We start from the raw sequence: 110,116 nt of genomic DNA on the forward strand, positions 1-110,116 counted from the left end.
ACGGCGGCGCGCTCGGCGTCGTCCCAGCTGTCGGGGATGCCGACCGCGTGCGCCGGGGTGGCTCCTACCTGTGCCACGACTCCTACTGCAACCGCTACCGGGTGGCAGCGCGCGACCACAGCGCTCCCGGTGACACGACCGGCAACATCGGGTTCCGCGTCGCCGCCGACACGTGAGCGCCCAGCCGGGCGGGGCGCCCGGTGCCGAAAAGGTCTCGCGGCCGGTCTCATAGGGGGCCTGAGACCGACCGCGTCGGGGGGTGGGCGTGCGGGGGTCGCACGGCGGTGGTCGGATCCCGGCGGCCGATTCGACCGTCTGGGGTCCGGTCGAAGCAACCTCGGCACAACCGACGCGCCCGAGTCTCACCGTCGTCCCCCCTACAACCCCGCGACGCATCACCGCCCCGGTGACGATCCCGGGGGACCCGGGGCCGTCTAGAGAAAGATTACACTTTCTCAACTCCGCTGTCCGAACTTCGGCGAATGCTCGCCGAACGGCTGGCACAGTGAGAGCCGTGACCGCCTCCCCGCCTCCTGCCGTGGTCCGCGCCGCCGCGTCCGGCACCGCTGAGCTCGTGGAGACGACCGACGAGCCCGGGTCGGCCGAGGGTGTCGCTGCGGGTGAGGCGCACGACGGGGTCGCCGACCAGGAAGCCCTCGCTCCGGCCGCCCAGCAGGCGATGGCGGTGCGGGTGCTGAGTGCCATCAACGATCCCGCCACCGCCGCCCTGCCGCGCCACCGTCACGACCTCTCACGCACCGAGGTGCGTCGTCGCCAGCAGGCCCGCATCCTCGCCGCCCTGGTGCACGAGGTGCTCGACCACGGCTACGACCGGGTCACCGTCGCCGGGCTCGGACGCCGCGCCGGGGTGTCGAGCAAGACGTTCTACGAGATGTACGCCGACAAGGAGGCGGCCTTCCTCGACCTCTACATCCTCCTCGACGCCGGCATCACGCTGCTCGCCGAGGTGCTCGCCTCCTGCACGTCGGTGACCGAGGCGCTCGAGGTGGGCTTCGAGCTGCAGTTCGGCATCTTCGCCGACCAGGGCGCGATCACCCGGGTCATCACCCTCGACGCCCTGGGCGCCACCGAGCGGATCGTCGCCCGCCGCGTCGAGTCCTTCGACTACTTCGTCGACGTCATCGCCCGCACCGCCGCGCGGCTCGGCCAGCACCCCTCGCGCGAGCTCGTCGTGGCCGCCGTCGGAGCCATCAACGAGCTGGTGTTCCGCGCCTTCCTGGGCGGCGAGGGGCACCGCATGCGCGAGCTCAAGCCGGTCGCGCGCGACATCTTCCTGCGGCTGCTCGCGCCGGGTGCCACCGGCTGATCCGGCTACTCGTCCGTACCCCGGGACGACGCTCGCCGAGCCCGCCGCCGCATGGCGTCTGGACCCTAGGGTGGACGTTGTGAACGATCCAATCCGTCTCGACGCGGCCACCGAGCAGGCACTGCACCACGACGTCGGCCGCGTGACCGCGCTGCTCGGCGAGACCCTGCGCCGCCATCACGGCGACGAGCTGCTCGAGCTCGTCGAGGAGGTGCGCACCCGCGCGAAGGGCGAGGCGCTGCCGCAGGAGACGGACCTGGAGACCACGACGCGTCTGGCACGAGCCTTCGCCATGTACTTCCACCTCGCCAACACCACCGAGCAGGTGCACCGCGGCCGTCTGCTCGAGGAGCGTGGCGGTCCGGGTGAGGGCTGGCTCGCTCGCGCGCTGGAGCGACTGGCGGCGGCCGGCGTCACGGGGGAGGCCCTCGCGGCGGCCGTGGCCGACCTCGCCGTGCAGCCGGTCTTCACCGCCCACCCCACCGAGGTGGCGCGCCGCTCGACCATCGAGAAGCTGGGTCGTCTCGCGAGCCTGCTCGAGGAGCCCGACGGGCCGCGCCGCGAGCACCGCATCGCCCAGGTGGTGGAGCTGCTCTGGGCCACCGACGAGCTGCGGGTCGAGCCGCCCACGCCGGCCGACGAGGCGCGCAACGGCGTCTACTACCTGCAGAGCCTCGCGGCCGAGGCGCTGCCGGCCGTGCTCGACGAGCTGCGTGAGGGTCTGGCGGCCGCAGGAGTCGAGCTGCCGGCGTCCTCGGCGCCGCTGAGCTTCGGCACGTGGATCGGCGGTGACCGCGACGGCAACCCGAACGTCACTCCGGCCGTCACCCGCGACGTGCTGCGCCTGCAGGCCGCCCACGCGCTGCAGGGGCTGGGCGACCTCGTCGACGCGATGCGGCGCGAGCTGTCGGTGAGCGAGCGGTTGTCGGGCGTCTCGCCCGCGCTGCGCGAGCGCCTCGAGGTCTACCTGGCCGAGCTGGACGTCGAGCCCCGCTACCGCCGCCTTAACGCCGAGGAGCCCTACCGGCTCTTCCTCACCTGCGTGCGCCAGCGTCTGCGACTCACCGCGGAGCGCATCCGCCGTGACGCGCAGCACCGGCCAGGGCGCGACTACCGCGACGACGCCGAATTGCTCGCCGACCTGGTGCTCGTGCACGACTCCGTGCGCGAGCACCAGGGTGCGCTCATCGCGGCCGGCATCCCGGCGCGCGCGGTGGGCATCGTCGCGGCCACCGGCTTCACGCTCGCCCGCCTCGACCTGCGCGAGCACGCCGAACGGCACCGGGCCGCGGTCGGCGAGCTGATCGACGCCGTCGGCGAGCTCGACGTGCCCTTCGCCGAGCTCGATGCCGACGAGCGGCGCGAGGTGCTCGGGCGCGAGCTGGCGGGGCGTCGTCCGCTGGCGCGCGACCGCGCCGGCCTCAGCGAGGCCTCCGCACGCACCGCGGAGGTCTTCGCCACCGCCCGGTGGGCGCTGCGTCGGCTCGGCGCCCGCTCGATCGGCACCTACATCGTGTCGATGACCCAGGGGGCCGACGACGTGCTGGCCGCGGTGGTGCTGGCGCGCGAGGCCGGCCTCGTGGACGCCGTCGCCGGCACCAGCGAGCTCGACTTCGCGCCGCTGCTCGAGACCGTCGAGGAGCTCGAGCGGGCCGCGGAGATCCTCGAGCACCTGCTTGCCGACCCCGCCTACCGCCGTCTGCTCCGCTCGCGCGGCGACGTGCAGGAGGTGATGCTCGGCTACTCCGACTCGAACAAGTCGGGCGGCATCACCACCTCGCAGTGGCTCATCCAGCGCGCGCAGCGGGCCGCGCGCGACGTCGCCGCCCGCCACGGCGTGCGGCTGCGCTTCTTCCACGGCCGGGGCGGATCGGTCGGCCGCGGCGGTGGTCCGACCTACGACGCCGTGATGTCGCTGCCCTACGGCACCCTCACCGGCGAGGTGAAGATCACCGAGCAGGGCGAGGTCGTCAGCGACAAGTACGCGCTGCCCGTGCTGGCACGGCAGAACCTCGAGCTGCTGCTCGCGGCCTCGCTCGAGGCCGCGACGCTGCACCGCGCGGATCGTCGTCCTCAGGGCACGGCGCAGCGCTGGGACGAGGTGATGGACACCGTGTCGCAGGCGGCCCTGGCCTCCTACCGCGGCCTCGTGGACGACGAGCGCCTGCCCGCCTACTTCCTCGCCTCGACCCCGGTGGAGCTGCTGGGCTCGCTGCACATCGGCTCGCGACCCGCGCGGCGCCCGGACTCCTCGAGCGGGATCGAGGGCCTGCGGGCGATCCCGTGGGTCTTCGGGTGGACGCAGTCGCGCCAGATCCTCCCCGGCTGGTTCGGCGTCGGCACGGGCCTCGCGGCGGCCGTCGACGCCGGGCACGGCGAGGACCTGCGCCGCATGTACGGGTCGTGGCCCTTCTTCCGCACCTATCTCGACAACGTGGCGATGACGCTCGCCAAGACCGACCTCGACATCGCGGCGCTCTACGTCGAGGAGCTCGTGGACGACGACCTGCGCCCGCTGCTCGGCGTCGTGCGCGCCGAGCAGGAGCGGACCCTCGATGGCGTGCTGGCCGTGACGGGGGAGGCCGCGCTGCTGGAGGGCAACCCGATCCTGCGCCGCACGCTCGCGGTGCGCGATCGCTACCTCGAGCCGCTGCACCACCTGCAGGTGCAGCTGCTCGCCCGGCGCCGCCGCGGGGAGGACGATCCCGCCCTGGAGCGGGCCCTGCTGCTCACGGTCAACGGCATCGCGGCCGGGATGCGCAACACCGGCTGAGATCGGAGGATCTCAGCCGGTGCCGGGTGGTGCGGTGGTCGGTGGAGTGGGGATGCCGGTCAGTCCCGGCGGGGGGCGCCCGGGGGCGTGACCGGCGCGCTGGTGGCGTCCGGCTGCTCCTCGAAGCGCTCGTGGTCGTGGGCGACCGCCTGGTTGCGGCGCCGGTCGACGAGGTGGGCTGCGACCATGCCGCCGGCGATGAACAGGATGATCACCACGGCGAGGCCGATGAAGATTCCGATGGCAGACATGATCATTCGATACCCGGCAGTCGGCACCCCAGTCGGTCGGTACGACTGTTCACCGAGTCTTTCTTGACTCGTTCAAGATAAGTGGCAGACTGGCGCTCATGCCGGACGTCGACTTCACGCAGCAGCTGCGCGAGGCCGGGCTGCGGGTCACCCGCCCGCGGTTGGCGGTGCTCGCCGCGGTGCACGCGCACCCGCACGCCGACACGGAGTCGCTCATCAGCGCCGCCCGCGCCCTGCTCGCCGACGTCTCGCACCAGGCCGTGTACGACTCGCTGCACGCCCTCACCGGCGCCGGTCTCGTGCGCTCCTTCAAGCCCGCGGGCTCGGTGGCGCGCTATGAGGCCCGCACGGGCGACAACCACCACCACGCGGTCTGCCGCTCGTGCGGCGCGATCGTGGACGTCGACTGCGCGGTCGGCCACGTGCCGTGCCTGACCGCCTCCGACTCCCGCGGCTTCGTCGTCGACGAGGCCGAGGTCATCTACTGGGGCACCTGCCCCGACTGCGCCATCACGGCCGCCGCGACCTGAGCCGAGCGCACCGCACCCGTTCGTCCCGACCTGATCCACTGACCTCACCGAAGTACCGACTCACCGAAGAATCGTCATCGAAAGGTTGAGCATGACTGAGAACCAGGCAGGCTGCCCCGTCGTCCACGGGGAGGGCTCCGAGAGCGAGAACCCGGCGCTGTCGCCGCCGACCCCCGCCACCGGCACCCGTCCGCGCACCAACCAGGACTGGTGGCCGAACGCGCTGGACCTCACCGTGCTGCACGCGCACGCTCCGGCCGGCGTGAACCCGCTCGGCCCCTCCTTCTCCTACAAGGAGGAGTTCGCCAAGCTCGACGTCGAGGCGCTCAAGGCCGACCTCATCGACGTCCTCACCACCTCGCAGGACTGGTGGCCCGCCGACTTCGGTCACTACGGCGGCCTGATGATCCGCCTCTCGTGGCACGCCGCGGGCACCTACCGCATCCACGACGGCCGCGGCGGTGCCGGTGACGGCGCCCAGCGCTTCGCCCCGCTCAACTCCTGGCCCGACAACGGCAACCTCGACAAGGCCCGCCGCCTGCTCTGGCCGCTCAAGCAGAAGTACGGCCAGAAGATCTCGTGGGCCGACCTGCTCGTGCTCGCCGGCAACGTGGCCATGGAGTCGATGGGCTTCAAGACCTTCGGTTTCGCCTTCGGTCGCGAGGACATCTGGCAGCCCGAGGAGATCAACTGGGGCACCGAGGACACCTGGCTCGGCGACGAGCGCTACAGCGGCGACCGCGAGCTCTCCGACCCGCTCGGCGCCGTGCAGATGGGCCTGATCTACGTCAACCCCGAGGGCCCCAACGGCAACCCCGACCCGCTGCTGTCGGCGCGCGACATCCGCGACACCTTCGCCCGCATGGCGATGAACGACTACGAGACCGTCGCGCTCATCGCCGGCGGCCACACCTTCGGCAAGACCCACGGCGCCGGCGACCCGAGCCTCGTGGGCCCCGAGCCCGAGGGCGCCCCGCTCGAGCAGCAGGGCCTGGGCTGGATCTCCTCCCACGGCTCCGGCAAGGGCGGCGACACCATCACCTCGGGCCTCGAGGTCACCTGGACCGACCGGCCCACCGAGTGGAGCAACCGCTACTTCGAGATCCTCTTCGGCTACGAGTGGGAGCTCGTCGAGAGCCCCGCCGGTGCCAAGCAGTGGCAGGCCAAGGACGCCGAGGCGATCATCCCCGACGCCCACGGCGGCCCGAACAAGCTGCCCACCATGCTCACCAGCGACCTCGCCCTGCGCTTCGACCCCGAGTACGAGAAGATCTCGCGCCGCTTCCTCGAGAACCCCGAGGAGTTCGCGGACGCCTTCGGCAAGGCCTGGTACAAGCTGCTCCACCGCGACATGGGCCCGATCGAGCGTCTGCTCGGCCCCTGGGTGCCCGAGGCGCAGCTCTGGCAGGACCCGGTGCCCGCCGTCGACCACCCCCTCGTGGACGACGCGGACGTCGCCGAGCTGAAGGCCGCCGTCCTCGCGACGGGGCTGGGCACCAGCGAGCTCGTGCGCACCGCCTGGGCTTCGGCCTCGTCGTTCCGCTCCACCGACAAGCGCGGCGGCGCCAACGGCGCCCGCATCGCCCTGGCTCCCCAGAAGGACTGGGAGGTCAACGAGCCGGCGCAGCTCGCCGCGGTGCTGGAGAAGCTCGAGGGCGTGCGGGCCGAGTTCAACGCCAAGGGCGAGAAGAAGATCTCGCTGGCCGACCTCATCGTCCTCGCCGGCGGCGCCGCCATCGAGGAGGCCGCGAAGGCCGGCGGCACCGAGATCACCGTGCCGTTCCACCCCGGGCGCACCGACGCCACGCAGGAGCAGACCGACGCCGACTCGTTCGCGGTGCTCGAGCCCCGCGCCGACGGTTTCCGCAACTACCTGCGCGACGGCGAGAAGCTGCCGGCCGAGAAGCTGCTGCTCGAGAAGTCCTACCTGCTGGGTCTCACCGCTCCGGAGCTCACGGTGCTGGTGGGTGGCCTGCGCAGCCTCGACGCCAACGTGGGCGGCGCCAAGCACGGCGTCCTCACCGAGCGTCCCGGTGTGCTCTCCACCGACTTCTTCACCAACCTCCTGGCCCCCGGCCTGGTCGTGAAGGCGTCGCAGGACACCGAGAACGTCTACGAGATCCGTGACGCCGCCACCGGTGACGTGCGCTGGACGGCCACCGCCAACGACCTCATCTTCGGCTCGAACTCGCAGCTGCGGGCGCTCGCCGAGGTCTACGCCAGCGCCGACGCCCAGACCAAGTTCGTCGACGACTTCGTCGCCGCCTGGGTCAAGGTCATGGACGCGGACCGGTTCGACCTGGACTGATCGTCCGTCACGTCTGACGAGAGGCCGCTCCCCTCATGGGGGGCGGCCTCTCGTGCTTCCTGGCGCAGGGCGGCAGGATGGGCGGGTGAGCGAGTCGTCTATCTCCTACGTCCACGTGCCCGAGCTGCACCGCTACGAGATCCGCGACGACGCCGCGGGCAGTGAGCCGGTGCTGGTGGGCTTCACCGAGTACCGCCTGCCCGACGACGTCCACGTCGACTTCGTGCACACCGAGGTCGACGACTCCTACGGCGGCCGCGGCCTCGCCGGCCAGGTGGTCGCCTTCGCCCTCGCCGACGTGCGCGAGCGCGGCCTGCGCATCCAGGCGCACTGCCCCTACGTCGTCGACTGGCTCTCTCGACACACCGAGTTCGCCGATCTCGTCGACCCCGTCGACCCGGTCTGAGCCCGCATGTAACTCGGTGTTCGGTCGTCCACCACGGTGGTGTGACCGGTCACAACACCGTGGTAGCTGCTCCATCACCGTGGTGGATGACCGAACACTGAGTGACAAGACCGCGCGGCCGGCGGCGTCGGCGAGGAGGAGCGCCGGGTCAGCCCGCGAACTGGTGGACGACGCCCACCACGGCGCCGCCGCCGATCAGCCAGGCGCTGTTGAGCCGGGTGCGCCACAGCGCCACCAGGCCGGCGGCCAGCAGCGTCACGGTGAGGACGTCGGTCAGCGCCCCGCGCGCGAGCTGCAGGGCCACGCCCACCATCAGGGCGAGCGACACCGCGTTGACGGCGTCGAGCAGCGACGACGTCCACGCCCGGGAGCGCAGCCAGCCGGTGAGGCGGGTCAGCAGGCCGACGAAGACGAACGACGGCAGGAAGATCGCGACGGTCGCGAGCACCGCACCCCAGAAGCCCGCCACGAGGTAGCCCACGAAGGTGGCGGTCGTGAACACCGGGCCCGGTGTCACCTGGCCGATCGAGACCGCGTCCAGCAGCTGCTGCTGCGTGAGCCAGCCGAGTCGATCGACGAAGTCGCCCTCGAGGAAGGCCAGCAGCACGTAGCCGCTGCCGTAGAGGACGGAGCCGATCTTGAGGATCGTCCAGAACAGCGTGGTGAGGTCCTCGCTGCCCGGCCGACCCGCGATCACGGGTGCGACGAGCGGGAACGCCAGCGCCCCCGGGCCCTGCGTGCGCCAGCGCGTCGCGGCGTCCACCGCCCCGTGGCGCAGAGCTCCGGCCACCGCGCCGGCCGCCAGCACCAGCAGCTCGGGCACGCCGGCGAGGTAGGCGCCGAGAGCGGCCAGCGCGAGGAGCCAGCCCCACCACCCCTTCACCGCGGTGCGGGTCAGCGGCACGACGGCCCACACGATGATGGCGAGCACCACCGGCACGATGCCGTAGAGCAGCCCCTCGACCGCGGGAGTGCGGCCGTAGCGCACGTACGCCCAGGCCAGCGCGCCGACCATGAGGGCCGCCGGCACGATGAAGCACACGCCGGCCGCCACCAGGCCGCGCCAGCGGGCGCGGTCGTGGCCGAGATGGATCGCGAGCTCGGTGCTGTTGGGGCCGGGGATCAGGTTGGTGGCGCCCATCAGGTCGACGAAGCGCTCGTCGCTCACCCACTGCTTGCGCCGCACCAGCTCCTCGCGCATCAGGGCGATGTGCGCGGCGGGGCCGCCGAAGGCGATGACGCCCAGGCGCAGGAAGGTCAGCACGACCTCGCGCGTGCTGCCGGCGCTGCGCGCCGGTTCGGGCACGGCGGGTGAGGTCTCCACGGAGCCATCCTCGCGGCGAACCGTGCGATGTCGCCACGCGGGTACCGTCGGTTCACCGACGTGCCACCGATCAGCCCCGCCGGGTTCATGCCGCACCGCTTCGCTTCGGCCCATGACCTCCGTGCGACCCGAGAACCGCCCGCTGCTGTCCCTCACGCCGATCGGCGCCGACGCCGCCGACGACGACGCCGGAGCCCGTCGCACCCGCCACGGCTCCCGCTCCTTCATGACCTGCACCTTCCGCTGCGGCAACGCCTGCGACCAGGACGAGCCCAACGCCACCGCGCACGGCCACGTGCAGGACGAGATCGCCCGCGCCGTCGGCCGCCGCGGCCTCCTGCGCGGCGGCGTGCTCGCCGGCAGCGCACTCGTGGTCGGCTCCGTGCTCGGTGCCGAGGGAGTCGCCGCGGCGGCGCTGTCGCCGGCCGCCGGTGCCCGCGCGTCGCGCGGCGTGCTCGGGACGGCGACCTTCACGCCCGTGCGCCCGAACAAGCTCGACGAGTTCCTGACCCCCCGCGGCTTCTCGCACAACGTCCTCATCCGCTGGGGCGACCCGGTGCTGCCGGGTGCCCCGGCCTTCGACCCCGCGGAGCAGTCGGTCGCCGCCGCCGCTCGCCAGTTCGGCTACAACAACGACTACGTCGGCGTGCTTCCGCTCACCAAGGACGACGCCCTGCTCGTCGCCAACCACGAGTACACCAACGAGAACCTCATGTTCCCGACCGGGCAGTACTCCGCGGACGACGTGAAGCGCATCGCCATCGCCAACCACGGCATGTCGATCGTGCGCATCCGTCGCGGTCGCGTGCCCGGCCAGTGGACCCGGGTCGACCCCCGACGCTCGCCGCAGAACCGCCGCATCAACCACGCCACCACCTTCCTGCTCGACGGCCCGGCCGCCGGGGACGCGCGCCTGCGCACCTCGAAGGACACCACCGGCACGCGGGTGCTCGGCACCTTCAACAACTGCGCGGGCGGCATCACCCCGTGGGGCACGGTGCTCTCGGGCGAGGAGAACTTCAACCAGTACTTCGACAAGGGCGCGGGCCTCGACAGCCGCTACACCGCGCAGTACGCGCGCTACGGCATCAGCGGCTCCGGCCGCGGCTGGAGCAGTGTCGACGACCGCTTCGACCTGTCGAAGGAGCCCCACGAGCCGCACCGCTTCGGCTGGATCGTCGAGGTCGACCCGTTCGACCCGAAGTCGACGCCGCGCAAGCACACCATGCTCGGTCGCTTCAAGCACGAGGGCGCCAACATCTCCATCGCCAAGAACGGCCGTGCGGTCGCCTACATGGGGGACGACGAGCGCGGCGACTACCTGTACAAGTTCGTCTCCTCCGGCAGGTTCGATCCCCGCAAGACCGCAGCCGCTCGTCGCAACAACCTCGCCCTGCTCACGCGCGGCACGCTCTACGTGGCGCGCCTCGTCGGAGACGGCTCGGCCGACAGCGAGTACGACGGCACCGGTACCTGGATCCCGCTGACCTCCGACACGGAGTCGTTCGTCCCCGGCATGTCGGTGGCCGACGTCCTCATCTTCACGCGCCTCGCCGCCGACCTCGTCGCACCCACCAAGATGGACCGTCCCGAGGACGTCGAGCCTAACCCGGTCAACGGCAAGGTCTACGCGGCGCTGACCAACAACTCCCAGCGCGGGAGCGCCGCGCTGCCGGTCGACGAGGCCAACCCGGTCGGCACCTCCCAGGTGCGGGCGAGTCTCGGTGCGCCGCTGACCAACGCCAGCGGCAACCGCAACGGCTACGTGCTCGAGATGACCCCCGACGGCAACGACCACGCGGCGACGACCTTCACCTGGGACCTGTTCCTCGTGTGCGGCGACCCGAACGCGCCCGAGACCTACTTCGGCGGCTTCGACCGAACCAAGGTCAGCCCGATCAGCTGCCCCGACAACGTGGCCTTCGACTCCGTCGGCAACCTGTGGATCTCGACCGACGGCAACGTCCTCGGCAGCAACGACGGCGTCTTCCGCGTCCCCGTCGCCGGCCCGAACCGCGGCCAGGTGCAGCAGTTCGCGAGCGTCCCTCGGGCCGCCGAGGCCTGCGGCCCGTTCATCACCGACGGCGACCGCTCCCTGTTCGTCGCTGTGCAGCACCCCGGCGAGGCCGACGGAGCCGTCTTCGAGGAGCCGGTGAGCACCTGGCCCCACGGGCGGGACTACCCGCGCCCCGGCATCGTTGTGGCCTTCCGCAGCGTCTGAGCGCATCGGACCAGCAGGCGCTCCTGCGGCTGACCGACAAACGGCGGGCTCGGGGTCTCGTGCCCCGGGCCCGCCGTCGGTGTCGGTGTCGTGTCGACTCAGGTGATGGTCATGCCGCCGTCGACGGCGATCGTCTGACCGGTGATGTAGCCGCCCGCGTCGGAGGCGAGGAAGACCAGCGTGGCGGCCAGCTCGCGCGGATCGCCCTTGCGCCCGGCGGGGATGCGGGCCTGCTGCGACTCGAGGTAGCCCGGCGGGTACTGCTCGGTCATCTCGGAGGTGAAGAAGCCCGGCGCGATCGCGTTGACGCGGATGCCCTTGCGCCCCGTCCACTGCTGCGCGAGGTCGCGGGTCAGGCCGATGACCGCCGCCTTCGACGCCGCGTACGCGGCCTGGGGGAGGCCCGCGGTCGTGAGGCCCAGCACGGAGGAGATGTTGATGATCGAGGAACCCGGGCCCATCACGCGCCCGCACGCCTGCGCCATCCAGTAGCTGCCGTTGAGGTTGATGTCGATCACCTCGCGGAACTGCTCCGGCGTCTCCCGGGTGGCCGGCACGGCTGTACCGATGCCGGCGTTGTTGACGAGCACGTCGACGCGCCCGAGCTGCTCGACTGCTGCGTCTACGAGGGCCTGGCAGGACGCCGGGTCGGCGACGTCGGTGGCCACGGTGACCACCCGTCGTCCGGCGGCCTCCACCAGGCGGGCGGTGTCGGCGAGCCGCTCCGCGCGCCGGGCCCCCAGGGCCACGTCGGCGCCCGCCTCGGCCAGCGCCTGCGCGAAGTGGACGCCGAGCCCCGAGCTCGCACCGGTGACGATGGCGACCTTGCCGTCGAGGCGGAACATCTCGTTGAGTGACATGGCTCGCAACCTAGCCGACGGGGTCGCGCGGTCGCTGCGGTGATGCGTTTTGGCGCCAAACCGCAACATCCACCCCGGATTCGTTGCGGTTTCCCACCAATCGGCGCCCTCGCATCACCGCCCCCTCGAGGCCGAGTAAGGTTCACCTCACTTGGCGATCGGCGGCACCTCGCGACGACCCGCCCCAGCCCGAACAGGAGCCCGTGTGGACGCCGCACCCGCCCGCCCGCTGAGCGCGCTGTGGCAGCGCTACCGCCGCTACCGGGCGCGGTTCGCCCTGGCGATGACGGCCTCGGTGGTCAACAAGGTGGCCGACGTCGTGCCGGAGCTGCTGATCGGCGCTGCGGTCGACGTGGTGGTGCGCGGCGACGCGTCCTTCGTGGCCGACGTGCTCGGCGTGGAGTCGCGCTACGCCCAGCTCGGCTGGCTGGCGGCGATCAACCTCGCGGTGTGGGTGGTCGAGTCGCTGAGCGAGTACGTCGCGGGCGTGCTGTGGCGCGGCCTGGCGCAGGGCATCGAGCACGACCTGCGGGTCGAGGCCTACGACCACGCGCAGCACCTCGACCTCTCGTGGCACGAGTCGCGGCCGCAGGGAGCCACGCTCGCCACCCTCAACGACGACGTCAACCAGCTCGAGCGGCTGCTCGACGTCGGCATCCCGGCCATCGTGCAGACCGTGCTGAACGTCGTCCTCGTGGGGGCGGTGTTCGCCGTCGCCTCGCTCGAGCTCACCCTCTACGCCTTCGCGCCGATCCCGGTGATCGTCGTCGGCTCGCTGGTCTTCCAGCGGCGTCTCGAGCCGCTCTACGACACGGTGCGCGAGCGGGTGGCCGACCTCGCGGCGGTGCTCAGCGCCAACCTCGGCGGCATCGCCACCATCAAGGCCTTCACCGCCGAGACGCGCGAGCGCGAGCGGGTGGAGGCGGCGTCCACGGCCTATCGCGAGGCCAACCTGCGCGCCATCCGCTCCTCGGCCGCGTTCGTGCCGCTGGTGCGCATGGCGATCCTGGCCGGCTTCACCTGCACCCTGCTCCTCGGCGGCTGGGCCACGCTCGACGGCCGCCTCGAGGTCGGCCTCTACTCGGTGCTGGTGTTCATGACCCAGCGCCTGCTGTGGCCGCTCACCGAGGTCGCCGAGGTGCTCGACCTCTACCAGCGCGGGCGCGCCTCCACCGCCCGCATCCTCGCCCTGCTCGCCACGCCCGTCACCGTGCCCGCCGGCGCCACGCGCCTGCCGGCACCGGTGCGCGGGCGGGTCGAGCTGCGCGGGGTGACCGCCGGCTACGCCGACGGGCCGGCCGTGCTGCACGACATCGACCTGGTCGTGCCGGCCGGCGAGACCCACGCCGTCGTGGGGCCCACCGGTGCCGGCAAGTCGAGCCTGCTGCGCCTCGTGCTGCGCTTCGACGACCCCCGCACCGGCCACGTGCTCCTGGACGACGTCGACGTGCGCGAGCTCGACTGGGACTCCCTGCGCGGCTCGCTGGGCTACGTCGCGCAGGACGTCTACCTCTTCGCCGGCACGATCGCCGACAACATCGCCTACGGCCTGCCGGGCGCCACCCGCGAGCAGGTCGTCGCCGCCGCCCGCGCCGCGGCGGCCGCCGACTTCATCGAGCGCCTCGAGCACGGCTACGACACGGTGGTGGGGGAGCGCGGCATCACGCTCTCGGGCGGCCAGCGCCAGCGCCTCGCCCTGGCCCGCGCGCTCCTGCGCGAGCCGGCGGTGCTGGTGCTCGACGAGGCCACCAGCGCGGTCGACAACGAGACCGAGGCGGCCATCCAGCGCTCGCTGCGCGAGGTCGGGCAGCGGTGCACCACGATCGTGGTGGCCCACCGCCTGTCCACCGTCCGTCACGCCCACCGCATCTGGGTCCTGGACGACGGACGCGTCGCCGAGGCTGGCACGCACGACGAGCTGGTGGCCGCCGACGGCGCCTACGCCGCGCTGTGGCGGGTCCAGACCGGCGAGGCCGCCCCCGCCTGACCGGCCGCGCGACGGGCGGAGAGGCGCACCCCTTCGTGCGAGTAGGATGCGGAGCGTGCGGATGAGCCTGCTCCTTATCCAGCCGCGTCGGTGACCGGAGCCCCGACGCGGCAGCCCCTCCCTGCGAGGGGCTTTGTCATGTCCGGGGCCCGGTCGCAGCGCCCGCGGCGAGCAGACCAGGCGGCAGCAGGGATCGCCGCACACCAGGACACGAGGAAGAGACGAGCATGAGCAGCGACAACGAGGTCCACTACGACGTCCACGCCGTGGAGGAGAAGTGGCTCCCGGTGTGGGACCGCATCGACCCGTTCCGGGCCGACGACGAGGCGGTGACCTCGGGGGAGCGCTCGAAGAAGTACGCGCTCACGATGTTCCCCTACCCCAGCGGCGACCTGCACATGGGCCACGCCGAGGTGTTCGCGATCCACGACGTCATCTCGCGCTACTGGCGCCTGCGCGGCCACGAGGTGCTCAACCCGATGGGCTGGGACTCCTTCGGTCTGCCGGCCGAGAACGCCGCGATCAAGAACGACTCGCACCCCGCGGCCTACACCTACGACAACATCGCCACGCAGTTCGACTCCATGCGCCGCTACGGCGTCAGCTTCGACTGGTCGCGCCGCCTGCACACCTCCGACCCGGAGTACTACCGCTGGACCCAGTGGCTGTTCCTGAAGTTCCGCGAGCAGGGGCTGGCCTACCGAAAGAACAGTCCGGTCAACTGGTGCCCGCAGGACCAGACCGTGCTGGCCAACGAGCAGGTGCTGGCCGACGGCACGTGCGAGCGCTGCGGCGCCGAGGTCACCAAGCGCGAGCTGACCCAGTGGTACTTCCGCACCACCGCCTACGCCCAGGAGCTCTACGACTGCCTGGACGACCTGCAGCCGACGTGGATCGACAAGGTCGTCAACGCCCAGCGCAACTGGATCGGCCGCTCCGAGGGTGCGCACGTGACCTTCGAGATCGAGGGGCACGACCCCGTCACCGTGTTCACCACCCGCCCCGACACGCTGTGGGGTGCCACGTTCATGGTCGTGGCCGCTGACGCGAAGCTGGCCGACGCGCTCGTGAGCGACGAGCAGCGCCCCGCGCTGGAGGCCTACCTCGACAGCGTGCGCAAGGCCTCCGACATCGACCGCCTGGCCACCGACCGGCCGAAGACCGGTGTCTTCCTCGGCGTCCACGCCACCAACCCGGTCACCGGCGAGCGCATCCCGGTGTGGGCCTCCGACTACGTGCTGGCCGACTACGGCACCGGCGCGATCATGGCCGTACCCGCCCACGACCAGCGCGACATCGACTTCGCGAAGGCGATGGACCTGCCGGTCCGCCGCGTCGTCGACACCGGCGAGGACGACCCGGCAGTGTCGGGCGTGGCCACCACCGGCGCCGGCACCTACGTCGACTCCGGCCCGCTCACCGGCCTCAGCGACAAGGCCGAGGGCATCCGCGCCGCGGTCGAGCTGCTGGAGCGCGACGGTCGCGGCACCGGCACCGTGAACGTCCGCCTGCGCGACTGGCTGCTCTCGCGCCAGCGCTACTGGGGCGCGCCCATCCCGATCATCCACTGCCCGGTGGACGGCGAGGTGCCGGTGCCCGAGGACCAGCTCCCCGTCGAGCTGCCCGAGCTGCGCGGCGCCGACCTCAAGCCCAAGGGCACCTCGCCGCTGGGCGCCGCCCGCGAGTGGGTCGAGGTCGCCTGCCCGACCTGCGGTGGTCCGGCCGAGCGCGACACCGACACGATGGACACCTTCGTCGACTCGTCCTGGTACTTCTTCCGCTACCTCTCGCCCCACGACGCCACGCAGGCCTTCGACCCCGCGCTGGCCGAGGCGTGGGGGCCGATCGACCTCTACATCGGCGGCGACGAGCACGCGGTGCTGCACCTGCTCTACGCGCGCTTCTTCACCAAGGTGCTGCGCGACCTCGGCCTGATCACCTGGGACGAGCCGTTCTCCGCCTACCTCTCGCAGGGCAAGGTGATCAACAACGGCCGCAAGATGAGCAAGTCGCTGGGCAACGGCGTGCCGCTGGGCGCCCAGCTCGAGGAGTTCGGCGTGGACGCCGTGCGCCTCACGCTCGTCTTCGCCTCCCCGCCGGAGGACAACGTCGACTGGGCCGACGTCTCGCCTGCCGGTTCGCTGCGGTTCCTGCAGCGCGCCTGGCGCCTGGCCGGCGACGTCACCTCGGCCGCCGGCACCGACCCCGCCGGCGGCGACGTCGCGCTGCGCAAGGTCACCCACAAGACGCTCGACGAGGCCGCCCAGCTGCTGGAGTCCTACCGCTTCAACGTGGTCGTGGCCCGCACGATGGAGCTGGTCAACGCCACCCGCAAGGCCATCGACTCCGGCTGCGGGCCGGCCGACCCCGCGGTGCGCGAGGCGGCCGAGGCGGTGGCGATCCTGCTGTCGCTGGTGGCGCCCTACACGGCCGAGGAGATGTGGGAGCGCCTCGGCCACGAGCCGTCGGTGGCGCAGGCCGGGTGGCCCGAGGTCGACCCCGCGCTGCTCGTCGACGACACCGTCACCGCGATCGTGCAGATCCAGGGCAAGGTGAAGGCCCGCCTCGAGGTGGCCCCCGACATCGCCGAGGCCGACCTCGAGGCGTTGGCCCTGGCCGACGCCGGCGTCGTCAAGGCGATCGACGGCCGAGCGGTGCGCAAGGTGATCGTGCGCGCGCCCAAGCTCGTCAACATCGTGGTCTGATCGGAGGTCGGTGATGCGCGGCAGGGGTGGGCGCACCGGAGGGCGTGCGGACGCGCGTCCCGCCGGCCCCCGGGTCGCGCTCGTCACCGATTCCACCGCGCTGCTGCGCCCGGAGGTCGCCGCCCTTCCGGACGTCGTGGTGGTGCCGCTCCAGGTCGTCGTGGACGACGTCGTCCACGACGAGGGCGACCCTGAGGTCACCCCGGCTCGCGTGGCCGCCGCGCTCAAGGCCAAGCGCTCGGTGAGCACCTCGCGCCCGGCGCCCGCGGTCTTCGCCGAGCTCTACCGGCGCCTGGCCGCCGAGGGCGTGGACGAGATCCTCGCCGTGCACCTGTCGGGGGAGATGAGCGGCACCTTCGAGTCGGCGCTGGTCGCCTCGCGCCAGGTCGACGTGCCGGTCACCTGCCTCGACACCCGCCAGGTGGGCGTGGCCACCGGCTACGCCGTCGAGTCGGCGCTGATGGCCCTGCGCGACGGCGCCGACGTCGCCGCCGCCCGCGAGGTCGCCCGCGAGCGCGCCGCCGCCTCCACCTCGCTGTTCTACGTCGACACCCTGGAGTACCTCCGCCGCGGCGGCCGCGTGGGCGCCGCGGCGGCGGTGTTCGGCGGGGCCCTCGCGGTCAAGCCGCTGCTCACCATCGACAACGGCCGCGTCGCGCCCCGCGAGAAGGTGCGCACCACCGCCAAGGCCCTCGCCCGCCTCGAGTCGCTGGCTGGCGAGGCCGCCGGTCACGGTCCGCTCGAGGTGTGCGTGGCCCACCTCGCCGCCCCCGATCGAGCCCTGCGACTCGCCGAGCAGCTCGCCGTGCGCTTCGCCGGCCGCATCGTCCCGCCGCGCATCGGGCTGGACGACGTGCCGCCCCCTCCCGCCGCGGAGGACGATGAGCAGCAGGAGGCGCTGCCGAGCGACGTCGGCGGCGTGCGCCTGCTCGAGCTCGGCGGCGTGCTCGGCGCCCACGTCGGCCCCGGCATGCTCGCGATCTGCCTCGCCCCCGTCGACGACTTCTGACCGGCGGCTGCCACTGCTCGCCGGGCCTGTGGGCGGTGCCGGCGCGCTTCCGCGATCGGAGGCCGAGGCGCCGGTCGGCGTCCACAGGCGGCCGTTCGGCGGTGCGTCGTCCACAGGCGCGAGGACGACGCCCGCGCGACGTCGCGCGATCGGCCTAGCGTGCTCGCATGCCTCTGCGACGGACCTCCGCGGATGCCGCCGACCACGGCGGGTCCGGCTCGCGCGCCGAGCTGGCTCGTCGGCGCCTGGCGCTCATCGCCGCCGATCTCGACACCCTGCGAGCCGCTCCGCCGCCGGTCGACGAGCCGGCGGCGCCGGATCACGGCGACGCCGACACGGTGCACGAGCCCTGGTGGGTCGACCACACCTGCGTCGTGCAGCGGGTCGAGGCCGACCTGCCGCCACCGCTTCCCCTGCCGACCCAGGCCCCGGGCCTGCCCGGTCCGCCGCGCACGGCGCCGGCGTCGGCGACGAGTCCGGACCGCGTCGCCGAGCTGCCGCGTCCCGGCCGCCACGCTGCTCGCCGCGCGGCCGAGGAGCCGCGGCGCCGGGTGGCGGCCGCGCTGGAGCCGCTGACGTCGCGGCGCCTGCCCGGCATCGGCGGCCCCCATCTCGCCGTGGTCGCGATCGCGGTGGTGCTGGCCGCGGCGGTCACCGGCTGGTGGGTGCTGCGCGATCGCCCCTCCGTCGAGCTCGCTCGCCCCATGGCCGGGGAGGCCAGCAGCGCGCCCGCCCTCGTGAGCGGCCTCGACAGCACTGCGGCCCCGGCTCCCGCGTCATCCGCGGGTGGTGCCGCCCGGCCCGCGACGTCGCCGTCGGCGGCAGGCGGCGGGTCGGTCACGGTCGACGTGGCCGGCAAGGTGCGGCGCCCGGGCATCGTCGTCCTCGACGCGGGAGCGCGGGTGACCGACGCACTGAAGGCCGCAGGCGGCGCCCGCAGCGGCGTCGACCTGACGCCGCTCAACCTCGCGCGCGTCCTCGTCGACGGCGAGCAGATCGTCGTCGGCGTCGCACCACCCCGGGCGGCCGCGGGCTCCGGTGGAGTGGGTGCAACGCCCGGCGCGCCCGGCGCGACCGGTCCGCTCGTCAACCTCAACTCCGCCACCCAGGCCGAGCTCGAGGGTCTGCCGGGGGTCGGGCCGGTCACCGCCACGGCGATCCTGGCGTGGCGCGACCAGCACGGTGGGTTCAGCCGCCTCGAGGAGCTGCTCGAGGTCGACGGCATCGGCGACAAGACCCTCGCCCGCCTCGCGCCGCACCTGACGGTCTGAGGCCGTGGCCCCCGCCTCCCGGGAAGCAGCGGAGGCAGCGCGGTCCGAGCAGTCCGCCGATCGCCCCGGTGTCGAGCCGGCTGCCCCGGCGCGCCCGCACGACGCGCGCCTGCCGCTGCTCGCCCTCGCGGCCTGGCTGGGTGCGGTGGCCGGCGGTCTCAGCGGCCGAGGTGCCACGGTGCTCACCGCCTCCCTCGCGATTGGTCTCCTCGTCGCTGCTGCCGCCACGACGGGCCGGCGTCGGCGGGCCGGCGCACGGCTCGTCCTCGCGGCGGCGGTGCTCGCGACCGCGGCCCTCGGCCTCGCCGAGGTGCGCGGGCACAGCGTGCGCGCGGGCCCGCTGGCCGAGGTGGCCGCCGAGCGGGCGGTGGTCGACGTCATCGCCACCGTCGTGTCCGACCCCCGCGTGAGCCGTGGGCCGTTCGGCGACCAGGTCGTGGTGCGGGTGCGGGTGCACGAGGTGCTCGCGCGCGGGGTCCACCGGCGCCTCGGTGCGGCCGTCGTGGTCCTCGGTTCGCGGGAGTGGTCGCACACGCAGCTGGGGGAGCAGGTGAGGGCCCAGGGCCGGCTCGCCCCGTCGGACGACGACACCACCGCCGCCCTGCTCACCAACGCCCGGGCGCCGCAGCGCATCGCCCGCCCCGATCTGTGGTGGCGCGGGGCCGGGGCGGTGCGCGCAGCGATCCGCGAGTCGGTGGCGCACCGACCGCCCGACCAGGCCGGCCTCGTGCCGGCCCTCGTCGACGGCGACGACGCCGGACTCGACGACGAGCTGCAGGCCGACTTCGCCACGACGGGGCTGACCCACCTCACGGCCGTGAGCGGCACGAACCTCACGCTCGTGGTCGGCGCGCTGCTGCTCCTCGCGCGGCGCGTCGGCGTCCGGCGGCACTGGCTCACCGTCGTCGGGCTGCTCGGCATCGTCGCGTTCGTGCTGCTGGCGCGCACCGAGCCGAGCGTGCTGCGCGCGGCGGCCATGGGCGTGGTCGGCCTGTTCGCGTTCGGGCCCGACGGTCGGCGGCGGGGTCTGCGGGCGCTGGGGGCGGCGGTCGTCGTCCTCGTGCTGCTCGATCCGCCGCTGGCCCTGTCGGCCGGCTTCGCGCTGTCGGTGCTCGCCACCGCCGGCATCGTGCTCCTCGGCCCTCCGCTCACCGAGCGGCTGGCGCGCTGGCTGCCGCACGGCGCCGCCGAGGCGATCGCCGTGCCCACCGCGGCTCAACTCGCCTGCACGCCCATTGTCGCGGGACTCTCGGGGCAGGTCAGCCTGGTGGCGATCGCCGCCAACCTGCTGGCCGGCCCGTTCGTCGGCCCGGCCACGGTGCTGGGGCTGCTCGGCGGCCTCACCACCCTGGTCTGTGCGCCGGCCGGTCGCCTGCTCGGCACGCTCGCCGGCTGGTGCGTCGGCTGGATCATCGCCGTCGCCCGCCGCGGTGCCGACCTGCCGCAGGCCGCGCTGCCGTGGGGCACCGGCGTGCTCGCGGTCGCGGTGCTCACCGTGATCTGCCTCGGTATCGCCGCGGTGCTGCCGCGACTGCTCGGTCGACGCTCGCTGGGCATCGCGCTGGGCGTCGTCCTCGGGGCGGTGATCCTGGGCCTCCCCGGACGCGGTCTGCCCGGCAGCGGCGGCGGATGGCCGCCGGCCGGGTGGGTGGCGGCGATGTGCGACGTCGGCCAGGGGGACGCGCTGGTGCTCGCCACCGCGCCCGGCGAGGCGGTGGTCGTGGACGCTGGCCCCGACCCCGATGCCGTCGACTCCTGCCTGAAGCGGCTCGGCGTCACCCGGGTGCCCCTGCTGGTGCTCACCCACTTCCACGCCGACCACGTCAACGGCATCGCCGGCGTGCTGCGCGGTCGGCGGGTCGGCGCGGTCGAGTCGACCGCCGTGCTCGACCCGCCCGGGGGAGTCGAGCGCGTGCGCGAGGAGCTCGGCCGGACCGGCGTGCGGCTCACGATCGCGCCGTTCGGTCGCACGCGCCGCCTCGGCGACCTCACCCTGCAGGTGCTCCATCCCGACCTCGCCGTTCCCGTTCCGGGGGCCGGCGACGGCAGCTCCGCCAACGACGCGAGCGTCGTCCTCCTCGCCGAGAACCGCGGTGTGCGGGTGCTGCTCACCGGCGACGTCGAGCCGCCGGGCCAGGCCGACCTCGCCCGGTTGCTGCCGGGACTCGACGTCGACGTCCTCAAGCTCCCGCACCACGGCAGCAGCCACCAGGACGTCGGCTGGCTCACCTCGCTGCGCGCCGAGCTCGTGCTCGTCTCGGTGGGCGCCGACAACGACTACGGCCACCCGTCGGGGCGCATCCTCGATATCCTGCGCCGCAACGGCTCGCAGGTGCTGCGCACCGACACCGACGGGCCGATCGCGATCGTGCCGAGCGACGACGGCCCGCCCCACGCTGCCACCGGTGGGTGAGCCGTCTCGGCGATCGGTCCGTCGGAGGTGTGTGCGAGGCTGGCGCCATGCGGGCGCAGGACGTGATGGGGCGGGTCACGCTGGTCACGGGCAAGGAGGAGTACCTCGGCGCCCGGGTGGTCGCCGACGTGCGGGCAGCCGTGCGCGCCCACGACGCCGAGGCCGAGATGGCCGATGCCTCTGCCGCCGACCTCACCCTCGCCACCCTCGGTGAGATGGCGGCGCCGTCGCTGTTCTCCTCCGTGCGCTGCGTGGTCGTGCGCAACCTCGAGAACCTCCCCGACGAGTCGGTCGAGGGCCTGCTCGGCTACGCCGCCGCCCCCGTGGACGACGTGGCGCTGGTGCTCGTGCACGGCGGCGGGCCCAAGGGCAGCGGCGTCCTCGGCAAGCTGCGCAAGCTGGGCACGGTCACCGAGCACAAGTCCGAGGAGCTGAAGCCCTCGGAGTTCCCGAGCTTCGTCGCCGCGGAGGTCAAGCGGCTCGGCGCCACGATCGAGCGGGAGGCCGCCGACGTCCTCGTGGAGGCGATCGGGCGCGACCTGCGCTCGCTGGCCGGCGCCGCCCACCAGCTCACCAGCGACTTCCCCGGCGAGCGCATCAGCGAGTCGCAGGTGCGCCGCTACTTCGGCGGCCGCGCCGAGGCGAAGTCCTTCGCGGTGGCCGACGCCGCCTTCGCCGGTCGCGACCGGGTGGCGCTGGAGGAGCTGCGCTGGGCGCTCGACGCCGGCACCGCGGCCGTGCTGGTCACCTCGGCCTTCGCCGGCAGCGCCCGCGGTCTCGCCCGGCTGGTCGGTGCCCCCCGCGGCCTGCGCGACGCCGACCTGGCCCGTGAGGTCGGCGTGCCGCCGTGGAAGCTGCGCACCCTGCGCGATCAGGCCCGCGGCTGGGACGAGGCGGGTCTGGCGCGAGCGATCCGCGCGGTGGCCCAGGCCGACGCCGACATCAAGGGCGCGGCGGGCGATGCCTCGTACGCCCTCGAGCGCCTGGTGCTCACGGTCACCGCGCTGCGCCGCGGCTGACGACCGCGTCCCGCCCCCGAGGCGGGGGAAAACGCAGGAGGGAGCCCCCGGATCCCGGGGACTCCCTCGATGCTGCGTGGCTCCGGACCGGAGCCAGAGCGGCGCCGGCTCAGAGAGCGGCAGCGCGCTTGGCGATCGACGACTTGCGGTTCGCCGCCTGGTTCTTGTGGATGACGCCCTTGGAGGCGGCCTTGTCGAGCTTGCGGCCGGCCTCGCGGGCCAGGGCGATCGCGGTCTCCTTGTCGCCGGCCTCGGCGGCCTCGCGGAACTTGCGGATGCTGCTCTTGAGGCCGGTCTTGACGGCCTTGTTGCGCTCGTGGCGCTTCTCGTTCTGCTTGTTGCGCTTGATCTGGCTCTTGATGTTCGCCACGGGTGTGAACGCCTTACGTGTGATGGGGTGTCTGGTCTGGTCCGGAGCGCATCGCCTGGTGTTCCGCGCCGACGCACGCGCACAGGGTGCGGGCAGGGCGGAACGCAGAAGACGCGACGAGCAAGGCTAACAGCGGCCGACGAGCGCCCAAAATCGGGCCGCGGGCCTCACGACCACCCGCGGCGCTCGGCGATCCAGCCCGCCAGCACGTCGCGCTGCCACGCCTGGTCGCGGCGCAGGTGCGGCGAGGACGACGGCACCGGCTGGTCCGCGGCCACGCACAGGTAGCCGAGCAGGAGGGCGAGCGCGGTGTCGACGTCGTCGGGGTCGACGGCGGAGAGCAGGGGGTGGGCGGCCAGGTGCGCCTCGACGTCGATCCCGTCGCCGCGCGGGCCCGTGAGCAGCCACAGCGAGTCGAGCCAGGCGGGGCCGACGAGCGGGCCCTTCCAGTCGCACAGCCACGCGCGGCCGTCGGCGGCGAGCAGCAGGTTGTCGTCGCGCACGTCGGTGTGCACGAGGGTCTCGCCGACCAGCACCTGCGGAGCCCGCGCCGCGAGCGCACCGAGCTCGTCGGCCCGCGGCCGGTCGATGCGGTCCCACAGCCCGGGCCAGCCGGCGAGCTCGCCCATCAGGGCGGGCACGCCGAGCGAGGGGGCCGGGGTCAGGCGAGCGGCGAGTGCGACCAGCAGGTCGCTGCTGCGGCGCAGGTCGGCCCGACCCCACGGGCGCGCCGGCAGTGCGGCGTCCACGTGCTCGAGGCCCATCGCGAACCAGCCGTCGATCTCCTCAGCCCAGCGCAGCTGCGGCACCGGCAGGTCGCCGGGCAGGGCCGCGAGCACCCGCGCCTCCTCGCGGTAGGCGGTGGCGAAGGCCCGTTGGGCTCGCACGCCAGCCGCCTTGACGAAATGGCGCGAGCCGTCGGCGAAGGTGAGCACGGAGGCGAAGCCGGGCGTGAACCCGCCGCCGGCCGATTCCGCCGCCACCACGGGCGAGCCGGCGTGCTGCTCGACGCGGCGGCGCACCGTCGGGGGGAGGTGGACCCACTCGACCCGCCGGGCCGTGCGTCCGTGCGGGATCGTCGTCAGCAGCACACCGCCCATCATCGCCCGCTCAGCGGCGTGCGGCCTCCAAGCGGCGCACGTACAGCGTGTCGCCGTCCACGCCGCGCAGCGTCACGGTCAATGCCAGGCTGCGTCCGTCGATCTCGACCTCGCCGAAGAACTGGCTGCCCTCCGCCGGCGAGGTGTTCGCGCGCGGGGGAGCGGCGACGAAGTCGGCGCGCGGGCCGAAGGTGCCGTCGAGGGCGTTCGGCCCGAAGGCCCCGGCGTTGAGCGGGCCCGACACGAACTCCCAGAAGGGCTCGAAGTCGGTGAAGGCCGCCCGCTCGGGCGCGTAGTGGTGCGCGGCGGTGTAGTGGACGTCGGCGGTCAGCCACACGTGGTTGCGGATGCCCGCGCGGGCGATCTCGCGCAGCACCACCGCGATGTCGGCCTCGCGCCCCAGCGGCAGTCCGGGGTCACCCTGCGCGAGCCCCTCCTGGGCCGAGCCGTCGGGCACCACGAGGCCGATCGGCAGGTCGGCCGCGATCACCTTCCAGGTCGCGCGCGAGCGCTTCAGCGCCTCGACGAGCCAGGCCGTCTGGCGTCGTCCGAGCACCCCTCCGTCGGCGGACGACGCCGGCTCGGTGTTCGCGGTGTTCGGGTCCTTGTGCGAGCGCATGTCGAGCACGAACAGGTCGAGGTGCGGGCCGTGGTGGATGACGCGGTAGATCCGCCCCTCGGGGTCGGGGGAGGTGGCCGAGGCGGGCACGTACTCGTGGAAGGCCCGCCGGGCACGGGCTGCCAGCACGTCGACGCGCTTCTCGCTGTAGCGCGCGTCGTCCAGGATCTCGCCGGGGTACCAGTTGTTGGTGACCTCGTGGTCGTCCCACTGGTTGACCTGCGAGGTCTCGGCGAGGAAGGCGCGCCAGTTGTCGGCGAGCAGGTTGTAGCGGTACTGCCCGCGGAACTCCGCCAGGGTCTCGGCGACCTTGGACTTCTCGGGTGTGACGAGGTTGCGCCAGGTGCGCCCGTCGGGCAGAGCGACGGTCTCGCTCACCGGCCCGTCGGCGTACACGGTGTCGCCGCTGCAGAGGAAGAAGTCGGGACACCGCGCGCGCATGGCGTCGGCGATGCGGAACCCACCCAGCTCGGGATTGACCCCCCACCCCTGGCCGGCGATGTCGCCGGACCACAGGAAGCGCACGTCCTGCCCGCGAGCCGGGGCGGTGCGCAGGCGGCCGGCGGCGGGAGCGCTGACGGCGCGGTGGTGGTGCAGGTCGACGGCGCGCACGCGGTAGTGCAGGTCGATCCCGTCGGGCAGACCCCGCAGGTCGATGCGGCCGGTGAAGTCGGAGTCGGGACCCACCACCGGCCCGGGAACGGTGCGGCTGCGTCGGAAGCGCGGGTCGCGGCTGATCTCGGCGATCAGGCGGGCGGGACGGTCGCTGCGAGCCCACAGGGTGGCTGCGCCCGTGCGGACGTCCCCGGACTGCACCCCGGACGGCAGGAGCGGTCGGTCGCGGTGCACGAGGAGCGGGGAACCGGTGGCGGCGCCGGCACCGGCGATCCCGACGGCGGCTGCGCCGGCGCCGAGCCCCGCTGCGCCCTGCAGCAGGCGACGCCGGTCGAGCGCGGGGGAGGCGGCGGACGGGTCGGGGGGAGGGGTCACCGAGGAGGGGATGGCCGAGTCCATGGCCGCGACGCTGCCTTCCGCGAGCGAACGTCACGGCATCGGCCGGGAGAGGCGCCGGCGAAGCGCGGACGACGGTTCGGTGAACCTGGGCCGCTCTGGGAGAATGGGCGCACCATGGCGACCGCACCCACGAGCATCCCGCAGCCGGGACGCACCGACCCCGCGATCATCCGCAACTTCTGCATCATCGCGCACATCGACCACGGCAAGTCCACGCTGGCCGACCGCATGCTGCAGCTCACGGGCGTCGTCGACGAACGGGCCGCCCGCGCGCAGTACCTCGACCGGATGGACATCGAGCGGGAGCGCGGCATCACCATCAAGTCGCAGGCCGTGCGCATGCCGTGGACCGTCGCGGACGGCAACGAGGAGGGCGCCGAGCCGGGCACCTACATCCTCAACATGATCGACACCCCGGGCCACGTCGACTTCACCTACGAGGTCTCGCGCTCGCTCCAGGCCTGCGAGGCCGCCATCCTGCTCGTGGACGCGGCCCAGGGCATCGAGGCGCAGACCCTGGCCAACCTCTACCTCGCGATGGGCGCCGACCTCCACATCATCCCGGTGCTCAACAAGATCGACCTGCCGAGCGCGAACGTCGAGAAGTACGCGCTCGAGCTCGCCAACCTCGTGGGCTGCGAGCCCGAGGACGTGCTGCTCACCTCGGCCAAGACCGGTGTGGGCGTCGAGAAGCTGCTCAACGAGATCGTCAAGCAGACCCCCGCCCCCGTGGGCGACCCCGACGCCCCGGCGCGCGCGCTGATCTTCGACTCCGTCTACGACACCTACCGCGGCGTGGTCACCTACGTCCGCGTCGTCGACGGCAAGCTCACCCACCGCGACCGCATCAAGATGATGTCGAGCGGTGCCGTGCACGAGATGCTCGAGGTCGGCGTGATCAGCCCCGAGCCGCTCAAGGCCGGCGAGCTCGGCGTGGGGGAGACCGGCTACCTCATCACCGGCGTGAAGGACGTGCGCCAGTCGCGCGTCGGCGACACGGTCACCAGTCAGCACAACGGCGCCACCGAGGCGCTCGGCGGCTACGAGCACCCCAACCCGATGGTCTACGCGGGCCTCTACCCGATCGACGGCGACCAGTACCCCGAGCTGCGCGACGCGCTGGAGAAGCTCCAGCTCAACGACGCCTCGCTCACCTACGAGCCCGAGACCTCGGGCGCGCTGGGCTTCGGGTTCCGCTGCGGCTTCCTCGGCCTGCTCCACATGGAGATCACCCGCGAGCGCCTCGAGCGCGAGTTCAACCTCGACCTCATCTCCACCGCTCCCAACGTGGTCTACGAGGTCGTGATGGAGGACAAGAGCCGCCTCACGGTCACGAACCCGAGCGAGTACCCCGACGGCAAGATCGCCGAGGTGCGCGAGCCGGTCGTCAACGCAACGATCCTGAGCCCCTCGGACTACATCGGCACGATCATGGAGCTGTGCCAGAACAAGCGCGGCAACCTGCAGGGCATGGACTACCTCTCCGAGGACCGCGTCGAGATGCGCTACACCCTGCCGATGGGTGAGATCGCCTTCGACTTCTTCGACCAGCTCAAGTCCAAGACCAAGGGCTACGCCTCGCTGAACTACGAGTTCGCCGGCGACCAGGCCTCCGACCTCGTCAAGGTCGACATCCTGCTGCAGGGCGAGGCGGTCGACGCCTTCAGTGCGATCGTGCACAAGGAGGCCGCCTACAACTACGGCGTGATGATGGCCTCCAAGCTCAAGGAGCTCATCCCGCGCCAGCAGTTCGAGGTGCCCATCCAGGCCGCCATCGGCGCCCGTGTCATCGCTCGCGAGAACATCCGCGCGATCCGCAAGGACGTCCTCGCCAAGTGCTACGGCGGCGACATCAGCCGCAAGCGCAAGCTGCTCGAGAAGCAGAAGGAGGGCAAGAAGCGCATGAAGATGGTCGGTCGCGTGGAGGTGCCCCAGGAGGCCTTCGTGGCGGCGCTGGCCACCACCGGCCCGGCGGGCGACAAGCCGAAGAAGTAGATCGGCGGCCGGATACCTCCACGTCTCGGGTTTCGCTGCGCGCTGGTCGGAGATGCTCGCGGACAGCAGTCGTGAGGGGAAGTCCATGGGAGAACAGGTCAGCGTGTCCTACGCGGGCATGAAAGCGGTGCGAGCACTGCTGCGCGATCAGTCGGCAGCCGTCAGCGCGGTTGACGATTACCTGCGCGCGGCAGGCGCCTACGAGAGTTCCTGCTTCGACAAGGGGATCCTGTCGGCCTTCTCGGGTTCCTACGACGCCGCCACCGACGACATCTTCGCGTCCGTCTCGGCGGCGCGGTCGAGTTCGGTGCGCATCGTCGAGCGCATCAAGGACGCCGAGGACGATCTGCGTGCCATCGACGTGCGGGTCACCCAGAAGATGATCAAGCTCACCGAGGCGCAGGAGGACCTCATCCCTCCGTCGGTCGGAACCGCCGGGTCGTACCTCAAGATCGGCAGCGCCGAGCCCGAGCCCGATCCAGCGCCCAAGCACCGGCGCGATGTCGGGCCGAAGTCCGCGGCCGGCCTGATCGACGCCGCCGACGCCGCGGCCGGCATCCGCAACCACACCGGACGCATCCTCGACGGTCTCGGCACCCAGGGGGAGATCGACGAGTACCTGGAGGATCACGATGAGTGACGCCCTCCTGCTCGACCTGCTCGACCCCCAGAGCCGCCTCGTCGCGGTCGACAAGGGAAGCGGGAGCCTCGTCGAGGATCTCCGCGACGACTGTGGGGGGATCATCCAGGGGCTCGACTGGATCGTGCGGAAGTTCACCTCCTACGACCTGATCGCGATGATCTTCGACCCGATCTCCGGCGACTTCGCGGGCGTCGAGGCGCTCCAGGACGTGTGGCGAGCCGCCAGCGCGGCGATGGGCGACGTGGCTGGCAACTACGGTGCGCTCAGCCAAGCGCTTCCGAGCGTGTGGGAGGGCGACGCGGCCGCCTCTGCCGCCCACCGGATCCTGCGGATGGGCCAGGGCTTCGACGTCCAGCGCGAGGTCATGGAGCTCGGCGCCGCCTGCCTCGAGTGCATCCTCAACGCTGTCGAGGCCTGCTGCCAGGCGCTGGCCTCGTTGCTGAGCCTGATCGACGACCTCGCGCTCAAGCTGGTCGCCGGTGGGGTCGGTTGGCTGAAGGAGGTCGCGAGCGGAGGCGACACGATCCGCAAGATCATCCGCTACATCGAGGACGCCATCGGCCTGATCAGGGGGCTCGACCAGCTGATCCCCGAGGTCATCGGCAAACTGGCCGAGATCAGCGGCGCCCTGAAGATCATCGAGGCGGTCTTCGCCGGCCTCGCCGCAGCGACGAACGCCGGTCCCGGGCGTGACATCGACGACGTCACGGGCACGCTGTGAGCGACCCGGGCGACCTCACCCAGCTTCTCGCCCAGCTGCGCACGAGCACCGCCAGGGCACGTCAGGCGTCTGCCGCCTACGTGCAGCAGGCGCGTGAGATCCGGGAGTCGGCGGCGCGCGAGAGGTTGCGCACCAGATCCGAGCGCGACGAGGCGCTGAGAACCCTCCAGACCCGCGCCCGGTCGGGCGAGCTCGGCGAGCAGATGCGGCGCATCGCCGTCCGGGTCGATGAGGGCGACGCCAGCTGGGCCGACGTCTTCCGTGCGCGCGACACCTCGCCCGAGGCGCTCGCACTGCGCGAGACCGTGGGACGTGCCGGGGAGGAGTGGCGGCGCTCCCACGCCGCGCCCGACGCGCCCGAGGGTGACGCGGCCGGGCCACCGGACCCATCGGTGCGTGGCCGGTGAGCAGGCCACCCCTGCCGCCGATCACCGACCTCGGTGCCCTCGGACGGGCGTGGCGGGCGGAGTTCCGACGCATCCCCGCCTCCGGCATCAACGTGGCCGGCGGCCTCGCCGCGATCCTCGTGCTGTGGGCGGTGTACCTCTACCTCAGTGTCGCGGCCAGCTTCCACGGCGGCTGGCTGGCCGTCGTCGTGCTCCCTCCTGCCTGGCTGCTCGTGGCCCGAGGGTGGGCCTTCAGCCGCGCACCGCTGATGGGGGGCGGTCTCGTCGCCGCCGTCCTCTCGGTGTGCCTGCCGTGGTGGGCCGGCTGGTACTGAACGGCGTCGGCCTAGATTGGGCTCCATGTCGCCCGTGGCCCTTCCCGTGGGCTTCGCCGGGTTCGCCGACCGCGGGCCGCAGTGGGCGGAGTTCGTCGAGCAGGCGCCGCGCACCCTCGCCGGCCTGATCGCCGAATGGCGCCTGCGGGTGGACGGCGCGCCGACGCACGGGCGTTTCGCGGTCGTCGTCCCGGTGCTCACCGATGACGGCACCGCGGCCGCGTTGAAGCTCGGCTACCTCGACGAGGGCTCCGAGCACGAGGCGCTCGCGCTGCAGCACTGGCAGGGTCGGGGCTCGGTGGCGCTTCTGCGGGCCGCCCCGCGGCGCGGCGCGCTGCTGCTCGAGCGGCTGGAGGAGCGCGATCTCACCGACGAGTGGGACGTCGCCGCCTGCGAGGCCGTCGGCGCGCTCTACGCCGACCTCCACATCGCGCCCCCGCCCCGGCTGCGACGCCTCTCCCACCTATGCGGCCGGTGGGCCGCGCGCCTGCGCGAGCTGCCGCGGTCGACGCCCCTCCCGCCGCGGCTGGTCGAGCAGGCCGCCCACGTCGCGGAGGCGTTCGCCACCGATCCCGCCACCGACGCCCACCTGCTCCACGGCGACCTGCACTACGGCAACGTGCTGGCCCAGGGGGATCCTCACGACGAGGGTCAGTGGCTCGCGATCGACCCCCGACCGCTGGCGGGCGATCCGCACTTCGAGCCGGCACCCTTGCTCTGGCACCGCTTCGACGAACTGGCGGGTGACGTCCGCGACGGGCTGCGGCGGCGCTTCCACGCCGTCGTCGACGCCGCCGGGCTCGACGAGGACAGGGCCCGCGACTGGGCCGTCCTCCGCGCCGTGATCGCCGGGCTCGGTGGCCTGGAGGGCGGCTCGATCCCGCTCACCGCCCGTCAGGATCTGTGGCTCACCACCTGCGTCGCCATCGCCAAGGCCGTGCAGGACTGACGCGCTCGCCCGCGACGCCCACCGGCGGCTGCGAGGATGGGCCCATGAGCGCCACCGGCCCCCGGATCGTCAGCGTCAACACCGGTCGCATCGCCGAGGTCGAGTGGGACGCCGCCGGCCGCACCGCGATCGACAAGCGCCCCGCCCCGGGGCGGGTGCGCGTGGGCGAGCTGGGGCTCGAGGGCGACGAGATCGCCGACACCCGCCACCACGGCGGCGTCCACCAGGCCGTGTACGCCTACGCGCAGGAGGACCTCGCGTTCTGGGAGGCCGAGCTCGGGGAGCCGATCGAGCCCGGCACCTTCGGCGAGAACCTCACCACGGCCGGGCTCGACCTCAACGCGCTCGAGGTCGGCGCGCACCTGCGCGTCGTCCCCGCCGAGGGCGATCCCGAGGACGGCGCGCTGCTCGAGGTCGCCAGCGTGCGCACGCCCTGCAACGACTTCAGGGCTTGGATGGGCGTGAGCGGCTACCGCACCCGCGGCTTCGTGAGGAGGTTCACCGAGGTGGCCCGCCCCGGCCCCTACTTCCGGGTGCTCGAGACCGGCACGGTGGGTGTGGGCGACGGCCTCGAGGTGGTGCACACGCCGGGCCACGGGGTCACCGTGCACCAGATGTTCGTGGCCCTGCACACCGACCGTTCGCAGCTGCTCAGCCTGCGGGAGGTGGCGGGACTCCCGCCCAAGATCCAGCAGAAAGTCGATCGTTTCGTCTTGGAGACGGGGACGTTGCTACCGCCGTCACCAGGCGTGATCTAAGTTACGGGCACCAGTCGGTCTCGGACGAGCAGGCAGGAGTGCCATGCCCATCAATCACGACACCAGTTTCCTCACCAACCTTCCCCAGAACTTCGCCATCGCATTCTGGGAGCGGGTCGAGGCGAGCGGTCCACGCGAAGCCTTCCGCTACCCACGCGGTGAAGCATGGGAATCGGTGACGTGGCGGCAGGCGGGCGATCGCGTCCGCGAGCTCGCCGCGGGCCTCCTCGCGCTCGGTCTGCAGCAGGAGCAGCGCGTCGGCATCGCCTCGGGCACGCGCTACGAGTGGATCATCGCCGACCTCGCGGTCGTGTGCGCCGGAGGCGCCACCACCACGGTCTACCCGACCACCGGGGGAGCCGACACCGCCTACATCCTGGGCGACTCCGAGAGCCGCATCGTCTTCGCCGAGGACGCCGAGCAGCTCGCCAAGCTGCAGGAGTTCCGCGACCAGCTGCCCGAGCTGAGCAAGGTCGTCACCTTCGACGCCTCGCTGGCCGACGGCGACTGGGTGATCTCTCTCGACGACCTCGCCGCCCTGGGCGAGACCTACCTCGGCGAGCACCCCGGTGCCATCGAGGACGTCGCCAAGCAGATCCAGCAGGACCAGCTCTGCACCCTCATCTACACCTCGGGCACCACCGGCAAGCCGAAGGGCGTGCGCACGCTGCACCGCGGGTGGGTCTTCGAGGGCGCCGCCATCAAGGCCCAGGGCATCCTCAACGAGGACGACCTGCAGTTCCTCTGGCTGCCGATGGCACACTCGTTCGGCAAGGTGCTGCTCTCCACGCAGCTCGCCTGCGGTTTCGCCACGGCGATCGACGGCCGCGTCGACAAGATCATCGACAACGTCGCGATCGTGAAGCCCACCTTCATGGGTGCCGCGCCGCGCATCTTCGAGAAGGCCTACGCCCGCATCGTCACGATGACGGCCTCCGAGGGCGGCCTGAAGGAGAAGATCTTCAACCAGGCCTTCGCCGTGGGCACCAAGGTCGACGAGCTCACCCTCGCCGGCAAGTCGGTGCCGCTGCCTCTCAAGCTGCAGCACGGCCTGTTCGACAAGCTGGTCTTCAGCAAGGTGCGCGACCGCTTCGGCGGCCGGATCAAGTTCTTCATCTCCGGCTCCGCGGCCCTCAACGCCGACATCGCCCGCTGGTTCCACGCCGCCGGCCTGCTCATCATCGAGGGCTACGGCATGACGGAGAACTCCGCCGGTGCCACGGTCAACCACCCCGACGCCTACAAGCTCGGCACCGTGGGCCTGCCGATGCCGGGCACCGAGGTGCGCATCGGCGACGGTGGGGAGGTGCAGCTCAAGGGTCCGCACGTCATGGCCGGTTACCACAACCGACCCGACGCCACCGCCGAGGCCTTCACCGAGGACGGCTGGCTGCGCACCGGCGACAAGGGCGAGCTCGACGCCGACGGCTTCCTCACCATCACCGGCCGCATCAAGGAGCTCTTCAAGACCTCGGGCGGCAAGTACATCGCCCCGCCGGCGATCGAGGCCAAGTTCAAGGTCCTGTGCCCCTACGTCAGCCAGTTCATGGTGTTCGGCGCCGAGCGCAACTTCGTCTCGGCGCTCATCACCCTCGACCCCGACGCCATCGCGGGATGGGCGGCCGAGAATGGCAAGGCCGGCGCGTCCTACACCGACCTGGTGCGCGACCCTGCCGTCCTCGAGATGGTCGGCGGTTACGTCGACGAGCTCAACGGGCAGCTCAACCGGTGGGAGACCATCAAGAAGTGGCAGCTGCTCGACCACGACCTCAGCATCGAGTCGGGTGAGCTCACGCCGTCGATGAAGGTCAAGCGCAACGTCGTGGAATCCAACAACAAGGAGCTCATCGACAGCTTCTACAGCTGAGCCAGCTGCGATCTGGCACGAGCAGCACGGCCCGCCCCGTCGGCGCGGACCCTGCGGCTGCGAGGATGGTGAGGTGCCGTCCGCGCTGCCCGAGGGGGATCCCGCACCCGCCGACGGGGCGTTGCCGTCCTCGGCCCTGGCCGAGCTGGGCGCGCGCCCGTTCGGCGTCTACCTGCACGTGCCGTTCTGCAGGGTGCGCTGCGGCTACTGCGACTTCAACACCTACACCGCCGACGAGCTCGGTCTCGGCGTCTCCCGCGCCTCCTACGCCGACCAGGTGATGGCCGAGATCGACCTCGCGCGGCGTGTGCTCGGCTCCGAGGCGCCCACGGTCGCCACCGTCTTCGTCGGCGGCGGCACGCCGACCCTGCTGCCGCCCGACCACCTCGCCCGCATGCTCGGCGGCGTGCGCGAGGCCTTCGGCCTGAGCGCGGACGCCGAGGTCACCACCGAGGCCAACCCCGACTCCGTGGACGACGCCTCGCTGGCCCGCCTGCGCGAGGCCGGCTTCACCCGCATCTCCTTCGGCATGCAGTCGGCCGTGCCGCACGTGCTCGCCACCCTCGACCGCACCCACGACCCCGAGCGGGTGCCGCGCGTGGTCGAGGCGGCCCGCGCGGCCGGCTTCGAGCAGGTGAGCCTCGACCTGATCTACGGCACGCCGGGGGAGAGCGGCGCCGATTGGGCGGCCACGATCGCGGCCGCGCTGGCCTGCGGCCCCGACCACGTGTCGGCCTACGCCCTCATCGTCGAGGACGGCACCGCCCTGGCCCGCCAGGTGCGTCGCGGCGAGGTGCCCGCCCCCGACGACGACGACCTCGCCGACAAGTACCTCCAGGTCGACGAGGCGCTCACCGCAGCCGGCCTCGACTGGTACGAGGTCAGCAACTGGGCCGTGGACGACGCCGCCCGCTGCCGCCACAACATCGGCTACTGGACGGGTGGTGACTGGTGGGGGCTCGGCCCGGGCGCGCACGGCCACGTCGGCGGCGTGCGCTGGTGGAACGTCAAGCACCCGGTCGCCTACGCCGACCGGCTGGCCGGAGGCACCAGCCCGGCGCTGGCGCGCGAGGTGCTCGACGACGAGACCCGCCTCGTCGAGCGCGTGCTCCTCGAGTCGCGCCTGCGCACGGGGCTCCCGGCGGAGTTGCTCGACCGCCTCCCGGGTGCCGAGGCGCAGGTCCCCCGACTGGTCGACGACGGCCTCGTGGAGCCGACGACACCCGGTGGGCCGCTCGTGCTCACGCTGCGCGGTCGACTGCTGGCCGACGCCGTCGTCCGCGCGCTGGTGCCGTGACGCGTCCCTCGGTGCGGGACGTCCTTTCGGCATTCACCTGGAGTTTCTTCTAAGGTAGGCCCGCTACTGGGGTTTCGGTTCGAGCACGGAGGAGGCAGGCGTGGGCCAGGTCATCGGCTACGTCCCGGGTGTCTACGACCTCTTCCACGTGGGGCACCTCAACGCGCTGCGCCAGGCCCGCCCGCACTGCGACATCCTCGTCGCCGGCGTGGTCGCCGACGAGGTCTGCCTGCAGACCAAGGGCGTGCAGCCCACGGTGCCGCTGGTCGAGCGGCTCGAGATCGTCGAGGCGATCGGCATCGTCGACCGGGTCTACGCCGAGCGCACCACCTCGAAGACCGACTCGTGGCGCGAGATCGGCTTCCACCGGGTGTTCAAAGGCGACGACTGGAAGGGCACCGCGAAGGGCGATCGGCTGGAGGCCGAGATGGCCGCCGTGGGTGTGGAGGTCGTCTACTTCCCCTACACGATCCAGACCTCGTCGACGGCGCTGCGCGAGGCGCTCGGCACCCGCGGGGTCTCGTGAGCGACGTCGTCTCCGACGACGGGCTGCTGGTGCCGGCGGGCGATCGCCCGCTGCTCGTCGAGATCGGCGGGTACTACGTCTGGTCCACCACGCCCGACCGTGACGGCCGCCCGGCCTCCGGCGGCGTCCTGGTGCCCTGGCCCGAGGTGCTCCGGCCCCACCTGGTGGGCACCGGGCGCGTGCGCGTGGCCACGGTCGAGGGGGATCTCGTCGTCCACGACGACGAGGTGGTGCTCGGCGGCGGTGACGGCCCGCTCGAGATCGTCGACCGGCGCGGGCGACGCCTGAGCGTCGACAAGGTCGGTCACCTGACCCGGTCATTCGCCGACACCGACGAGGCCATCCGCGAGGAGATCCTGGCGGGTACGCGTCGGGCCATCGACGACCTCCACGAGCACGCCGGGGTGGCCGCCTACCTCAACTACGGCGCACTGCTCGGCGCCATCCGTGAGGGCCGCATGCTGGCCCACGACTCCGACACCGACCTGTGCTACCTCTCGCCGCACGACCAGCCGGCCGACATCATCGCCGAGTCGTACCGCATCACGCGTGCCATGCGTGCGCGCGGCTGGAACGTGCTCCGGATGTCGGGCGGCGACGTCAAGCTGCTCCTCCCGCTGAGCGACGGCGGGGTGTGCCACATCGACGTCTTCGTCGCCTTCCACCTCGGCGGCACCTTCTACCAGCTGGGCAACCGCAGCGGTCACCTGCCGCGCGAGGCGATCGTGCCGTTCTCGACCATCGAACTGCACGGCCACGAGTTCCCGGCCCCGCGCGACCCCGAGGCGATGCTCGCCTTCCTCTACGGGCCGAACTGGCGCACTCCCGACCCGTCGTTCCGCTACGCCGATCCGGTCGACGGCGTGCGCCGCCTCGACGGCTGGCTGCGCGGCTGGCGCACCGACATGGGCAGCTGGACGGAGTTCTTCGCCCCGCCGGGCGTGCTCCGCGTCGAGCAGACCCCGTCGCCGTTCGCGCAGTGGGTCGAGCCGCAGCTCGGCGACCTCCCGGTCGTCGACATCGGCTCCGGCACCGGGCGCGACGCCATCGGCTTCGCCCGGAGCGGGCGGCGCGTGCTGGCGCTCGACCACTCGCGCGGCTCGGTCGCCCTCGTCCGGCGTCGCGCCCGCCGGGCCAAGGTGCAGCTCGCCGCCGAGCAGATCATCCTGGGCGAGCTGCGCTCGACCCTCACGTGGGGAACCCAGCTCGCCCGCGACCCGCACCACCTCTACGCCCGCGACCTCCTCGGCTGCCTCGAGGAGGAGGCCACCGAGCAGTTCTGGCGCCTGGCCCGCCTCGCCCTGCGCCCCGGCGGCGGCCGCCTGTTCCTGGAGTTCGCGGCCCGGACCCCCACCGCCCGCGCCGTGGACGACGAGCTGGCGCCGCTGGTGCGACGCCTCGACCCCGACGACGTCCGCGCCGCGATCGAGCGCACGGGCGGTGTCGTCGAGCACCTCGAGGTGCGGCCCGGTCACGACATGCTCGGGCACCCCGATCCGGCCGTGTGCCGCATTCGTGCCGCCTGGCCGCCGGCTCCCGGCGCGAGGCTCGTCGCGCCTCCCGCCGCCGAACATCCCGTCCCCGCGGCACCACCCCCCACCGATCCCAGCCCCAGCGAGGAGCGAGCATGACGAGCAGCGAGCACGAGGGCCGCCTGCGGCGCTTCGCCAAGGAGCACCTGCCGGAGTCGGTGGTCCACCGCATCCAGGGGGGCGAGAACCCTGCGGTCGGCGAGGCCCGCACCCTGCGCGCACGCGTGCGCGCGCTGGAGGCCGAGGTGCAGGAGAACCGTCAGCTCAACCGCCGCATCGCCGAGCTCACCGACCTCGTCGTCGAGCTGCTCGTGCCCCTCGAGGCCCGCGACACCGCGCGCGTCGAGGAGGTCCTGGAGAAGTACCGCCAGGGTCTGTGAGCCCCGCCGCTCGCCGCTCGCGCCCGGCCGTCCGGGCGAGGGGGCCGATCAGACGAACCGGTCGGCTCAGCCGACCGTGACGAAGTCGATCAGCTCCTCGACCCGGCCGAGCAGCTCGGGCTCGAGGTCGGCGTAGGAGTCGACGCGTCCGAGGATGTGGCGCCAGGCGCGGGCGATGTCGGCCTGGTCGCGGTGCGGCCAGCCGAGGTGCTGGCACACGCCCTTCTTCCACTCGATGCTGCGCGGGATCGTCGGCCAGCGCTCGAGCCCCAGCCTGGCGGGCTTCACCGCTTGCCAGACGTCGATGAAGGGGTGGCCCACGATCCGCACGTGCCCGCCGTGCGGCCCGCGCAGGATGCCGGCGGCGATGCGCGACTCCTTCGAGCCGGCCACCAGGTGGTCGACCAGCACGCCGACGCGACGCTCGGGGCCGGGCTTGAAGTCGCGCAGGTGGTCGGCGAGGTCGTCGACGCCGCCGAGGTACTCCACCACCACGCCCTCCAGGCGCAGGTCCTCGCCCCACACCTTCTCGACCAGCTCGGCGTCGTGGCGGCCCTCCACGAAGATCCGGCTGGCGCGGGCCACCCGCGCCGCGGCCCCGTGGACGGCGAGGGAGCCGCTCGCCGTGCGGGTGGGCGCCTTCGGTGCGCTCGCTCGCACCGGGGCGGTGAGGATGACCGGCTTGCCCTCGAGCAGGAAACCGGCGCCGAGCGGGAAGGTGCGACGCTTGCCGCGGCGGTCCTCGAGGGTGAGCGTGTCGAGGTCCCGCTCCACGGCGACGATCTCGCCGCACCAGTCCGTGGTGACCTCCTCGACCACGAGGCCGAGATCGGCGGGGGTCTCCACCGCGCGCCCGCGGCGCGGTGCCGACCAGTCACCGGACAGGACGTCAGAGCCGTAGCGATCCACGTCGCAGGAGCCTAGGCGTCGCCCGCCATCGGGAGGCGGCGACGCGCCTGCGGCGAGGTCAGCAGCGCTGCGCGGACGGCGGCGGCCACCACGTCGTCCGGGAAGGGCCAGGTGCCGCGCCGCACGACGTCGTCCACGCTCGCGCCGGCGTGCAGCAGCTCGCGGATACCCTCGCCGACGGCGCGGATGTCGTCGCACTGCTGCTCGACGAATCCACGATCGACCAGCGCCCCGTGCCCCGGGACGACGACGGTGCCTCCTGTGACGAGGGTGAGCACGAGGTCCAGCGTCGACGCCCACTCCAGCGGGTAGGAGTCGTCGCCGTAGGCGGGGGGCGCCGACTCCTCGAGCAGGTCGCCGGCGAGGACGACGTCGGCGTCCGGCACGCGTACGACGAGGTCGCCCCCGGTGTGGCCGCGGCCGAGATGCACCAGCTCGACCTGGCGGTCGTCGAGGTCGATCACCGCGGCGCTGGAGAAGGTGACGTCCGCCGCGACGATGTCGGTGGCGACGACCTCGCCCGCGCGGGCGTCGCCCGACGCGGCGGCGTCCGCGTGCTCACGCTTCGCCCGCTCGCCGGCCGGGCGGGTGCGCGCGGCGGCGGTGTCGGTGGCGTGGACCGGCACGCCGGGGTGACGGGCGAGCACCGCGCCGTTGCCGAAGGTGTGGTCGAAGTGCTCGTGGGTGTTGACCGCCGCGACGAGCCGCCGATCGGGGGAGGCGAGGCGGCCGAGTGCGTCGAGCACCTCCTCGCCGGCGACCCGGGACCCGTGGGGGTCGACCAGCACCAGGCCACGATCGCCCGCGATCGCGGTGACGTTGAGGTCGAGCCACGGGTGGCGCAGCACCCAGACGCGATCGGCGATCTCGGTGAAGTCGGTCACGTGCCGACGGTAGCCGCCCGAGCCCGCCGCGGAATCCTCAGCCCGCGTCGACCAGGAGGGCGTCGCGGAGCAGCACGCCCAGGTCGGCGGGGTCGGCGGCCTCCCGCCCGAACGGGATCCAGCACTCGTCGGCACCGTCGCGGGTGACCCACCGCACGACCAGGCCGGTGGCCCGCAGGTCGGCGAGCCGGGCCCCGACGATCTCCTCGATGCCTCGTCCGAGCCGGGCGGCCACCGCGCGACGCAGCTCGGCGTGGTGGTGGTCGCCGGCGTGCTCGGCGGTGCGCTGCAGGTAGCCGCGGTTGAGGCGCAGCCCGGGATCGGAGAACTCGGACAGCGGCACGATCGCCGCGCTGCCCGGCTCGGACCGGCGCGCCAGCATGGCGCGCTGCGGCGTGAGGGCGATCTGCACCCACTGCTCCTCGCAGCACTCGCAGGTGCGCGTGCACGCGGGCTCGAGGAAGCCGCACAGGTGCAGCAGGGCGTCGCGCTCGACACCGTCGTCGCCGCCGAGGCCGCTGTGCAGCGTGAGGACGGCGCCCCGGCGCTCCCGCGCGGCCGTCGCCAGCGCGGAGTCGGCGGGCACGGTGAGCACGGGGCGGCCGTCGGCGTCCTGGAGTCGCAGCTCGTCGTCGGCGAAGCCGTCGGTGAGGTCGTCGACGCCGTCGACCACGAGGTGCGCCTCGCGCGGGCACGACACGATGCTGCGGGCCGCGACCGCGAGGGAGCGGGCGGGGGAGTCCGGGCGGGACGGCGCGGAAGAGGACATCGGTGTGGCTCCTGTGGGGGTCGGGGGCGGGGACGGTGGCCCTCGCATTCACCAAGGCAAGGCTTGCCTAACTGTATGTCGCGATGCGACGGAAGGGAAGTGTCGAGGGGCCCGACGTCACCGTTGCCGCGCACCCCGGCGGTAGGCTTGGCACTCGCGGGAATCGAGTGCCAGGGCCCCGCGAGCACGGATGCGGCGAGGAGGTGGAGATGCAGGAGGAACGACGCCTGGCCGTCCTGCGCGCGATCGTCGAGGACTACGTGGCCACCGAGGAGCCGGTGGGCTCCAAGTCGCTCGTCGAGCGCCACCAGCTCAACGTCTCGCCCGCCACCATCCGCAACGACATGGCCGCGCTGGAGGAGGAGGGCTACCTCCACCAGCCCCACACCAGCGCGGGGCGGGTCCCCACCGACAAGGGCTACCGGCTGTTCGTCGACCGGCTCTCCACGGTGCGCCCGATGTCCTCGGCCGAGCGCCGGGCGATCTCGAGCTTCCTCGACGGCGCGGTCGACCTCGACGACGTCGTCCACCGCTCGGTGCGGCTGCTCTCGCAGCTCACCCGCCAGGTCGCTGTGGTGCAGTACCCCACGCTGTCGCGCTCGACGGTGCGCCACATCGAGCTCGTCGCCCTCACCCCCTCGCGCCTGCTGCTCGTGCTGATCCTCAGCACCGGCCGCGTCGAGCAGCGGCTGGTCGAGCTCGACACCGAGCTGGCCGACGACGACCTCGCCGCGCTGCGCTCGCGGATCAACCTGGCCGCCACCGGCGAGCTGATCGCGGACGCCGTGGCGGCGTTGCAGGCGCTGGCGCCGCGGGCCGCCGAGCCGGCGTCCGAGCAGGAGGCGGGGGCGGTGCTCGACCCCGCGGCCGCCGTGGTCGAGACGCTGGTGGAGGCGATGAGCGACCACCGCTCCGACGAGCGCATCGTCGTCGGCGGAACGGCCAACCTCGCGCGCTACGGCGACAGCTTCGATACGGCGGTGCGCCCGCTGCTCGAGGCGCTTGAGGAGCAGGTGGTGCTCCTCAAGCTGCTCGGCGAGGCCACCAGCGGCGGCGCCGTGACGGTGCGCATCGGCACGGAGGGCCCCTACGAGGAGCTCTCCTCCACGAGCGTGGTCGCCACCGGCTACGGGCCCGGCGACGCGCTGGCCTCCCTGGGCATCGTGGGCCCGACCCGAATGGACTACCCCGGAACGATGGCGGCGGTGCGCGCGGTCGCGCGCTACGTCTCCCGCATCCTCGACGAGAGCTGAGAAGAGAACCGTGAGTCAGGACCTCTACGAACTGCTCGGCGTCAGCCGTGACGCCGATGCCGACGCCCTCAAGAAGGCGTACCGCAAGCTGGCGCGCCAGCTGCACCCCGACGTCAACCCGGACCCGGAGAGCCAGGAGCGGTTCAAGCAGGTCTCGGCCGCCTACGAGGTGCTCTCCGACCCCCAGAAGCGGGCGGCCTACGACCGCGGTGGCGACCCGTTCGCGGGCGGTTTCGGCGGGGGCCAGGGCGCGGGCTTCTCCTTCAGCGACATCATGGACGCCTTCTTCGGCGGGCAGGGCGGCCCGGGCGCGGGCGGCCGGGGTCCGCGCTCACGGCAGCGCCGCGGCCAGGACGCCCTCATCCGGCTCGAGGTCGACCTCGCCGAGGCCGCCTTCGGCGTCGCCCGCGAGCTGAAGGTCGACACCGCCGTGCGCTGCACCACCTGCGACGGCGACGGCACGGCGCCGGGCAGCGAGCCCATCACCTGCGAGACCTGCCAGGGCGCGGGCGAGGTGGCACACGTGCAGCGATCCTTCCTCGGCGAGATCCGCACCCTGCGCCCCTGCGCGGCCTGCCGCGGTTACGGCTCGATCATCCCGGACCCCTGCCGCGACTGCGCCGGTGACGGTCGGGTGCGCTCGCGGCGCACCCTCACGGTCAAGATCCCCGCCGGCGTCGACACCGGCACCCGCGTCCAGCTCTCCGAGCAGGGTGAGGTCGGGCCCGGAGGCGGCCCCGCGGGCGACCTCTACGTCGAGATCAACGTGCTGCCCCACCCGGTCTTCGAGCGCCACGGCAACGACCTGCACTGCACGGTGTCGGTGCCGATGACGGCGGGTGCCCTCGGCACCACCATCACCCTCCCGACCCTGGAGGCCGACCTCGAGCTCGAGGAGTCCGCGGAGCCGGTCGAGAGCAGCTTCCAGCTGCCCGTTCCGGCCGGCACCCAGTCGGGTCACCAGGTGGTGCTGCGCGACCGGGGTGTCCCCGGTCTGCGCGGCGGGCGCGGCTCGCTGATCGTCACGATCGCCGTCGAGACGCCCACCAAGCTCGACGCCCGCCAGCAGGAGCTGCTGCGCGAGCTCGCCACCCTGCGCGGCGAGGAGCAGCCCACCGGCGACGTGCGACCGGCCCACAAGTCGGTGTTCGGTCGCCTCCGCGACGCCTTCACCCACTGAGCGGGCGCTCGCGGTGACGCTGCCCCAGCACCTCGTCCCCGACCTCGCGGGCGTCGCTCCCGGCGCGACGGTGACGGTGGAGGGCGACGAGGCGCACCACGCCGTCGTCGTCCGCCGACTGCGGCAGGGCGAGCGCCTGCAGCTGAGCGACGGGCGGGGTCGCGTCGTCCTCGGCACGATCGCGGCCACCGCGAAGCGCACCCTCGACGTCACCGTCGAGGAGGTCGTCGACCACCCGGAGCCGGTGCCGCGCATCACCGTGGTGCAGGCCCTGCCCAAGGGGGATCGCGGCGAGCTCGCCGTCGAGGTGCTCACCGAGATCGGTGTCGCGCGCATCGTGCCGTGGGCCGCTGAGCGGAGCGTGGCCGTCTGGAAGGGCGAGCGGGCGGCCAAGTCGCTCGCGCGCTGGCGCTCGACGGCTCGGGAGGCGGCCAAGCAGTCGCGCCGCGCGTGGCACCCCGAGGTCACCCCCATGGCCGGCACCGACGAGGTGGTCGCACTCCTCGAGGCGGCCGAGGCGGGCGTCGTCCTGCACGAGGACGCCGCGACCCCGCTCTCCGAGATCGCCCTGCCGCCGACTCCGGGCACGGGCGCGGGCATCGCGATCGTCGTCGGTCCCGAGGGCGGCCTCAGCGACACCGAGGTCGCCCGGCTCGCTCAGGCCGGCGGCGTCCCGGTGCGCCTCGGCACGGAGGTGCTGCGCACCTCGACCGCGGGTCTCGCCGCCGCATCGGCCCTCCTCGCCCGCACCCCCCGCTGGGGCGGCTGAGCCCTACGGGCCGATCGGCTCAGCGCACGACGATGGTGCGGGTGTCGACGTCCGGTCCGCCGCCCTCGCCGGACGACGGGTCGTCGGTGGCCACCACGAGCCGGTAGCGCCCCGGCCTCAGGCTGCTGACGTCGATCCGCGTCGTCCAGGGATAGAGCCGATCGACCCAGCCGGCGGCGTTCGAGTACCCCGTCAGCAGCACCGCGCCGGCGTCGTCCTCGATCCTCCACGGCACCGTGGCCTCGAAGGAGCTCGCACGCCCGGAGGCGGTGAACACGTCGTCGACCTGCGCCCCCTCGGCCGGCGCGGTGATGCTGGCGAGGGCGAGGACGTCGAGCTCCGGCTCGCTGCCGAGCCCGGGGCCCACGGTGACGCCGAGCAGCGTCGTGACGGGCCGGCCGTCGACCTCCGCCCGCACCGGGAGGCCGCGACCGGCCGGCCCGGCCGCCGAGCGCAGCGTGTACACCAGCTGCTGCACCGCCAGCGAGGCCTGCCCGGGGGTGAGGCCCGCGGCCTGCGTCCAGGTGTCGTCGGCCAGGCCGACCACGAAGGCGCCGTCGCGCAGCTCCACCGAGGCGAAGCGACCGGTGGGCCACAGGCTGCGGTAGTCGGGATCGCCGGGGGAGCGTCGGCTCGCGGGCGCCGCGAGCAGGTCGGCGGCGCCGACGAGTCGGTCGTCACCCGGAATCCGGTGCAGCTCGGGGTAGAGCCGCTCGCCCCGCGGCGTGTCGCCGACCAGGTACACCGCGGTGACGGTGCCCGGCCCGTCCGTCGCCGTGGACGACGCCGCACTGCCGCCGGCTCCGCCGCCCGTCCTGCCGCCCGTCCCGTCGTCGCCGTCCGCCGAGGTGCTCGCGGACGACGACGGGCTCGCCGCCGGGGTCGGATCGCCGGAGGCCTCGCACCCGCTCAGGACCAGCAGCAGGCCCAGCAGCGCAGCGGCCCACGCGGCGGGGAGCAGCGCCCGACCGGGTCGGGGGAGTCGTCGCGCGGGGGGTGCGGACCTCGGTGCCGGAGACGCCATGGGCCCATCATCGCGCCGGATCGGCCTCCGGCGCGGGAGCGCGGGGCCCTAGCCTGGGGTGGTGAGCACCCCGTCAACCGATCCCGAGTGCCTGTTCTGTCGCATCGTCGCCGGCGAGATCCCCGCCGAGATCGTGCACGAGGGCGAGCGCACCGTCGCCTTCCGCGACATCGCCCCGCAGGCGCCGACGCACGTGCTGGTCGTGCCCCGCGCCCACACGCCCAACGCGCCCGCGACCGCCGAGGACGACGCCGCCGCCTTCGCCGAGATCGCCCTCACCGCCCGCACCGTGGCGCGGGCCGAGGGCCACGAGGACTTCCGCATCGTCTTCAACTGCGGGGCCGGCGTCGGCCAGACCGTCTTCCACACCCACGCCCACGTGCTCGCGGGCCGGCCGATGGGCTGGCCCCCGGGCTGAGCCGCGGTGATCCGGGCGGGCGGCGAACCCGATGGGCGGGCGTGGGCGGCTCCCGTAGCATGGTGGGGTCCCCGTGACCGATCAGGAAGGCCGCCCGCTCCGGGCACCGATGTCAGAGAGCAACCCCCAGACACCCGCCCATGGCGCCGGTCGCCGCACCGTCACGGTGCCCACCAGCATCGACATGGTCACCCTCTTCGGTCCTGCCGACGAGCACCTCGCGATCATCGAGCGTCACGCCGGTGTCGAGGTGCACGTGCGCGGCAACCGCATCACGCTCGCGGGTGAGCCGTCCGACATCCGCCTCGCCGAGCGGGTGATCGACGAGCTCGTCGCGATCCTGCGCACCGGCCAGGGCATCACGCCCGAGGTGGTCGAGCGGGTGGAGTCGATGCTGCGCGCCGAGACGGCGACCTCCGAGCGCCCCGCCGACGTGCTGTCGCTGAACATCCTCAGCAACCGCGGTCGTTCGATCCGCCCGAAGACGCTCAACCAGAAGCGCTACGTCGAGACCATCGACGCGCACACGATCACCTTCGGCATCGGCCCGGCGGGCACGGGCAAGACCTACTTGGCCATGGCCAAGGCGGTGCAGGCCCTGCAGGCCAAGCAGGTCACGCGCATCATCCTCACGCGCCCGGCTGTCGAGGCGGGCGAGCGGCTGGGCTACCTGCCCGGAACCCTGAGCGAGAAGATCGACCCCTACCTGCGTCCGCTCTACGACGCGCTGCACGACATGCTCGACCCCGAGTCGATCCCGAAGCTGCTGGCGGCGGGCACCATCGAGGTCGCGCCGCTGGCCTACATGCGAGGTCGCTCGCTCAACGACTCCTTCATCATCCTCGACGAGGCGCAGAACACCACGCCCGAGCAGATGAAGATGTTCCTCACCCGCCTCGGGTTCGGCTCCAAGATCGTCGTCACCGGCGACGTCACCCAGGTCGACCTCCCGTCGGGCACCACCTCGGGCCTGCGCATCGTCGAGCAGATCCTCGACGGCGTGGAGGACCTCGCGTTCGTGCGCCTCACCGCCGGCGACGTCGTGCGCCACAAGCTGGTGGCCAGCATCGTGGCCGCCTACGACGACTTCGACGCGCGCCGCGAGGCCGCCCGCGAGGCCCGCGCCCAGCAGTCGGGTCAGCAGTCGGGTCAGGGAGACCAAGCATGAGCATCGAGATCCTCGACGAGTCGGGCTCCGGTCTCGACGTCGAGCACTTCTCCCGGCTGGCCCGCTTCGTGATGGACCGCATGCGCGTCCACCCCCAGGCCGAGTTGTGCATCAAGGCTGTCGACGAGCCCACGATCGCCGAGCTCAACGAGAAGTGGATGGAGAAGGAGGGCCCCACCGACGTCCTGGCCTTCCCCATGGACGAGCTGCGCCCCGGCCTGGTGAACGAGGAGCCCGAGGAGGGTGTCCTCGGTGACCTCGTGCTGTGTCCCACGGTCGCCGAGCGCCAGGGCGAGGCGGCCGGTCACGGCACGCTCGCCGAGCTCGAGCTGCTCACCACCCACGGCATCCTGCACCTCCTCGGCTACGACCACGCCGAGCCGGAGGAGCACGCGGTGATGTTCGGCCTGCAGGACCAGCTGCTCGCCCAGTGGCGCGCGGTCGACGAGGCGCCGGAGCCCTCCGGCCCCGCCGACTGAGCCGGGGCCACCGGTGATCTCCGGCAGCGTGGCGCCCCTCGGCGTCGCGGCCGTGCTCGTCGTCCTCGCGGGACTGTTCGCGGCCGCCGACGCTGCCATCGCGGGCTTCTCGCGTGCGCGGGCCCAGGAGATGGTGCAGGAGGGCCGCTCCGGTGCGGTCCGGCTCATCGCGGTGCTGGACGACGCCCGGCGCCACCTCAACACCGCTCTGCTGCTGCAACTGCTGTGCGAGATCGCGGCCATCGTGGTCGTCACCCTCTACATCGACGAGCGCGTCGACGGCTCGTGGTGGGCGCGCGGCGGCTTGGCCCTGGGCATCATGCTCGTGGTGTCGTTCGTGGCGATCGGCGTGGCTCCGCGCACCGTGGGGCGCCAGCACGCCGAGCGGGTCGCGGTGCTGGCCGCCTGGCCGCTCACGGCGCTCACCACCGTGCTCGGGCCCCTGCCCAAGCTGCTGATCCTGGTGGGCAACGCGATCACGCCGGGTCGCGGTTTCCGCGAGGGACCGTTCCAGACCGAGACCGAGCTGCGTGAGCTCGTCGACATCGCCGAGGCCTCCGAGCTGATCGAGGCCGACGAGCGGCGCATGATCCACTCGGTCTTCGAGTTCGGCGACACCACCGTGCGCGAGGTGATGGTGCCGCGCGGCGAGGTGGTGTTCATCGAGGCGCACAAGAACCTGCGCCAGACCCTCTCGCTGTTCCTGCGCTCGGGCTTCTCACGGGTGCCGGTGATCGGGGAGAACCTCGACGACGTGCGCGGCATCGCCTACCTGAAGGACGTCGTGCGCCGCGACTTCGAGGCGCCCGACGTCGAGCTGACCCAGCGCGTCGAGGAGATCATGCGCCCGGTGCACTGGGTGCCGGAGTCGAAGCCGGTCGACGACCTGCTGCGCGAGATGCAGGCGCGTCGCCAGCACGTGGCGGTGGTCGTCGACGAGTACGGCGGCACGGCCGGCCTCATCACCATCGAGGACCTCCTCGAGGAGATCGTCGGGGAGATCACCGACGAGTACGACGTCGCCGAGGTGGAGGTCGAGCGGCTCGGCCCGGACGACGACAGCCCGGTGCGGGTGCCCGCGCGCTACCCCGTCGACGACCTCGACGAGATCTTCGGCCCCGAGGTGCGCATCGAGGAGGAGGACGTCGACTCCGTCGGCGGCCTGCTCGCCAAGCACCTCGGACGGGTGCCGATCGCCGGCTCGTGGGTCGAGGCCCACGGCCTGCGCTTCGAGGCCGAGCAGGCGGCGGGACGCCGCAACCGCATCGGCACCGTCCTCATCTCCCGCGTCGTGCCGGCCGACGACGGCGAGGTCGACGCGCCCCGCTGACGCCTCTCGTGCGGCCTCCGGTGCGGCCTCCGGTGCGGCTCAGACGCCGGGGACGATGCGCAGGTCGCGCACCGCGCCGCCATCGAGCGCGGCCAGCGCCTCCTGGTAGGCGGGGGAGTCGTGGGCGGCGATCGCGGCCTCGCCGCTGTCGAACTCGATGAGCACGGTGCGCTGCTCCAAGCCGTGCTCGTAGGTCTTCTCCGGCAGCCCGCGGGCGATGAAGCGCCCGCCGGCGGCGGTGATGGCCGGCCCGGCCAGCTCGGCGTAGGCGGCCAGCTTGTCGGCGTCCAGGACCTCGCGGTAGTTGCTCACCCAGTAGGCAGTCATGCCGCCATCCTGCCGCACGGCCGGGTCCGCGATACTCGGGGTCATGAATGCCTCCGGCCCCGCCGACCTGTCCACCGAGGACGCCAAGCTGGTGACCCTCGCCCGGGCCACGCGCGCCCGCATCGGTGCCGCGGAGGGCGCGGCCGCGCGCGACACCGATGGCCGCACGTACGCCGCTGCTACGGTCGACCTGCCCTCGCTGCGCCTCAGCGCCGTGCACGCGGTGGTGGCCATGGCGGTCGCCTCGGGGTCCGCCGGGCTCGACGCCTGTGTGCTGCTGGGGGAGGCCTCCGCCCTCGCGGACGACGACGCCGCGGCCCTGGGCGACGTGGCCGGCCCGGAGGGGGTCGTCGTCCACCTCGGCGACGCCCGGGGTCGGGTGGCCGCGACCACGCGGGTGACGCGCGCCGGGGAGTAGCCCGCCTCCCGCGGGCGCGGGCGTCACGGTCGTCGAGGGCCCCCGTCTGGGCCTCCCGACGCGGGGTAGCCGCTCTGGTGAGCCCTCACCGGGCCGCAATGCGCACGTGATCCGCGAGGAGTAGGTTCCCCCCATGAGTCGACCGCCCATCGCTCTACCGCCCCGTGAGGCGCACGAGATCGCCGTTCGGCGCCTCGCCGAGTCCTACACCGAGATCCCCCCGGGGAGTCCCGTCCGCCTGGCCAAGCGCACGACCAACCTGTTCCGCACCCGCGCAGTCAGCCGGGCTCCCGGTCTCGACGTCAGCGGTCTCGACGGCGTCATCGAGGTGATGCCCGACGCGCCCGACGGTCCCGTCGTCGACGTCCAGGGCATGTGCACCTACGAGCGCCTCGTCGAGGCGACCCTGCCGCACGGCCTCATCCCCTACGTCGTGCCGCAGCTGCGCACTATCACCCTCGGCGGTGCCGTCACCGGCCTCGGCATCGAGTCCACGAGCTTCCGGCGCGGGCTGCCCCACGAGTCGGTGGTGGAGATGGACGTCTTCACCGGCGCCGGCAAGGTGGTCACCACGCGGCCCGGCGACGCGCTGTTCGACGCCTTCCCCAACTCCTACGGCTCGCTCGGCTACGCCACCCGCCTGCGCATCCGGCTGCTGCCGGTGCCCGGCTTCGTGTCGCTGCGCCACGTGCGCTTCGACGACGGCGCCGCCGTGGTCGCCGCGATCGAGCGGATCTGCGCCGAGAACGCCTGGGAGGGCGAGGAGGTCGACGGCCTCGACGGCGTGTCCTTCGGCCCCGGGGAGCACGTGCTCACGCTCGCGCGTTTCACCGACGAGCCCGGCCCCACCTCTGACTACACCGGCACGCAGGTGTTCTTCCGGTCGCTGCAGACCCGCAGCACCGACCGGCTCACGATGCACGACTACCTGTGGCGCTGGGACACCGACTGGTTCTGGTGCTCCGGCGCCTTCGGTGCCCAGCACCCGCTCGTCCGCCGCGTCTGGCCGCGGCGGCTGCGGCGCTCCGACGTCTACATGAGGCTGCTCCACCTCGACCAGCGCTTCGGCATCGCCGACCGCCTCGACGACCGCGCCGGCCGCCCGCGCCGCGAGCGCGTCGTCCAGGACGTCGAGGTGCCGGTCGAGCAGCTCCCGACCTTCCTCGACTGGTTCGACCGCGAGGTCGGGATGCGGCCGGTGTGGCTGTGCCCACTGGTCTCCACCGGCGCCCACGACGGCGGGCAGTGGCCCGTCTACCCCCTGGAGCCCGGTCGCGTCTACGTGAACATCGGCTTCTGGGGCACCGTCCACGTCGGCCCGGAGGCCCCCGAGGCGCCGAGGAATCGCGCGATCGAGGAGAAGGTCAGCGAGCTCGGCGGCCACAAGTCGCTCTACTCCGAGGCCTACTACGACCGCGCCACCTTCGAGGCGCTCTACAACACCGCGGCGCTCGACGCCGTCAAGCGCGAGCACGATCCCGACGACCGACTGACCACCCTCTACGACAAGGCGGTGAAGAGCCGATGAGCAACCAGCGCGCCCCCCGCGGCATCGCTCCGACGATCGCATCCCTGTTCCCCGACGGCCTCCCGCTCTCGCTGCGCGCCTACGACGGCTCGAGCGCCGGACCCTCCGACTCGCCCTACGGCCTGGAGCTGGTGCGCGAGCGCGGCCTCTCCTACATCATGACCGCGCCCGGGGACCTCGGCCTCGCCCGCGCCTACGTGGCGGGCGACCTGGTCCTGCACGGCGCGCACCCCGGCGACCCCTACGAGGCGTTCTCGCTGCTGAAGGACTCCACCGACTTCGGCGTCCCGGGCCCGCTCGAGCTCATCAATGTGGTGCGCAGTTTGGGGCTCAGCCACCTGCTGCCGCCCGCGCCGCCCCCGCAGGAGCACCTGCCCACCTGGCGCCACCGACTCGAGGGCCTGCGCGGCCTCGGCGTCGGGCTGGGCCTCGGACGCCACTCCCACGAGCGCGACGCCGAGGCCATCCACCACCACTACGACGTCTCGAACACCTTCTACGAGTACGTGCTCGGCCCTTCGATGACCTACACCTGCGCCGTCTTCCCCGACGAGGGCGCGAGCCTCGAGGAGGCCCAGGAGCACAAGTACGAGCTCATCAGCCGCAAGCTCGACCTGAAGCCGGGGCAGCGGCTGCTCGACCTCGGCTGCGGCTGGGGCGGCATGGTGCGGCACGCCGCGAAGCACCACGGCGTGAAGGCGCTCGGCGTCACGCTCTCGCGCGAGCAGGCCACCTGGGCCCAGGAGGAGATCAAGCGCCAGGGTCTCGACCACCTCGCCGAGGTGCGCCACCTCGACTACCGGCGCATCGAGGAGGGCGACTTCGACGCCATCAGCTCGATCGGGCTCACCGAGCACATCGGCGTCGACAACTACCGGCCCTACTTCGCCTTCGCCCACGACAAGCTGAAGCCGGGCGGGCGCATGCTCAACCACTGCATCACCCGCCACGACAACATCAGCCGCTCCACCGGTGCCTTCATCGACCGCTACGTCTTCCCCGACGGCGAGCTCGCCGGGTCCGGCACGATCGTCAGCGCCGCCGAGAACGCCGGCCTCGAGGTCCAGCACCACGAGAACTTCCGGCTGCACTACGCCCGCACGCTCGCCGGCTGGTCGCGCAACCTCGCCGAGAACTGGGACGCCTGCGTCGCCGAGACCGACGAGGGCACCGCCCGCGTGTGGGGCCTCTACATGGCCGGCTCGCGCATCGCCTTCGAGCGCAACGAGATCCAGCTGCACCACGTGCTCGCCACCAAGACCGTGGACGGAGACAGCGCCTACCCGCTGCGCCACGACTTCGGCGTCTGAGCACGTCGCGGACGACGGTCGCACCCCCGCCCCGGCTCCCGTGCGGATGCCGGGGCGCGGGGCGCGACTGGCTAACCTTGGCCAGTGAGCACCCGGGCCCAGCAGTACGCCGCGGTCGTCACCGACCGCACCGCGCTCTCACCGCACCTGGTGCGCCTCACGCTCACCGTGCCCGGGTTCGCGAGCACCACCATCCCCGACGAGTGGGTCGGCCTGGTGGTCCCCGGCCAGTTCCAGAGCCGCTACTACACCGTCGGCTCGATCGAGGCCGAGCGCCTGGTCCTCGATGTGGTCGTGCACGACGTCGGCCTCGTCACCGAGTGGGCGGCCGGCGACCCGGTGGGCGACGAGGTCGTCGTCACCGAGGCCAAGGGTTCCTTCCTCCCTCCCGCGGACGCCGGGTGGCTGCTGCTCGTCGGCGACATCACCGCGCTGCCCGCCATGGCCCGGATCGCGCGCGAGCGCGGCGGCGACCTCCCCACCCGCGTCGTGGCCGAGGTGCCCGACGACACCCGTCTCGACGGCTACTTCCCCGACGGCGTCGAGGTCACCTGGCTGCCCGTCCCCGGCGACGCCGCGAGCCGCCTCGCCGAGGTCGTCGCGCGTCTCGACTTCCCCGAGGGCCCGGGCTACTTCTGGATGGCCGGCGAGTCGGCGCAGATGCGCGCCATCCGCAAGCACCTGATGCGCGAGCGTGCGCTGCCGAGCACCCACTACGACGTGATGGGCTACTGGCGGGCGGTGGCCCAGCGTCGTCCACGAGCCGTCGACCCGGGGCCCATCTGGCGCGCCGGCAAGGCCGCGGGCAAGAGCGACGAGGAGATCTGGGCCGACTACGACGCGGCGCGGGAAGCAGAGGGATGAGCCGATGAACCGAGCCGACGACAGCGACGCCGACGTCGTGCGCGACCAGGCCGACGACGAGCGCGAGGAGCCGACGCCGACGGACCTCGCGGACGACGAGATCGACGGCGAGATCGATGACGAGATCGACGACGAGGAGGAGTGGGACGACGAGTTCGGCGCGCTCCCGCCCCCGGCGCCCGCCGCGGGCCTCGGCCTCCTCGGCGGCGCGGAGGTGGCCGAGGGCCACCGCAGCGGCTTCGCCTGCTTCGTGGGCCGGCCCAACGTCGGCAAGTCGACGCTGACCAATGCGATCGTGGGCCAGAAGATCGTCATCACCTCCGACAAGCCGCAGACCACCCGCACGGTCGTGCGCGGCATCGTGCACCGCCCCGACGGGCAGCTCGTGCTGGTCGACACCCCCGGTCTGCACCGTCCGCGCACCCTGCTGGGCGAGCGGCTCAACGACCTGGTGCGCACCACCTGGGCGGAGGTCGACGTCGTGGCCGTGTGCTTCCCGGCCGACGAGAAGATCGGCCCCGGCGACACCTTCCTCGTCACCGAGCTGGCCAAGGTGCGCCGCACCACGAAGATCGCGGTCGCGACCAAGACCGACCTCGCCGCCCCCGACCGCATCGCCGAGCACCTGCTCGACATCGCCGAGCTCGGCCGCACCACCGGCACCGAGTGGGCCGAGATCGTGCCCGTCTCCTCGGTGGGCGGCGATCAGATCGACCTGCTCGCCGAGATCCTCGTCGGCCTCATGCCCGAGGGACCGCCGCTGTACCCCGACGGCGACCTCACCGACGCCCCCGAGGAGATCCTCGCCGCCGAGCTGATCCGCGAGGCCGCTCTCGACGGTGTGCGCGACGAGCTGCCGCACTCGATCGCGGTGGTCGTGGAGGAGATGGGGCTGCGCGAGGGCCGCCCCGACGACAAGCCGCTGCTCGACATCCACGCCAACCTCTTCGTCGAGCGCGACTCGCAGAAGGGCATCGTGATCGGCCGCAAGGGCGCGCGCCTGCGCCAGGTCGGCACGGTGGCGCGTCAGCAGATCGAGGCCCTGCTCGGCACGCCGGTCTACCTCGACCTGCACGTCAAGGTCGCCAAGGACTGGCAGCGCGACCCGCGCCAGCTGCGCCGGCTCGGCTTCTGATCGCTGTGCCTGCGGGCCGGCGGCCTCAGTCGCGCGTCCAGCAGCGACCGAAGGTCTGGCCGGCCTTCCACTGCTCGGCGGTCGGCCACTCGTAGCCCCACTCGAAGGCCAGCGGATCGTCCGCCCGGTCGGCCGCGGCGTTCTCGCACCGGCTGCGGCCGGCGGCGCGGACGACATCCACGCCGGGGTACGCGCCCGCCTTCAGGGGGACCGACTCGATGGCGCGCCAGGTGTGGCGCGCCGAGCATGGCACGCGCTGGAAGTTGCGTGCGCCGGGGGCCGCCGTGCCGCACATCGCGTAGCGGTCGGGCAGCCGGTCGCCGGCGAAGATGCCGCGCAGGCTCCCGGTGATCGGCGCGAGCTGAGAGGCGCGCGCGAGGACGACGGCGTCGCAGCGGTACCACTCCGCCCCGGCGTCGGACTGCTCGACGGTCGGGGTGAACCACACGGGTCGGATCATGCTGAGCTGCAGGGAGGTCGCGCTGCCGCCGAGGTAGCGGCGCAGTGCGGCCGGGCAGCTCGCGCCGACGCGGGCTTGGACGCGGGTCGAGTCGACGGCAAGCAGGTGGCCCTCGACCACGGCGTCGACCCGTCCGACGGCGACGGTCTGCGTGGTGTGCGCGCCGGTGCAGGGCACCGGCTCGGCGGTGGACGTCGGAGCGATGGCCTCGGCGTAGGTGAGTCGGTAGCAGCCGTTGCGGGGCGGAGCCGCGGGTGGCGCGGCAGCCGGGGTCGGCTTCGCGGAGGTGGGCGCCGCGGTGGGCGTCGGGCTCGGTGCGCCGTCGCCGCTGCACCCCGCGAGGGCGATCAGGGCCGTCACGAGGCCGATGAGGAGGACGCCCGGCCGCCGCCCGCTGGCGCGGGTGCCGGCGAGGTCGGGGGAGCGGTGCTCGCGTGCGGGGGATGTCATGACGTCGTCCTCGCCCAGCACACCGAGCGGCGGATCCCGGCCTGCCACTCGGCGCGGTGGAAGAAGGTGTAGCCGTACTCGAACTCGGCCGGATAGTTCAGCCAGGCCTTCACCGAGGCCGAGCAGAAGGAGCGGCTGCGGCTCTCCATCACGCGGTCGCCGGGGTACTCGTCGCTCGGCTGCCCGATCTTCACGGTGGTGACCGCACGCCAGTCGTGCTTCTCCGAGCAGGGCACCTTCACGCCGTCGGCGACAGTGGCGCCGCGGGCGCAGCTGAGCCAGGCCTCGTCGGGCCGGCCAGCGAGGATGCCGCGCGAGGAGGCCGGCAGGGGGCGGTAGGCGCTGCTGGCGCTGTTGCCCCCGATGATGTCGCAGCGGAACCAGCGCGCGCCCTTGCGCCACGCCTTCTCTGAGGGGCGGAACCACGCCCAGCTCAACGTCGTGCGCAGCACGAGGCTCTCGTCGGCGCCGACGAAGTCGGCGAACCCGCGCGAGCACTCCCGGTAGGCGTGGCGCGCGATGCCGGCGTCGCCGTAGTCGGCGTCGTCGTACTGCTTCGGCAGCTCTGCCACCGCGAAGGTCTCCGCGGTGTGAGGTCGCGAGCAGGGGACCGTCGCGGTGGCGTTGGCCGGCAGGCGCACGTCGTCGGGCGTGAGGTTGCGGCACAGCCCCGCCTGGGGCCGTGCGGTGCTGTCGACGAGGTCGGGGTCGGTGTTCGCGCCCTGCTCGGTCGTGCTGCAGGCGGCCGCGGTGAGGGCCAGCGACACCACCGCCCCGGCCAGGGCACTGCGGCGCCGGACGGACCGAGCCGGGCGGGCGGCGCCGGCCGCTGTCCTCATCTGGTCCTCCCTCGATACGGGCGCGGGCACCCGAGCCCGTGTGGTCCGCTGCTCTGGGCGGTGGACGTGGCGTGTGCTCACGCGGTCGCCGCGTCGGCGAGCAGTGCGGCGATGGTAGCGCCCAGCTCGTACGCGGCCGTGATCGCGCCGTCGTCCACGGGGCCGAGGAGGCACAGCGGTTGGTGGCCCGCCCGCCAGCCCAGGGCCCCCACGATCGACTCCACGGACCGCCGCGCGCCGGTGAGGTCGTAGCGACCGTGCAGCAGCAGCCCCCACGGCCGTCCTGCGGTGGCCCCGGCGCCGGTTGCGGGGGTGCCACCGTCGTCCAGGCTGCCACCCACGGCGAGGAAGGTGGAGTCGAAGAAGTGCTTGAGGGCGCCGCTCATGTAGCCGAAGTTGCCGGGGCTGAGCAGCACGTAGGCGTCGGCGGCGAGCACGTCGTCCGCGTCGGCCTCGAGCGCGGGGCGCGCGACGACGTCCACGGGGGAGAGCGCCTGCACGTCGTCGTCGCGGGCTCCCGCGAGCACGGCCTCGAGCAGGCGGCCCAGGCTCGCCGACGGCGCATGGTGGACGACGAGGAGCCGGGGCATCCGGGCAGGGTAGCCCGCCGCCGGTCGAGTGGTGGGCTACGATGACCGCGTCATGGTGCGAGCCCTCCTTCTTAGCGGCCGCAGCGAGGTCTGACCAGCCGGACCCCTCGCTGCGGAGTGAGTCGTGTGCCCGGCGTCCCGGATCCGGACGCGATCAGTCCCGGACGACACCACCAGCTGAGGAAGTCATGACCAACCAGCGCGTCACCATCCCGTCGCAGCAGCCCAGCGGCATGCCGTACCACCGCTACACGGCCTTCGAGCCGGTCACGGTTCCCGACCGCACCTGGCCCGACCGGCGGATCACCGCCGCACCGCGGTGGCTCTCCACCGACCTGCGCGACGGCAACCAGGCCCTCATCGACCCGATGAGCCCCTCGCGCAAGATGAAGATGTTCGACCTGCTGGTGCGCCTGGGCTACAAGGAGATCGAGATCGGGTTCCCGGCCGCGAGCCAGACCGACTTCGACTTCGTGCGCCAGCTCATCGAGGGCGACCGGATCCCCGACGACGTGCGGGTCTCGGTGCTCACCCAGGCGCGTGAGGACCTCATCAGCCGCACCGTCGAGTCGCTGGTCGGCGCCGACAAGGCCACCGTGCACCTCTACAACGCCACGGCGCCGCTGTTTCGCCGGGTGGTGTTCGGCGTCTCGGAGGCCGAGTGCGTCGCCATCGCGACCCGCGGCACCGAGTGGGTGATGAAGTACGCCGAGCAGCTGCTCGACGGCACCGACTTCGGCTACCAGTACAGCCCCGAGATCTTCACCCAGACCCCCACCGACTTCGCCCTCGAGGTGTGCGAGCGGGTCTCCGACGTGTGGCAGCCGGAGGAGGGGCGCGAGATCATCCTCAACCTGCCCGCCACCGTCGAGATGTCGACGCCGAACACCTACGCCGACCAGATCGAGTACTTCGGCCGGCACCTGACCCGCCGGGCACACTCGGTGATCAGCCTGCATCCGCACAACGACCGCGGCACCGCCGTCGCCGCCACCGAGCTCGGTCTGATGGCCGGCGGCGACCGGGTCGAGGGCTGCCTGTTCGGGCACGGCGAGCGCACGGGCAACGTCGACCTCGTCACCTTGGCGATGAACCTGTTCAGCCAGGGTATCGACCCGCAGGTCGACCTCTCCGACATCGACGAGGTGCGGCGCACGGTCGAGTACTGCACCCAGCTGCCGGTGCACCCGCGCCATCCCTACGCCGGCGACCTCGTCTACACCGCGTTCTCCGGTTCGCACCAGGACGCCATCAAGAAGGGCCTGGAGGACCTCGACCGGATCGCGGCCGAGCAGGGCAAGCCGGTCGGGGAGGTGCCGTGGGAGGCTCCCTACCTGCCGATCGACCCGAAGGACGTCGGTCGCACCTACGAGGCCGTCATCCGCGTCAACAGCCAGTCGGGCAAGGGCGGCGTCGCCTACGTGCTGAAGGCCGAGCACAGCCTCGACCTGCCGCGTCGGGCCCAGATCGAGTTCAGCCGCGTAATCCAGCAGCGCACCGACGCCCAGGGCGGCGAGGTCACGCCCGAAGAGATCTGGTCGATCTTCCGCTCCGAGTACCTCGACCGCGAGGAGCCCTACAACCTGGTGAGCTTCTCGTCGGTCACCGACGAGGCCGGCGAGGACCGCCAGGAGGTCCACCTCCAGGTGCGCGGTGAGCAGCAGAGCTTCACCGGCATGGGCAACGGTCCGGTCGCGGCCTTCGTCGACGGCATGCGTCAGGCGGGAGCCGACATCCGTGTGCTCGACTACGCCGAGCACGCCCTCTCCGCCGGCGGCGACGCCCTCGCGGCCGCCTACGTCGAGGCCGAGATCGCCGGCGAGATCGTGTGGGGCATCGGCATCCACCACAACATCGTCACCGCCTCGCTGCGCGCGGTCGTGTGCGCGGCCAACCGCGCGCAGGCCGTCACGATCCCCGCGGGAGCCTGACGTGGCACGACCCACGCTGGCGGCCGAGAGCGTCGGTCAGGTGCTCGTGGCGGGCCGGCACGGCCGCCACCGCCTGGAGTTCACCGAGTACGGCTCCGGCGAGGCGTGGGTCGTGCTCCTGCCCGCGCTGCTCGGCTCGCGCGCCGACCACGACCGCCTGGCGCGGGTGCTCGCGGGCGCTGGTCTGCACGTCCTCGCTCTGGATCCGCTCGGCCACGGCCGCTCCGATCGCCCGGCCGACCCGCTGGCCCACTCGGTCACGGTGGCCGCCGAGCACGTGGTCGCCCTCCTGGACGACGTCGGCGCGCCGCGGGCGGTCCTGCTCGGCACCTCGTGGGGCGCCAACGTGGCCCTCGAGACCGCCACGATCGCGCCCGAGCGGGTGGCCGGGCTCGTGCTCGACGCACCGGTGCTCGACAACGCACTGGCCGCCCAGCTCGCAGTGCTCGCGCCGGTGCTGTACGCCGCCCGCTTCGCCCCGCTCGCCCTCGGCGCCGCCGGAGCAGCCACCCGCCTCGGCTCCGCCGTCACCCCCGCGCCGTTGCGCCCCCGCCCGCTCGGCCGGGTCGCCGCAGCACTCCGCGCGGGCAGTGGGCCCGTCGCCGCGCTCGTGCACGGCACGCTCTTCGGTCGTCTCGCGCCGTCGGCGGTCGAACGCGCCGCGCTGCGGGTGCCGACCCTCGTGGTGGCCCGCCGCCGCGACCCCCTCCACCCGGCCTCCGATGCCGCGCTGGTCGCCGGCGAGATCGACGGTGCCGTGCTCGAGGTCGCGCGCGAACGGCGCGAGTGGGCGCGGCGTCCCGAGCGCCTCGACCTCGCGACCACCGCCTTCGCGCTCGAGTGCCTGCGGGCCGAGCGGACCCGCCGCCCCCGCCGCTCGCGCTCCAGCTGACCGCGCGGCCGGATCGGCCGGATTCACCGGCCGGCCGGTGAATCTGGCACGTGGACGACGGAACTCCGTCGTCCAAGTGCCAGTTTCCTCGTCCCAGTACGCCGATTCGGGCCGCGACCGGCTGCCTTCGCGGACGACGCGGCGCGCGCGACCGGCGTGATCGGCGACATCCGCGGTGCCGTCTCGAAGCCGCTCGGCGAGCAGCGCGAGTCGTTCGTCGTCCGAGGCGCTTCGACCTCGCTGCCGCCGGCTTCGCGCCGGAGCGACGGCGCTTGGAGCGGACTTGCCATCTGCGCCGATCACGTCGACCGCGGTTCCCGTCGGGTGTGGCAGGCTGCGGGCATGACACGTCTCGGGAACGGTCGTCAGCGAGCTGGCCACCGCCTCACCACCGCCCTCGTCGCGCTCGTCGCCGGCGGTCTTCCGCTCGCCCTCGCCACCCCGGCCCACGCTGAGGGCTACTCCTTCCGCGACCGCTCCGGTGATGCGGTGCTGATCGACGAGGCCGGCGTCGGCACCACCGCCTCCGACCAAGCGGCGGGTGACGTCGTCGGGGTGGCGATGGCCCACACGAACACCGAGATCGCCGTGCGCGTGCGGCTGCGCGCACGGATGCCCGCCACTGACTGGACGCTGCGCGTTCAGATCAAGACGCCGCGCGGTCCGTACGCGGCGAACCTCGGCCGCTCCGGGCGCTCGGGCGGTCTCGTCCTGACGCGTGGGCCGCAGGACGCACCCCAGCGGTGCGCGGGTCTGCGCAGCCGCTACCTCGACGCGACGCACCAGGTGATCCGCGTGGTGGTGCCCCGCACCTGCCTGCAGCGCCCGTCCGCCGTCCGCGTGGCCGTCGCCGCCGTCGTCGTCCCGTCCGAGGGGCGCTTCTTCGCCGACGACGCCCTGCTTCGCGACTTCGTGGACCCCGACCGCGACCTGGTCTACTCTCCCCGCCTCTACCGGGGGTGAGATGCCGGATTCACCGGCCGGCCGGTGAATCCGGCACGTGGACGACGGAACTCCCTCGTCCAAGCGCCAGTTTCCTCGTCCCAGTCGCCCCGTCGGCGAGCGCGGCGACGCCGTCCGCGGCGCCTGTCGAGGCACAATGGCCAGGTGCTCTACCGTGACGAGGCGCTCGTGCTGCGCACCCGCAAGCTGGGTGAGGCCGACCGCATCATCACGCTCCTGACGCGCGAGCACGGCGTCGTCCGCGCGGTGGCCAAGGGGGTGCGTCGCACGACCTCGCGCTGGGGCTCGCGGCTCGAGCCGTTCACCCCCGTCGACCTCCAGCTCGCGCAGGGCCGCAATCTCGACACCGTCACCCAGGCCGAGACCAAGGGGGCCTACGCCGCCGCGCTCGGCGCCGACTACGACCGCTACACCGCCGGCACCGCGATGCTCGAGACGGCCGAGCGCCTCGTGGTGGAGGAGCGCGAGCCTGCGCGCCAGCAGTTCACGCTGTTGCTCGGCGGTCTCGCCGCCATGGCAGGCGGTGGACGACGCCCCGCCCACGTCCTGGATTCCTACCTGCTCCGCGCGCTCGCGATCGCCGGTTACGCGCCGACCTTCGTCGACTGCGCGCACTGCGGTCGCCCGCCGGTCACCTCCACCGGCGAGCTGGTGACCCACCGCTGGTTCAACCCCTCGATGGGCGGTGTGCTCTGCTCCACCTGCCGCATCCCCGGCTCTGCCACGCCGGCGCCCGAGACGCTGCACCTGCTCGGGGCGCTGCTGGCCGGCGACTGGCCGGTCGTCGAGGCGGCCGAAGCGCGCCACGTGAAGGAGGCCAGCGGTCTCGTGGCCGCCTTCGTGCAGTGGCAGCTCGAGCGCGGTCTGCGCTCGCTGGCCTACGTCGAGCGGTGACGGCGGCGACGCCTCGCGTGCGACGCCGCCCGGCGCTGCGTCGTCCACGGCGCCTGAGAGACTGCCGCCCGTGACCCGAGCCTCTCGACGCGCCCGCGCCGCGGCGTCCGCCCGCGGCCCGATCCGCCCGCCCACCCCGCACCCGTCGGGGGTGCGCCCGCCGGCGATCCCGGCCGAGCTGGTGCCGCACCACGTGGCGATCGTGATGGATGGCAACGGCCGGTGGGCCAAGGAGCGCGGCCTGCCGCGCACGAAGGGGCACGAGGAGGGCGAGTCGAGCCTCTTCGACGTGGTCGAGGGCGCGATCGAGCTCGGGGTGAAGGCGATCTCGGCCTACGCGTTCTCGACGGAGAACTGGTCGCGCAGCCCGGATGAGGTGAAGTTCCTGATGGGCTTCAACCGCGACGTGATCAGGCGGCGTCGCGACGAGATGCACGAGCTCGGGGTGCGCGTGCGCTGGGCGGGCCGGGCGCCGAGGCTGTGGCGCTCGGTGATCAACGAGCTCAAGGTCGCCGAGGAGCTCACCCGCCACAACGACGTCCTCACGCTGACGATGTGCGTCAACTACGGCGGCCGCTCCGAGCTCGGGGACGCCGCCCGCGCCCTCGCGCAGGACGTCGCCGCGGGTCGGCTCAACGCCGACCGGGTCGACGAGCGCACCCTCGGCCGCTACCTGTACGTGCCCGAGCTGCCGGACGCCGACCTCATCTGGCGCACCTCGGGGGAGCAGCGGCTGTCGAACTTCATGCTCTACCAGGCCGCGTACGCGGAGTTCGTGTTCTCCGACGTGCTGTGGCCAGACGTCGACCGGCGTCATCTGTGGCAGGCGGTCGAGACCTACGCGCGGCGCGACCGGCGCTACGGGGGAGCCGTGCCGAACCCGGAGGCGCCGCCGGGCCCGGACGAGGGCCCCAAATCAGAGAATGAGATTCGTTCCCATTAGAGTGGGTGCATGCTCGCCCTCCGCCCCGTGCGCACCCTCTCGACCCTCGCCGCCACCGCGCTCGCCCTCGCCGCGCTGAGCGCGTGCGGCGCCAGCGGTTCCGGCTCCGGCTCGGACGACGGCCGCATCGCCATCGTCGCCTCCACCAACGTCTACGGCGACATCGCGTCGGTGGTCGCCGGTGATCGCGCCGACGTCACCAGTCTGATCACCAGCCCGTCGCAGGACCCCCACGAGTACGAGGCCTCGGCACAGGACCGCCTGCGCGTGGGCAAGGCCGACATCGTCATCGAGAACGGCGGCGGCTACGACCCGTTCGTCGACACCCTGCTGGAGGACGCCCGCTCCGAGGCGACGGTGATCGACGCCGTCGACGTCTCGGGTCTGGAGCCGAAGGACCACGACAGCGACGGTGCCGACGGCGACCATGCCGAGGGCGAGGAGCACGGGAGCGAGGAGCACGGGGCCGAGGAGCACGGGGCCGCGGGCGACGACCACGGCCACATCGAGGGCTTCAACGAGCACGTCTGGTACGACTTCGGCGCGGTCAAGGCCGTGGCCGCACGCATCGCCGACACCCTGGCCGAGCTCGACCCCGACAACGCGTCGTCCTACCGAAGCAACGCCGAGGGCTTCGAGGCCAAGGTCGACGACCTCGCCGCCCAGGCGCAGAAGCTGCGCACCTCCGCCCAGGGGCGCGGTGCGGCGATCACCGAGCCGGTGCCGCTCTACCTGCTCACCGCCGTCGGCCTGGTCAACAAGACGCCGGCGGAGTTCAGCGAGGCGGTCGAGGAGGGCGCCGACGTGCCCGCACGGGTGCTCCAGCAGACCCTCGACGTGGTCCGTGGCGACTCGGTCGCTCTGCTGGCCTACAACGAGCAGGCGGCCGACAGCACGACGGAGCAGGTGCGGGCCGCAGCTGAGAAGGCCGGCGTCCCGGTCGTCGACTTCACCGAGACCCTCCCCGAGGGCGGCACCTACCTGACCTGGCAGCAGAAGAATCTCGACGGCATCGCCGCGGCCCTACGCTGAGCCCATGACCGACCTCTCCCGTGCGGGTGACCGCCCTGTCCTGCGCCTGCGGGACGCGTCGGTGGCCTTCGGGCACCGCACGCTGTGGTCGGGGCTCGACCTCGACGTCGCCGCCGGCGAGTTCATCACCGTGCTCGGCGCCAACGGCTCGGGCAAGTCGACCCTCCTCAAGGCGGTGCTCGGACTGCGGGCCCTGTCGGCCGGCTCGATCGAGGTGCTCGGGCGCCCGGCGCGGCGAGGCAACCGCAGCATCGGCTACGTGCCGCAGCAGCGGCTCATCCCGGCCGGCACCCCGATGCGGGGTCGCGACCTGGTCAGCCTGGGCGTCGACGGTCACCGCCCGGGTCTGCGCCTGCGTGGACGACGCGCGATCGCCGCCCGCGTCGACGCCGCCATCGAGGCCGTCGAGGCGAGCCGCTTCGCCGCGCGACCCGTCGGCCAGCTCTCCGGTGGCGAGCAGCAGCGCCTGCGCGTGGCACAGGCCCTGGTCGCCGATCCGGGTCTGCTGCTGTGCGACGAGCTGCTCATCAGCCTCGACCTGCACCACCAGCGCGCCGTGAGCGGGCTCGTCGACCGTCGCCGTCGCACGGCCGGCACCCCCGTGCTGTTCGTGACCCACGACGTCAACCCCGTGCTCGCCATGACCGACCGGGTGCTTTACTTCGCCGCTGGCCAGCACCGGCTCGGCGTTCCCGAGGAAGTGCTGCGCTCCGACGTGCTCAGCGAGCTCTACGGCACCCGTGTCGACGTCGCGCGCATCGGCGAGCGGCTCGTCGTCCTCGGAGCACCCGACCACCACCAACCGCACCACCCCGATCGCGTCGAGGTGCACCCGTGAACGACGACTGGTGGAGCCGGGTCTTCAACTTCCAGGACTACGGTCAGCTCCTGGGACTCGTGCAGAACTCCCTGATCGCCGCCGCCGTGCTCGGGATCGTGGGCGGTGTGATCGGCGTCTTCGTGATGCAGCGCGACATGGCCTTCGCCGTGCACGGCGTGAGCGAGATGTCCTTCGCCGGTGCGGCGGGTGCCCTGCTCTTCGGCGTCGGCGTGGTGTCGGGTGCGCTCGTGGGCGCCGTCGTGGCTGCCCTCGCGATCGGACTCCTGGGGGCACGGGCTCGCGATCGCAACTCGGCGATCGGCGTGCTGATGCCGTTCGGCCTCGGCCTCGGCATCCTGTTCCTCGCGCTGTTCGACGGGCGCGCGTCGAGCAAGTTCGGCCTGCTGACCGGGCAGATCATCTCCGTCGATGGCCCCGACCTGGGGCGTCTCATCGCGATCTGCCTCGTGGCGCTCGTCGTGCTCGTGGCCATCTGGCGCCCGCTGATGTTCGACAGCCTCGACCCCGACGTCGCCGAGGCCCGCGGCGTTCCCGGTCGTGCGCTGTCGCTGCTGTTCATGCTCGCCCTCGGCCTCGTGGTGTCGGTAGCGGTGCAGATCGTCGGAGCGCTGCTGGTGCTGGCGCTGCTGGTGACGCCCGCCGCTGCGGCGCTGCGGGTCTCCGCCTCACCGGTGCTGGCCCCGCTGCTGAGCGCGGCCTTCGGTGTCGCGGCGGCGGTGGGCGGCATCCTGCTCGCGCTCGGCGGCTCGCTGCCGATCAGCCCCTACATCACCACCATCTCGTTCCTGACCTATCTGGCGTGCCGGGTGATCGGCAGCGGCCGAGACCGCTCGGCCCGATTGGCGGTCTAGCGGTCCCGCAGGCGCCGGCGGTGCCCCCGGCATCGGTGGCCGTAGAGTGCCGCTGTGCTGGTGGTCAACAGGTTCCGCGATGAGTCCGCACACTCGGCGGCGAACGGGGGCGGGGCGCTGCAGGCCGACCTGTTCGCCGTCCGCGCCCTGCTGGCGGGGCAACCGGGTTACCGCGAGGGGACGCTGGGTCGCAGCCTCGACGATCCGTCGCTGTGGGTGCTGACCACACGCTGGGAGAGCGTCGGCGCCTACCGCCGCGCCCTGTCCTCCTACGAGGTGAAGCTGCACGGCGTGCCGGTGCTGAGCCGCGCCGTCGACGAGCCGAGCGCCTACGAGGTCGTCGAGCCCGACACCGTGCTCAACGTCGCCTCGGCTCGCGTAACCTAAGGGGCTGCCCCGCCCGGCCCTCGGGCACGGGCGATGACCACCCCTCTCGTCCGGCAGCCAGCCGGGCACGTCCCGTGAAGGAATCCCCGTGGCCAAGCCGCCTCCGTCCACCGTCGACCAGGTCGTCTCCCTCGCGAAGCGCCGCGGCTTCGTCTACCCGTGCGGCGAGATCTACGGAGGCACCCGCTCGGCCTGGGACTACGGCCCGCTGGGCGTCGAGCTCAAGGAGAACATCAAGCGCCAGTGGTGGCGCTCGATGGTGCAGAGCCGCGACGACGTCGTCGGCCTCGACTCCTCCATCATCCTGCCGCGCGAGACCTGGGTGGCCTCCGGTCACGTCGGCACCTTCACCGACCCGCTCACCGAGTGCCAGTCGTGCCACAAGCGCTTCCGCGAGGACCACCTCCAGGAGGACTACGCGGAGAAGAAGGGCATCGAGAACCCCGACGACGTCGACATCAACGCCTCCGTCGCCTGTCCCAACTGCGGCACTCGCGGCGCCTGGACCGAGCCGCGCGACTTCCAGATGATGCTGAAGACCTACCTCGGCGTCATCGAGGACGAGTCGGGCCTGCACTACCTGCGTCCCGAGACCGCGCAGGGCATCTTCCTCAACTTCGCCAACGTCGTCACCTCGCAGCGCATGAAGCCGCCCTTCGGCATCGCCCAGATCGGCAAGAGCTTCCGCAACGAGATCACGCCCGGCAACTTCATCTTCCGCACGCGCGAGTTCGAGCAGATGGAGATGGAGTTCTTCGTCAAGCCCGGCGAGGACGACGAGTGGCACCAGTACTGGATCGACACACGCACCCAGTGGTACGTCGACCTCGGCATCGACCCCGACAACCTGCGCCACTACGAGCACGCGAAGGAGAAGCTGTCGCACTACTCCAAGCGCACCGTCGACATCGAGTACCGCTTCAACTTCGCCGGCTCCGAGTGGGGTGAGCTCGAGGGCATCGCGAACCGCACCGACTTCGACCTCTCCACCCACGCCGAGCACTCCGGCAAGGACCTCTCGTACTTCGAGCAGGCCACGAACACCCGCTACACCCCCTATGTCATCGAGCCCGCGGCCGGTCTCTCGCGCAGCCTGATGACCTTCCTCGTCGACGCCTACGCCGAGGACGAGGCCCCCGACACCAAGGGCGGGGTGCGCAAGCGCACGGTGCTGCGCCTCGACCCGCGCCTCGCACCGGTCAAGGCCGCCGTGCTGCCGCTGAGCCGCAACGAGGACCTCACCCCGCGGGCCCGTGCGGTCGCCGCCGAGCTGCGGGCGAACTGGAACATCGACTTCGACGACGCCGGCTCCATCGGCAAGCGCTACAGCCGTCAGGACGAGATCGGCACGCCCTACTGCGTCACCGTCGACTTCGACACCCTCGACGACCAGGCCGTCACCGTGCGCGAGCGCGACACGATGAGCCAGGAACGTGTCGCGTTGAGCCAGCTGTCGGCGTACTTCGCTGCGAGACTGGTGGGATGCTGAGGCCTCTCGCCCGTCCCGCCGGCGTCGCTGCGCTCCTCCTCGCCCTCGCCGCCACCTCCGCGTGCGGTGGGGGCGAGGACGACGACCGCCGCCCGTCGGCGGGTCGGTCCGGCTCCCCGAGCGTCGCCGCGTCGGCGGGGGAGAGCGCCACGTCGCCCTCGGGTGCGTCCTCGTACCTGCCGGTGCCCGACGGCGTGACGCTGACGCCGCCCGGGACGGCACTGAGCCTCGGCGCGCAGGGCGTCGTCGCCTTCGAGCGGCGCCAGGGCCAGGTGGGCGTCCTCGGTGTCGAGGTCCGGCGTATCGAGCCGACCACCTTCAAGCGGTCCTTCGCCGGCTGGAGCATCGACCCCACCACGGCTGCGTCCCGGATCCCGTACTTCGTGCGGGTGCGCGTCACCAACCTCGGCGACCTCGACCTGGGCGGGCTGAAGCTCGACAGCCTCGTCTATGCCGACGACGGCGCGACCCTCGAGGCGCCCAGCTACTACCTGCGCACCCAGCTGCCGCGCTGTGTCGGGGGGCCGCTGCCGCGCCGCTTCGCCAAGGGCGCCTCCGTCGAGCTCTGCCAGGTGTACTACCTGCCGCGCGATCGCCGGCTCGAGGCCATCGCCTTCCCGCCGTTCGGCGGAGCGGCCCCGATCACCTGGTCCGGGCCGTACAGCAAGGTCGGCCGGGTGGGCGCGGCACCGCCGAAGGCCGTCGCCGCGAGCGGGTCGGCGACGCCGAGCCCCTCGGCCACGTCGAGCGCCTCGTCGGCACGTCCCACGCCCACCCCCACGCCCAGCCGCAGCGTTCCGCCGCCGGTGGTCCCGCTGGTGCCCGCGGGCAGCCGCACGCCGACCGTCCCCTCCGGATCGGCGACGCCGTGAGCGCACTGCGGCTCGGCGACCTCGAGGTGCCGGTGCCCGTCGTCCTCGCGCCGATGGCGGGCATCACCAACGCCGCCTACCGCCGCCTCTGCGCCGAGCACGGTGCGGGGCTCTACGTCTGCGAGATGATCACGAGCCGCGGGCTCGTCGAGGGCGATGAGACCACGCGCCGGATGCTCGTCTTCGACGAGGCCGAGGAGGTCCGGTCGGTGCAGCTCTACGGCACCGACCCGTTCTACGTCGGCCGCGCCACCCAGATCCTCTGCGAGGAGTTCGGCGTCGCGCACGTCGACCTCAACTTCGGCTGCCCGGTGCCCAAGGTCACCCGCAAGGGCGGCGGGGGAGCGCTGCCCTGGAAGCGCAACCTGCTCGGCCGCATCCTCGATGCCGCGGTCGGCGCCGCCGCACCGTTCGGCGTGCCGGTCACCATGAAGACCCGCAAGGGCATCGACGACGACCACCTCACCTACCTCGACGCCGGCCGCATCGCCCAGGAGTCCGGCGCGGCCGCGATCGCCCTGCACGGTCGCACCGTCGCCCAGGCCTACTCCGGCGAGGCCGACTGGGACGCCATCGCAGCGCTGGTCGAGCACGTCGACATCCCCGTGCTCGGCAACGGCGACATCTGGGAGGCCGCCGACGCGCTGCGCATGATCGAGCACACCGGCGCCGCCGGGGTGGTCATCGGGCGCGGCTGCCTGGGGCGTCCGTGGCTCTTCCGCGACCTCGCGGCCGCCTTCGACCCCGACGGCCCGGGCGTCACCACGTTGCCGACCCTCGGCGAGGTGGCGACGATGATGCGTCGGCACGCTGAGCTGCTCAGCCACCACATGGGCGAGGAGCGGGGCTGCAAGGAGTTCCGCAAGCACGTCACCTGGTACCTCAAGGGCTTCGCCGCTGGCGGCGAGCTGCGCCGCTCGCTCGGCCTCGTCGACTCCCTCGCCACGCTCGACCGGCTGCTCGCCGAGCTCGACCCCGCCGAGCCCTTCCCGGTGAGCGAGCTCGGATCACCGCGCGGCCGACAGGGCGCACCGCGCCGCGTCGTCCTGCCGGAGGGCTGGTTGGACGACGCGGAGGACTGCGCGCTCGGCGCCGACCTGCTCGAGGACGTCGGCGCCGCCACCGGCGGGTGAGCCGCTTCACCCCGCGAATCGGGGTGTTGATTGGGTGCGCTCCTGCGATCCATGTTTCACTCGTGCGATCCGTCGACCGCTCGGGAGCGACGGCGACCTGACCGCGAACAGCAAAGGAATCAGCGCGTGGCCACCAGCCACAAGCGGGAAACCGCGCGACGCACACCGCGAGCCGCCCTCCTGGCCGGCTCCCTGGCAGCCCTCGCCACCACCGGCGCGGTCGCCACCGGCGTCCTCACCTCCGCCGCCCCCGAGGCCGACCTCACGGCCCGCGACCGCCTGGCCGCCGTGGACGACGCAGCCGTCGCCGGCGCCGCCTCCGGCGCGGTCCGCGACCTGCCGCTGGTCTCGCGCAGTGCGCCGCGCACCAGCACGCGGGCCCCGGCGGCCGCCGTCAAGCCGCCGACGCGGCTGCAGCGCCTGCTGGCGCCGGCCGCGGTCCGCGCCGCCGTCGCCGGCGCCGAGCAGCGCCGCTGGACCACTGCCGCCCTCAACATCTGGTCGCGCCCCGACGCCTCGGCCGCCAAGCTCGGCGAGCTCGACGAGGCCACCAGGGTGCTGCTGACGGGCCGCCGCTTCGGAGAGCGGGCCGAGATCGTCCTCGACGGCAAGGCCCGCTGGGTCACCGCCGGTCACTTCAGCACCGAGAAGCCGGCCACGATCGGCGGCGACTGCACCAACGGCACCTCCGTGCCCGCCGGCGTCAGCCCCAACATCAAGAAGGTGCACGCCGCCGTCTGCGCGGCCTTCCCCGAGATCACCACCTACGGCACGTTCCGCAGCGACGGGGAGCACAGCCAGGGTCTGGCGGTCGACATCATGGTCTCCGGTGAGCGCGGCTGGCAGATCGCCGACTTCGTGCGCGAGAACTTCGCCGCCCTCGGCGTGAACTACGTGATCTACGCGCAGAAGATCTGGTCGGTCGAGCGCTCCGGCGAGGGTTGGCGCGGCATGGAGAACCGCGGCTCGCCCACCGCCAACCACTTCGACCACGTCCACGTCACCGTCTACTGAGTCGGTCGGGCCCTACCGGTAGGGTCCCCGCGTGGATCCGGTCGAGGCGCTGTACGACGAGCACGACCGCGAGCGCATCGTGGCCGAGCCGCCGAAGCGCGTGCAGGCGCCCGAACGGCTGGCCTTCGAGCGCGACCGTGCCCGCGTCGTCCACGCCGCCTCGTTCCGTCGGCTGGCGGCCAAGACCCAGGTCGTGGGGCCGCAGAGCGACGACTTCGTCCGCAACCGCCTCACCCACAGCCTCGAGGTGGCCCAGATCGCGCGCGACCTCGCGCGTGCGCTGGGCACGCACGCCGACATCGTCGAGACGGCCGCCCTGGCCCACGACCTCGGCCACCCGCCGTTCGGGCACAACGGCGAGCGCGCCCTCGCCGAGCTGGCCGAAGGGATCGGCGGCTTCGAGGGCAACGCCCAGACGCTGCGCCTGCTCGCCCGGCTCGAGGCCAAGACCGCCGACGCGGCGGGGGAGTCGGTGGGCCTGAACCTCACCCGCGCCACGCTCGACGCCTGCACCAAGTACCCCTGGGGCCAGCAGGACGCGCCGGCCGACAACCCGGCCAAGTTCGGCGTCTACGACGACGACCGCGCCGCCTTCGCCTGGCTGCGCCGCGGGGCTCCGGCGACCCGCCGCTGTCTGGAGGCCCAGGTGATGGACCTCGCCGACGACGTCGCCGACTCCGTGCACGACGTCGAGGACGCCGTGGTCGCCGGCAAGATCGACCTCGCCCGACTCGATGCCGACCTGCCGGCGATCCGGGCCACGGTGCGTGCCTGGTACCTGCCCGCGATCGAGGACGCCGAGCTGGACGCCGTCCTCGCGCGGTTGCGCGCCGTCGACGGGTGGCCGAGCGCGCCCTACGACGGTGGACGACGCGCACTCGCCGCGCTGAAGAACCTCACGAGCGACCTCATCGGCCGCTTCTGCGGCGCGGTGCAGGAGGCCACCTTCGCTGCAGCGGAGGGTCCTTTCGTGCGCTACCGAGCCGACCTCGTGGTGCCGGCGGCGACGCTGCAGGAGATCGCCCTGCTCAAGGGCCTCGCCGTGCACTTCGTGATGCAGGACGCCACGCGGCTGGCCCAACAGGAGCGGCAGCGGGAGCTGCTCACCGAGCTGGTGGAAACCCTGGCCGCGGGTGGTCAGGAGCTGCTCGACGCCGCGAGTGCGGCCGACTGGCATCGCGCGGGGGACGACGCCGGCCGGCTGCGCGTGGTCATCGACCAGGTCGCCTCGCTGACCGATGCCAGTGCCGTGGCCTGGCATCAGCGCCTGTGCCGCTGAGCCGACGTCGCCTTCTCCTCGGGGGACTCAGGACTGCACCAGTCTCCCGAGGACGACGAACGGCCGGCCACACCCCGCGGGGTGTGACCGGCCGTCGGTGACCGTGGGTCGGTGCGTCAGCCGGTGACCGGCACGTTGGCCTGGGTCGGGGTCGGCGACGGCGCGTCGGTGGTCGGGTCGATCCTGCCGCCGTCCACGTTGCCGCAGGTGGCCGAGGCGATGGTCAGGTCGACCTGGCCGCCGAGCAGGTTGACGTTGAGCGCGTCGACGGTGAAGGTGCCGTCGGCGTTCTTGGTCTGGCGGTTGACGGTGACCGTGAGCAGCTCGGAGACCTTGATCTTCTTGTTGACCTCGTTGACGCCCACGTCGACCGGCAGGCCGAGGGCCTTGAGGCCGGTGACCGTGGTGGTGCCGGTGGTGCCGTTGCACTCGGCGATGACCGCGTCGGCGCCGACGGCCTTGGCGGTGCCGGAGAGCACCTCGCACAGGCCGGCGAGCTGCTTGGCGTCGGTGAGCTTGGTGAGGTCGAGGGCGCCGAGCGCGCTGAGGTCGAGCTGCGAGCCGTCGGTGGCGTCGGAGATCTGCTGCAGCACGGTGTCGATCTGCGGGAGCAGCTGGTTGAGCAGCGTCTGGTTGATCGCGTTGGTGACCGGGTCGAGCGCGGTGACGAGCTGGGTGCACGCCTGGTTCAGCGGGGTCTTCAGCGCGTCGGGCAGCTGGGCGAGGAGGCCGTCGCCGACACCGAGGTTGGTGACGCTCGACTTCGCCTTGCCGTTCTGCGCGCTGGCGTTGATGATGCCGCCGGTTACGACGGGGTTCTGCGGCAGCGCCACCACGGAGTCCTCGACGAGCTTGCCGTCGGTGGAGGTCACCAGCGGCAGCGGGTCGATGACGGAGTTGTTCGCGATCGTGAGGGAGGCACCGAAGGCCGACGACGGCTTTCCGGCCGCGACGGCGTCACCGCCCCCCACGAGAGCGACCGAGGCGACTCCCGTCACCAGGGCGAGGGCACCGGCGGTGGTCGCCAGAGGCCGAGTGATCTTCATAGGTTTCCCTTCGCTTTCATCACGCGTGTGACCGAGTCTGTCTGCTCGGTCACGCCTTGTCGACCATCACGGGCGTGCCGGTCGGAACGGATCGGAGCTGCTCGAGCGCCTCGTCGGGCACCCGCACGCAGCCGTGGCTCACGGCCTTGCCGAACACCGAGGGGTCGGTCCAGCCGTGGAGGGCGACGGTGCCGGGGCCACCGCCGTAGGAGTCGAGGGTGTCGCTGTGGGTGCCCAGCGGCAGGATCACCGGCGAGAAGCGCTGCTTGTCGTCGATGATCTGGCCCAGCACGAACGTGCGGCCGGTCGGCGTGGGCGTCTCGTCGGCACCGATCGCCACAGTCCAGCGACCGATGCGGGCGTCGTCCTTGAAGAGCTCGAGCTCGCGATCGCGGAGGTTCACGCGCACCAGGTAGCGACTCTTGGCCTGGGTGAGGTCGCCGGCGCGCAGCCAGCCCGTGGAGCCGTTGGGCTTCGAGGGCAGCAGCACCTGCACCCAGGAGCGGTTGCGCGTGATCACCGGCAGCCAGGTGTCGCCGAACTGCTTCGGAGCCAGGCGGGCGAAGGGGGTGCCGTCGACGTCGTCGTAGATCGCCACCACGCGCTTGGGTCGCACGACCGTGCCGTCGGGGGTGCGGTCGGGCCGCGGGTCGCGAGGGGCCTTCTTGATGGTGGTGAACGTGCTGCTCTCGGGCAGCTTCTTCAGGTCGACCTGCTGGGCCACGGGGGTGCTGGCGGCCGGGGTGGCCTCCTCGCCGTCGTCGCTGACGACGAGCACGAGCGCGGAGACGCCGAACAGCGCCGCCACGAGCGTGATCGGCCAGCTGGCGCGCGGACGCGGTGCCGAGCCCATGTGGTTCCCCCCTCGCGGACCCCGAGGTCCGCCCCTGTCTTCTGTGTGCTGCGCTGGACAGCGGCTTGCTGAGTGCGCTCATCGGGGCCGCCGAGTCAGCCGTCCTCCCCGACGACCAACGAGGCACACCGGGCCCAGGTCACGCTGGGCCTGACCCTAGCGGAGTCGGAGCCGCCCGCGCAGGACATAGGTCCTCGCGAGATCGACCGTTCGTGCGATGCGGATCACACGAACCGTCGCCGGGAAGGACCTGGCCCCGTGGTGCGTCCGCGGGCCTGTTGATGGCCGACGGCGGACTCCGGGCGCGTCAGTAGGATCGCGCCATGGCCGGCCGCATCCGTGACGAGGACATCGCCACGGTGCGCGAGAAGTCCCGCATCGACGACGTCGTCGCCGACTACGTGACGCTGCGCAACGCCGGCGGCGGCTCGATGAAGGGGCTGTGTCCCTTCCACGACGAGAAGTCGCCCTCCTTCCACGTGACCCCGTCGCGCGGCTTCTTCCACTGCTTCGGCTGCCAGGAGGGCGGCGACGTCTTCACCTTCCTCATGAAGATCGACGGTCTGAGCTTCGGCGAGGCCGTCGAGCGCCTCGCCGACAAGTACGGCGTGGTCCTGCGGCGCGACGAGTCCGGCGCCGACGACCGCCCGCGCGGGCCGCAGCGGCGACGGCTGATCGAGGCGCACGCGGTGGCAGCCGAGTTCTACGCCGAGCAGCTGGGCACGCCCGAGGCGCTCACGGCGCGCCAGTTCCTCGCCGAGCGCGGCTTCGACCAGGCGGCGGCCCTGCACTTCGGTGTCGGTTTCTCCCCGCGCGACGGCGAGGCGCTGTGGCGCCACCTGAAGGGTCGGGGCTTCACCTCGGAGGAGGCCGTCGCTGCCGGCGTGGTCGCGATGGGCCGCTCCCTGTACGACCGCTTCCGGGGTCGACTCATGTGGCCCATCCGCGACGCCTCCGGCGACACCATCGGCTTCGGTGCTCGGCGCATCTTCGACGACGACCGCATCGACGCCAAGTACCTCAACACCCCCGAGACCCCGATCTACAAGAAGAGCCAGGTGCTCTACGGCATCGACCATGCGCGCCGCGAGATCGCGAAGTCGTCGCAGGCCGTCGTCGTCGAGGGCTACACCGATGTGATGGCCTGCCACCTCGCCGGCATCCGCACGGCCGTGGCCACGTGCGGCACCGCCTTCGGCGACGACCACGCCCGGGTGCTCCGCCGATTCCTCGACGACCACGAGCAGCTGCGCAGCGAGGTCGTCTTCACCTTCGACGGCGACGAGGCTGGCCAGAAGGCCGCCCTGCGCACCTTCGAGGGCGACCAGCGTTTCGTGGCGCAGACCTACGTGGCCGTCGCCCCCGAGGGGATGGACCCCTGTGAGCTGAGGCTGAAAGAGGGTGACGCCGCGGTGCGCGACCTCGTGGCGTCGCGTCGTCCGCTCTACCGGTTCGTGCTCGAGAACGTGGTCAACCGCTACGACCTCGACCGCGCCGATGCGCGGGTCGACGCGCTACGTGCCGGCGCCCGGCTGGTGGCCAGCGTGCGCGACCGCTCGAAGGTGGACGCCTTCGCCCGCGAGCTCGCCGGCATGGTCGGGGTCGACATGGAGCAGGCTCGCTCGGAGGTGCGCCGCGCGGCGGCGCGCGGGCCGGCCGACGATCGCCGTCAGGGTGCGGGTGCGCCGCGACCTGCGGCTGCCAGCGATGCGCCACCGGTGCCGGATGCCCCGCCGGCGCCGTCCTGGCCGGTGCCCGACCCCCGCGACCCTCGGCTGGGCACCGAGCGCGAGACTCTCAAGCTGGTGCTGCAGCACCCGGTCGTGATCGGTCGCACCAGCGCCGAGATCACCCCCGACGACTTCGTGCACCCCACCTACCGCGCGGTCTGGGGGGTCGTCGCCGCGGCCGGCGGCATGGTCGCAGCCCAGAGCGACCCCGGCTGGGGTGCTCGTGTGCGCGACGCCGCCGCCGCGCTCGATCCGGTGCTGTCGCGCCTGGTCAGCGCGCTCACGGTCGAGCCGATCCCGCTCCCGGTGGGTCGCGAGGTCGATGCCGGCTACGTCGCGCAGCACCTGGTTCGCCTGCAGGAGCTCACGGCGCTGCGGCGCATCGACGAGGTCAAGTCGCGCCTCCAGCGCACCGACCCGGGTGAGAGCTCTGCCGAGTATCAGCGGCTCTTCGCGGAGCTCGCCACCCTCGAGCAGCACCGACGTGCCCTCCGCATGCGCGTCAACGGCGAGTAGTCGCATGCGCTTGCCCTCGCTGCCGCCGCGCCGCCCTGCTCTCCCGCTGGAGCGCGGCGAGCGGCTGCTCGCCTGGGCGGCGATCGCCCCCGCGGAGGGTGAGGCGGTCGACGACGGTCCCGTCCCGTCGCCGCAGTCCGCGATCGGCGGGACCCGTGTCGCCCTCTACCTGCCGCACCGGCTCCCCTGGGAGCAGATCGCCTCCGCCGACTGGGATGCCGACAGCGGTCTGCTGCGCGTCACCGAGGTGGGCACCTTCGGCGAGGTGCGACCGGTGCACCTGCGCCGGCTCACCGGCGCCGACCGGCTGCTGCAGCTGGTGCGTGAGCGGGTCACCGCCAGCATCGCCGTCCACCGGCAGGTGGCGGTGCGCGACGGCTTGTCGGTGCGCATCATCGCTCGTCGTCCGCCGACGGGCGCCGACGAGCCCACGTGGTTCGTCGAGTACGACGCCGCCCTCGACCCCGACGACCCCGCCGTCGCCGCGATCGTGGACGACGCCCTGGCCCGCGCCCGCGCCGACCTCGAGGTCTGAGCGGCTCGTCGGTCTCCGTCGCAGCACACCGCCCGCGCCGTCGGCGTGGGGCGAGGGTGCACCACGGGATGCCGATTTCTGGGCGCCGACCCCGCCTTGCTAGTGTTTCCCCGCTCGCGCGTCGCAGACGCCGAGATGCGATCCCCCGTAGCTCAACTGGCAGAGCATGCGACTGTTAATCGCAGGGTTGTTGGTTCGAGTCCAACCGGGGGAGCCGAGAAGCAGCCCGTCGACGATGTCGGCGGGTTGATTCTTTTCTCCGCCCCGAGCACCGAGGTCCGTCACACGATCCTCACAGTCGCCGCACAGGTTCGTGGCACAGTCTGTGAGCATGACCGAGACCGCGACGCGTCCTGATGGCACTCCGCTGCGCGCGCTCGTCGTCGACGACGAGGTCAACATCGCCGAGCTGGTGGCGATGGCGCTGCGCTACGAGGGCTGGACCGTCGACACCGCGCACACCGGGGGAGAGGCGGTCGCGGCCGTGCGCGCGGGCGGGCCGGATGTCGTCGTCCTCGACATGATGCTGCCGGACTTCGACGGCATGGAGGTCCTGCGCCGCATCCGCGCCGATGACCCGTCGGTCCCGGTGCTCTTCCTCACCGCCCGCGACGCAGTGGAGGACCGCGTGGCCGGTCTGACGGCCGGTGGCGACGACTACGTGACCAAGCCCTTCTCCCTCGAGGAGCTCGTGGCTCGGCTGCGGGCGCTCGTGCGTCGCGCGGGCACCGCGCTGGAGCAGAGTCGCTCCACCCTCGTCGTGGGCGACCTCACCCTCGACGAGGACAGCCGTGAGGTGAGCCGTGCCGGTGAGGCGATCACGCTCACGGCCACCGAGTTCGAGCTGCTGCGCTACCTGATGCGCAACCCCCGTCGCGTGCTCAGCAAGGCCCAGATCCTCGATCGGGTCTGGAACTACGACTTCGGCGGTCAGGCCAACGTGGTCGAGCTCTACATCTCCTACCTGCGCAAGAAGATCGACGCCGGCCGCGCCCCGATGATCCACACCATGCGGGGTGCCGGGTACGTGCTGAAGCCGGCCGGGTGATGCGCCCGCGCCTGCCCCGTTCGCTCACCTCGCGGCTCGTGGTCACCGCGGTGGTGCTGGTGGCGATCGTCTCGGCGCTGGTCGGCACGGTGACGGCGATCGGCATGCGTTCCTGGCTCACCGCACGCCTGGACGACGACGTCCGCGCCGCCCTGCAGCGTGTCGACGGCCCGCGTGGCGAGCGGCCGCCCGGCGACCTGCGAGAGCCGCGGCCGCCGTCGCCGTTCGGTGACGACGACGGCGACTCCCGGCCGCGCTTCGGCTACGTGATCGGGCTGCTCTCGGCCGTCTACCCCGACGGCACGTCGAGCGAGGCGGCGCGCGAGCGCGCGGTGGGTGCAGTGGTCGACGAGAGCGAGACCATGCAGACGGCTCTGGACGAGGACGCCCTGGATCGCCTGGCCCGCGCCTCGCGGGAGCCGTCGACCGTCGAGCTGGAGGGTCTCGGCAGCTACCGGGTCGTGCGCGCCACCGACCCCGGCGGGCGGGTCCGCGTGGTCGGCCTGCCCACCAGCGACGTGGACGACGTCGTGCTCTCCCTCGTGCGCTGGGAGCTGGCCCTCGCCGCGCTGGGAACGCTGGTCGCCGCGATCGGCGGCACGATCGTCGTCCGGCGCCAGCTGCGTCCGCTCACCGAGGTGGCGGCCACCGCCAACGCGGTCTCCGCGCTACCGCTCGACTCCGGCGAGATCGACCTCACCGAGCGCGTCCCCGACCACCTCACGGATCCGCGCACCGAGGCCGGTCAGGTCGGCCTCGCCCTCAACCAGCTGCTCGCGCATGTCGAGTCGTCGCTCACCGCGCGGCACCGCAGCGAGCAGCAGGTGCGTCAGTTCGTCGCCGACGCCTCGCACGAGCTGCGCACACCGCTCACCACCATCGCCGGCTACACCGAGCTCGCCCGGCGCCGCGGCGACGCCGAGACCGCCGCCGTGGCGCTGGCCAAGGTGGAGGAGGAGTCGGCGCGGATGACGGCGCTGGTCGAGGACCTGCTGCTGCTGGCGCGCCTCGACGCCGGCCGCCCGCTGGCTGCCGAACGTGTCGACCTCACCCGCCTGCTCCTCGAAGCCGTGGACGACGCCCGCGTCGTCGATCCGCAGCACCGCTGGCGCATCGACCTGCCCGGTGACGGAGAGCCGGTCGAGGTCGTCGGCGACCAGCGCCGCCTGCACCAGGTGGTCACCAACCTGCTCACGAACGCCCGCAAGTACACGCCGCCGGGCACCACGGTCACGGTCACCGGCACGCGCGACGGCTTCGTCGTCCACGACGACGGGCCGGGCTTCCCGCCCGACCTGGTGGCGACCGCCTTCGAGCGATTCACCCGCGGCGACGCCTCGCGCCACCGCTCCGACGGCGTGGGGCTGGGACTCGCGCTCGTTCAGGCGATCGTCAGCGCCCACGGGGGACGGGTGAGCCTCAGCAGCGCGCCGGGAGACACCTCGATCCGCGTGACCCTCGGCGATCCGGCCGCGCTCAGGCCGATCGCGGCGCGTACATGATCACGGCGACGCCGACCAGGCAGATCAGCGCGCCGGTCACGTCGTAGCGGTCGGGCCGGAAGCCGTCGACGACCATCCCCCACAGCAGCGACCCGGCAACGAAGACCCCGCCGTAGGCCGCGAGGATCCGCCCGAAGTTCGCATCGGGCTGAAGGGTCGCCACCAGACCGTAGACACCGAGGGCGATGAAGCCGGCCCCGATCCACAGCCAGCCGCGGTGCTCGCGCACGCCCTGCCACACCAGCCAGGCGCCGCCGATCTCGGCGAGGGCGGCGGCGACAAAGAGGATCGCGGAGCGGAGCGGGTCCATGCGCCCGATCGTGGCAGACCCCAGGGAGCAGGGCGGGTGGGGCTCGAAGTCACGATCCGAGGATCATGGGTGCTCAGCTTCGCCGGAACCACGCAGCCGTTCAGCCGCGTCGCGCGTCTGGACAGGGCGCGATGGCGGGCGATCCCCGCAGTAGTGGGCCGGAACATCCTCAGGAAAGACCTCATGACGATCACACCCAGCACGCCCGCTCCCGATCCGGACGAGGCGGCGGCCCAGGCGGCTGCCATCCTCGACGACCTCCGCAACGCGGGATACGTGGTGGCCTCCCTGCACGACCTTCGCGAGAGCGGCACTCGCTACCAGGACGCCGTACCAGTGCTCGCGTCGTGGCTCCCGCGTGTCACCGACTTCGGGCTGCACGAATCGCTGCTGCGCGCACTGACGGTCCCGTTCGCCAAGCAAGCTGCTCTGCAGCCCGTCATCGACGACTTCACCCGCACCTACACGGGTAGCGAAGCGATCGACATCGAACTCCGCTGGGTCGCCGGGAACGCCCTCGAGGTGCTCTGGCAAGACACCGCGTTCGATCAGCTGCGCGACCTCTGTGTTGCCACCCGGTGGGGGCGCGCTCGTCAGATGGTCGTCCTCGGCATGGGCAAGTCCAAGCACCTCGACGCCGCCGACACGCTCATCGGACTGCTGGACGATGACGACGTCCGACTCCACGCCGTCCAAGCACTCCGTAAGTTGCGGCCCGCGGCCGCCCGCGAACCCCTTGCCCGGCTCCGTGACCACCATGACGGTGTTATGCGCAAGGAGATCGACAAGACCCTCGCCAAACTGGCTGACTGAGACAAGTCCGGCGCTTCGCCGAGTCACTCGGGCACTCCGGTCGGCTACCGGGTTGGTCACCCTCAGGGCACACCGACCCACTGATGTGACGGCTTCGATCTTCCCGAAGTCCAGAGTTGCTGCAGGTGAAGCGCTGGTAGGGCGGGTGGGGCTCGAACCCACGACCCAAGGATTATGAGTCCTCAGAGTGGTACCCTGAACGCGCCGAATCCGCCGATCCTGAGCCTGTGACCTGCACTTTTGGAGTGGTGCGACCGAGTAGGGTGTAGCGGGATAGGCAGTCAGATAGTCAGTCAGGGCGGAAGGTGGCGGAATGGCGACACGCCGAGGCAAGGGCGATGGCGGGCTCACGCAGCGCCACGACCACCCGACCTGCCCACCCGTGGTCGACGGCGAGCGACCACCGCACACCTGCCGCGGACGCTGGGCCGGGACCATCGACACCTACGAGGCCGGGCGCCGGAAGCGGAAGTTCGTCTACGGGCGCACCCGCAAGGAGGCGCAGCAGAAGCTCGAGCGGGCCAAGCGCGAGAAGGCCGCGGGCACGCTGGTGGTCACGACCACGACGGTCGAGCGCTGGATGACGCAGTGGCTGAAGGCGAAGGCCGAGCCACCGAAGGCGCTGAAGCCGCAGACGCTGCGCTCCTACGAGTCCAAGGTCCGCACCTACGTCGTGCCGCACCTCGGTCGTCACCGGCTCACCTCGCTCGACCCGCGCCACATCGACGCGATGTACGCCGCCATGCGAGCCGACGGGCTGGCCGAGTCGACCGTGCGGCAGACGCACGCGATCCTCAAGAAGGCGCTGCGCGACGCGGTGCGCAAGGGCGTGCTCGCGATCAACCCGATCGACCGCGCGGACGCCCCCGGCACCGAGAAGGCCAAGCGGCCCCAGCTGTCGGCGGGCCAGGCGCGGATGGTGCTGGCGTCCACGCGCGACCCGCGGTGGTGGCTCGCGCTGCGGTACGGGATGCGGCAGGGGGAGTGCCTCGGGCTGCGCTGGTGCGACGTCGACCTTGAGGGCCGCCGGCTGCGGGTGCAGCAGACGCAGCAGGTCGACACGGCGGGCAGGATCATCTTCGGCACGCCGAAGTCGGCGAAGTCGGCTCGGGTGCTGCCGCTGGTCCCAGAGGTGGTCGACCTGCTCGCCGAGCACGCGGAGCGCACGGGAGCTCGGGAGCCGGTGGTGCGCTGCGATGGCGTCACGGGCGTCTGTGAGCACGGGCTGGTGTTCACGGGCGCCGGCGGGCGACCGCTGCAGCCCAAGGCCGACTGGCAGGCGTGGCGGCGGCTGCTCGCCGACGCCGCGACGCCGCCGTGGGCGCCGCTGCCGGAGGTGGCGCTGCACTCGGCGCGGCAGACGGCGGCCTCGCTGATGGAGGCGGGCGGAATCCAGGACCGCGTCGTGATGCAGGCGCTCGGTCAGTCGCAGGTGCAGACGACCCACGGCTACCAGCACGCCGACGCCGATCTGCTGCTCGCGGCCTTCGCCAGCACGGGACGCCCGCTCGCGCTGGAGTAGTTCCGTCGGACCCTCCGCCTACCGTCCCCGCATGGCCCTCACTGACACCGACCGCGCGATCCTCAACCTCGAGCGCGCCTGGTGGAAGTACCCCGGCGCGAAGGACTCCGCCATCCATGAGCGGCTCGGCGTGACGCCCACGCGCTACTACCAGCTGCTCGCCGCGCTGCTGGAGAAGCCCGACGCGCTGGCGGCCGACCCGCTCACCGTGCGCCGGCTCATCCGCCTGCGCGACCGGCGGCGGGCGCTGCGGTCGGCTGACAGAGCGAGCGTCGGGCGGTAGCGTCCGTCCATGGCTCCCGAGACCCCCTACGGCGCCGCCGTCGGCTGGCATCCCGACCCGGCGAACCCTGGCGCGCACCGCTACTGGAACGGCAGTGAGTGGGCAGCCCCGCCGCCCGACTGGTACCCGGTGCCCGAGAACCCGCCCTACTTCGCCTACTGGGACGGCACGCGGTTTCTTGACGGGGTGAAGACGCGGGCGCAGCTCGACCAGATGCACGGGCGCGGGAAGTTCTCGCCGCAGACGGTGTCGACGGTCGGGGGCATCGCGCCCGCCGTCGCCATCGTCGGCGTCATCCTCGCCTCGCAGTCGGCCTCGCTGATATCGGGGACCGGCACCATCTGGCTCGGGGCTGGCTTGGCTGTGATCGCCGGGGTGGTCGCGCGGGTGTTCGACATCAAGACGTGGGCGCAGGTTCTGTGCATCATCGCGGCGCTCTACTCGGTGGGCGCGGCGATCAGGATGGAGAGCGCACTCGAAGATCGGCGCGAGGAGATCACGCGGCAGTTCGATCAACTCGCTCCGTGACTGAGCGCACCCGCCACGTCTGGGTACACGTCGCGTTCCTGCCCCGCGAGTGCCCCGGCCTGGTGCTCGAGTGGCGGCGTCGGGACGGCGGCGGCTGGGAGGCGCTCGTGACGTACTGGCGCGAGGACGAGTCGCGTGCGCTCACTGACGTGGTGCCGGCGGAGAACCTGCGGCCGGTGCGCGAGGGCTGAAATGCACACAGCCCCCGGACGGATCGGGGGGCTGCGGCTGGGCAGGAGGCGCATCTCGTGGATGCGTGTCCCTTATCTGGCCCCACCGATTTCAGGAGGACGTGTCCCTAGCCTTGGTGGGGCGCTGATGCGACCAGCCTACCAAAACGCCGAAAGCGCCCCCGCCGCCCTGGTGGGCAGCGGGGGCGCGGTCGGGGCGCTGGCGATCAGGTGAGGATGGTCTCGGGTGTCGCCACGGTGGGGTCGTTGGGCGTGTAGTTGTTCGCGATCCGGCCCCGGTAGTTCGTCGTCTGGTAGTGCGCGACGGTGGGGACGATGTTGTCGGTGATGACGGCGTAGGACTCGCGCTGGCCGGCGGTGGTGTTGCTGTTGACGTCAGTGATTCCGGTCGCGAAGTTGAGTGTCTTGTTGTGCGTGATCCGTGCCCGGTGAGCGCGGAACGTGCTGCTGCGATAGACCACGCGGATGGCGCCAGTCGCTGCCGTGACGCTCGCCGTCGAGTCGCTGGCGCAGCGGATGAAGTTGCCGACGATCTCGGGGTCCCAGCCGCCCCACAGGTCGATCGAGAGGGATGCGGCCTGCTGGTGGTGGATGCGGTTGTAGGAGACGCTGAGGCGGTCGCAGTCGTAGAAGAGGACCGAGCGCTGGTTGGCGCCGGTGACGACCATCGTGTTGTTCTCGATGGTCGAGTCGTACATGGACTGGATGTCGCCGTAGGCGCACTCGGCGGGGCAGATGAAGGTGTTCCCGATGACCTTCACGTACTGCGAGGGGTTGCTCTTGGAGTGCGACTTGAAGCCGGTGCCGATGCCGGTCTGGATGACGCCGCCCTCGTGGAACGACGGACTGCCGGTGCCGACGCCGGCCTCGATGATGCCGGTGTTGCCGGAGAACGTGACGCGCTTGCAGCCGAAGAACACGGCGTAGCAGGCGTAGGTGGCGTTGCGGACGGTGTTGCCGGTCGCGGTGCAGTCGAAGCAGCCCTCGAAGTCGATGCCGACGTCGGTGACGTCGCGGACGTTGTTGCCGGCCACGGTGACGTCCTGGCCCATCGAGCCCCAGATCCCGCCGAAGTTGTTGCGGGTGGCGTTGTTGACGATGGTGATGTCCTTGGCCCGGCGCGGGTTGGAGCCGAGGGGTGTGCCGCCGTCGACGGCGGAGTCGCCGCCCCACCACATGATCCCGTGGAAGTAGCCGTCGTTGTCGTTGCCCTGGATGCGGGCGCGCTCGATGTAGCGCAGCTCGATGAACGCGCGCCCGCCTCGGTTCTCGATTCCGGCGGTGTGGATGCCGGTGTTGCTGTCGAGGAGGAGGTCGGTGACGGTGCCGGGTGTGCCGCCAGGTCCGGCGGTGGTGATCGAGGAGTAGGTGGGGCCGGAGTTGGTGATGATGAGGCGGGCGTTGGTGAGCCGGTTCCGCAGCAGGGTGATGCGCTTGGTGGCGACGCGGGCGAGGACCATGACGCTGGTGTTGGCGTTGGTCGCGGTGACGTTGAGGCCGGAGGCGAGGAAGCCGTCGCGGTTGACGAGGTCGAACAGCGTCGCGAGCGTGCTGCCCATGCGGATCGTGGCGGGGCTGCCGTCGTTGAAGATGACGGCACCGCTGGGCGGGGTCAGGGTGCTGTTGATGAGCGCGGTTCCGGTGCCGGTGATCTGGACGGGTAGCCCGAACGTCGCGCCAGCATTGAACGCTGCGGTGAACGCGGCGCTGTCGTCGGTGGCGTTGTCGAACTTCGCGCCGTAGTCGCGCGGGTCGAGAGCGTACTGTCCGCGGCGCACGTAGCGGGCGTCCTGGGCGTCGCGGGTGGTGCTGGGATAGGTCGAGAGGTACGCGACGGCGATGTCGGTGGTGTCGATCGCGGCGAGCTCGGTCTGCTGGTCGACGAGCGCCTGGGATTCGTCGCGGTAGCCGAGCGCCTCGAGCGCGCGGGCCTGGGCCTCGTCGCGGCGCCCGAGCGCGTCGAGCGCGTAGACCTGCGCCTGGTCGCGGTACCCGGCGGCGGTGGCGGCGTGCCCCTGGGCTTCGTCGCGGTAGCCGGCGGCCTGCGCGACCTTCGTATTGAGCAGGGTCTCGGCGTCGGTGAGGAAGTCGTTGGCGGGGACGGCGGGCGGGTCTGCGGTGGAGGCGAGCGCGAACAGGTCGCTGTCGGCGGTGAGCTCGAAGTTCTTGATCTCGAGCGAGCGGTCGGCGTTGCTGCCGTCGATCCAGGTGATGAGCAGCGACCATCGCAGCGAGCCACCGGGCACGTTGGTCCCGGCGCCTGCGGTGTCGATGAGGCTCACCGTGAACGCGTCGCCGCTGGTGGGGGTGATGCGCTGATAGCCGGGCAGGTAGGTCTTGGGGCCGCCGACGGCTTCGAGGTCGACCAGGCCCGGCTCGACGAGCACGTTGTGGGCGACCATCAGGACGAGGTTGCGGTAGCCGCCTCCGGTGATGGTCTCGAGGTCGCCGCTCACGGTGCGGAAGGTGGTCACGGTGACGCCTCTCAGTAGTGCTCGATGACGATGACGATCCCCGGGGCGCCGTCGCCGCCCTTGCCGGAGTTGAATCCGTTGAGCGATGCCGCGCCGCCGCCGCCGCCTGCGCCGTAGCGGGCGCCGGCGATGCCGTCGCCACCGGCTGCGGTCAGGGATGCGGAGCCGCCGGGGCCGCCGAGGCCAGGCATGGCCGCCCCGGCTGCTGCGGCCGACGGGGTGGCGCCGAGCGCGGTGTTCGCGACGAACGGGTAGGTGGCGCGCTGTGCGCCGCCGAGGCCACCGCTGTAGGCGACGTCGGCGGCGCTGATCGCCCCGCCGCCTCCGCCGCCGCCTGCTCCGGCTGCGAGGGTCACGGCGCTGGCTCCATCGCTGGCTGCGGCGGTGTTGGACGACGAGCCGCCGGTCGCGCCACCGCCGCCGGACGCTGCGGGCCCGTTGCCACTGACGGTGGTGCCGCCTGCGCCGCTGCCGCCGCGCCAGGCCGCGACGCCGCCGCGGGCGGGATCGCCGAACACGGAGGACCCGCCGATGGTCCCAGCGGCGCCCGAGGTGTCGTCTGTCGTGACCGCTGCGCCGCCGGCGCCGCCGTTGCCGATCGTGATGGGCTCGGAGTTTGCCAGGAGTGCGGCGGGGATCATCGCGCGGGAGAACCCGCCACCCTGGCCGCCGCCGCCGCCGTATCGGTTGGTGCCCGCTGCGCCGCGACGCCCCGATCCGCCGCCTCCTCCGCCGGCGATGACGATGACCTCGACGCACTTGAGCCCGACCGGCTTGTCCCAGGTGGTGTAGCGGATCGTGAGCGGGTCGGTGGTCGTGTAGGTGCGGACCACGGTGGCGCGCAGCGCGATCCGCGCGTCGACGCTGTCGCGGGTCGCGGTGGGGCCGTCCACGAGCGCCTTGACTGCTGAGTCGGTGGTGTCGATGCCGCTGATCGCCTCAACCTCGGTCGCGATCTCCTGGGCCTGAGCAAGGAGGGCCTGCATCTGGGTCAGCAGGAGGTTCGCGACGGTCGCAGGCGGGTCGGCGCGGTTGACGAGGTCGCCGAAGTCGGAGTCAGCGATCAGCTGGAAGTTGGAGACCTGCGCCACCTGCGGGGTGCCGGTCGCGTCGGTCCAGGTGATCCGCATGGTCCAGCGCAGGCTGCCGTTGGTGACGTTGGTGCCCTGTCCGCCGGTGTCGATCAGCGCGACGCTGAAGGTGTCGCCTGCGGCGGGGATGATCCGCTGCGGACCCGGCAGGAACGTCTTGGGCCCGCCGGGCGCCTCGAGGTCGACGAGTCCCGGTTCGACGATGACGTTGTGCCAGACGGTGATTCGCAGGTTGCGGTAGGTGCCGCCGGTGATGGTGTCGAGGTCGCCGGTGATGGTGCGGTAGATCGCCACGAGTGGCTCCTGTTCAGTCGTCACTGGGGGGCCGGGTCCAGGAGCCGCCGCTGTAGGTCCAGCCGATCCACGGCATCGGGGTCAGGCCCTCGATGGGCACGAGGCCGGTCAGCGGGTAGCCGTCGGGGTCGTCGGGGTTGAGGACGATGACGTTGTCGCAGACCCCATCGGGGCCGATGTGGGCGTAGCGCGCGTTGGGCATCGGGGGGTGCTCCGATCAGAAGAAGGTCGTCACGACGATCCGGCCCTGTCCGCCGTCGCCGCCCTTGCCCGAGAGCTGGCCGTTGACCGACGCGCCGCCACCGCCGCCACCACCGCCAGGGATGGTGCCGCGCGCGCCGTCGCCGCCCTTGCCAGCAACCGAGGCGACGCCGCCGGTCGAGCCCCAGCCGGGGCCTGCAGAGTTGGCGGGCTGGTCGATGCCGACGTTGCCGTTCGCGCCGTCCGCGGTGGGGAACGCGACGCGGTTGATGCCGAGGGAGAACGCGCCCGCGACACCCGGCGAGGGAGTGGGGGTGAGCGCGTTCGCCGAGGTGAGGCCGCCCCCACCCGACGACGGCGCGATGCCCGCCGGGGAGTCGGAGCCGATGCCGGGTGCGCCCGTGCCGTTCGACCCAGCCGCACCCGCGATCGAGGCGGGCGGGACGAAGTTGGAGCTGCCCGCCGCGCCCGCCACGCCCGTGGTCGTGGGCGATTTCCCGCCGCTGCCGGACTGTGAGGTCATGGCGGTGTACCAGGCTTGCCCGCCAGAGCCGAACGATGTGAGGCCACCGGGCTGCCCGTCGCCGCCGGGGCTGTTGTCGGTGGTCGCGGATGCTCCACCCGTGCCGCCGGCGCCGATGGTGATGGATACGGTGGCGGGCAGGTCGGAGGCGACGAACAGGCGCCGGAAACAGCCCGAGGGCGCACCAGAGCCACCGCCACCGCGTGCCGTACCAGCTGCACCGCGATACCCGGCGCCGCCACCAGACCCAGCGCCAACGATGTCGACAGCGACATAGACGGCCCCGACAGGCTTCGTCCAGGTGCCGGAGGAGTTGAAGGTCTGCACGTTCGCGGCGACCGCGTTCGCGCCCGCCGGACCGGTGGCGCCCGTGGCACCTGTAGGGCCGGCGGGTCCGGTAGCACCTGTCGGCCCCTGAATGCCCTGCGGTCCCTGCGGTCCGGTTGCACCGGTTTCTCCGGTGGGGCCTGTTGCTCCCGTGGCTCCGGTGGCGCCGCGCAGGTCGGTGGCGCCCGCGAGGTTCGTGAGGCCGGTCGCGCCGAGGTAGTTGTCGGTGGGGATGGTCGGCTTGGTGCCGGTGCCGCCGATCCAGTCGACGAGCCTATGCACGCGGCGCTCGCCATCGGTGACGACCGCGATCACGGGCTCCCAGCCGTCAGCGCCAGCGGGACCGGTTGCTCCCGTTGCGCCGGTCGGTCCCGTCGCTCCAGTGGGTCCGGTCGGACCAGCGGGTCCAGTCAGGCCGATGGGGCCCTGGGGTCCAGTCGCACCAGTAGCGCCTGTCGCGCCAGTCGGCCCAGCGGGACCCTGGGGGCCAGTAGGACCGGTCGGACCCTGCGGCCCGACGGTCTGGCCGGTGTCGATGAGGTCTTGGATCTCGTCGCGGAAGTCGTCACGCAGCGCGGTCAGCTCGGCAACAGCGAGGTTGGCGGCGGTCACCGGCGGGTCCGCTGTCTCGGCCAGGTCGGTGAAGTCGCGGTTAGCAGTGACCGCCGTGTTGAGCACCGTGCGCTCGCGGGTCGCGCCAGTGTCATCCATGACACGGATCAGCCAGTCGTAACGCAGGCTCCCGGCAGGCAGGTCGGTCCCAGCAGCGCCCGAGTCGATGACCTGCACCGAACCCTCGCCCGTCTCCGGGTCGATGTCGACCTTCGACCAGGCGTGCGGATACAGAACGTCGTTGTCCTTGTCGAGCAGCCCTGGGCCGTCCACGACGTTGTGCCGCACGTACACCTGGGCGGCGCGGAACAGCCCAAGTCCTAGGCGGTTGAGGTCGATCGACACGGTTCGGAACACGGTCATGGGCGGGCCTTTCGGTCGCGCGGATAGCCGCGTAGGACGTGGGCGAAGAGGTACGCGGCGCCCGTGAGGTAGAGCGCGGCGAAGAGGCGTGCGGGCAGCGCGCGGCGGACCGTGCGGCAGATGGTGGCCTGGCCGCGCCGGTGGCGGCGGTAGTTCAGGGCGACCGTCCCGAGCAGGCCGAGGACGCCCGGCATGGGGCTACTCGCTGTCGGCGGGGGTGTTGCGGATCGCGTAGACCGCGCCGGCGTTGGTCGCGCCAAGCGAGAGGGCGCCGATGAAGTCGCCGAGGCTGATGCCGTTGTCGACGGTGGTCAGCGCGAGGCCGCCGAGGAAGGCGATGATGAAGGCGCCGATGGCCTTGTAGGGCTTGGTCTTGGCTGCGGTGGTCACGGGATCTCCTCAGGGGCGGTAGCGGTCGAAGCCGTGCGCGCGGGCATCGGCGGCTGTCGTGCGGATGGGAAAGGCGGTGAGTCCGGCGCGGCGGGCGCGGGCCAGGCGCTCCCAGCCGCGACCCAGGCCGACGATGGACTTCACTTCGACGCGCACGCCGATCTCGCGGACGAGGTCGCGGATGCGCGCCCACGCGACGTCGGAGGTCGCGAGCAGCGGGGAGTCCTTCGCCTCGAGCTCGACGGCGATCCCGAGGCGCTTGCACCAGCGCAGCACCTGCGAGAGCGGGCGGATGCGCGCGCTCGGGCGGCGGCGGTGTCGCAGGCGGCCCACCTGCTCGAAGGTCATCTGGTCGACCGGCACGTCAGCGCGCAGGAGCCCGAGCGGGTCGCGCCAGCCGTGCTGCAGCGGGAAGCGCCAGTGGGTGACGACGACGCGCCAGTCGGTGCGCCCGGGCTTGCTCGGCGCGGTGACGTGGATGTTGAGGTCGATCCAGCGGTAGCCGCGTCGCTTCGCCAGCCGCACGCCGGGCAGGTCGTCGTTGAGCGCGTAGTCCTTCGCGTGGAAGAACCGCCGACGCAGGACGCGGGGCCTCACGAGAAGATGACCGCGCGCTGCGAGGGGTTGGCCGCGAGGATGCGCTTGCCCAGCGGCCAGCGCGACATACGCCGGGCGAGGCGCTCGGCGGTGATCAGCGGCTTGGCGACCTCGACGTGCATCTCGTCGGGGCGTCGCCACGCGCCGCCCCAGGTGAGTGCGCCGCCGTACACGGCGAGGCGGGCTCGGATGCGCACCTGCTGGACGAGGGAGAAGGTGCCGCGCTTGCCGAGCGGGTGGCGGGTCGCGTTGAGGTCGATCGCCGTCCCCGAGGCGTGGTTGCTGTAGCCGCTGGTCTTGCCGCGGATCGGGCGAACAGCGTGGCCCCAGTCGTCCATCACGCCGCCCGCGATCGGCTCGACGTGCTCGGCGAACCAGAGGGCGAAGTGGGCCAGCAGGAACCCCGCCGACCCGTTCCGCAGCCGCACCCGCACGTCGCCGCGCTTCGTCGGGATGGTCCACGTGTAGAGCAGCGGATCGCCGGGCGTCAGCACCGGCCAGCCGTTCTGTGAAGTCGCCATGCTCACTCCTCGATCTGCGGGGACTCGTGCTCGCCGCCCTGGTTGGCGACGGCTTCGACTGCGAGCCACGCGGCGGTGGACTCGACCTTGGTCACGACGCGCTCGACGGCCTGCTCCTCGAGCGCGGTGACGCGGGCCTCGACGCGGCCGAGGCGTTCCTCGTTCTTCGCGAGTCGATCCACGGCCTCCACGAGGGTCGGCAGCGTCTCCTCGATGCGCGCGACGCGGGCGCCGATGCCGGGGACTGCCGGGCGGGCAGGGGTGCCGTTCACGGTGTTCGCTGGCTCCTCGCCGTGGCCCACGAGCACCTCCAGCGCGGCGTCCATCTTCCGAGCGATCGGGCGAGCCCAGCGGAACGTCTTGAGGGCGATCCCGAGGACCGCCGCGGTGGCGATGATGAGGCCGGTCCACTCGTACCAGTCGGCGGCGCTGAGCAGAGTGGCGACGAGGCTCATGCGGCGACCGCCTTGAAGTCGACCAGGATCTCGTCGTAGGTCCGTGCGACCTTCCCGACGGGCTTGATCTGCACACGTGCCTCCGAGGGGCGCCAGGTGACCTCGCCGATGACGACGGAGGTCGATGGGGAGCCGGAGCGCGGATCGCGCTGGCCCAGGATCTTGGTGGTGTCGCCGGGCCGGATCGCGGAGGGCCGGGGCCGCTTCCCGCCGGGCGTGATGATCTGCTCGGCGACGAGGTCGAGGCTGTTCGTCCAGCCGGTGCGCCCCGCCTGCGCGGCGTTGTAGATCCCGGCGGCGATCGCGGATGCGCGCGCGGAGTCCATCGGGCCGCGGGAGATGATCGAGGCGCGGCGCTCGATCCCGCCCGCGGGCGTGCTGGCCGGGTAGGAGGCGGTGCGGTAGTAGCCGCTCGTGTCGACGTAGCGCAGGAACAGGCGGTCGAGCGCGTTGTCGTCGGCGACGCCCAGTTCGGCCGCTCCGGGGAGCACGAGCCAGGTCGGGGCGGCCTCGCTGTCGGTGGCCTGGATCAGCCGCCCGTCGTCGGTCACGCGCCACTGCTTGTCCTGCTCGTTGGCCCACAGGTCGAGCAGGTTGGTCAGCGAGCCGGGATCGGGGTCGCTGGTCGTGCCGGTGGCGTCGGCACCCGCGATGGGCGTGCTGCCGAAGTCGGCGGCGCGGACCCAGGACACGACACCGCGGGCGATGGCGGCGTTGATCGCGGTGTTCGGGGCCGAGGTCACCGCGCCGGCGCTCGTCAGGCAGGCTGCCGACTCGCCCTGCCGGGCGATGCCGATGGCCGCGAACTGGCCCGAGTCGAAGTCGGGCTGGGCGAGGGTGCCCTGCCAGACGCACAGCGAGGCGTCGTAGACCTGCACCAGTGCGCCACGACCGAGCCAGGCGGGGCGCTCAGTGGCCTTGAGCGGCATCTCCCACGTCGCCTGCTCGGCGCCGTGGATGCCCCAGGTGACCTCGAGGTCGCCGAACCGTGCCTCGCGCGAAAGCCAGCGCCCGGCGACGCGGATGTTCGGGGTGCTCACGTCGCGTCCGTCGCGTCGGGGCCCGGGTGCCAGCCGTGGCGCCGGTAGTAGGTGATCGCGCACTCGGCGTACTTCGCCATGTCGGTGGCGGTGAAGACGTGGAGCAGGCCAGGGCGCAGCAGGTGGGTGCCGGGCACGGTGAGTCGGGTGATGTCCTGCGAGCCGTAGCCGTCCCAGGTCCCGATGACCGCCGGGCGCGGGGCGTCGATCTGCGGCGAGCGGCACTCGATGCGGGTCAGCTGGAACGCGCTGGGCTCGTGGATCACAGTCCAGTCGCCGTTGTCGCTGTCGAGCGGCCAGACCTCGTCGACCGTCACCGCGGAGCCGCCGGAGGCCATCGAGAGGGTGATCTCGACGGCGTGGGTGCTCGCGGCGTCGTCGATCGCGACGGGCGGCAGCGGCAGGGTCGCGAGGGTGTGGATCATCCACGGATCGGTGGTCGCGTTCGTGAGCTGCGTGGAGCCGGAGGCGATCAGGTCGGACCCGGGGATGTCGGTGCCGTCGGCGGCGACGATACGGGCCTGCCAGGCGATGATCTTCGACCCGGTGAAGTTGAGCCGCGCGAGGAGCGCGTACTGCGCGTCGACCAGGCGGGCCACCGGGATGCGGTAGACCGTCGGCGCGGCCAAGGTGTGCTTGGCGCCGGAGATCATCGCGGTGTCGGTGGTGACGGCCGAGGACGAGATGCGGAACGGGCGCAGCGGGGCCACCGGGGTGCGGCCGGTGTAGATCAGCGCGGTCGAGCCGAGCAGCGGCATCGCCTCGGCGTCGAGGCTGATCGCGGCCTGGGTGGGTGCGGAGCCGCCGACGACGGCGGTGCGGGCGACCTGCAGCCCCGAGGAGCCGTCGACCTCGATGCGGTCGGTGCGGCCGATCTCGAAGATCCGCAGCCGGCGCGTGGTCCGCAGCGCCTCGACCTGCCAGTAGCCGCGCACCTTGAGGTTCGCGATCGTGTCGGGCGTGCCGGTGAAGTAGTAGCGGAAGCCCTCGGGGATCGGAGCGATCGCCACCGGGTCGTACTCGGTGGTGCCGACCGCAATCCGCAGGTAGGGGGCGGGGCCGCCAGCCGCCTGCGAGGAGAGCTCGGCGTCGACCGTGAGGTAGGGGAAGCCCGCGAGCGAGGTGGACGTCGCCCGCTCGGCCTGCAGGAACACCGTCCCGGCCGTGAGCGTGTTGGAGGCGTAGACGCGGTACCAGGTGTTGCTGCCCAGGGTGCCGGAGTCCTCGGTGACCGTGCCGAAGTGCGCGGCGTGGCACGGCAGTGGGGACCAGTCGCCGACGCCGGAGATGCTCGAGATCGTCTCGTAGACCGCCGGGGTGCTCGGGCTCGTCGGCGCCGGGATCGCGGGGATCGTCGTCAGGTCGGCGTCGCGCACCCACGGCAGGCACTCGAACGTGAGCGTGAAGTAGCGGTGCAGCCGCTTGCTCTCGTCGTGGTCCCAGTTTTCGCCGTAGCCGCGCTCGATCGTGCAGGTGACGACCTCGAACACCGCCGTCGCGCCGTCGAGCGCCGGCGGGGTCCACGAGAGCGGGTCGGGACGCTCGGCGGTCGCCGCGGCCATCAGCGCCGCCTCGGCCTGCGCGAGCGCGATCCCGTCGTCGCCGCAGATCCGCACGTCGACCACCAGCTCGCGGTTCCCCCAGCGGTTGATGACCGCGAGGTCGCCATCGACGAGCAGAGACTCGACGGCGTCGATGATCGGCTTGGGGTTGCCGTACTTCGGGACCGCGAGCATCTCGATGCGCCACGACTGGCCGGTGTCGGCCTCGGTCGACAGGTCGATGTCGCCCCAGGTGAGCGAGTGCGGCTGGCTGAGCGGCATCAGGCGGCCCTCCCTCGGTCACTGCGGCGGGCGGTGTCGGCGGCGCGGCCCCTCGCCGAGTCGCGGTCGCGCTTGTGCTCCTCGCGTGTCACGCGCACGACGTCGCGGCGCAGGGAGCGGAGCTCGCGGGCGATCTGGTCGATCTGGCGGCCGTAGACCGCGTTGCCGGCCGCGCGACCCAGGGAGCCGGTCAGTGACGCACGCTGGGCGTACAGGCGCTGGTACTCGGCCAGGTCGGCGCGGCTCATCGACGCGAGGCGCTGGGCCTCGTCGGGGTTGGCGTTCGCGAGGATCTCGGCGAGCGCCTGGCCACGCACGCCGCGGGCCTGCAGGCGCTGGCGGGCGGCGTTGAAGCGGCGGGCGTTCGCGATGTCCTGGCGCAGGATCGCGCGCGGGTCGCCGGCGGTCGCGCCCCATGCGTCGCCCCCGCCGAACAGGCTGGAGCGGAAGCGGTCGCGCACCGTGCTCGCCAGCGAGTCACGCGCGGACACGAGCCCGTCGAGACGGGCCTTCGTCGCGTCGCGCTGCGCCTTCGTGGCCTCGCGGATCGCTCGGGTGTTCTCGCGCAGGTCGCTGTTCGTGCCACCGACCAGACCGCCGCCGGCGAACCCGGCCAGGTCGCTCATGCCCGGCAGTGAGCCGTAGCGCGCCATCAGCAGGCCCTTGTCGCGGCGCACCAGTTCCTGGGGGATCACGACCTCGCCGCGGTGGACGATGCCCGCGGGCTCGTACTTCCCGCCGGCGCCCGTGAAGCCGCCGACGTAGCGCTGCCCGACGCCCGGTCCAGCCTCGCCCGCGTTGATCTTGTTGACGCGGTTGATCTGGTTGACGATGTAGTCGGTGCGGATCTGGCGCGGCACCTGCTGCGCCTCGCGGATGATCGCGCGGATCTGCGCGCGCGCCTGGTCGTCGCCGGTGAGCACCACCTTGGTGGCGATCCGCTCGGGGATCGTGAGCAGCGTGCGCGCCAGCGCGCGGGCCCGGTCGATCGGGACGCCCATCGCGACGGCGGTCTGCACGAACGCGCGCCGGGCGGTGCGGTACTTGCCTTCGATCGCCTGCGCCGACTCGCCGTTCGCGACCATCGCGTCACGCTGAGCGCCCCACGCCGCTGCCAGCCCCGACAGGGCCTCGCGGTTCTCCAGCGCAGCCTTGCTGTTGCCCCTGATGCCCGCGTTGGATCGCCTCGCGGCGTCCTGGGCGGCGTTGAGGGCGTTGCGCCACTGCGTCTCGGCATCGAAGGCGCCGAGCGCCGCCTTGGTGCGGGCGTCCATCAACTGGAGGCTGCGGCCGAGTTCCTGGTTCGTCATGTTGAACGAACGGGCCAGCGACTGCGAGGCGCCGGACAGGTTGTAGGTCGAGACAGCGGCCGCCTCGGCCGCCGCCTCGGTCTTCTTGAGCTCGGCCTGCGCCTTCTCCAGGTCGGTGTCGCCGAACAGGCCCTTGAAGAACTGCCCTGCGGAGTCGAGATTCTGAGTAAGCGACCCGCCGCGCGTGGTGAGCACCTTGAGCGGGTTGCCGTTGACCAGGTAGTCCTTGATCGAGTCGTTCGTCGACTTCTGAAGGTCCTTGACGCGGGCCTGGGAGTTCTTGAGTAGAGCGTCGATCTGAGACGGGTCGGCGCCGTTCTCGATGGCGTCGTTGGTCGCCTGGATGGCCTCCTCGGCCTTCTTGCTGGCTTCGCCGAGAGTCATCATCATGCCGATGGCGGCGCCGGCGGCAGCGCCCCATGGGCCGCCCATGGTGTAGCCCATCAGGGCGAATGAGCCGGTGGTGGTGGCCGTCGAGTCGCCGAGGGCGCCCATCGCGAGCGCCATGCCACCGGCCGCAGCCGCGCCACGCCCGAGGGCTGCCGCCGCCTGGCGAGCACCGGCCTGCGCGCCCATCATCGCGGCGCGCTCACGCTCGAGCAGCGGCACGACCTGCGCGCGGTAGCCGACGTAGGTCCGCAGGTCCGCGAGCCCGGCGCGCGTCGGGGCGAACATCGCCGCCAGACCAGCGCCGCCCGCGCCGCCCGCCGACGTTGCGCCGCCGAAGCCGAGCCGCGACTGCAGCGCGACCGCGGCCTGCAGCGAGCGGTTGTAGAGCGCGAGGGCAGCGACCCCGGCGAGGATCGGCGTGCCGAGGTCGGAGTCCGCGATCGCCGAGACCGCGTCGGCGAACGCCTCGACGATCTTGAGCGACGGGCCGCCGAGCGGGGCGAGCGCTTCGATGATCTGCACCACGGCCGACCCGAGAGCGCCGAGGGTGTCAGCGACCTTCGGGCCGTTCTCGCGGATGTAGGTGATGAAGTCCTCGAAGCCAGCCGAGCCCTGCAGCCCCTCGGCCCACTGCCGGAATCCTTCGGAGGCGTCGAGCAGGAAGGCGCTGAAGGAGCGGTTGAGCGGCGCGAACGCCTGCCACATGCGCGCGAAGCCGGCGGTGAGGTTGCCGAGGGTGCGCCCGAGCTGGTCGAGGGCGATCGGGGCCTCGCGCGCGACGAACGCGCGGAAGTCGGCCCACTCGGGGCCGGAGAACGCCGCGGCGCCCTTCGCGACGAGGTCGCCGCCGGTCTCGCCGATGCGCTGGAACAGGTCGCCGACGAAGGGCGCGAGCCGCTCGAGCGAGTCCAGCGAGTCCGTCAGGCCGGGGAACCAGCCCGCGGCGGCCTGGTCGCGGATGTCGCGCAGGACGGGCCGGATCTCCTGGAAGCGGGTCACGAACGCCTGCGCGTCGGGCCCGAGCTGCGCCATCGCGTCGCGAGCCTTCGTGAGGTTCTCGGCCGTCGGGGCGATCGCCGCCTCATTGACCGCCTTGAAGGCGTCGCCCATGCCCTGGAACGCGGTCACAAGTGAGCCGACGCCAAGGGTCGCGAAGCCGATCTGCGAGGCCAGGCCAGCAACGGCCGCCGTGGCGACGCCGCCGATCGGAACCAGCGAGGGGCCCACGATGGCGGCCGCGTCGGCAAGAATCCGCATCCGGCCCGAGAGGCGGTCGACCTCGGCGGACGTGCGGCGCGAGGTCGTGCCCATCCGGTCGACGTCGCGCTCGGTCGAGGTCATCGACTGCCCGGCGTCGGCCGTGGTCCCGTCGAGCCGCTGCAGCGCGACGCGGAACGCCTCAGCCGAGGCGGCGTTCTCCAGCATCTTGCGCTGGAAGTTGCCCTCGGCGTTGACCAGCACCGACTCGCGACGAACGGCCATCAGTCCTCCTCGTCAGGGTCGGGCGGGATCGGGGAGGCGTCGGGCTCGCGGGTGAAGTCGTCCCACGGGTGCAGGTCGCGCTCGGCGACCCCGATGCGCACGCCGGCGTCGCGGTGGAACGGGTGCTCGTCGGTCTGCCGCTCGCTCCACGACGTGAAGATCCCGTTGTGCCACTGGGCCTTCTCGTGGAGGCGCTCGTAGCGGGCCTGGTGCGCGGCTTGCGCCTGGGTGGCGAAGCAGACCGTGCGGAACGGGTACCACTCGCGCTCAGGGTCGGAGCACTCGGCGATCGGGCGCCCGCACTCGCCGCAGGTTGCCTGCTCGCGCTCGTACTCGGCGATCCACAGGGACCGCTCCAGGTCGGGCAGCCGGTCGAACTCGCGCAGGCTCATCCCGAGCGAGCGCGCCACCTTCAGGTCTCGTCGGACCTCTGCGCGCCGGTCGAGAAGCGCGTGGCTTTTGGGTCGGCCACCGCGCTGGTGTTCAGGGTGTACGCGACAGTCCAGAGCGTCTGGAACTCGCCGTCGGACAGGCGCCGCAGCTTCTTGCCCAGGCTGGCGAGGTCGAGGCCGCTGACCGACAGGATGGTGCGGTGCTCGCCGTCCTCGGGGTCGACGAACAGCAGCAGCGCCTTCGGGAAGGTCTCGAGGTTGAAGCCCCATCCGGCGTCCTCGGGGTGGTCGACCTTCTTGGCCGGGTCCTTCGGGTCCTCAACCTGCCGCGGCGGGTGCTCGGCCAGCAGCTGCCGGAACGCCTCGTGCCCGATCGCGGACACGGTCCACTCCTCGGCGCGCTCGGCGGCCTCGTCCACGAAGGCGTCGTAGGCGGCGCGGGCGGCGTCGAGCTCAGCGGACGGCGACTCGTCGTCACCGAAGCGACGCGGGACGCCCTCAGCCTTCAGGGCGGCGCGCTCGGCGATCTCGACAGCCATCCGCAGCTCGTGGAGCCGGATGTCGTCGTCGCCGTCATAGATGGGAACGATGGTCTTGCGGGGCATAGCGGTACCTCTCGACGGTCTCGACGGGGCGACGGAGTCCACGCGCTACGGCGTGGAGACGCCGCCGGGAGGCCGTCGAACCCTCCCGGCGACGTCGACTGGGGTCACGCCTGGATGGCGACCTTGAAGATCGGGTCGGCGGTCAGCGCGAACGACGCAGAGGCAGCGCCCTCCGCGTTCTCGCCCGAGCCCTGCGCGATCGGCATGGCCGGGCCGGTCTCGACCTTGAACACGTCGACGAACTGGCCGGCGGTGAAGTTGGTGGCGCGGGCCACGTTCATGCGGCGCAGGAAGAAGCCGGACACGCCGAGGCGGAACGTCTCCCACGCCTTCACGCCGTCGGAGCCGGCCGCGCCCTGCTGGTCGAACTGGAACACGAACGTGCCGCCCGTGTAGGTCGTCTGCCCGATGAACTGGTTGACGGTCGTGTCGGCGAAGCGGCGCTGCTGCTCGACGAGGTTGGTGTTCTGGGTCGGCTCGATGCCGCCCTCGAACAGGATGCGCGAGATGTCGAGGCCGGACGAGGCGGTGGCCTCGGCGACGGTCGGGCCGGTGCCGGTGGCAAACCCCGACACGGTGGGCACGTACACCCAGTTGGCGCGGCCGAAGAGCTTCGCGGCGGCGGGCTTGAGCGGCTCAGGCATGGGCCTTCTCCTTGCTGGTCTCGGCCTGCTGGCCGCTGGTGGTGGGCTCGACGGGGGACTCGTGGTGGACCGGCGACAGGGGGTCGCCGGAGAGGTCCGAGGCGGGCTCGTCGAGCACCTTGAAGCGGCCATGCGGCAGCGCCTCGGCGTGAATGGTGAGCGTGTGGCCGGTGTCCTCGTCGAGGACCCGGAGGCGGCCGTACTCGTCGGGCACGGGCGCGCTGGACTTGGCGGGCATGGGACTCCCTCGGATCGGGTGGGGATCGCGGGTCAGGCGAAGGTGAAGTGGTCGACGCCGAACCAGCCGGTGTCGTCGTCGTCCTCGTCCTCGGCGAGGTCGAACACGAACGGGCCCGCCGTGCCGCCGGAGGGCAGGGCGAGCGCGACGTCCTCGAGCGCGCCGCAGACGCGGCGGCGGATCTCGCGGACGTTGGCGATCGACTCGGCGTGCGAGACGACGCGCAGCGACAGGACCGGGATGGAGACCTCGCCGGACGCGCGGCGGGCTGCGTTGAGGTCGGTGCGCAGGACATGGACGGTCGCGTGGCGCTGCGGGGTGTCGGCGCCCGGGGTGTCGCCGCGGGTCACGCCCGGCACCTCGTCGGCGTCGAACGCCTCCGCCCAGCCGTCGAGCGCGGCAGTGATCGCGGCCTTGACCGCCTCGGCGATCTCAGCGACGTTCACGGCGGCCATCAGTCGGCGCCCCAGAACCACGAGTCCATCGCCTTGCGGACGTCGCGCGCCAGGATCTCGCCGGCGCGGGCCGCGGAGATGTCGAGGTCGGTGTTCGTGCCGTGACGGAACCCGGCGCCGACGAACTCGGACTTCGGGACGCCGGTCGGGCCGTACTCCGCCGACCACCAGCCCATCACCGAGCCGCGCGGGGCGTCGACCTTGATGCGCTTGAAGTAGTTCCTGCCGTGCGGGCCGGACTTCGCGCGCGCTTCGTCCTTCGCGATCCGGTTTCCGACGATCGAGGCGTGGCGCACCGCCCGCCGGACGTCGTTGGACGCACGGCGGGGGAGCGCTGCCAGGTCATCGCGCAGGTCCGTGATGCCCGAGTAGTCGACGCTGATCCTCATGCGGGCCACTCCTGCGGACGCGGGACGGTCTCGACACGCACACGCAGCGCCGTCGCCTGGTCGCCCGTCTCGGAGTCGACCACGCGCACGACGCGGCCGACGTGCTCGCCCGCGGTCACCTCGAGCAGGTCGCCGTCGCGCAGATCCGTGCCGATCGGCAGGTGCGCCTCCGAGCGGGCGACCTCCGTGGAGACCGTGCCGATCGACGACGCCGACGACGCGCCACGAGAGCGCAGCCGCACCGGGACGTCGGTGGCGACGATCGCCCACGCCTTCACCTTGAAGCCCTCGACCTCCGCGAAGCCGCCCGGGCGGTGGATGGTGGCGCGGGAGGTCATGCGAGCGAGGGCTGCAGCACGGCCGCGCGCCAAAGCCGCGCTCATCGGATCTTCAGCCCAGCGACGCCGCGTCCGAACTGGCGGCGAAGCGCCAGCCGGGTGGCCTTCGGGATGCTCATGGCCGAGGCGACCACGGCGGCCGAGTCTGCGAAGCGCACCGAGTAGTCGTCGATCGACTCGGCGACCACGCGCGGGTCGAGCGCGCCGGCCGTGGCCGTGTTCGCGCCCAGGATGGCGAGGTCGCAGACGAGCTGCCTGATGTGCTCCGGCACATCGGGCAGGCCCACGGTCAGCGTGGCCTCGACCTCGAGCGGAACGCCCCAACTCCAGCCGCAGTGGCGCCAGAGGTCGCCGTTGACGAGCCGGTAGTCGGTGACGGCCGAGCCGTCGAGGGTGAGCGACGAGATGGAGCGCACGGGCGTCACGGGGATGCTCAGCCACTGCTCGCCGCGCTCGGTCGCCCACCACGAGACCGTCGCGGACGCCGAGAGGATCGGAGAGCCGGCGGCCTCGCGCACGAGCGATGAGGCCACGGCGAGCCAGGTGTCCGAGACGCCCGCGACACCGCGGGCAGTGAGGTCCGCTTGCGCGGCCAGGTTCGGCAGAGCCATGCGGACCCCCTCGGATCAGTCGTCGGTCGAGTCGGCCTTGGCCTTCTCGATGCCGTACTCGGCGAGGACGGCCTTCGGCAGCTTCTGCAGGGCCGCGGCGTCGGCGCTGTTGAGCTCGGCGGAGTAGACGCGAGACGAGCCGGAGCCGGTCGCTTCGCGGTCGTAGCTGAACTGGATGCCCAGGTCGGCGAACTGCACGCCCTTGGCGGCGATGAACTTGGTGGTGGTGCTGGCCATGCTCACTCCTTGCGAGTCGTGGGCGCCGTTGCGGCACCCCGGGGCCCCACGCCCCGGGGGGGGGGGGGCGTGGGCTCGGGCAGGACGACCTGGATCAGGAAAGATCCTTGATGAGGCCGTGGTAGTTCTCCGGGCCGTACTTGAGGCCGATCTCGCCGTAGAGCTGGTACTTCTCCGAGGCGCCGGTCTTGGCCAGCGGCTCGGCGAACAGGTTGCCCTTGCCGGGGATGTTGAGGAACACCGGCGTGCAGACCGACAGGTCGACGATGCCGACCTGGCCGGCGGGGAACCAGCGGTTGAGCATGACGCCGAAGGTGCCGAAGTCGGTCACCAGGGTGTCGATGGCGACGCCGCCGACGTTGCGGGTGCTGGTGGCGACGTTGAGGTTGCCGGCGTTGTAGACGTTGGAGAGGTTGATCTTCTGCTGGGCGCCGACCATGAACACGGTGTTGTCCATGTCGAGCGTCGCGCCGTTGGCGAACATGTCGCGCAGGGCGTTGTCGACGATCGCCTTGGTCAGCGCGCGGGGGGTGCCGCCGTTGGCGAAGAGGTTGGTCGACACGGCCGTGAGCACGCCGCGGGTGGTGCGCGCGGTGGCGTTGTTGGCCGGACGGGCGTAGGTGCCGGTCAGGAACGACTTCTCCACGTCCACGGCGATCTTGCGGAGCTTGAGGTCGATCTGGTGCGCGAGCTCGTCGCGGACCGGGTTGGCCTCCTCGTTGTTCACGCCGTTGTGCAGCCCGGTCGCGGCCTGCTTGGTGTAGGAGACCTCGACGGCCTCCTGGTGGATCTCCAGCACGTTCGTGACGTTGCTGCGCGAGACGCCCGAGGCGGACGGCGCGGCAGCACCCTCGACGCGGGAGTTGTTGGCCGACGTCGACTCGAGGTCCTCGGTCTGCCACTCGATGTCGGTGGTGTTGGAGCCCTCGCCGCCGGTCAGGCCGCCGATGGCGGACAGGAACGGGGTGTCGGACGGGGCGACCGAGAAGAGTCGGCCGGTGTAGTTCGGCAGGTTGAAGGTGGTTCCCTGCCCGGAGACGGTACCCATGATGGGCCCCTTTCGTTACTGGGTCTGGTTTCGGATGTCGAGCAGCTGCGCGGCTCGCAGACGCGAGGCCGCCTTGTGGTCGCCGGCACGCTCGGCGTCGGCGATCTGCTCGTCGACCGACTTGGGAGACGCCGCCTTGCGCGCGCCGCCGTCGGCCGAGCCCTGGAACCTGTTGCCTTGCGCTGCCAGATAGGGCTTCTTGCTGATGAGGTCGGTGATGGCGGCTCGGATGGACTCCGAGTCGACCGATCCGTCGTCGGCGACCTCAAACGACGACGGGGAGATGTAGGCCAGGGCGTCGGCGGGGTCATTCAGGACCCCCGCGGCGATGGCGCGGATCTCGGCTGAGGCGATGCGCTCGTTGGCGACCTTGAGGGCCTCGTCGCGCACCTTCTGCGCCTCGATGGCCTTCTGGTGCTCGGCCTCGGTGCCGTCGAGCTTGGCCTGGATCGCTGCGAGCTGAGCCGCGGTGTCCTTTGCCTGCTGCTCGGCCTGCTTCCACTTGGCCTTCATGGCGTCGAGCGCCTTCTTGCCAGCGTCGCCGAGAGCGTTCTCATCGGCGCTGGTTGCGGTGGCCTCGCTGGCGGTGTCGACCGACGTCTCGTCGGCACCGCTGGTCGCGCTGTCCTGCTCGGTGACCTGCTCGGTCATGGGTGCTCTCCTTGCGAGAGTCGGCCCGGCCGCCTTGCGCGGTCGGGAGGTCTAGCGGATGTAGCCGTTGCGCTGGAGCAGCGCGAGAGCGGCTTCGCGGTCGTCGCCGGTCTGGCGGTAGATCGCCTCGGGGGTCATGCGGTCGCGGCGGTAGAGCACGCGGCCGGACTCGCTGATGCCGGCGGACGAGCGGCGCACGTTCACCACGCGGCCCAGGTCGGCGCCGTCGGCTATCGCGCGGCGGTCAGCCTTCGAGAGGCCGCTCACCTTGTCCTCGCGGACCAACGTCTCGAGGTCGTAGGGCTCGACGCCGCCGACGGTCGTCGGGACCATCACGCAGTCGCAGCCGGGGTGGCGCTGGAAGCCCTCCGAGTAGCGGTAGACGCGCCCGGCGAGGACGGCGCACCGCGAGCACGATGGGAGCGTCAGGTGGCGCACCCAGGCCACGCGCGGACGGGTGGCGATCGCGACCGACTGGGCGGCGCGGCCCGCGTCCTGCACCAGCGACTCGGTGAGCCGCTGGAACTGGTAGTCGGTCCACTGCTGCTCGATCGACTTCTCGAACTCGGTGGTCAGCCGCGCCAGCTCGGTGGTGAAGGACGTGGCGATCAGCGTGGAGGCGGGCGTGACGTCGATGCCCTGCTCGGTGAGGATCGCGGTCACGCTGCGCTCGGCGAGCACGGCCTGCGCCGCTTGGTAGGTGGCGACCGTGGTGGCGACGGCGCTGCTGCCGCGGGGGCGGGCGGCGAACGCCTGGCGCACGGCCTGCAGGGCGACGGCCAGCGACGCCGTGCGGTACCTACTGGCCGACTGCGGCTGAGCCACCGGCTGCGCCCGTCGGACCGTCCAGGGCGCCGCCGAGCACCTGCTGCAGGAACGGGTCGGCGGCCTCCGTGTCGCGCATGGCGATCACGCGGTCGATCTCGGCGGGGGAGAGGTTGTAGCGCCGCTCGAGGATGTAGCGCAACGGCAGGCCGATCTGCCGGTCCTTGAGGGCGGCGTCGGCGACCTGGGCGTCCGAGCGGTTCTCGATGTCGCGCCACAGGGTCACCGCGCCCCGCACGGCCGCGGCCTTGCGAGCGTCGTTGCGGACGAGGGCGAGGAGCTCGAACACGTCGCGCGCGGCGCGACCGAAGTGCTGGGTCTTCTCGCGGGTGCGCTCGACCAGGCCGGTCTCCAGGGCCTTCATGGCGTCGGCGGAGATGTTCGCCATCGTGCCGCCGATGAGCAGGTAGTGCGCCGGCGTGCGGGTCTGGGCGGCCAGGTGCCCGACGAGGATCTCGACCACCTCAGTGAAGGCGTCGAGCTTGGCGGTGGAGAACTCGAAGGTCTGGGCGCCCGCGTCCTCGATCCAGGCGACCTTGCCCTTGCGCCACTGGCGCAGGTCGATCGGCTCCTCGCCGGTGACGTCGCCGTCCTCATTGAGAATTGGGCGCATCGGCATCTCGGCGCCGATGACGCCGCGCACGCCGAGCGTGGCTTCGTCGGAGACGGCGAACAGTTGCGACCACAGCATGTTGATGGCGTGCTGGATGGCGAGCGCCCCGGCGATGTCGGAGTGCGGCTCGCGGGCCAGTCGAGGGCGGTTGGCGAACTCGACCAGCGGCACCTTTCCGAGCGGGTTCGGGATGACGCCCTCGGCGCGCAGGTCCCAGGCGCCGGCGAGCAGCGGGGTCGTGGGAATCTGCTCGGCCGTCACCGCCAGCACGCGGAGGCTCTGCGCCCGGGGGCGCTGGAACTTCCAGATTTCGGTCGGCAGGTAGAGCGTGGCGTACTCGTTGTCGTCGTCGGACCAGACCTTCGCGCCGGCCTTCCGTGCGCGGGTCTCGGGGTCGTAGCCGACGATCGCCTGCGAGGGGTGCTCCCAGGTGACGATCGGCTGCTCGTCAGCGTCGGCCCACACGAGCGCGAACGCGCGCTTGGCGATGATCGCGTCGAGGAACGCGAGGTCCGAGAGGGCGTCGGAGTCGGTCGCGCGCCAGTCGGCGAACAGCCCGTCGTCGCCGTCCCGCTGCCCGGGGAGCCGGATGCCAGTGATCTCCAGGCGCTCGTGCGGGGCGTCGGCGACGATCGAGCACCAGTTGTCGGTGAAGTCGTTGTAGCGGTCGGCGTGGTACTGCCGGAAGTCCTCCGAGAGGAACCGCAGCCGGTGCTTGCCGTCGTAGGCATCACTGAGCTCGTCGACGTCGCGGCGCCGGCGATTGAGCTCGGCCAGCAGCTCCTCGAGCGTCTCAGCAGCCTCGGCGGCAGTGACCATGCGTGCGGCCCTCCCGTCAGGCGAAGTAGGTGTAGGACTTGCGGCGCCACAACTTCGCGGCGGTGACATCGCCCGCGGCTTCGTGCGCGAGGATCGAGCAGACGGCGAGGTCGATCTTGCGGCCGTCGCCGGGCTTGGTCAGGACGTAGCGCGGCGGCGGGTTGCGTGACGCGCGGCGGGCGTTGCGGACGTGGGCCGCAGTGATGTCGCAGCCGTCGTGCGAGAAGCCGCTGTCACGCTTGTTCACGTCGGTCACGAGACGCTCGGCGGCGGCGTGCATCCTCTTGGGCTGGAAGGTCTCCCAGCGCAGGACGCGCTCCTTGCCGTGCTGCTCGGCCCATGCGTCGATCTCGCTGGTCCAGTACGGCGGGTCGCAGTACATGCGGACGACGTCGAAGGTCTCGAACAGCTCGGCGACGGCGGCAGCGACGTCGAGGCGAGGCACCTTGCCGTCGTAGTCGGCGGGGTTCCAGATCGTCGGCCCGCCCGAGGTGGTCGGGGTGAACTGGAAGCCGTCGCGGGTCTCGGCGCGGATGCCGGTCCAGTCGTCGGAGTCCGAACCGTCGAAGCCGAGCACCACCTGCGTGCGGCGGGCGAACTTCGGGGCCGGGGCCTTGCGGGCGTCCCAGGCTTCGCCATCGAGCCACGAGCCGAGTCCGGCCACGATCCGGTTTCCGTAGAACCGCTCGGCCTGCGCCGGGTCGGTCTCGGCGAGCTCCTCGGCCTCGGCGAGCACCTGGGCGACCGGGACGTGGGGCGATCCCGCGTAGTTGTAGTCCAGGATCTTCAGTCGGTCCTCGCGGCGCGACCACTTCAGGTCGGCCGGCGGGGACTCGAAGAACTTGAAGACGTCGGCAGCCTTGGCCTCGTAGGTGCGCTGGGCCACCGACTTCTCGGCAGGGTCCCATGCGTTCGTCGTCTCCATCGAGCGCCCGCCCATGCCCGCGAGGCCGCGGCGCATGGTCTCGGCGACCTTCACGAGCTTGTTCTGCTGCGTGTAGAGCTGCGTCTCATCCTGGAGGGCGAACGTGATCGGGTTGCCGAGTCGGGACTGAGCCGACGACGTGACGACGTCGATGCGCCCGTCCCAGGAGCCGTCCGGCTGGCGGAGGCGGACGAAGCCCTCGCGGACCTGCATCAACTCCGAGAGCAGCGGGCCGCGGGCCATCGCCTGCAGCGGCCGGTAGACGTTGTCGACCTGGTCCTCAGAGGTGGCGAGCAGCTGGATCAGCGGCGTCGGCCACGGCATCCCCATCGCCTCGCCCGCGTCGTAGGCGTACACCCAGCCGCACGAGCACCCGTGGTCCTCGCAGCGGTACAGGTCGCCCGCCGAGGCCCAGCCGGCGAACAGCGCGGGCCCGACCGCCTCGCCGCAGACGATGACGGCCGCGAACGGCCCCTTGCCGGTCTTCTGGGCCGCCACGACCTGCGAACGGCGGTTGTGGAACGCCGCGGCGCGCGTCGGGTAGCCCTCGGCGTCGAACGGGACGGCATCCGGGTCCACGCGGTAGTGGTTCGCGGTGATCCAGAGCTGCCAGTCGTAGTGCTGCCACGGCGTGCCCTTGCGGAAGCCGTCGGGAATGATGCAGTGGTGCTCGTGCCACGCGGCGAGCACCCACAGCGTCGGGAAGTCGACGTCGTAGTTACGCGCTCCCACGGTTCAGCCGACCCTTGATCGAGGTCACCGTGGCAGTAGGCGAAGGCACGGCCTCGACGGGCTTGGGCTCGGCAATTTTCCAGCCGAGACGCTGGCGACCGTCGTGGGTCCACCCGATGCCGTCGGCATAGCGCTGCACCACGTTGCCGAGCGCGGCCGAGGCGTCCTCGGACTCCATGCGCACTGACCAGCGGCACCACATGGCGACGTCGCGGACGAACCACGGCTTCCCGGCCCAGGCGCAGCCCATCGGCGTGCGCCACGCGGTCTCCCACACCTCGAGCTCGCGCGCGGTGGCATCGGGCAGCGGGTAGTCGGGGATCTCGCCGTCGTAGCCGTCGGCAGGGAGCGCGGTGAGCTGGTAGCCGGCGCGCTCCGAGGTGCGCGAGCCCTCCTGCTTCGGCGGGCCCGAGCGGGCGTGTCCACCCTTGGGCATCGTCATCATCTCCTCGGCGGCATTGCGCCGCGTCGGTGGCCGCCCGCAGCCTTGCGCCGGGGCGGAGGTCTATCTCATGGGGCAGGTCGGGGCCGGATGCTCTGACCCCGCGCGGGTGACAGCGCCCTCTCCCGCGGTCCTCTCCAGGCGGCCGAGGGGAGTCATCCCCCACGGGGGGCGCGGGTGCCTATGCGTCCGGCGAGATACCTGCCCGGTGCGGCGCCGACGTGTTGCAGCGCTCGTGCGACGGGCCGAGGTATCCGGTGCGATCGTCCGTGTGGTCGAGGTGCCACGGCTCGAGCGGGCTGATCCGCTTCTTGCAACGCGCACACGCGACGACACCGAGCGCCACTCGGGGAGCCCAGCGCTTCCGTAGCCGCTCGTGCTTGGCGTCGTAGCCGCGCTCCTGGCGCGTGCCGCGCGCTCGCTCACGCTGCCGCCGATGCTCAGCGCACCGGCCGGCCTCGATGACCGTCGGGCAGCCCGGCTCTGCGCACACCTTCACCGCCGCGCCCGCCACTCGTCGATGAGCATGTTGATCTGCTCGTGCCCGGAGTCGCACGGCGTGAGGAAGTGCGGCAGGCCGGTAGTCTTGGGCAGGCGCTTCACCCAGGCGTTGACCTGCGCGATGAAGGCGAGGAGTTGCTCGGGTGTCGTCTCGTCGGTGACGCGGATGACCTGCGGCATGAGGCGTGACCTCCTGCCGAAACGACGAGAGACACGGCCGATGGGCGCAGGTCTCCGTCACGAATGCTACGGCATTTCTCTGGTGATCGCACTCACGCGGCGTCGTCCGTGTCGCCCGTGTCGTCGGCGGTCCCGTCGAGGCAGGCCAGGACGTCGGCCACGCGGTAGACCACGCGCCCTCCGCTGGTGCGCTTGCGGACCCTGCCACGGCTGGCCCATCCGGTCAGCGATCCGCGGGTGACGCCGGTGCGCTCGATCATGTCGGCCCCGGTCAGCCAGTCGGCCGCCGTGGTGTGCCGCTGCGCCACGTTGCGGCGGTAGTCGACCTCGCTGCGCCAGTCCTTGCACGACGGGCAGACCCAGCCGTCCTCGGGCGCGAGCGGGTGGCTGCCGTCGCGGTTGCGCCACGGAAGCTCGCGGCCCTCCCAGGTGCGGACGAGCTTGCGGTCGCACTTGAGGCAGGGTGCTCCGGTGTCGCGCTGCTCGCCGTCGTGGAGCACCTGCTCGAGGAACGCGCGGCAGTCGGCCACAGTGATCGCGAGGTCGGCGAAGTCGAACTCGATGTCGGCGGCCAGGTAGTGCAGGTTCCGATCGAGGTAGTCGCCGGCGCTGGCCACGGTGATACGGCCCGCGCGGTGGTGACCGAAGTGCTGGGCGGCCAGCATCTCGAGCCAGCCGAGCGCGGCCTCGGGGTGCAGGTGCCAGCCGAGGCGCGAGTCGGGCTCGTAGATGTGGCCGTGGTCGGCGCGCTGTCGCCACTGCCGGGGATCAGCTGCGGGCCCGAGCAGGTTGCTCGCCTCGCTGTCGGGGTCGCCGTCGCGGATGACCTGCTCGACGAGCGGCATCCCGGCGAGGCGGACGACCTCGTGCAGGTGCTCGCGGACCTTGCCGAGGCAGGACGGGCAGACGGTCGGCGCGTGGGTCTCGCAGTCGCCGCGTTCGCCGCGCCATCCGACGAGGCAGTGGTCGAGCGTGCAAGGCAGGCATCCCGGGCACGCGGTGGTCGCGCAGTCCTCGGCGTGCTGGTCGGCGAGCATCCGTGGCTGGTCGTGGCTGACGTGGCGGCACTTCATTCGGCTGGGTCCTTCCCGTGATGGGCGCCTTCGCCCAGGTCGCTGCCGGTCGTGGAGTGGTAGACGTGCCCGCCGGTGTGGCCGGCGGGGCGGGTGCAGGTGAGGCCATCGGGGGCGTGCCACGGGTGGGCGGGGCAGGTCGTCACTTGATCCTCCGTCGTGCTCGGCGTCGTCGCGCATAGTCGGTGCCGTCGATACACAGGGGCGGCGCATGGTCCGTGATTCCGAACATGGCGAGGTAGAAGTCGCGATGTGCGCGGCAGGTTGGCAGCGTGATGACTCGTTCGGCCCAAGTGGTGCGGTGGGTGTAGATGGTTTCGCCCACTTGGACAGCGTTGGATTGACCGCCGCGCAGAACGATGTCGCTCATTCGACTTCCTCCCACTCGGTCACGCGGTCGGGGTAGGTGGTGACGTTTCGTCGCACGTCGGCGTTCACGTCGAGGTCGTCGGGGCGCGTGGAACCGAGCAGCGAGATGCCGCCCGTTGGTCCGCGCATTCCCCACTCGACCCGTTCGACGCCCTCGACCAGCAGCCCCGCCTCGGTCAGCGCCTTCACCTGCTCGGCGGCGACGTGGGCGTAGTGCTCGGTCCACGAGTGCCACCCCTTGCGACCACGGCACCCAACCTCGCCCGGTCCCGTGCAGTTGATCGCGTTCTCCCACGCCACCCGCGCCAGCACCTCGCGCGCACGGTCGCCAGCGGTCACGGGCGCGCTCATGCCTGCCCCTCGCGGTTGCGCTCGGCACGGCGCTCGATCGCGTCGAGCACGGCCCGGAAGTCGCTCCATAGGTGCGGGCCGTGCATCGCCAGCGGTCGGCCATCCCAGTAGTCGAACTGCTCCCGCAGGAAGGCCGCGGCAACGCTCAGCCCTTCCGCGATCCCCTCGGCCTTCACCCGCGCATCTCGCTCAGCGAGGACGGCGGTGTCGTCGGGCTTGGCTCCGGCGAGGCTCGCTGCGATCGCTGGCATCTGGCGCTTGCTCCAAGGCGGCTGGCTCTGGCTGTGCTCGGAGTCCTTGCGAAGCCGCTCCCGCAGCGCAGCGCGGGTTACCGCCCGCTCGGCCTCCTTGGTGTCGCGGCACTCGGGACACAGGTTGGGTTCGCCACGGGCACCGACCTTCCAGCCGCAGCGACGCGCCATCGCATTCGCCTCGCGCTGCGTGTCGGCCTGAGAAACCCACCAGTGACAGTGGTCCGACCGCGCCTCGCTCCCGTCGCAGTGGACGGTCCACACGGCGCTCGCGCTCATCGCTCGGCCTCCTTGGGGTCGTCGGGCAGCAGGCCGAGCAGTTCGGCGTGGACCATCCAGCGGTCGTAGGTGGTGACGTTGGACGGCACCGCTTCGCCGTGTCGCACCCACGCGCGGATGCTGCGGATCAGGTTGTCGGCGCGGGCCTTCTCGCGGTCGGCGCGCTCGATCGCCGCGTTGAGGGCGTCGATGTTGCCCTCCTTGGCGCGGCGCTCCTCGTCGCGCTGCCGCATGGCGTAGTTGCGGTCACGGACGGCCCGGTCGGCGCGCTCGCGTTCGGCGGCGAGCAGGCCAGCGGTTCGGAGTGCGTCGACAATCACGGGAGCGCACCTCTCGGCCACGTCACGGTGCTTCTCGTCGCGCGCAAGCGGGGCGTGATAGTTCACGGGAAGCACGTACAGCGTGAGTACGTCGGCCACCAACTGGGTCGCGGGGTCGGCGCTCATCGGTCCTCCTTGGGTGCGTGGTTGGCGAGCACGGCGGCGAGGTCGCTCAGCAGGCGAGCAGGGTTCGGTTCGTACTGCGCGGCGTGCTCGCTATGCACGGCCTCCATGTCGGCCACGAGCGCGGCGAGGGTGGCGCGTGCGGCGTCGCGTTCGGTGTGCGACTCATGCTGGCTCCGAGCCAGGCGATCACGGGTCTCGGCGTTGGCCTTTGCGGCATCCCGCCACTCGTCACGCTCGCCCTCCAGTCGCTCCACCTCGTCCAGCAGCCAGGCGAGGTCGGCGCGCGGCCCCGTCTTGCCCCAGGTCTTGCCGCTGAGGATCTGGCTGACGGTCTTGTGGTCGGTATCGAACAGAGCGGCGATCTTGCCGTGCCCGATGCCGCGCTCCGACAGGTACTTCATCTCCTCCACCTGCCAGCCCTGCCACTTGGCCTGAGCGTGGGTCTCGCCGGCCCCGTGGGTGCCGTGGCTTCGCTTGTGCGCCTCGTTCTCCACGTGGGTGACGTAGGCCAAGTTCGCCAGGCGCGCATCCGTGCGGTCGCCATTGAGGTGCGCTACCTCATGGCCCGGCGGACAGGGTCCGACGAACGTCTCGATGACGAGTCGATGCACGAGCTTTGAGCGATACCCGTCCCCATCGCTGCGCGGAAGCGAGACGCTCGGATAGCCCCCCGCCTTCCCCTGGCGGCGAGCAAGGTTGCGCGAGGTGGGCGACTTCTTGCCGAGCCGTCGCGGGTTTCCGCGCAGCCAGAACGACCTGACGTTGCCGAAGTCGCTGACCTCGTAGCCGTCGCACCCAGGAACGGGAAGCCACCTCTCCTCCCACGGCCCCGGCGTCGCGGCGTCGAGGCGTGCCCTGATGTCGGCGCGGCGGTCGGCGGTCACGCTGGTGGTGATCTTCGCGTCGATGGGGTTGCCAGCGAGGTCGTGGAAGTTCGCCGAGAGGCCGTTTCCGTGGTCGGCGGTCACGCTGCACCGTCCTCGTTGCTCTCGTCGGGCAGTGCGCGGCCCTGGCAGCGGTGGTTGACGTGGAACCGGGTGACATCGACCTCCACGTTCGCGGTCGCCGTTCCGTCTCGCTTGGCGACGGCGATGGTCGTGATCGAAGTCGCGTGGACCTCGGCAGTGATCGCGACGCCGCAGACCGGGCAGTCGATGACGTGCGCCTCGGCGACGTGGTGGGTAGTGGGGATGCGCGCCATCACGCTGCACCGTCCTCGTTGGCGGCGTTGATCGCGGCGACGAGGAGCGGCCAGGCGGTGTCGCGGACGTGCTGCGGGATGCTGGTTGAGACGATCAAGGGGTGCGCGAAGTCGCCGCTGTCGAGCCAGATCACGTCGTCGTTGAACCATCCGCCGCCCACTCGGAGGCGGGGCGTGTCGGCGGAAGGGGCCGTCAGACGCGCAGAATCGCCGCTCTGAGCGCCGTTCGGGTCGTCGGTGGCCTCGGATGCCGCCTTGCTGGTCGTGGTCATGCGTCGGTCTCCTGTCGGGTGAGGTCGGGGGTCGCGCGGGCGATGAGCTCGCGGAGGTGCTGGGGTGCGGCGACGGGCTCGGGGTGGGCCGCGGCGCAGTCGACGCGCTCGCCGTTGCTGATCGCGCGGACGGCATCACGCAGCCAGACGTGCTCCTCGGCGTTGGTGAGGCCGGGCGGCGGGACCAGTTCGCCGTACTGGCGCTTGTGCTCGAGGCGCCGGCGCTTGCGGATGGCGAGCACGCGGGTGCGGACCTTCTCGGGGGTGAGCCAGTCGGACGACTCGCGGTAGTGCTCGATGATCGCGACGCGGCAGTCGTCGAAGCGCAGGCCGTCCAGCATGGCGGCCCAGGCGCGGGCGGCGTCCTCGTCGGGCTTGCGGTTGTCTACGGTGGCGGCCATGCCGAGCAGGACGGCGGCCTCGGCGGGGGTCACCACTCCCACCCTTCGACCTGGTCCCAGTGCGCGCCGGGGTGACCGGGCGGCAGGCTACAGAAGAGCTCGGTGGCGTTGGTGGTCCAGCCCTCGGCGCCGCACTCGTCGGGGTTGCTCATGCTCCGTCTCCGATCTGCGGGAAGGGGATCACCTGGTCGCGCTCGGCGAGGTCGGCCGCGAGCTGGAGGTGCTGCTGGGTGCGCGTCTGTGGTGGTCGGTGGACGCGGGGCTCGTCGCGCCAGTGCTCGCCGTTGAGCCACGTCGTCGGGTGCTTGGTGAACTCGGGGTGCTTGCCCTCGCTGGTCTGCCAGGCGATGTAGGCGGCGGCGGCGGTGATGAGCACCTCGGGGGTGACGCCGGGCTTCTTGAGGGCGGCGCGGTAGGCGCGGGTGGCCTTGGCCTTGCCGACGCGGTGGTCGTAGGTCGACCAGAACTCCTCGAAGCGCGGCGGAGGGGTCGAATCCGTCTCCGAGCGTGAGCGAGAGGGGTTACTTGGTCGGGTCG

The 110,116-nt window shown here is 72.3% G+C and carries 116 protein-coding genes and 1 tRNA gene (2 of these 117 running past the window's edge); 61 read left to right on the top strand and 56 right to left on the bottom strand.

The genetic code is table 11. The features are described 5' to 3' along the window. The 3 genes from ACERUN_RS11675 to ppc all read left to right on the top strand — a co-directional run. On the top strand, nt 1-176 hold the 3' portion of the coding sequence (locus tag ACERUN_RS11675; RefSeq protein ID WP_370290137.1) for a formylglycine-generating enzyme family protein. It extends 646 nt beyond the left edge of the window; 176 of the gene's 822 nt are visible here — the last part of the coding sequence; its start codon lies off the left edge, out of view; its stop codon occupies nt 174-176. A 338-nt stretch (nt 177-514) separates the two neighbouring features. Continuing rightward, nucleotides 515-1,327: a TetR/AcrR family transcriptional regulator gene (locus tag ACERUN_RS11680; protein WP_370290138.1), complete on the top strand. Its 813-nt coding sequence runs from the start codon at nt 515-517 to the stop codon at nt 1,325-1,327. A gap of 79 nt (nt 1,328-1,406) precedes the next feature. Next, a complete protein-coding gene (gene ppc / locus ACERUN_RS11685; RefSeq protein WP_370290139.1) occupies nt 1,407-4,100 on the top strand; it encodes a phosphoenolpyruvate carboxylase in 2,694 nt (897 codons plus the stop codon). Between the two features lie 59 nt (nt 4,101-4,159). On the opposite strand, the gene ACERUN_RS11690 is transcribed toward ppc, so the two are convergent. Continuing rightward, on the bottom strand, nt 4,160-4,351 hold the full coding sequence (locus tag ACERUN_RS11690) for a hypothetical protein (RefSeq protein WP_370290140.1): 192 nt from the start codon (nt 4,349-4,351) through the stop codon (nt 4,160-4,162). Nucleotides 4,352-4,449: 98 nt separating this feature from the next. Here ACERUN_RS11690 and ACERUN_RS11695 point away from each other — a divergent pair, with 98 nt between their 5' ends. The 3 genes from ACERUN_RS11695 to ACERUN_RS11705 all read left to right on the top strand — a co-directional run bounded on the left by ACERUN_RS11695 (nt 4,450) and on the right by ACERUN_RS11705 (nt 7,595). Further along, a complete protein-coding gene (locus tag ACERUN_RS11695) occupies nt 4,450-4,881 on the top strand; it encodes a Fur family transcriptional regulator (RefSeq protein WP_370290141.1) in 432 nt (143 codons plus the stop codon). Between the two features lie 91 nt (nt 4,882-4,972). Continuing rightward, entirely contained in the window at nt 4,973-7,189 is a 2,217-nt protein-coding gene (gene katG / locus ACERUN_RS11700; RefSeq protein WP_370290142.1) for a catalase/peroxidase HPI, read from the top strand. An 85-nt stretch (nt 7,190-7,274) separates the two neighbouring features. Continuing rightward, nucleotides 7,275-7,595 (top strand): GNAT family N-acetyltransferase, encoded by a 321-nt coding sequence (locus ACERUN_RS11705; protein ID WP_370290143.1) that lies wholly within the window; start codon nt 7,275-7,277, stop codon nt 7,593-7,595. Between the two features lie 148 nt (nt 7,596-7,743). Here ACERUN_RS11705 and chrA read toward each other — a convergent pair whose 3' ends face one another. Further along, nucleotides 7,744-8,919: a chromate efflux transporter gene (chrA, locus tag ACERUN_RS11710; protein WP_370290144.1), complete on the bottom strand. Its 1,176-nt coding sequence runs from the start codon at nt 8,917-8,919 to the stop codon at nt 7,744-7,746. 112 nt (nt 8,920-9,031) lie between these two features. On the opposite strand from chrA, the gene ACERUN_RS11715 reads away from it, so the two are divergent. Further along, nucleotides 9,032-11,140, top strand: coding sequence for a PhoX family phosphatase (locus ACERUN_RS11715; protein ID WP_370290145.1), 2,109 nt, complete (start codon nt 9,032-9,034; stop codon nt 11,138-11,140). A gap of 98 nt (nt 11,141-11,238) precedes the next feature. Here the strand turns inward: ACERUN_RS11715 and ACERUN_RS11720 are convergent, their stop codons facing one another. Then, nucleotides 11,239-12,000 (bottom strand): SDR family NAD(P)-dependent oxidoreductase, encoded by a 762-nt coding sequence (locus ACERUN_RS11720; protein WP_370290146.1) that lies wholly within the window; start codon nt 11,998-12,000, stop codon nt 11,239-11,241. A 205-nt stretch (nt 12,001-12,205) separates the two neighbouring features. Between ACERUN_RS11720 and ACERUN_RS11725 the strand changes: the two genes are divergently transcribed. The 6 genes from ACERUN_RS11725 (at nt 12,206) to holA (ending at nt 22,404) form a co-directional block, all read left to right on the top strand. Beyond that, entirely contained in the window at nt 12,206-13,987 is a 1,782-nt protein-coding gene (locus ACERUN_RS11725; protein WP_370290147.1) for an ABC transporter ATP-binding protein, read from the top strand. A 227-nt stretch (nt 13,988-14,214) separates the two neighbouring features. Continuing rightward, a complete protein-coding gene (leuS, locus tag ACERUN_RS11730) occupies nt 14,215-16,692 on the top strand; it encodes a leucine--tRNA ligase (protein ID WP_370290148.1) in 2,478 nt (825 codons plus the stop codon). Nucleotides 16,693-16,705: 13 nt separating this feature from the next. Further along, on the top strand, nt 16,706-17,701 hold the full coding sequence (locus ACERUN_RS11735) for a DegV family protein (RefSeq protein ID WP_370290149.1): 996 nt from the start codon (nt 16,706-16,708) through the stop codon (nt 17,699-17,701). A gap of 167 nt (nt 17,702-17,868) precedes the next feature. Then, nucleotides 17,869-18,972 carry a helix-hairpin-helix domain-containing protein gene (locus ACERUN_RS11740; protein WP_370290150.1) on the top strand — a complete coding sequence of 368 codons (1,104 nt, stop codon included), beginning with the start codon at nt 17,869-17,871 and terminating at the stop codon, nt 18,970-18,972. Between the two features lie 4 nt (nt 18,973-18,976). Then, entirely contained in the window at nt 18,977-21,385 is a 2,409-nt protein-coding gene (locus tag ACERUN_RS11745; protein WP_370290151.1) for a ComEC/Rec2 family competence protein, read from the top strand. A 47-nt stretch (nt 21,386-21,432) separates the two neighbouring features. Then, nucleotides 21,433-22,404 (top strand): DNA polymerase III subunit delta, encoded by a 972-nt coding sequence (holA, locus tag ACERUN_RS11750; RefSeq protein ID WP_370290152.1) that lies wholly within the window; start codon nt 21,433-21,435, stop codon nt 22,402-22,404. 109 nt (nt 22,405-22,513) lie between these two features. Here holA and rpsT read toward each other — a convergent pair whose 3' ends face one another. The 3 genes from rpsT to ACERUN_RS11765 all read right to left on the bottom strand — a co-directional run bounded on the left by rpsT (nt 22,514) and on the right by ACERUN_RS11765 (nt 25,507). Next, complete coding sequence (gene rpsT / locus ACERUN_RS11755; protein WP_370290153.1) at nt 22,514-22,774, bottom strand: 30S ribosomal protein S20; 261 nt, start codon at nt 22,772-22,774, stop codon at nt 22,514-22,516. A 167-nt stretch (nt 22,775-22,941) separates the two neighbouring features. Further along, nucleotides 22,942-23,865 (bottom strand): hypothetical protein, encoded by a 924-nt coding sequence (locus tag ACERUN_RS11760; protein ID WP_370290154.1) that lies wholly within the window; start codon nt 23,863-23,865, stop codon nt 22,942-22,944. A gap of 19 nt (nt 23,866-23,884) precedes the next feature. Next, the gene (locus ACERUN_RS11765) at nt 23,885-25,507 is read right to left on the bottom strand and encodes an alkaline phosphatase (RefSeq protein ID WP_370290156.1); all 1,623 of its coding nucleotides are present in this window, start codon (nt 25,505-25,507) and stop codon (nt 23,885-23,887) included. 114 nt (nt 25,508-25,621) lie between these two features. On the opposite strand from ACERUN_RS11765, the gene lepA reads away from it, so the two are divergent. The 12 genes from lepA to ACERUN_RS11825 all read left to right on the top strand — a co-directional run bounded on the left by lepA (nt 25,622) and on the right by ACERUN_RS11825 (nt 36,896). Next, nucleotides 25,622-27,502 (top strand): translation elongation factor 4, encoded by a 1,881-nt coding sequence (lepA, locus tag ACERUN_RS11770; RefSeq protein ID WP_370290159.1) that lies wholly within the window; start codon nt 25,622-25,624, stop codon nt 27,500-27,502. Between the two features lie 52 nt (nt 27,503-27,554). Further along, a complete protein-coding gene (locus ACERUN_RS11775; protein ID WP_370290161.1) occupies nt 27,555-28,142 on the top strand; it encodes a hypothetical protein in 588 nt (195 codons plus the stop codon). Beyond that, nucleotides 28,135-28,866 (top strand): hypothetical protein, encoded by a 732-nt coding sequence (locus ACERUN_RS11780; protein WP_370290162.1) that lies wholly within the window; start codon nt 28,135-28,137, stop codon nt 28,864-28,866. The genes ACERUN_RS11775 and ACERUN_RS11780 overlap by 8 nt, the downstream gene beginning before the upstream one ends. Further along, nucleotides 28,863-29,273 (top strand): hypothetical protein, encoded by a 411-nt coding sequence (locus ACERUN_RS11785; RefSeq protein WP_370290163.1) that lies wholly within the window; start codon nt 28,863-28,865, stop codon nt 29,271-29,273. Before ACERUN_RS11780 ends, ACERUN_RS11785 begins: the two co-directional genes overlap by 4 nt. Further along, nucleotides 29,270-29,587, top strand: coding sequence for a hypothetical protein (locus ACERUN_RS11790; RefSeq protein ID WP_370290165.1), 318 nt, complete (start codon nt 29,270-29,272; stop codon nt 29,585-29,587). Before ACERUN_RS11785 ends, ACERUN_RS11790 begins: the two co-directional genes overlap by 4 nt. Before the next feature lie 25 nt (nt 29,588-29,612). After that, nucleotides 29,613-30,536, top strand: coding sequence for an aminoglycoside phosphotransferase family protein (locus tag ACERUN_RS11795; RefSeq protein ID WP_370290166.1), 924 nt, complete (start codon nt 29,613-29,615; stop codon nt 30,534-30,536). A 44-nt stretch (nt 30,537-30,580) separates the two neighbouring features. Then, nucleotides 30,581-31,294 (top strand): MOSC domain-containing protein, encoded by a 714-nt coding sequence (locus ACERUN_RS11800; protein ID WP_370290167.1) that lies wholly within the window; start codon nt 30,581-30,583, stop codon nt 31,292-31,294. A 43-nt stretch (nt 31,295-31,337) separates the two neighbouring features. Then, nucleotides 31,338-33,161 (top strand): long-chain fatty acid--CoA ligase, encoded by a 1,824-nt coding sequence (locus ACERUN_RS11805; RefSeq protein ID WP_370290168.1) that lies wholly within the window; start codon nt 31,338-31,340, stop codon nt 33,159-33,161. Between the two features lie 73 nt (nt 33,162-33,234). After that, a complete protein-coding gene (hemW, locus tag ACERUN_RS11810) occupies nt 33,235-34,458 on the top strand; it encodes a radical SAM family heme chaperone HemW (protein WP_370290169.1) in 1,224 nt (407 codons plus the stop codon). 100 nt (nt 34,459-34,558) lie between these two features. Then, nucleotides 34,559-34,984, top strand: a complete 426-nt coding sequence (locus ACERUN_RS11815) for an adenylyltransferase/cytidyltransferase family protein (RefSeq protein ID WP_370290171.1) — start codon at nt 34,559-34,561, stop codon at nt 34,982-34,984. Continuing rightward, the gene (locus tag ACERUN_RS11820) at nt 34,981-36,615 is read left to right on the top strand and encodes a methyltransferase domain-containing protein (protein WP_370290172.1); all 1,635 of its coding nucleotides are present in this window, start codon (nt 34,981-34,983) and stop codon (nt 36,613-36,615) included. The genes ACERUN_RS11815 and ACERUN_RS11820 overlap by 4 nt, the downstream gene beginning before the upstream one ends. Next, a complete protein-coding gene (locus ACERUN_RS11825; protein WP_370290173.1) occupies nt 36,612-36,896 on the top strand; it encodes a DUF6752 domain-containing protein in 285 nt (94 codons plus the stop codon). The genes ACERUN_RS11820 and ACERUN_RS11825 overlap by 4 nt, the downstream gene beginning before the upstream one ends. Nucleotides 36,897-36,962: 66 nt before the next feature. On the opposite strand, the gene ACERUN_RS11830 is transcribed toward ACERUN_RS11825, so the two are convergent. From ACERUN_RS11830 to ACERUN_RS11840, 3 genes are read right to left on the bottom strand one after another with little or no spacing between them, the layout of a single operon-like run. Next, on the bottom strand, nt 36,963-37,805 hold the full coding sequence (locus tag ACERUN_RS11830; RefSeq protein WP_370290174.1) for a DUF3097 domain-containing protein: 843 nt from the start codon (nt 37,803-37,805) through the stop codon (nt 36,963-36,965). An 11-nt stretch (nt 37,806-37,816) separates the two neighbouring features. Then, the gene (locus tag ACERUN_RS11835; protein ID WP_370290175.1) at nt 37,817-38,689 is read right to left on the bottom strand and encodes an MBL fold metallo-hydrolase; all 873 of its coding nucleotides are present in this window, start codon (nt 38,687-38,689) and stop codon (nt 37,817-37,819) included. 37 nt (nt 38,690-38,726) lie between these two features. Next, nucleotides 38,727-39,458: a hypothetical protein gene (locus ACERUN_RS11840; protein ID WP_370290176.1), complete on the bottom strand. Its 732-nt coding sequence runs from the start codon at nt 39,456-39,458 to the stop codon at nt 38,727-38,729. Nucleotides 39,459-39,667: 209 nt separating this feature from the next. Between ACERUN_RS11840 and hrcA the strand changes: the two genes are divergently transcribed. From hrcA to ACERUN_RS11855, 3 genes are read left to right on the top strand one after another with little or no spacing between them, the layout of a single operon-like run. Continuing rightward, entirely contained in the window at nt 39,668-40,711 is a 1,044-nt protein-coding gene (gene hrcA, locus ACERUN_RS11845; RefSeq protein WP_370290177.1) for a heat-inducible transcriptional repressor HrcA, read from the top strand. Nucleotides 40,712-40,721: 10 nt separating this feature from the next. Continuing rightward, nucleotides 40,722-41,891: a molecular chaperone DnaJ gene (gene dnaJ / locus ACERUN_RS11850; protein ID WP_370290178.1), complete on the top strand. Its 1,170-nt coding sequence runs from the start codon at nt 40,722-40,724 to the stop codon at nt 41,889-41,891. Between the two features lie 13 nt (nt 41,892-41,904). After that, a complete protein-coding gene (locus tag ACERUN_RS11855) occupies nt 41,905-42,660 on the top strand; it encodes a 16S rRNA (uracil(1498)-N(3))-methyltransferase (RefSeq protein WP_370290179.1) in 756 nt (251 codons plus the stop codon). Nucleotides 42,661-42,679: 19 nt separating this feature from the next. Here the strand turns inward: ACERUN_RS11855 and ACERUN_RS11860 are convergent, their stop codons facing one another. Further along, nucleotides 42,680-43,684 carry a Gmad2 immunoglobulin-like domain-containing protein gene (locus ACERUN_RS11860; protein WP_370290180.1) on the bottom strand — a complete coding sequence of 335 codons (1,005 nt, stop codon included), beginning with the start codon at nt 43,682-43,684 and terminating at the stop codon, nt 42,680-42,682. A 61-nt stretch (nt 43,685-43,745) separates the two neighbouring features. Between ACERUN_RS11860 and ACERUN_RS11865 the strand changes: the two genes are divergently transcribed. The 4 genes from ACERUN_RS11865 (at nt 43,746) to ACERUN_RS11880 (ending at nt 47,079) form a co-directional block, all read left to right on the top strand. Beyond that, complete coding sequence (locus ACERUN_RS11865; protein WP_370290181.1) at nt 43,746-44,102, top strand: HIT domain-containing protein; 357 nt, start codon at nt 43,746-43,748, stop codon at nt 44,100-44,102. Between the two features lie 109 nt (nt 44,103-44,211). Next, nucleotides 44,212-45,270 (top strand): PhoH family protein, encoded by a 1,059-nt coding sequence (locus ACERUN_RS11870; protein WP_370290182.1) that lies wholly within the window; start codon nt 44,212-44,214, stop codon nt 45,268-45,270. Further along, on the top strand, nt 45,267-45,749 hold the full coding sequence (gene ybeY / locus ACERUN_RS11875) for an rRNA maturation RNase YbeY (RefSeq protein ID WP_370290183.1): 483 nt from the start codon (nt 45,267-45,269) through the stop codon (nt 45,747-45,749). Before ACERUN_RS11870 ends, ybeY begins: the two co-directional genes overlap by 4 nt. 13 nt (nt 45,750-45,762) lie before the next feature. Beyond that, nucleotides 45,763-47,079 carry a hemolysin family protein gene (locus ACERUN_RS11880; protein ID WP_370290184.1) on the top strand — a complete coding sequence of 439 codons (1,317 nt, stop codon included), beginning with the start codon at nt 45,763-45,765 and terminating at the stop codon, nt 47,077-47,079. 39 nt (nt 47,080-47,118) lie between these two features. Here ACERUN_RS11880 and ACERUN_RS11885 read toward each other — a convergent pair whose 3' ends face one another. Continuing rightward, nucleotides 47,119-47,406 (bottom strand): DUF1330 domain-containing protein, encoded by a 288-nt coding sequence (locus ACERUN_RS11885; protein ID WP_370290185.1) that lies wholly within the window; start codon nt 47,404-47,406, stop codon nt 47,119-47,121. Nucleotides 47,407-47,449: 43 nt separating this feature from the next. Here ACERUN_RS11885 and ACERUN_RS11890 point away from each other — a divergent pair, with 43 nt between their 5' ends. The 5 genes from ACERUN_RS11890 (at nt 47,450) to era (ending at nt 52,661) form a co-directional block, all read left to right on the top strand. After that, nucleotides 47,450-47,824: a cytidine deaminase gene (locus ACERUN_RS11890; RefSeq protein ID WP_370290186.1), complete on the top strand. Its 375-nt coding sequence runs from the start codon at nt 47,450-47,452 to the stop codon at nt 47,822-47,824. 133 nt (nt 47,825-47,957) lie between these two features. Continuing rightward, on the top strand, nt 47,958-49,352 hold the full coding sequence (locus ACERUN_RS11895; RefSeq protein ID WP_370290187.1) for an FAD-binding oxidoreductase: 1,395 nt from the start codon (nt 47,958-47,960) through the stop codon (nt 49,350-49,352). Further along, complete coding sequence (locus ACERUN_RS11900; RefSeq protein ID WP_370290188.1) at nt 49,349-50,662, top strand: class I SAM-dependent methyltransferase; 1,314 nt, start codon at nt 49,349-49,351, stop codon at nt 50,660-50,662. The genes ACERUN_RS11895 and ACERUN_RS11900 overlap by 4 nt, the downstream gene beginning before the upstream one ends. An 84-nt stretch (nt 50,663-50,746) precedes the next feature. Beyond that, nucleotides 50,747-51,526, top strand: coding sequence for a siderophore-interacting protein (locus ACERUN_RS11905; RefSeq protein ID WP_370290189.1), 780 nt, complete (start codon nt 50,747-50,749; stop codon nt 51,524-51,526). Nucleotides 51,527-51,530: 4 nt separating this feature from the next. After that, nucleotides 51,531-52,661, top strand: a complete 1,131-nt coding sequence (gene era, locus ACERUN_RS11910) for a GTPase Era (RefSeq protein ID WP_370290190.1) — start codon at nt 51,531-51,533, stop codon at nt 52,659-52,661. 25 nt (nt 52,662-52,686) lie between these two features. Here the strand turns inward: era and ACERUN_RS11915 are convergent, their stop codons facing one another. The 3 genes from ACERUN_RS11915 to ACERUN_RS11925 all read right to left on the bottom strand — a co-directional run bounded on the left by ACERUN_RS11915 (nt 52,687) and on the right by ACERUN_RS11925 (nt 55,000). Further along, nucleotides 52,687-53,571: a septum formation family protein gene (locus ACERUN_RS11915; RefSeq protein ID WP_370290192.1), complete on the bottom strand. Its 885-nt coding sequence runs from the start codon at nt 53,569-53,571 to the stop codon at nt 52,687-52,689. Next, on the bottom strand, nt 53,568-54,410 hold the full coding sequence (locus ACERUN_RS11920) for a septum formation family protein (protein ID WP_370290194.1): 843 nt from the start codon (nt 54,408-54,410) through the stop codon (nt 53,568-53,570). The genes ACERUN_RS11915 and ACERUN_RS11920 overlap by 4 nt, the downstream gene beginning before the upstream one ends. A 77-nt stretch (nt 54,411-54,487) precedes the next feature. Continuing rightward, the gene (locus ACERUN_RS11925; RefSeq protein WP_370290196.1) at nt 54,488-55,000 is read right to left on the bottom strand and encodes a flavodoxin family protein; all 513 of its coding nucleotides are present in this window, start codon (nt 54,998-55,000) and stop codon (nt 54,488-54,490) included. 188 nt (nt 55,001-55,188) lie between these two features. On the opposite strand from ACERUN_RS11925, the gene leuA reads away from it, so the two are divergent. The 14 genes from leuA (at nt 55,189) to ACERUN_RS11995 (ending at nt 69,521) form a co-directional block, all read left to right on the top strand. After that, complete coding sequence (leuA, locus tag ACERUN_RS11930) at nt 55,189-56,931, top strand: 2-isopropylmalate synthase (RefSeq protein ID WP_370290197.1); 1,743 nt, start codon at nt 55,189-55,191, stop codon at nt 56,929-56,931. Between the two features lies 1 nt (nt 56,932). Beyond that, nucleotides 56,933-57,823 (top strand): alpha/beta fold hydrolase, encoded by an 891-nt coding sequence (locus ACERUN_RS11935; RefSeq protein WP_370290198.1) that lies wholly within the window; start codon nt 56,933-56,935, stop codon nt 57,821-57,823. Between the two features lie 342 nt (nt 57,824-58,165). Beyond that, complete coding sequence (locus ACERUN_RS11940) at nt 58,166-58,786, top strand: hypothetical protein (protein ID WP_370290199.1); 621 nt, start codon at nt 58,166-58,168, stop codon at nt 58,784-58,786. A gap of 144 nt (nt 58,787-58,930) precedes the next feature. Next, nucleotides 58,931-59,680 carry a DNA repair protein RecO gene (gene recO, locus ACERUN_RS11945; protein WP_370290200.1) on the top strand — a complete coding sequence of 250 codons (750 nt, stop codon included), beginning with the start codon at nt 58,931-58,933 and terminating at the stop codon, nt 59,678-59,680. Between the two features lie 70 nt (nt 59,681-59,750). After that, nucleotides 59,751-60,623 carry an isoprenyl transferase gene (locus ACERUN_RS11950; protein WP_370290201.1) on the top strand — a complete coding sequence of 291 codons (873 nt, stop codon included), beginning with the start codon at nt 59,751-59,753 and terminating at the stop codon, nt 60,621-60,623. Nucleotides 60,624-60,632: 9 nt separating this feature from the next. Continuing rightward, a complete protein-coding gene (locus ACERUN_RS11955) occupies nt 60,633-61,655 on the top strand; it encodes a metal ABC transporter solute-binding protein, Zn/Mn family (RefSeq protein ID WP_370290202.1) in 1,023 nt (340 codons plus the stop codon). A 4-nt stretch (nt 61,656-61,659) separates the two neighbouring features. Beyond that, nucleotides 61,660-62,493, top strand: a complete 834-nt coding sequence (locus ACERUN_RS11960) for a metal ABC transporter ATP-binding protein (RefSeq protein WP_370290203.1) — start codon at nt 61,660-61,662, stop codon at nt 62,491-62,493. Further along, entirely contained in the window at nt 62,490-63,347 is an 858-nt protein-coding gene (locus tag ACERUN_RS11965) for a metal ABC transporter permease (protein ID WP_370290204.1), read from the top strand. Before ACERUN_RS11960 ends, ACERUN_RS11965 begins: the two co-directional genes overlap by 4 nt. A 54-nt stretch (nt 63,348-63,401) precedes the next feature. Further along, on the top strand, nt 63,402-63,734 hold the full coding sequence (locus ACERUN_RS11970; protein WP_370290205.1) for an antibiotic biosynthesis monooxygenase: 333 nt from the start codon (nt 63,402-63,404) through the stop codon (nt 63,732-63,734). An 88-nt stretch (nt 63,735-63,822) separates the two neighbouring features. After that, the gene (locus tag ACERUN_RS11975) at nt 63,823-65,223 is read left to right on the top strand and encodes a glycine--tRNA ligase (protein WP_370290206.1); all 1,401 of its coding nucleotides are present in this window, start codon (nt 63,823-63,825) and stop codon (nt 65,221-65,223) included. Continuing rightward, complete coding sequence (locus ACERUN_RS11980) at nt 65,217-66,095, top strand: hypothetical protein (RefSeq protein ID WP_370290276.1); 879 nt, start codon at nt 65,217-65,219, stop codon at nt 66,093-66,095. The genes ACERUN_RS11975 and ACERUN_RS11980 overlap by 7 nt, the downstream gene beginning before the upstream one ends. After that, complete coding sequence (gene dusB / locus ACERUN_RS11985; protein WP_370290275.1) at nt 66,080-67,228, top strand: tRNA dihydrouridine synthase DusB; 1,149 nt, start codon at nt 66,080-66,082, stop codon at nt 67,226-67,228. Before ACERUN_RS11980 ends, dusB begins: the two co-directional genes overlap by 16 nt. A gap of 126 nt (nt 67,229-67,354) precedes the next feature. Next, nucleotides 67,355-68,242, top strand: a complete 888-nt coding sequence (locus ACERUN_RS11990; RefSeq protein ID WP_370290207.1) for a hypothetical protein — start codon at nt 67,355-67,357, stop codon at nt 68,240-68,242. 31 nt (nt 68,243-68,273) lie between these two features. Further along, nucleotides 68,274-69,521 (top strand): deoxyguanosinetriphosphate triphosphohydrolase, encoded by a 1,248-nt coding sequence (locus ACERUN_RS11995; protein ID WP_370290208.1) that lies wholly within the window; start codon nt 68,274-68,276, stop codon nt 69,519-69,521. 116 nt (nt 69,522-69,637) lie between these two features. Here the strand turns inward: ACERUN_RS11995 and ACERUN_RS12000 are convergent, their stop codons facing one another. Next, the gene (locus ACERUN_RS12000; protein ID WP_370290209.1) at nt 69,638-70,567 is read right to left on the bottom strand and encodes a hypothetical protein; all 930 of its coding nucleotides are present in this window, start codon (nt 70,565-70,567) and stop codon (nt 69,638-69,640) included. Between the two features lie 49 nt (nt 70,568-70,616). Then, a complete protein-coding gene (locus ACERUN_RS12005; protein WP_370290210.1) occupies nt 70,617-71,420 on the bottom strand; it encodes a L,D-transpeptidase in 804 nt (267 codons plus the stop codon). A gap of 323 nt (nt 71,421-71,743) precedes the next feature. Between ACERUN_RS12005 and dnaG the strand changes: the two genes are divergently transcribed. From dnaG to ACERUN_RS12030, 5 genes are all read left to right on the top strand, one after another. Beyond that, a complete protein-coding gene (gene dnaG, locus ACERUN_RS12010; protein ID WP_370290211.1) occupies nt 71,744-73,666 on the top strand; it encodes a DNA primase in 1,923 nt (640 codons plus the stop codon). A 4-nt stretch (nt 73,667-73,670) separates the two neighbouring features. Then, entirely contained in the window at nt 73,671-74,201 is a 531-nt protein-coding gene (locus tag ACERUN_RS12015; protein ID WP_370290212.1) for a hypothetical protein, read from the top strand. Nucleotides 74,202-74,342: 141 nt separating this feature from the next. Next, nucleotides 74,343-74,415, top strand: a tRNA-Asn gene (locus ACERUN_RS12020). A gap of 117 nt (nt 74,416-74,532) precedes the next feature. Beyond that, nucleotides 74,533-75,249, top strand: a complete 717-nt coding sequence (locus ACERUN_RS12025; RefSeq protein WP_370290214.1) for a response regulator transcription factor — start codon at nt 74,533-74,535, stop codon at nt 75,247-75,249. Further along, nucleotides 75,249-76,751 carry a sensor histidine kinase gene (locus ACERUN_RS12030; RefSeq protein WP_370290215.1) on the top strand — a complete coding sequence of 501 codons (1,503 nt, stop codon included), beginning with the start codon at nt 75,249-75,251 and terminating at the stop codon, nt 76,749-76,751. Before ACERUN_RS12025 ends, ACERUN_RS12030 begins: the two co-directional genes overlap by 1 nt. On the opposite strand, the gene ACERUN_RS12035 is transcribed toward ACERUN_RS12030, so the two are convergent. Further along, complete coding sequence (locus ACERUN_RS12035) at nt 76,726-77,061, bottom strand: YnfA family protein (RefSeq protein ID WP_370290217.1); 336 nt, start codon at nt 77,059-77,061, stop codon at nt 76,726-76,728. The genes ACERUN_RS12030 and ACERUN_RS12035 overlap by 26 nt on opposite strands. Before the next feature lie 69 nt (nt 77,062-77,130). On the opposite strand from ACERUN_RS12035, the gene ACERUN_RS12040 reads away from it, so the two are divergent. The 5 genes from ACERUN_RS12040 to ACERUN_RS12060 all read left to right on the top strand — a co-directional run bounded on the left by ACERUN_RS12040 (nt 77,131) and on the right by ACERUN_RS12060 (nt 80,398). Continuing rightward, the gene (locus ACERUN_RS12040; RefSeq protein WP_370290218.1) at nt 77,131-77,874 is read left to right on the top strand and encodes a HEAT repeat domain-containing protein; all 744 of its coding nucleotides are present in this window, start codon (nt 77,131-77,133) and stop codon (nt 77,872-77,874) included. A gap of 313 nt (nt 77,875-78,187) precedes the next feature. Next, nucleotides 78,188-79,396, top strand: a complete 1,209-nt coding sequence (locus ACERUN_RS12045; protein ID WP_370290219.1) for a tyrosine-type recombinase/integrase — start codon at nt 78,188-78,190, stop codon at nt 79,394-79,396. 31 nt (nt 79,397-79,427) lie between these two features. Continuing rightward, complete coding sequence (locus ACERUN_RS12050) at nt 79,428-79,679, top strand: DUF3263 domain-containing protein (protein ID WP_370290220.1); 252 nt, start codon at nt 79,428-79,430, stop codon at nt 79,677-79,679. Between the two features lie 9 nt (nt 79,680-79,688). Continuing rightward, the gene (locus tag ACERUN_RS12055) at nt 79,689-80,207 is read left to right on the top strand and encodes a DUF2510 domain-containing protein (protein ID WP_370290222.1); all 519 of its coding nucleotides are present in this window, start codon (nt 79,689-79,691) and stop codon (nt 80,205-80,207) included. Further along, a complete protein-coding gene (locus ACERUN_RS12060) occupies nt 80,204-80,398 on the top strand; it encodes a hypothetical protein (RefSeq protein ID WP_370290223.1) in 195 nt (64 codons plus the stop codon). The genes ACERUN_RS12055 and ACERUN_RS12060 overlap by 4 nt, the downstream gene beginning before the upstream one ends. Nucleotides 80,399-80,604: 206 nt before the next feature. Here ACERUN_RS12060 and ACERUN_RS12065 read toward each other — a convergent pair whose 3' ends face one another. From ACERUN_RS12065 to ACERUN_RS12255, 39 genes are all read right to left on the bottom strand, one after another. Next, nucleotides 80,605-82,872, bottom strand: a complete 2,268-nt coding sequence (locus ACERUN_RS12065; RefSeq protein WP_370290224.1) for a right-handed parallel beta-helix repeat-containing protein — start codon at nt 82,870-82,872, stop codon at nt 80,605-80,607. Between the two features lie 11 nt (nt 82,873-82,883). Then, entirely contained in the window at nt 82,884-84,257 is a 1,374-nt protein-coding gene (locus ACERUN_RS12070; protein WP_370290225.1) for a glycine-rich domain-containing protein, read from the bottom strand. Between the two features lie 13 nt (nt 84,258-84,270). Continuing rightward, a complete protein-coding gene (locus tag ACERUN_RS12075; protein WP_370290226.1) occupies nt 84,271-84,459 on the bottom strand; it encodes a hypothetical protein in 189 nt (62 codons plus the stop codon). 15 nt (nt 84,460-84,474) lie between these two features. Beyond that, complete coding sequence (locus ACERUN_RS12080) at nt 84,475-86,283, bottom strand: hypothetical protein (RefSeq protein WP_370290227.1); 1,809 nt, start codon at nt 86,281-86,283, stop codon at nt 84,475-84,477. Then, entirely contained in the window at nt 86,280-86,477 is a 198-nt protein-coding gene (locus ACERUN_RS12085) for a hypothetical protein (protein ID WP_370290228.1), read from the bottom strand. The genes ACERUN_RS12080 and ACERUN_RS12085 overlap by 4 nt, the downstream gene beginning before the upstream one ends. A 4-nt stretch (nt 86,478-86,481) precedes the next feature. Continuing rightward, on the bottom strand, nt 86,482-86,673 hold the full coding sequence (locus ACERUN_RS12090) for a hypothetical protein (protein WP_370290229.1): 192 nt from the start codon (nt 86,671-86,673) through the stop codon (nt 86,482-86,484). Between the two features lie 9 nt (nt 86,674-86,682). Then, nucleotides 86,683-87,270 (bottom strand): hypothetical protein, encoded by a 588-nt coding sequence (locus tag ACERUN_RS12095; protein ID WP_370290230.1) that lies wholly within the window; start codon nt 87,268-87,270, stop codon nt 86,683-86,685. After that, nucleotides 87,267-87,791 carry a M15 family metallopeptidase gene (locus tag ACERUN_RS12100; RefSeq protein WP_370290232.1) on the bottom strand — a complete coding sequence of 175 codons (525 nt, stop codon included), beginning with the start codon at nt 87,789-87,791 and terminating at the stop codon, nt 87,267-87,269. Before ACERUN_RS12100 ends, ACERUN_RS12095 begins: the two co-directional genes overlap by 4 nt. 2 nt (nt 87,792-87,793) lie before the next feature. Further along, nucleotides 87,794-88,246: a hypothetical protein gene (locus ACERUN_RS12105; protein WP_370290233.1), complete on the bottom strand. Its 453-nt coding sequence runs from the start codon at nt 88,244-88,246 to the stop codon at nt 87,794-87,796. Further along, nucleotides 88,243-89,286: a hypothetical protein gene (locus ACERUN_RS12110; protein WP_370290234.1), complete on the bottom strand. Its 1,044-nt coding sequence runs from the start codon at nt 89,284-89,286 to the stop codon at nt 88,243-88,245. Before ACERUN_RS12110 ends, ACERUN_RS12105 begins: the two co-directional genes overlap by 4 nt. After that, nucleotides 89,283-91,109, bottom strand: coding sequence for a hypothetical protein (locus ACERUN_RS12115; RefSeq protein WP_370290236.1), 1,827 nt, complete (start codon nt 91,107-91,109; stop codon nt 89,283-89,285). The genes ACERUN_RS12110 and ACERUN_RS12115 overlap by 4 nt, the downstream gene beginning before the upstream one ends. Further along, nucleotides 91,109-94,291 (bottom strand): hypothetical protein, encoded by a 3,183-nt coding sequence (locus tag ACERUN_RS12120; protein WP_370290237.1) that lies wholly within the window; start codon nt 94,289-94,291, stop codon nt 91,109-91,111. The genes ACERUN_RS12115 and ACERUN_RS12120 overlap by 1 nt, the downstream gene beginning before the upstream one ends. After that, nucleotides 94,291-94,701, bottom strand: coding sequence for a hypothetical protein (locus ACERUN_RS12125; RefSeq protein ID WP_370290238.1), 411 nt, complete (start codon nt 94,699-94,701; stop codon nt 94,291-94,293). The genes ACERUN_RS12120 and ACERUN_RS12125 overlap by 1 nt, the downstream gene beginning before the upstream one ends. 2 nt (nt 94,702-94,703) lie before the next feature. Next, a complete protein-coding gene (locus ACERUN_RS12130; RefSeq protein WP_370290240.1) occupies nt 94,704-95,288 on the bottom strand; it encodes a hypothetical protein in 585 nt (194 codons plus the stop codon). A gap of 104 nt (nt 95,289-95,392) precedes the next feature. Then, the gene (locus tag ACERUN_RS12135; RefSeq protein WP_370290241.1) at nt 95,393-95,932 is read right to left on the bottom strand and encodes a hypothetical protein; all 540 of its coding nucleotides are present in this window, start codon (nt 95,930-95,932) and stop codon (nt 95,393-95,395) included. Continuing rightward, nucleotides 95,925-96,170 carry a hypothetical protein gene (locus ACERUN_RS12140; RefSeq protein WP_370290242.1) on the bottom strand — a complete coding sequence of 82 codons (246 nt, stop codon included), beginning with the start codon at nt 96,168-96,170 and terminating at the stop codon, nt 95,925-95,927. Before ACERUN_RS12140 ends, ACERUN_RS12135 begins: the two co-directional genes overlap by 8 nt. 32 nt (nt 96,171-96,202) lie before the next feature. Then, on the bottom strand, nt 96,203-96,625 hold the full coding sequence (locus ACERUN_RS12145) for a hypothetical protein (RefSeq protein ID WP_370290243.1): 423 nt from the start codon (nt 96,623-96,625) through the stop codon (nt 96,203-96,205). After that, a complete protein-coding gene (locus ACERUN_RS12150; RefSeq protein WP_370290244.1) occupies nt 96,625-97,014 on the bottom strand; it encodes a hypothetical protein in 390 nt (129 codons plus the stop codon). The genes ACERUN_RS12145 and ACERUN_RS12150 overlap by 1 nt, the downstream gene beginning before the upstream one ends. Next, nucleotides 97,011-97,397, bottom strand: a complete 387-nt coding sequence (locus ACERUN_RS12155) for a DUF6093 family protein (RefSeq protein WP_370290245.1) — start codon at nt 97,395-97,397, stop codon at nt 97,011-97,013. Before ACERUN_RS12155 ends, ACERUN_RS12150 begins: the two co-directional genes overlap by 4 nt. Beyond that, nucleotides 97,394-97,963 (bottom strand): hypothetical protein, encoded by a 570-nt coding sequence (locus ACERUN_RS12160; protein ID WP_370290246.1) that lies wholly within the window; start codon nt 97,961-97,963, stop codon nt 97,394-97,396. Before ACERUN_RS12160 ends, ACERUN_RS12155 begins: the two co-directional genes overlap by 4 nt. Nucleotides 97,964-97,978: 15 nt before the next feature. After that, the gene (locus tag ACERUN_RS12165; RefSeq protein ID WP_370290247.1) at nt 97,979-98,200 is read right to left on the bottom strand and encodes a hypothetical protein; all 222 of its coding nucleotides are present in this window, start codon (nt 98,198-98,200) and stop codon (nt 97,979-97,981) included. 94 nt (nt 98,201-98,294) lie between these two features. Next, on the bottom strand, nt 98,295-99,248 hold the full coding sequence (locus ACERUN_RS12170; protein WP_370290248.1) for a DUF5309 family protein: 954 nt from the start codon (nt 99,246-99,248) through the stop codon (nt 98,295-98,297). 15 nt (nt 99,249-99,263) lie between these two features. Beyond that, nucleotides 99,264-99,899 carry a hypothetical protein gene (locus tag ACERUN_RS12175; RefSeq protein WP_370290249.1) on the bottom strand — a complete coding sequence of 212 codons (636 nt, stop codon included), beginning with the start codon at nt 99,897-99,899 and terminating at the stop codon, nt 99,264-99,266. 51 nt (nt 99,900-99,950) lie between these two features. After that, entirely contained in the window at nt 99,951-100,724 is a 774-nt protein-coding gene (locus ACERUN_RS12180; RefSeq protein ID WP_370290250.1) for a hypothetical protein, read from the bottom strand. Beyond that, a complete protein-coding gene (locus tag ACERUN_RS12185; protein WP_370290252.1) occupies nt 100,699-102,156 on the bottom strand; it encodes a phage portal protein in 1,458 nt (485 codons plus the stop codon). Before ACERUN_RS12185 ends, ACERUN_RS12180 begins: the two co-directional genes overlap by 26 nt. 16 nt (nt 102,157-102,172) lie before the next feature. Then, on the bottom strand, nt 102,173-103,813 hold the full coding sequence (locus ACERUN_RS12190; RefSeq protein ID WP_370290253.1) for a hypothetical protein: 1,641 nt from the start codon (nt 103,811-103,813) through the stop codon (nt 102,173-102,175). Next, nucleotides 103,800-104,249 carry a hypothetical protein gene (locus ACERUN_RS12195; protein WP_370290254.1) on the bottom strand — a complete coding sequence of 150 codons (450 nt, stop codon included), beginning with the start codon at nt 104,247-104,249 and terminating at the stop codon, nt 103,800-103,802. The genes ACERUN_RS12190 and ACERUN_RS12195 overlap by 14 nt, the downstream gene beginning before the upstream one ends. A gap of 501 nt (nt 104,250-104,750) precedes the next feature. Then, complete coding sequence (locus ACERUN_RS12200; RefSeq protein WP_370290255.1) at nt 104,751-104,936, bottom strand: hypothetical protein; 186 nt, start codon at nt 104,934-104,936, stop codon at nt 104,751-104,753. Between the two features lie 92 nt (nt 104,937-105,028). Beyond that, nucleotides 105,029-106,009: a hypothetical protein gene (locus ACERUN_RS12205; RefSeq protein WP_370290256.1), complete on the bottom strand. Its 981-nt coding sequence runs from the start codon at nt 106,007-106,009 to the stop codon at nt 105,029-105,031. 142 nt (nt 106,010-106,151) lie between these two features. Continuing rightward, complete coding sequence (locus tag ACERUN_RS12210) at nt 106,152-106,379, bottom strand: hypothetical protein (RefSeq protein WP_370290257.1); 228 nt, start codon at nt 106,377-106,379, stop codon at nt 106,152-106,154. Further along, complete coding sequence (locus tag ACERUN_RS12215; protein ID WP_370290258.1) at nt 106,376-106,729, bottom strand: hypothetical protein; 354 nt, start codon at nt 106,727-106,729, stop codon at nt 106,376-106,378. The genes ACERUN_RS12210 and ACERUN_RS12215 overlap by 4 nt, the downstream gene beginning before the upstream one ends. Continuing rightward, nucleotides 106,726-107,259, bottom strand: coding sequence for a hypothetical protein (locus ACERUN_RS12220; protein ID WP_370290259.1), 534 nt, complete (start codon nt 107,257-107,259; stop codon nt 106,726-106,728). Before ACERUN_RS12220 ends, ACERUN_RS12215 begins: the two co-directional genes overlap by 4 nt. Further along, on the bottom strand, nt 107,256-107,705 hold the full coding sequence (locus ACERUN_RS12225; protein ID WP_370290260.1) for a hypothetical protein: 450 nt from the start codon (nt 107,703-107,705) through the stop codon (nt 107,256-107,258). Before ACERUN_RS12225 ends, ACERUN_RS12220 begins: the two co-directional genes overlap by 4 nt. Beyond that, entirely contained in the window at nt 107,702-108,673 is a 972-nt protein-coding gene (locus ACERUN_RS12230; RefSeq protein WP_370290261.1) for an HNH endonuclease, read from the bottom strand. Before ACERUN_RS12230 ends, ACERUN_RS12225 begins: the two co-directional genes overlap by 4 nt. Further along, nucleotides 108,670-108,906, bottom strand: a complete 237-nt coding sequence (locus ACERUN_RS12235) for a hypothetical protein (RefSeq protein WP_370290262.1) — start codon at nt 108,904-108,906, stop codon at nt 108,670-108,672. Before ACERUN_RS12235 ends, ACERUN_RS12230 begins: the two co-directional genes overlap by 4 nt. Next, on the bottom strand, nt 108,906-109,178 hold the full coding sequence (locus ACERUN_RS12240) for a hypothetical protein (protein ID WP_370290263.1): 273 nt from the start codon (nt 109,176-109,178) through the stop codon (nt 108,906-108,908). The genes ACERUN_RS12235 and ACERUN_RS12240 overlap by 1 nt, the downstream gene beginning before the upstream one ends. Then, nucleotides 109,175-109,612 (bottom strand): hypothetical protein, encoded by a 438-nt coding sequence (locus ACERUN_RS12245; protein WP_370290264.1) that lies wholly within the window; start codon nt 109,610-109,612, stop codon nt 109,175-109,177. Before ACERUN_RS12245 ends, ACERUN_RS12240 begins: the two co-directional genes overlap by 4 nt. Next, nucleotides 109,609-109,731 carry a hypothetical protein gene (locus ACERUN_RS12250; RefSeq protein WP_370290265.1) on the bottom strand — a complete coding sequence of 41 codons (123 nt, stop codon included), beginning with the start codon at nt 109,729-109,731 and terminating at the stop codon, nt 109,609-109,611. Before ACERUN_RS12250 ends, ACERUN_RS12245 begins: the two co-directional genes overlap by 4 nt. Beyond that, nucleotides 109,728-110,116: the 3' end of a hypothetical protein gene (locus ACERUN_RS12255; RefSeq protein ID WP_370290266.1), read on the bottom strand. It continues 475 nt past the right edge of the window; the window shows 389 of its 864 coding nt (coding positions 476-864); its start codon lies off the right edge, out of view; the stop codon is at nt 109,728-109,730. The genes ACERUN_RS12250 and ACERUN_RS12255 overlap by 4 nt, the downstream gene beginning before the upstream one ends.

Origin of the sequence: Nocardioides sp. (assembly GCF_964229035.1) — a bacterium.
GTDB lineage: Bacteria > Actinomycetota > Actinomycetes > Propionibacteriales > Nocardioidaceae > Nocardioides.

Excerpts from the sequence above, each read along its gene's own strand:
- ACERUN_RS12030 (WP_370290215.1), top strand. The coding sequence starts at position 75,249 with ATGCGCCCGCGCCTGCCCCGTTCGCTCACCTCGCGGCTCGTGGTCACC.
- era (WP_370290190.1), top strand. The coding sequence starts at position 51,531 with ATGAACCGAGCCGACGACAGCGACGCCGACGTCGTGCGCGACCAGGCC.
- ACERUN_RS11780 (WP_370290162.1), top strand. The coding sequence starts at position 28,135 with ATGAGTGACGCCCTCCTGCTCGACCTGCTCGACCCCCAGAGCCGCCTC.
- ACERUN_RS11955 (WP_370290202.1), top strand. The coding sequence starts at position 60,633 with ATGCTCGCCCTCCGCCCCGTGCGCACCCTCTCGACCCTCGCCGCCACC.
- hrcA (WP_370290177.1), top strand. The coding sequence starts at position 39,668 with ATGCAGGAGGAACGACGCCTGGCCGTCCTGCGCGCGATCGTCGAGGAC.
- ACERUN_RS12115 (WP_370290236.1), bottom strand. The coding sequence starts at position 91,109 with ATGCCGCTCAGCCAGCCGCACTCGCTCACCTGGGGCGACATCGACCTG.
- dnaG (WP_370290211.1), top strand. The coding sequence starts at position 71,744 with ATGGCCGGCCGCATCCGTGACGAGGACATCGCCACGGTGCGCGAGAAG.
- ACERUN_RS12025 (WP_370290214.1), top strand. The coding sequence starts at position 74,533 with ATGACCGAGACCGCGACGCGTCCTGATGGCACTCCGCTGCGCGCGCTC.
- ybeY (WP_370290183.1), top strand. The coding sequence starts at position 45,267 with ATGAGCATCGAGATCCTCGACGAGTCGGGCTCCGGTCTCGACGTCGAG.
- ACERUN_RS12250 (WP_370290265.1), bottom strand. The coding sequence starts at position 109,731 with ATGAGCAACCCCGACGAGTGCGGCGCCGAGGGCTGGACCACCAACGCC.
- ACERUN_RS12005 (WP_370290210.1), bottom strand. The coding sequence starts at position 71,420 with ATGGGCTCGGCACCGCGTCCGCGCGCCAGCTGGCCGATCACGCTCGTG.
- ACERUN_RS11840 (WP_370290176.1), bottom strand. The coding sequence starts at position 39,458 with ATGTCCTCTTCCGCGCCGTCCCGCCCGGACTCCCCCGCCCGCTCCCTC.
- ACERUN_RS12045 (WP_370290219.1), top strand. The coding sequence starts at position 78,188 with ATGGCGACACGCCGAGGCAAGGGCGATGGCGGGCTCACGCAGCGCCAC.
- leuA (WP_370290197.1), top strand. The coding sequence starts at position 55,189 with ATGACCAACCAGCGCGTCACCATCCCGTCGCAGCAGCCCAGCGGCATG.
- ACERUN_RS11925 (WP_370290196.1), bottom strand. The coding sequence starts at position 55,000 with ATGCCCCGGCTCCTCGTCGTCCACCATGCGCCGTCGGCGAGCCTGGGC.
- ACERUN_RS12215 (WP_370290258.1), bottom strand. The coding sequence starts at position 106,729 with ATGAGCGCGCCCGTGACCGCTGGCGACCGTGCGCGCGAGGTGCTGGCG.
- ACERUN_RS12195 (WP_370290254.1), bottom strand. The coding sequence starts at position 104,249 with ATGCCCAAGGGTGGACACGCCCGCTCGGGCCCGCCGAAGCAGGAGGGC.
- ACERUN_RS12165 (WP_370290247.1), bottom strand. The coding sequence starts at position 98,200 with ATGGCCAGCACCACCACCAAGTTCATCGCCGCCAAGGGCGTGCAGTTC.
- ACERUN_RS11960 (WP_370290203.1), top strand. The coding sequence starts at position 61,660 with ATGACCGACCTCTCCCGTGCGGGTGACCGCCCTGTCCTGCGCCTGCGG.
- ACERUN_RS12085 (WP_370290228.1), bottom strand. The coding sequence starts at position 86,477 with ATGCCGGGCGTCCTCGGCCTGCTCGGGACGGTCGCCCTGAACTACCGC.
- ACERUN_RS11775 (WP_370290161.1), top strand. The coding sequence starts at position 27,555 with ATGCTCGCGGACAGCAGTCGTGAGGGGAAGTCCATGGGAGAACAGGTC.
- ACERUN_RS11885 (WP_370290185.1), bottom strand. The coding sequence starts at position 47,406 with ATGACTGCCTACTGGGTGAGCAACTACCGCGAGGTCCTGGACGCCGAC.
- ACERUN_RS12100 (WP_370290232.1), bottom strand. The coding sequence starts at position 87,791 with ATGGCGACTTCACAGAACGGCTGGCCGGTGCTGACGCCCGGCGATCCG.
- holA (WP_370290152.1), top strand. The coding sequence starts at position 21,433 with ATGCGGGCGCAGGACGTGATGGGGCGGGTCACGCTGGTCACGGGCAAG.
- lepA (WP_370290159.1), top strand. The coding sequence starts at position 25,622 with ATGGCGACCGCACCCACGAGCATCCCGCAGCCGGGACGCACCGACCCC.
- ACERUN_RS11695 (WP_370290141.1), top strand. The coding sequence starts at position 4,450 with ATGCCGGACGTCGACTTCACGCAGCAGCTGCGCGAGGCCGGGCTGCGG.
- ACERUN_RS11895 (WP_370290187.1), top strand. The coding sequence starts at position 47,958 with ATGAGTCGACCGCCCATCGCTCTACCGCCCCGTGAGGCGCACGAGATC.
- ACERUN_RS11720 (WP_370290146.1), bottom strand. The coding sequence starts at position 12,000 with ATGTCACTCAACGAGATGTTCCGCCTCGACGGCAAGGTCGCCATCGTC.
- ACERUN_RS11805 (WP_370290168.1), top strand. The coding sequence starts at position 31,338 with ATGCCCATCAATCACGACACCAGTTTCCTCACCAACCTTCCCCAGAAC.
- ACERUN_RS11900 (WP_370290188.1), top strand. The coding sequence starts at position 49,349 with ATGAGCAACCAGCGCGCCCCCCGCGGCATCGCTCCGACGATCGCATCC.
- ACERUN_RS11765 (WP_370290156.1), bottom strand. The coding sequence starts at position 25,507 with ATGGACTCGGCCATCCCCTCCTCGGTGACCCCTCCCCCCGACCCGTCC.
- ACERUN_RS11740 (WP_370290150.1), top strand. The coding sequence starts at position 17,869 with ATGCCTCTGCGACGGACCTCCGCGGATGCCGCCGACCACGGCGGGTCC.
- ACERUN_RS12205 (WP_370290256.1), bottom strand. The coding sequence starts at position 106,009 with ATGAAGTGCCGCCACGTCAGCCACGACCAGCCACGGATGCTCGCCGAC.
- ACERUN_RS11920 (WP_370290194.1), bottom strand. The coding sequence starts at position 54,410 with ATGAGGACAGCGGCCGGCGCCGCCCGCCCGGCTCGGTCCGTCCGGCGC.
- ACERUN_RS12155 (WP_370290245.1), bottom strand. The coding sequence starts at position 97,397 with ATGAGCGCGGCTTTGGCGCGCGGCCGTGCTGCAGCCCTCGCTCGCATG.
- ACERUN_RS11890 (WP_370290186.1), top strand. The coding sequence starts at position 47,450 with ATGAATGCCTCCGGCCCCGCCGACCTGTCCACCGAGGACGCCAAGCTG.
- katG (WP_370290142.1), top strand. The coding sequence starts at position 4,973 with ATGACTGAGAACCAGGCAGGCTGCCCCGTCGTCCACGGGGAGGGCTCC.
- ACERUN_RS11860 (WP_370290180.1), bottom strand. The coding sequence starts at position 43,684 with ATGGCGTCTCCGGCACCGAGGTCCGCACCCCCCGCGCGACGACTCCCC.
- ACERUN_RS12015 (WP_370290212.1), top strand. The coding sequence starts at position 73,671 with ATGCGCTTGCCCTCGCTGCCGCCGCGCCGCCCTGCTCTCCCGCTGGAG.
- ACERUN_RS12145 (WP_370290243.1), bottom strand. The coding sequence starts at position 96,625 with ATGGCCGCCGTGAACGTCGCTGAGATCGCCGAGGCGGTCAAGGCCGCG.
- ACERUN_RS12035 (WP_370290217.1), bottom strand. The coding sequence starts at position 77,061 with ATGGACCCGCTCCGCTCCGCGATCCTCTTTGTCGCCGCCGCCCTCGCC.
- ACERUN_RS12050 (WP_370290220.1), top strand. The coding sequence starts at position 79,428 with ATGGCCCTCACTGACACCGACCGCGCGATCCTCAACCTCGAGCGCGCC.
- ACERUN_RS12135 (WP_370290241.1), bottom strand. The coding sequence starts at position 95,932 with ATGCCTGAGCCGCTCAAGCCCGCCGCCGCGAAGCTCTTCGGCCGCGCC.
- ACERUN_RS12120 (WP_370290237.1), bottom strand. The coding sequence starts at position 94,291 with ATGGCCGTTCGTCGCGAGTCGGTGCTGGTCAACGCCGAGGGCAACTTC.
- ACERUN_RS12160 (WP_370290246.1), bottom strand. The coding sequence starts at position 97,963 with ATGGCTCTGCCGAACCTGGCCGCGCAAGCGGACCTCACTGCCCGCGGT.
- ACERUN_RS11735 (WP_370290149.1), top strand. The coding sequence starts at position 16,706 with ATGCGCGGCAGGGGTGGGCGCACCGGAGGGCGTGCGGACGCGCGTCCC.
- ACERUN_RS12080 (WP_370290227.1), bottom strand. The coding sequence starts at position 86,283 with ATGACCGTGTTCCGAACCGTGTCGATCGACCTCAACCGCCTAGGACTT.
- ACERUN_RS12185 (WP_370290252.1), bottom strand. The coding sequence starts at position 102,156 with ATGGTCACTGCCGCCGAGGCTGCTGAGACGCTCGAGGAGCTGCTGGCC.
- ACERUN_RS12055 (WP_370290222.1), top strand. The coding sequence starts at position 79,689 with ATGGCTCCCGAGACCCCCTACGGCGCCGCCGTCGGCTGGCATCCCGAC.
- ACERUN_RS11915 (WP_370290192.1), bottom strand. The coding sequence starts at position 53,571 with ATGACATCCCCCGCACGCGAGCACCGCTCCCCCGACCTCGCCGGCACC.
- ACERUN_RS12225 (WP_370290260.1), bottom strand. The coding sequence starts at position 107,705 with ATGAGCGCCGACCCCGCGACCCAGTTGGTGGCCGACGTACTCACGCTG.
- ACERUN_RS12150 (WP_370290244.1), bottom strand. The coding sequence starts at position 97,014 with ATGAGGATCAGCGTCGACTACTCGGGCATCACGGACCTGCGCGATGAC.
- ACERUN_RS12175 (WP_370290249.1), bottom strand. The coding sequence starts at position 99,899 with ATGACCGAGCAGGTCACCGAGCAGGACAGCGCGACCAGCGGTGCCGAC.
- ACERUN_RS12130 (WP_370290240.1), bottom strand. The coding sequence starts at position 95,288 with ATGCCCCGCAAGACCATCGTTCCCATCTATGACGGCGACGACGACATC.
- ACERUN_RS12200 (WP_370290255.1), bottom strand. The coding sequence starts at position 104,936 with ATGCCGCAGGTCATCCGCGTCACCGACGAGACGACACCCGAGCAACTC.
- ACERUN_RS11715 (WP_370290145.1), top strand. The coding sequence starts at position 9,032 with ATGACCTCCGTGCGACCCGAGAACCGCCCGCTGCTGTCCCTCACGCCG.
- ACERUN_RS12240 (WP_370290263.1), bottom strand. The coding sequence starts at position 109,178 with ATGACCACGACCAGCAAGGCGGCATCCGAGGCCACCGACGACCCGAAC.
- ACERUN_RS12105 (WP_370290233.1), bottom strand. The coding sequence starts at position 88,246 with ATGAGCCTCGTCGCCACTCTGCTCAGCGCCGCCGACTGGTACGAGTGG.
- ACERUN_RS11980 (WP_370290276.1), top strand. The coding sequence starts at position 65,217 with ATGCTGAGGCCTCTCGCCCGTCCCGCCGGCGTCGCTGCGCTCCTCCTC.
- ACERUN_RS11795 (WP_370290166.1), top strand. The coding sequence starts at position 29,613 with ATGTCGCCCGTGGCCCTTCCCGTGGGCTTCGCCGGGTTCGCCGACCGC.
- ACERUN_RS12075 (WP_370290226.1), bottom strand. The coding sequence starts at position 84,459 with ATGCCCAACGCGCGCTACGCCCACATCGGCCCCGATGGGGTCTGCGAC.
- ACERUN_RS11690 (WP_370290140.1), bottom strand. The coding sequence starts at position 4,351 with ATGTCTGCCATCGGAATCTTCATCGGCCTCGCCGTGGTGATCATCCTG.
- ACERUN_RS11825 (WP_370290173.1), top strand. The coding sequence starts at position 36,612 with ATGACGAGCAGCGAGCACGAGGGCCGCCTGCGGCGCTTCGCCAAGGAG.
- ACERUN_RS12210 (WP_370290257.1), bottom strand. The coding sequence starts at position 106,379 with ATGAGCGACATCGTTCTGCGCGGCGGTCAATCCAACGCTGTCCAAGTG.
- ACERUN_RS12235 (WP_370290262.1), bottom strand. The coding sequence starts at position 108,906 with ATGGCGCGCATCCCCACTACCCACCACGTCGCCGAGGCGCACGTCATC.
- ACERUN_RS12000 (WP_370290209.1), bottom strand. The coding sequence starts at position 70,567 with ATGAAGATCACTCGGCCTCTGGCGACCACCGCCGGTGCCCTCGCCCTG.
- ACERUN_RS11870 (WP_370290182.1), top strand. The coding sequence starts at position 44,212 with ATGTCAGAGAGCAACCCCCAGACACCCGCCCATGGCGCCGGTCGCCGC.
- ACERUN_RS12140 (WP_370290242.1), bottom strand. The coding sequence starts at position 96,170 with ATGCCCGCCAAGTCCAGCGCGCCCGTGCCCGACGAGTACGGCCGCCTC.
- ACERUN_RS12170 (WP_370290248.1), bottom strand. The coding sequence starts at position 99,248 with ATGGGTACCGTCTCCGGGCAGGGAACCACCTTCAACCTGCCGAACTAC.
- ACERUN_RS12220 (WP_370290259.1), bottom strand. The coding sequence starts at position 107,259 with ATGAGCGCGAGCGCCGTGTGGACCGTCCACTGCGACGGGAGCGAGGCG.
- ACERUN_RS11940 (WP_370290199.1), top strand. The coding sequence starts at position 58,166 with ATGACACGTCTCGGGAACGGTCGTCAGCGAGCTGGCCACCGCCTCACC.
- ACERUN_RS11800 (WP_370290167.1), top strand. The coding sequence starts at position 30,581 with ATGAGCGCCACCGGCCCCCGGATCGTCAGCGTCAACACCGGTCGCATC.
- leuS (WP_370290148.1), top strand. The coding sequence starts at position 14,215 with ATGAGCAGCGACAACGAGGTCCACTACGACGTCCACGCCGTGGAGGAG.